This is a genomic window from Pseudomonas sp. 05N432, from assembly GCF_056396945.1.
Genome location: NZ_JBFTMM010000015.1, coordinates 1 through 115343, shown reverse-complemented (window position 1 = coordinate 115343; position 115343 = coordinate 1). Strand labels below are relative to the sequence as shown.

The window sequence follows — 115343 nt, the reverse complement described above, 5'->3', positions numbered from 1 at the left end:
CCGCAACCGCTCGCAAGGCCTCCTCGAGGGGCAGACCGGCCTGGATCAGCGTGGATAACTGCAACGTCAGCAGCGCCAGTTCGCCGGAGCTCAGCTTCACGGCATTCGCAAAAATCCCCGCCCGAGTGCCCTGGTATTTCGCCTCGCCGACGTGACTGGGTAACAAACCCCGTTCACGCAACATCTGCCGGGCATGCCGTGGGCTGTCGGCCTCCAGCACACCTCGGGACTGACGGCCACTGCGGTCCTGGGCGCGGTATTCGAATCCCGGCACCGGCTAGTCCTCCTGGCTGACGCGCAGCAATTCATCGAGACTGGTGACACCCTCAAGCACCAGCCGCTGACCGTCCTGGAACAGGCTGCGCGACAGCGTCCGCGCCTCGTCCGCCAACGCCTGTTCACTGGCGCCCTGATGAACCAGCGCGGACAGCGTCGGGCTCATGCTGATCAACTCGTACATGCCGACCCGCCCCCGGTAACCCTGTTGGCATCGGGCGCATCCGCTGGCCTTGAATAGCCGCACAGTACGGTCGCCGGCAACGCCCAAGCTCTGGCAGTCGACAGCATCGGCTTCATAGGCGTGCTTGCAGTGTGGACAGAGGGTTCGTAACAAGCGCTGGGCGAGCACACCGATCAACGACGACGCCAGCAAGTAGGCGTCGACGCCCATGTCCAGCAACCGGGTGACCGCGCCAACCGCGCTGTTGGTGTGCAAGGTCGATAACACCAGGTGTCCGGTCAACGACGCCTGCACGGCAATTTCGGCGGTTTCCCGGTCCCGGATTTCACCGACCATCACCACATCCGGGTCCTGGCGCAGAATCGCCCGCAGGCCCCGGGCGAACGTCATCTCGACCTTTGGATTGACCGGCGTCTGGCCAATCCCCGGCAGGTGATACTCGATCGGATCCTCCACCGTGAGAATATTGCGCGTCTGGTCGTTGAGACTGGCCAGCGCCGCATACAGGCTGGTGGTCTTGCCGGAGCCGGTAGGGCCGGTCACCAGGAAAATCCCGTGGGGCCTGCCAAGAATCCGCTGAAAGCGTGCCAGGGTGTCGGGCGGCATACCCAGGCGCTGCAAGTCGAGGCGTCCGGCTTGTTTGTCGAGCAGTCGCAACACCACTCGCTCGCCATGCGCAGACGGCAGAGTCGAGACCCGCACATCGACCTCATGCCCGGCCAGGCGCAGCGCAATGCGACCGTCCTGCGGCACGCGCTTTTCAGCGATATCGAGGCGAGCCATGACCTTGATCCGTGACACCAGCAAATTGGCCAACTCACGCCGGGGTCTGAGTACCTCACGCAATTGCCCATCCACCCGCATCCGCACCAACAGGTACTGCTCGAAGGTTTCCAGGTGAACATCCGAGGCTTTTTCGCGCACCGCCTCACTGAGCAACGCATTGATCAGCCGGATGATCGGCGCGTCACCGTCCTGTTCGAGCAGGTCGGCGGTCTGCGGAAGCTGATCGGCCAGGCTCAACAGATCGAGTTCTTCGTCCAGCCCTTGGGCGACCTGTTCGGCGGCGCTTTGACCTACGCCGTAAGCGCTCGCCAGCCGTGTCGCGAACATCGCAGGTTCAAGGACCTGAACAGGTAGATCGCGCCCCGTCACACGCCGAACTTCCGCCAGTGCGGTCAACGGCGTATCGCTGCGGATCGACAGGCTCAACGCCTCGCCCGAACCTTCCAGCAACACCCCCAAGCGCCGGGCGAAACCGAATGGCAGCTGCTCGATGTAACCCGTCAGGCTCGTCATGGGGCGCGGCGCTCACGGGCCTCGTCGAATAGCTGATGCGGATCATCGGGCAGTAACAACGAATGGTTCTGGCGAGCCGTCGGTTGACTCAGATCCCGCAAGGCCTTGTAGCGGTCCTCGCTGATTTCGGCGATATCCTGCCGGGTGCGCACGATGGTCGGGCGCAAAAACACCATCAGGTTACTTTTGGTCTGGGTGTCTTTCGTCCAGCGAAACAGCGCACCGAGATAAGGAATGCTGCGCAACACCGGCACCCCGCTTTCCTGGGTTCGAACGCTGTCTTTGATGAGGCCGCCGATCACGATGATTTCGCCATCGTTGGCGAGGATCGTGCTTTTGAGGGCACGCTTGTTGGTAATCAGGTCGGAAGAATCCACACCGGACACCGAAGGCGCGATGTCGGAGATCTCCTGTTCGACCTCCAGACGCAGGATCGAACCTTCGTTGATGTGCGGACGAATCTTCAGGCTGATCCCGACATCCTTGCGCTCAACCGTGGTGAAGGGGTTGTCTGCACCGCTGCTGTTGGTGGCGTAGGAGCCGGTCTTGAACGGTACGTTCTGGCCGACGATGATTTCTGCTTCCTGGTTGTCCAGGGTCAGCAGGCTCGGCGTCGACAGCAGGTTGCTGCGGCTGTTACTGGCCAGAGCTGAAATCAGTGCGCCAAAATTGCCGCCACCGAGCCGCAGCAATGAACCTTCCGGGGCCGGGTTCTTGTCGTCGACATTGAACCCGCCAAGCACCGGAACCCCGGTCCCCGGAAAGTTGATGATCCCTTTCGCGCTTCCACTGTCCAGCCCCCACTGCACACCAAGCGCTTCGACGATGTCACCGGAAATCTCCACGATGGCTGCGTGAATCAGCACCTGGGCACGCGGTTGATCCAGTTCACGAACGATGTTCTCCAACGTCCGCAATTGCGCGGGATCGGCGAAAATCACCAGTGCATTCTGGCGTTCGTCGGCCTTTACCATGACCGGCGTGGCCGATACCGGTTCTTTTGAACCGCGGCTACTCGACTGTGGCTTGAACCCCTGCCCCAGTGCATCCAGCACCTCGGCCAACTGCTTGGCATCGCTGTGGTGCAAACGGATCACCCGAGCGTTATCAAGTTTGGTCGTCGCCGGAATGTCCAGCGAGCGGGCCAACCGGACCAGGCGCTCGCGCGCTACCGGCGGCCCGACAACCACCAGGCGATTGGCCCGGGGGTCCGGAATCACCAGGCTTCCGGCCTCGGCTCCGGACTTGCCCAGTGACGCCTCCATCACTGTGGCGATATCGGCTGCCAGACCATGGCGTAGCACAACAATGGTATGAGCATTTTTCGCCCCGGAATCAAGTTGCCGTACCACTTGCCCAATCCGCCGAACATTGCTCGCGGTATCGGTGACCACCAGCGCGTTGGCCGAGACCGACGGCCCCACATAGCCATTGGTCGAGACCAGCGGTCGGACCAGACCGGCCAGGTCAGCAGCCGAGCTGGCACCGAGGGCGATGACCTCGGTCACGAACTGTCCATCGCGAGACGTGCGCGGGTCCCCCTGACTGGCACGGGTCTTGGCTTCGGCAACCGGTGTGATGAGTATTCGGTCGCCTTGATCGATCACCGTGAAGTTGTGAGCATCGAGTACCGAATAGAACAACCGTCGGACGCCCTCGCGATCCAGCGCTTGTCCGGACATGACCGTGATTCGCCCTTGAACCTTGGGGTCGAGGATCACGGTCGTGTCCAGAATCGACGACATTTCGGCAACGACGTCCCTTAGTTCAGCGTTGTTCATCGCCAGTTGCCAACGCTGTTCTTCAGCCGCTACCCAACCCGAGAGCAACAGGACTGCAATGCCCAGGGCGCGCAGCAGTGCGCCGTAGGTGCGAAAACAATTCGAGCGGTTCATTCAGTGACTCTTTGGCAAATCAGCGGTTGGCCGAAAGTGAATAAGGGCAGGTGCGGGATCGGATCGGGTGTCGGCAGGTTTGATCGTCAACAAGGTGCGCTCGGTAGCGGGTTGCAGGGCCAGCAACTCCTCGCGACCTTTGCGCCACAGCACCACCCTGGACACTTCAACCCGCCGCAGCACACTGCCGCCGGGCAAGCTGTCGCCGACCTGATACAAACGTTCACCGTCAGCACCCGCCAGCAACGCCCGCGAAAGCCCGGTGCTGGAGACAAAACTGGCGCGCAAGGTCAGCGGTTCAGCACTGCGCAGTGTTGCCGTTTGCGTGGACAGCCCCATCACCGTCGCGATAGCGTCAGGGTTGAATTCAGGCATCGGTTGCGTATCCGGTGGCAGCCGTACCGGCCGCTCGGCTTGCATAGATGACTCATCGCGTAGCGTCTGTTCGTTGGCAAACAGGTAAACGCCGTACCCCAGCGGCAATATCCACAGGATGGCCCCGAGCAGCGTTGGCCAGCCTGTGGACATTGCCGTGAATAAAGAGTCCAGCGTCAATGGCTTGCCCATTCAGCGGTGAAACCACATGTTTACAAGCACACGGCGTCCCGATACTTCATGTTTGATGACCGCAGTAATGTGCAAGGCAATCAACACTGCCAGTACGAGACACGCCCAAATATGAATCGTCAGAAACAGTAGAATCCAGTAAGGGTCTTCCAGAGGTTGAGGAATAGAAAAGAGATCAAAAACATTAATGGCACGGTCCATCATGAGCACACCCGTCACCAACACCACACTAACGGCCAGATAAATAAGCCGATGCACGCATAACGCCAACACTTCGCTCACCGTCCGATATCGCCCAGTATCAGAACGACGCCCACTCGAAGAAAGATAAAGTCTTAAAGCGAAAAAAGGCAAAAACGCGGTTGTCAACGACACATTAACAAAGGCTACCCATTCCTTGACCGATACATCCACTTCAAACAGCGACACATAAAAACCACTGGCCAGTGCCCAGATAATAATGACAGCAGAAAGCCAGTGCAGAAATTTTTGCAACTTCGTATACGATGAAGTTTTCATTTAAATGCACTCACCCAATAACATTGAGAGCACACCACTCCGGGCAATCAAGAATCAGGATTACCCGGGGCGGTGTCAGATCAACTTATTTTTGATCCCAGGCCATCGTCCAGTCACTGCCGTAACCCGGCTCGAAACCTTGTGCCGTTTCACTGTATTGCATGCAGTAACCCGAATAAGGGAATGGTTTGCACTCATAAACCAAACCGTTTTTAGGCTGCAGTACCTTGGTCCCCGCGGTGTATTGGCGAACATTATTCGGGAACTCGAAGTCGTACTCTTGCGCACCGCCCTCGCCGGTGAATTGGGTTTCTTCGAAGGCTTGACGAGTGGTACGACCGTCTTCCGTGGTGCCCACCAGCTTCACGCCATGCTTGCCCGGTGCAGAACGTACATCGACATTCAGTACAGTGTTGCTCTGTGCCGCCACCTGTTGCCGGGTGAAACCCACTTGCTTGTTGCTGTCATCGAAAATGGTCGCTTCGATGATCATCGTGCGGTTGTTGACGATCGGGACCGCGACCTTGCCAACGCCTTTCACCAGTTCATGCTCTGGCGCCAGGCCACCAAACTCCATGCGAGCGTCGATATCCTCCTGCATGTCCAGCGCCACTTCATAACGAGTGATGCCGCTTTCTTTCTGGGCGTATAGCTTGTTCATGCCTTTGACCGGCTCGATGTTGCCTTGCTCATCGCGAATGCCGGCTTTTATCAACGTCTGGGTCTTGTTGATCTGCTCGGCCAACTTGAACGACCAGTTCTCCGGTTTGCCTTCATCAGCGTTATCGACGGTGATCTCGACACTGTACTGCGCGCTTTCACCGCTATGGGTAAAGGCGCGAGCCTTGACCTTGTCCCCGGCAATCAGGGTGGTTGCAGGGGTGATGGCGCCAACAGAGTTCCAGCCGCCAGGCAATGCGGCCTCGGCAAGAATGTTGACGTCAACGACGTTGTGGAACGCCGCAGCGGTATCACCAACAGTCCAGATACCCAGAATCACATGGTGGCCGGTCTTGTCATCCGGAATCACGCAAGCGTGTTTGTCCCCGGAAACCGGCAGAACATTACCGCCGTCGACAAAACAAAACGGCGTGGTTTCGAAAGAAGCGCGTTTGAGCGGCTCATTCGGGTTCCAGCCGTTTTTGGTAATGAAGTACTCATGCTTGGTGGCAGGATGTGCGGCGGTGTATTTCCAATCGAAATCGAGCGAACGGTCCTTGATTTCAGTCAAATGCCAACGAGTAGCGGACTGAGCATCGACCGCGGAAAACAGTGCAATACCGCCACTGGCGATCTTGCCGTCAATCGGGCCTTGACCCGGAGCACCACCCACACCGTTCGGGAAACCTTTGAAAGTTTCACCCACACTTTGCGGTTCGTACTGTGCGCCGCCACAGTCTTTGTTCAGACCTTTCTGGCAAAGAAAAGCACGGGAGGGAGGTTCATTCAAATAGCCATGGGCGGCAACATGTTGTGAAGACAACAATGCCGCCAACAGCGTCAGTGAGGAAGCACATCCTGTTAATGCACCTCCTTTGGAAATAGTGTTTTTCATATTATTAGTTCCGACTTAATCATTAAGAATCACTTGCAAGCCCTCATCAACTCGACGAAGACTTACAAATCCTTATCGCACCCCCATGCTTCCAACATTCCCCCGAGTTTATGCAAGCATCCTGTAAAAACAATATGACTGAACGCCAGCAACTAACGCTTGCGCAGCAGTAATGCTACGGCAGTTTTTATGACATGCTTGCCATACAGGTCGCGTTGGAAACGTTGAGAATGGCACTTTACCGCCAGAAACTTTTATTCTATGTAGGATAAATCTAATAATCAGGCAGGGAATATCGGCAATCGAACTAATCGGACAAGAAAGGTAATATCGCCTTACATAGAGATGAGATATTTCTTAAAGATTCAGCGCGTAAAGGCTGCTCAAAAGTAAACAACTAACACATCCGCCGCCAAAGAAAAACGTCAATATGACAGGCAAGCAAACGCCAGCAGCCAGGACGGTCTGAGGAAGTGAGTATGGATTATCGAGGGCGCAAAACCTGCCTGGCGCTGAGGCCGGGCAGGTTGCTATGAATTACTGATGGTATTGCGCTGAAAGCTCATGCACCGCACGCAGGAAGGCGCCGGCGTGTTCCGGGTCGACTTCCGGGGTGATGCCATGGCCGAGGTTGAACACGTGGCCACTGCCTTTGCCGTAGCTGGCAAGGATGCGGCCAACTTCAGCGCGAATGGCTTCTGGTTTTGCGTAGAGTACGGTCGGGTCCATGTTGCCTTGCAGCGCAACTTTGCTGCCGACACGCTGGCGGGCTTCGCCGATGTCGCAGGTCCAGTCCAGCCCCAGGGCATCTGCACCGGCATCGGCGATGCTTTCCAGCCACAGGCCGCCGTTTTTGGTGAACAGGATGACCGGCACTTTGCGGCCTTCATGCTCGCGGATCAGACCGCTGACAATTTTGCGCATGTAGGCCAGGGAGAACTCCTGGTACGCCGCTGCCGAGAGGTTACCGCCCCAAGTGTCGAAGATCTGTACCGCTTGCGCGCCGGCCATAATCTGGCCGTTGAGGTAGGAGGTGACCGACTGTGCGAGTTTATCCAGCAGCAGGTGCATGGCTTGCGGGTTGTCGTAGAGCATGGCCTTGGTCTTGCGGAAGTCTTTCGACGAGCCGCCTTCGACCATGTAGGTGGCCAGGGTCCATGGGCTGCCGGAGAAGCCGATCAGCGGCACGCGGCCGTTCAGCTCACGGCGAATGGTGCTGACCGCATCCATGACGTAGCCGAGGTCTTTCTGTGGATCAGGAATTGGCAGGGCTTCGACGTCGGCCAGGGTGCTGACGACTTTCTTGAAGCGCGGACCTTCGCCGGTTTCGAAGTACAGGCCTTGGCCCATGGCATCGGGAATGGTCAGGATGTCGGAGAAGAGGATCGCCGCATCCAGCTGTGGATAACGGTCGAGCGGCTGCATCGTGACTTCACAAGCGAACTCCGGGTTCATGCACAGGCTCATGAAATCACCGGCCTTGGCACGGCTGGCGCGGTATTCCGGCAGGTAGCGACCGGCCTGACGCATCATCCACACAGGGGTGACGTCTACGGGTTGCTTGAGCAGGGCGCGAAGGAAACGGTCGTTCTTCAGGGCAGTCATGTCGGCATCCGGAAAAAAAGTGCGGGCATTTTCTCAGAGCGCGACGCAAAAGGCACGGCAAGCGCCGCACCTTTTGTCTATCGGGTCAATTTGTCGCGCTGGAACACACTCTGCGCAACACCCTGAAACCAATGTGGGAGCGAGCCTGCTCGCGATGAGGGCTTCACATTCAACATCTCTGTTGGCTGATCCACCGCTATCGCGAGCAGGCTCGCTCCCACAGGGTTTTGTGTCGTCTGATCAGACGCCCAGGTAATCCAGGATCCCTTCAGCCGCATTACGGCCTTCGAAGATCGCCGTCACCACCAGGTCGGAACCACGCACCATGTCGCCACCGGCGAAGATCTTCGGGTTGCTGGTCTGGTGCTTGTACTGGCCAAGTTCGGGGGCCACAACGCGACCCTGGCTGTCGGTCTGGATACTGAACTGCTCGAACCACGGCGCCGGGCTTGGACGGAAACCGAACGCGATGACCACGGCGTCGGCCGGGATGATCTCTTCGGAACCCGGGATCGGCTCGGGGCTGCGACGGCCACGGGCGTCCGGTTCGCCGAGACGGGTCTCGACCACCTTCACGCCTTCGACCCTGTCCTCACCGACGATGGCGATTGGCTGACGGTTGTAGAGGAATTTCACGCCTTCTTCCTTGGCGTTCTTCACCTCTTTGCGCGAGCCCGGCATGTTCGCTTCGTCACGACGATAGGCACAGGTCACCGACTTGGCGCCCTGGCGGATCGAGGTGCGGTTGCAGTCCATCGCCGTGTCACCACCGCCCAGTACCACGACCTTCTTGCCCTTCATGTCGACGAAATCTTCCGGCGACTTTTCAAAGCCCAGGTTGCGGTTGACGTTGGCAATCAGGAAGTCCAGCGCGTCATAGACGCCCGGCAGGTCCTCACCGGCAAAGCCGCCCTTCATGTAGGTGTAGGTGCCCATGCCCATGAACACGGCATCGTATTCTTCGAGCAGTTGCTCGATGCTCACGTCCTTGCCGATTTCGGTATTCAGGCGGAACTCGATGCCCATGCCGGTGAAGACTTCGCGACGATTGCTCAGCACGGTCTTTTCCAGCTTGAACTCGGGGATGCCGAAAGTCAGCAGACCGCCGATTTCCGGGTTCTTGTCGAACACCACCGGGGTCACGCCACCGCGTACCAACACGTCGGCACAACCCAGGCCAGCAGGGCCTGCACCAATCACCGCGACACGCTTGCCGGTCGGCTTGACCTTGGACATGTCCGGGCGCCAGCCCATGGCGAATGCGGTGTCGGTGATGTACTTCTCGACCGAACCGATGGTCACCGCGCCGAAGCCGTCGTTAAGGGTGCACGCACCCTCGCACAGACGGTCCTGCGGGCACACGCGGCCGCAGACTTCAGGCAGGGTGTTGGTCTGGTGCGACAGTTCGGCGGCGGCGAGGATGTTGCCCTCGGCCACCAGCTTCAGCCAGTTGGGAATGAAGTTGTGCACCGGGCACTTCCATTCGCAATACGGGTTACCGCAGCCCAGGCAGCGGTGGGCCTGGTCGGCCGACTGCTGGGGTTTGAAGGGTTCGTAGATCTCCACGAACTCTTTCTTGCGTTGACGCAACAGTTTCTTCTTCGGATCTTTGCGCCCGACCTCGATGAACTGGAAGTCATTATTCAGACGTTCAGCCATTGTTAAAACCTCATCAAACTCTTCAGGCGCATATCACTGCGGGTTGGCACGGGTGCTGGAAAGCAACGATTTCAAGCTGGCAGCCTTAGGCTTGACCAACCAGAACCGACGCAAGTAGTCATCGAGGTTCTCAGCGAGGTTACGACCCCACTCGCTGTCGGTTTCCTCGACGTATTCGTTCAGCACGCGTTGCAGGTGGCTGCGATAGGCTTCCATCGCCTCACCGCTGATCCGCTGGATTTCAACCAGTTCGTGGTTGACCCGGTCAACGAAGGTGTTGTCCTGGTCGAGCACGTAGGCGAAACCACCGGTCATGCCTGAGCCGAAGTTGTAGCCGGTCTTGCCCAGTACGCAGACGAAACCACCGGTCATGTACTCGCAGCAGTGATCGCCAGTGCCTTCCACCACGGTATGAGCACCGGAGTTGCGCACCGCGAAACGCTCGCCCGCGGTACCGGCGGCAAACAGCTTGCCGCCGGTGGCGCCGTACAGGCAGGTGTTGCCGATAATGGCGCTGTCCTGAGTCTTGTAGACGCTGCCTTTTGGCGGAACGATGACCAGTTTGCCGCCCGTCATGCCTTTGCCGACATAGTCGTTGGCATCGCCTTCGAGGTACATGTTCAGGCCGCCGGCGTTCCACACACCAAAGCTCTGACCGGCCGTCCCTTTGAAGCGGAAGGTGATCGGCGCATTGGCCATGCCCTGGTTGCCGTGTTTGCGAGCGATTTCACCGGAGATCCGCGCGCCGATCGAACGGTCGCAGTTGCAGATATCCAGAGCGAAGTCGGCGCCGCTCAGGTCGTTGATCGCCGAAGTGGCCATCTCGACCATCTTCTCGGCCAGCAGGCCTTTGTCGAACGGCGGGTTGCGGTCGACCTGACAGAACTGTGGCTTGTCTGCCGGGATGTGATCGCTGCCGAGCAACGGCGTCAGGTCCAGGTGTTGCTGCTTGGCGGTCTGGCCTTCGAGGATGTCCAGCAGATCGGTGCGACCGATCAGCTCTTCGAGGGAACGTACGCCCAGCTTCGCCAGCCACTCACGGGTTTCTTCAGCGACGTAGGTGAAGAAATTCACCACCATGTCGACCGTACCGATGTAGTGGTCCTTGCGCAGTTTTTCGTTCTGAGTCGCCACGCCGGTGGCGCAGTTGTTCAGGTGGCAGATGCGCAGGTATTTGCAGCCCAGGGCGATCATTGGCGCGGTGCCGAAGCCAAAGCTTTCAGCGCCGAGAATCGCCGCTTTGATCACGTCGAGGCCGGTTTTCAGACCGCCGTCAGTCTGCACCCGAACCTTGCCGCGCAAGTCGTTGCCGCGCAGGGTCTGGTGGGTTTCAGCCAGGCCGAGTTCCCACGGAGCGCCCGCGTACTTGATCGAGGTCAGCGGCGATGCGCCGGTGCCGCCGTCGTAACCGGAAATGGTGATCAGGTCGGCATAGGCCTTGGCCACACCAGCGGCGATAGTGCCAACGCCCGCTTCCGCTACCAGCTTCACCGAGACCAGGGCCTTCGGGTTGACTTGTTTCAGGTCGAAAATCAGCTGCGACAAGTCTTCGATCGAATAGATGTCGTGGTGCGGCGGTGGCGAAATCAGCGTCACGCCCGGCACTGCATAGCGCAGCTTGGCGATCAGACCGTTGACCTTGCCGCCTGGCAGCTGACCGCCTTCGCCGGGCTTGGCGCCCTGCGCGACCTTGATCTGCAGCACTTCGGCGTTGACCAGGTATTCCGGGGTCACACCGAAACGGCCGGTGGCCACCTGCTTGATTTTCGAGCTCTTGATGGTGCCGTAACGCGCCGGATCTTCGCCGCCTTCGCCGGAGTTGGAACGCGCACCCAGGCGGTTCATGGCTTCGGCCAGGGCTTCGTGAGCTTCCGGCGACAGCGCGCCGAGGGAGATGCCGGCAGAGTCGAAGCGCTTGAGCACCGATTCCAGTGGTTCGATTTCGCTGATATCCAGCGGCTTCTCAAGGGTCTTGACCTTGAACAGGTCGCGGATCATCGACACCGGACGGTTGTCCACCAGCGCCGTGTATTCCTTGAACTTGCTGTAGTCGCCCTGCTGCACAGCGGCTTGCAGGGTGTTGACCACGTCCGGGTTGTACGCGTGATATTCGCCACCGTGGACGAACTTCAGCAAACCGCCCTGCTGGATTGGCTTGCGCGGGCTCCAGGCTTCGGCAGCCAAGGCCTTCTGCTCGGCTTCGATGTCGACGAAACGCGCACCCTTGATACGGCTCGGCACACCACGGAAGCTCAGGTCGCAAACTTCCTGAGACAGGCCGATGGCTTCGAACAGTTGTGCTCCGCGATAGGAGGTGATGGTCGAGATGCCCATCTTCGAGAGGATCTTGAGCAGGCCTTTGGTGATGCCTTTGCGGTAGTTCTTGAACACCTCATAGAGGTCGCCCAGCACTTCACCGGTGCGGATCAGGTCGCCCAGCACTTCGTAAGCCAGGAACGGATACACCGCAGAGGCGCCGAAACCGATCAGCACCGCGAAGTGATGCGGATCGCGTGCGGTCGCGGTCTCGACCAGGATGTTGCTGTCGCAACGCAGGCCTTTTTCGGTCAGGCGATGGTGCACCGCGCCAGTGGCCAGGGAAGCGTGAACCGGCAGTTTGCCTGGGGCAATGTGACGGTCGCTCAGCACGATCTGGGTACGCCCGGAACGCACGGCTTCTTCGGCCTGGTCGGCGATGTTGCGCACTGCGGCTTCAAGGCCCAGCGCCTCGTCGTAGTTGAGGTCGATGACCTGGCGTTCGAAGCCCGGACGATCGAGGTTCATCAGCGAGCGCCACTTGGCCGGGGAAACGACCGGCGAGCTGAGGATCACGCGCGAGGCGTGCTCCGGCGACTCCTGGAAGATGTTGCGCTCGGCACCGAGGCAGACTTCCAGCGACATGACGATGGCTTCACGCAGCGGGTCGATCGGCGGGTTGGTGACCTGCGCGAACTGCTGGCGGAAGTAGTCGTACGGCGTGCGTACACGCTGGGACAAAACGGCCATCGGCGTATCGTCGCCCATGGAGCCAACGGCTTCGTAGCCTTGTTCGCCAAGCGGACGCAGCACCTGATCACGTTCTTCGAACGTGACCTGATACATCTTCATGTATTGCTTGAGCTGATCGACATCGTAGAACGCCGAACCGTGGTCGTTGTCTTCCATGGTCGCCTGGATGCGCAGGGCATTCTTGCGCAGCCATTGCTTGTACGGATGACGGGACTTCAAGCGGTTGTCGATGGCATCGGTGTCGAGGATCTGACCGGTTTCGGTGTCCACGGCGAAAATCTGGCCAGGCCCGACACGGCCCTTGGCGATTACGTCTTCAGGCTGGTAGTTCCAGACACCGATTTCCGAGGCCAGGGTGATGAAGCCGTTTTTGGTGGTGACCCAACGCGCCGGACGCAGACCGTTACGGTCGAGCAGGCACACCGCGTAACGACCGTCGGTCATCACCACGCCGGCCGGGCCGTCCCACGGCTCCATGTGCATCGAGTTGTATTCGTAGAACGCGCGCAGGTCGGCGTCCATGGTCTCGACGTTCTGCCACGCTGGCGGAATGATCATCCGCACGCCACGGAACAGGTCGATGCCGCCGGTGACCATCAGCTCCAGCATGTTGTCCATGCTCGAGGAGTCGGAACCCACGCGGTTGACCAGCGGGCCGAGTTCGTCCAGATCCATCAGATCGTTGGTGAACTTGGTGCGGCGGGCCTGGGCCCAGTTACGGTTACCGGTGATGGTGTTGATTTCACCGTTGTGCGCGAGGAAGCGGAACGGTTGAGCCAACGGCCATTTCGGCAGGGTGTTGGTGGAGAAGCGCTGGTGGAACACGCAGATCGCGGTTTGCAGGCGCTGGTCGCTGAGGTCTGGATAGAAGGCGGTCAGATCCGCCGGCATCATCAGGCCTTTGTAAATGATGGTCTTGTGCGAAAAGCTGCAAACGTAGTGGTCGAGGTCGGCGGCGTTAGCCACGGACGAGCGACGACGGGAGGTGAACAGCTTGACGGCCATGTCCTGATCGCTCAGGCCAGCACCGCCGATGAACACTTGTTCGATCTGTGGCAGGCGCTCGAGTGCCAGACGGCCGAGAACGCTGGTGTCGATCGGCACTTTGCGCCAACCCACCAGTTGCAGGCCGGCCGCCAGGATCTCGCGGTTCATGTTCTCGCGAGCCGCTTCGGCTTTTACCGGGTCCTGGTTGAAGAACACCATGCCCACGGCGTATTGCTTGGGCAATTCAATACCAAACGTTTCCTGGGCGATCGCTCGCAGGAACACGTCAGGCTTTTGCATCAGCAGACCGCAACCGTCGCCGGTTTTGCCGTCAGCGTTGATCCCACCGCGGTGGGTCATGCAGGTCAGGGCCTCAATGGCCGTTTGCAACAGGGTATGACTGGGTTCGCCCTGCATATGGGCTATCAGGCCGAAACCGCAGTTATCCTTGAATTCATCTGGTTGGTACAGACCTGCTTTCATAGACACTTTCTCACCAGGCTGCCTCTTATCGAGACAAATTTCTTTTCAATTCAGCCAGTTACCTTCCACGCCGAACGTACGCCAGCTTTGCGGGGGCAAAAGGGAGGTCATTGTACACACCGACACAGAGGCTCACAAATTTGACGACGAAATGTCGCAAATCTATGTCGCATTTGTGAAAGGTTTAAAGCGATATGCTGTGCTAGTCAAAACATTTTTAATGTTGACCGCAACGACTCAAAGACTACTGTGACGCAGACGCCACAAGGCACGCGGCTTTGACAGCCACATGCGCTTGCAGAAATTTTGAGGTGCCGGGAGAGGCGGCCTGGGTAAGGCCGCCGAATCTTCAGCGAGCTGTTGCCAGTTCCTGTTGGACGCTGGCGACAGAGCGAGGCCAAGGTTTACCAGCCTGAACCTTCGCTGGCAAGGCCTTGATGGCGGTAACGGCTGCATCGCGGTTGGCGAAGCTACCGTAAGTGATGACGTAAAGCGGTTTGCCGTTGAGGACTTTCTTGAAATAGCGGTACTCGCCGCCCTGCTCCTTGACGAAGTTCTGCGCCGTGGCTTCAGAGCTGGTGCCGAGGATTTGCACCACATAGTTGCCTGGCGCCTGACCTGCGTACCAGGTACCGCCGGTTGCTGCTTTGGCGACGGTCGCCGGTTTCTCGACCGGCTTCTCGACAGCCTTGGCGACCGGGGCAGGCTTGGCCACTGGAGCCGGTTTGACCGCAGGAGCAGGTGCAGGAGCAGGCTTGGCGGTAGCGACCTGAGTCGGCGCAGGCGCCGGCTTGGCAGCAGGTGTTGGCTTGGCCGCAGGCGCTGGCGCAGGTGCTGGCGTCGGACCGGCCGGAATACCGGCTGGCGGCGCAGTGGTGGTCACGGTAGGCGGTTTGGCGCTGGAGCCTTCGACCGGCACGCCGTCGTCGCCTTCAGTGATACCGCCCGCAGCTTCCGCCAATGGGCCGCGCATAACCGGCTGCGATTGTCCGACCAGCGGCAATGGCATCGGCTGGGTATTACCGGCGAACTCGACCGCCGGAGCACCGCCGTTCGGCTTTGGTGTGCCCAGTGGCAATTGCGCCTGCTCATTGGCGGGCGCGCCGGTGGCTGGTGCCTTGCTGCGACCTGGCATCAACCAGGCTGCGGCCACCGCGACCACGACTACGGCAGATATCGCCAATACGTGTTTCTTCGGCATATTGAACCCCATACTTGGACGCTTGACCGCTGAGCGGCTAGCAATCATGGCTTCGATCATCGCATCGCGGGCGACCTGATTGATGTTTCCAGGCCATCCATCGGAGCTTTCGTGTATCTCAGAGATCTGATTCGCAGAGAAAAGTTCGATTCCCTGACCGGCGCCTTCGAGTCGCTGGGCCAGGTATTCGCGGGTTTCTTCTTCGGCGTAAGGTTGCAGTTCGATGACGTGGAAGCGCTCTTCCTCGGTGCTCAGTTGCTCAAGTTCARCGATCAGCGACGACTCACCGAACAGGAACACGTGCGGACGACCTTCCGGCGCACCCGCCGCCAACGCCAGTAGCGCTTCAAGGGCGGACTCGTCGAGTTGCTCGGCGTCATCGACCAGCAAGTAGACTTCCTGACCGGTCAGTGCGAGCTGCACCACTTGCTTGAGAATCGCGCCGACTTCAGCCTGGGCAACGTTCAGCGCCTGCGCCACCTGACGCAACACACCCGCCGCATCACCGGCACCACGAGCGGAAACCACCACGCTCTGCACCGACTGCTTGTTGGTGCTGGCTACCAGCGCCTGACGCAACAGGGTTTTGCCACTGCCTTGCGGGCCGGTAACCACCAGCAACAACTGGCTGTAACGGGCCAGGTGATGCAGTTGCCCCAGCACGGGCTTGCGCTGGGCAGGGAAAAACTTGAAGCCAGGCACCCGTGGAGCGAAAGGGTCGTGACTCAACTGGTAATGGCCGAGGAACGCCTCGTCGGCATGCAAACTAGTCATCGGGATCTTATTAACCTTTAAGCTGAGCCAGGGCGCGGTAATCCGCTCCCAGCGTGGCCTGTAAAACCTCTTTCGGATAATCGTCGGTCACTACGGCTTCGCCCATGCGGCGCAACAATACCAGTCGCAAACGACCGTCGATTACTTTCTTGTCAATTGCCATGTGTTCGAGAAAATCGGCTTCTGTCATCTCTTCTGGCGGGATGACCGGCAACCCGGCCCGCTGGAACAGGCGAATGCCGCGATCACGCTCCTGGTCGCTGATCCAGCCCAGGCGCGAAGACATTTCCAGGGCCATTACAGTGCCAGCAGCCACCGCCTCACCATGTAGCCAGACACCATAGCCCATGTGGGTTTCGATGGCGTGGCCGAAGGTATGGCCCAAATTGAGCGTCGCGCGCACGCCAGACTCGCGTTCGTCGGCACCGACCACAGCAGCCTTGGCCGCGCAGGAGCGTTCGATAGCGTAGGTCAGGGCCGTTTGATCCAGTGCCCGCAAGCGATCGACGTTGTCTTCGAGCCAGGTCAGGAACGGCTCATCGCAGATCAACCCGTACTTGATGACTTCCGCCAGACCCGCCGACAGCTCGCGAGCCGGCAAGGTATTGAGCGTGGCGGTATCGATCAACACGACGTTCGGCTGATAGAAGGCGCCAATCATGTTTTTGCCCAACGGGTGGTTGATGCCGGTCTTGCCGCCCACCGAAGAGTCGACTTGCGACAGCAAGGTGGTCGGAACCTGGATGAAATCGACACCACGCTGGTAACAGGCGGCGGCAAAACCGGCCATGTCGCCAATCACACCGCCGCCCAGGGCGATCACGGTAGTGCGGCGGTCATGGCGAGCGGTGAGCAGGCCGTCAAAGATGGTTTGCAGGGTTTCCCAGTTCTTGAAGGCTTCACCGTCGGGCAGAACCACGGAAATAACCGAAAACTGTGCAAGGCTGCGGGTCAGACGCTCTAGATACAGCGGCGCAACGGTCTCGTTGGAGATGATCGCGACTTGCCGCCCGGCGATATGCGGCGCCAGCAGTTCGGGCTGATCCAGCAACCCTTCGCCAATATGGATCGGGTAGCTTCGCTCGCCTAAATCGACCTTAAGTGTCTGCATGTGTCCCCACAGTGAAGTTGGAATCAGGCGTCGTGCCTTACATTATCGACTGACAACATCTGCGTGTGTGACGCTGCCCGTTCGTCATGCGCCACACCTTCGAGCGGTCATGACCGGAGCCGAGGATAGCGCATTTCGCCCTGTGCATTAACGGGGAGGCAGCTGCTGCAAGCGTTCCAGGATGTCCAGGACTACCATCCGCGGCGGCCGCTCATCGGTTTCCACCACCAGGTCGGCGATTTCCCGATACAGCGGATCGCGCAATGCCAGCAGATCCCGGAGGGTTTTTGCCGGATCGGCAGTACGCAACAGCGGACGATTGCGATCGCGCGCGGTGCGCCCGACCTGCTGCTCGACGGATGCGTGCAGATACACCACGCGCCCGCCAGCATGCAGGGCCAGACGATTGGCTTCGCGCATCACCGCGCCACCGCCCGTCGCCAGCACCACGCCATCGAGCGCGCACAGCTCGGCGATCATCGCCTGCTCGCGGTCGCGAAAGCCGGGTTCGCCTTCTTTGTCGAAGATCCACGGGATATTGGCGCCCGTGCGCAATTCAATTTCCTTATCGGAATCCTTGAACGGCAGGCGCAGCTCTTTGGCCAACAAGCGACCGATGGTGCTTTTTCCAGCACCCATCGGCCCAACAAGAATCAAATTTCGCACAGAATCAATGACTCACAGCAATCGCCTGGTTATTCATGATACGCGGAGTGAGAAATACCAGCAGCTCGGATTTTTTCTCCGACACCACGTCACGCCGGAAAAGGCGGCCAAGATACGGCACATCACCGAGAAATGGCACCTTATCTACAACCTTGCTCTGAGTATTTGAGAAAACCCCGCCAATGACGATGGTTTCGCCATCGTTGACCAGTACCTTGGCATTGACCTCGTTCTTCTTGATCGGCGGAACATCCTGCACTTTGTTCAGGTAGTCCGGCTCATCCTTGGTGACCTTGACCTCCATGATGATGCGGTTGTCCGGGGTGATCTGCGGCGTTACCTCCAGAGACAGCGAAGCCTCCTTGAACGCCACTGATGTCGCGCCGCTGGAGCTGGCTTCCTGATAGGGGATTTCCGTGCCTTTGAGGATCTTCGCGGTTTCCTTGTCGGAGGTGACCACTTTGGGTTGAGAGACGATTTCGCCGTTACCGGTCTTCTCCATGGCCGTCAGCTCAAGGTCCAGCAACACGTTATCGGTGATGAAGGCGATGCCTATCCCCGACGTATTTCCCGCCGCGCCCATGTCGACGAACGGTGAGTTGGTGCTGGTGCTGCCCGGCGTACCAATGGTCGATGAGGCGTTGGCCCCGTTGCTGACCCCGGAGGCATTCCAGTTACCCTTGTTGCGGACCGAGCCGCCCCAACGCACGCCGAGGCTTTTGTCGTAGTCGACGTTGGCTTCGACGATCCGCGCCTCGATCATCACCTGGCGTACCGGAATATCCAACTGAGCGACGATTCGCCGTAGCTCATCCAGGCGATCCTGGGTCTGGTAGGCGATGATATTGTTGGTTCGCTCGTCGACAGTGATCGAGCCACGCTCGTCGACTTTCGCCTCGGCGCTGGTCACCGACTGGAACAGCTTGGCGATATCCGCCGCCTTGGCGTAGTTGACCTGCAACAGCTCACGGCGCAGCGGCGCCAGCTCGGCGATCTGCTTGCGCGACTCCAGCTCCTGGCGCTCGCGGGCGGCAATCTCGTCTGCCGGCGCGACCAGCAAGACGTTGCCGATCTTGCGCTTGTCCAACCCTTTGGTCTTGAGCACCAGATCCAGCGCCTGATCCCACGGCACGTTTTGCAGGCGCAAGGTAATGCTGCCCTGCACCGTGTCGCTGGCCACCAGATTGAGATTGGTGAAATCGGCAATCAGTTGCAGCACCGAGCGCACGTCGATGTCCTGAAAATTCAACGACAGCTTCTCGCCGCTGTAGGCGAAGCGCTCTGCGTTGCGCTTCTGCAGATCGTCGACGGTCATCGGGCGGACGCTGACGGTCAGCTTGTTATCGGTCTGGTAAGTCGAATAGTCATATGTACCACCGGGCTCAATGCTGATGCTCGCTTTATCGGCGGACGCACTGGCGTTGACGAACTGCACCGGCGTGGCGAAATCCTTGACGTCCAGACGAACCCGCAACCGTTCAGGCAGCTGGGTTTTGGCGAAGGTGAGGATGATCTTGCCGTCACGTTCCTGGATGTCCGGGCTTATACCGGCGTCTGACAAATCAATGACGACATTGCCTTCACCCTGCGCACCGCGCTGAAAATCCACGCCGCGAATGGCCTTGATCACGGGAGCATAAGTCTTGGCTGCCACTGGCATAGCGCTCGCCACTCGCGGTGCCGCGGGCCGGGGTTTCTGAGCGGCAGCCTGCCCAATCACCACGAACAGCGTGTTGCCCTCGACTCGCGTGCTGTAAGGCGTCAACTGTGTCAGGTTGATGATCAAACGGGTGCGGTCCTTGGCCTCGACCACTGTCGCACTGCGAGCGTTGCCGCCTCCCAGATCCCGCGTCTTGCTCGCCAGTTGGCTGCTCACACCCGGCAGATCGAGGGCGATGCGTGCCGGCTGATCAGTGGTATAGCCATGAGGCGTCGGCGGTGGCCCGTCGAAAGCCAGTTTCAACTCGATGCGATCACCCGGCAGCGCGGCGACATCCAGCGCTTTGAGATTGGCTGCCTGCACCATCGGAGAAAGCAGCGCCATCCATAGCGAAAGACCGAGGGTTGAGAAGATCCTGTTCATGATACGAGTTCCACTATGAGTGCTCTTTCAAAGGAATAGTCCGCGCTCGCTCCAGCCAGACACCTTGGCCATCGGGAACGATTTCGACCACATCGACTTGCGAGTCGCTGATGGCCACGATCCGGCCATCGTTGCGCCCCAGGTAGTCACCGACCTTCAGCCGATGCACCCCACCGGCACCGCGCAGCAGCGCAAAGGCGCCGGACGCATTGGAAATAGTGCCGACCATTTCAAACTGCTCGATGTTGAAACCTTCAAGGTATTGCTTGACCCGGCTCGGATCGGGCTTGACGTTGCGTGCCCCCGGTTTTCGACCTGCCAGGTCGACCCTGATCTGCGGTGAAAACGGACTGCGCAACGACGCAGCACTGTAAGTGAATGTCTCGTAGGACCTGAACGTCGGCACCGGCTCGATCTTGCCGGGCGGGTGCAGGCGTACCTCGTTCATGTAGGCGTCCAGATCGCTGAAGTCGTTACCGTTGCCGCAACCGGCAAGCCCTCCCAGCAGCACAGCCAGCGAAAACCATCGGGCCGCGTTCATTTCTGCAACCCCTTGTCGTTGTAGCGGTAAGTCTTGGCCAGGATGTTCATGCGCAGTTTCGCGCCGCTGCCCGGAACGACCGGCTCGACGTTGAAATCGTGCAGGGTGACGATCCGCGGGAGGTTGGCGACGCCACTGACGAAGGTCGCCAGGTCATGGTAGGCGCCAGTGACAGTGATCTGGATCGGCAGCTCGATGTAGAACTGCTGGGTGACTTCCGGCAGCAGCTTGATCTCTTCAAACTCCAGCCCGCTGCCCAATCCGGTGCGAGTGATGTCTTCCAGCAGACCGGGCACCTCGGTATCGCCGGGTAACTGCCGCAACAGCACGCCGAAGGAGGTTTCCATTGCTTTCATCTGCTCGATGTAGCGCTCCAGATTGGCCGCCATGTGCGCCTTGCTCGCGAACTGCTCCTTGAGGGTGGCTTCCCCGGCGCGGGCCTGCTCAAGCTGATCTTCAAGATCCTTGAGGTAAAAGCTGTAGCCCAGCGCCAACACCAGCACGATCAGCAGCCCGCTGGCCAGGCCTTTGATCGCCGTGGGCCAGGAGCCTATGTTGTTCAGGTCCAGGTCGTTGATATCGACCTTGCGCAACCCCTCGAACCATTGGGACGGACTCATTTCGCGTCCTCCGCTGCGGCCGGTTGAGACTGACGAACAGTCAACTGAAACACGTTGGCCTGATCCAGCGCGCCGGCCGTGGTCGCTTTGACCTCGGCCAGGTTCGGCGACTCGAACCGGTCGGAGGCATCGAGGTTGCGCAACAACTCCGAGACGCGATTGTTCGATTCTGCCGCCCCGCTGATGGACAGCGTTTTATCGACCAGTTTCACGTCGGTGAAATACACCCCGTCCGGCAGCCTGCGCGCCAGTTGATCGAAAATACGTGCGCTGACCGATCGATTGCCTTGCAAGTCCTGGATGATCCGCATCCGCTCCACGAGTTGCCGACGACGGGTTTTCAGATCGCTGATCTGCTTGATCCGGTCATCCAGCACGGCGATCTGTTTGCCGACGTAATCGTTGCGGGCGACCTGTCGATCAATCGCACTGCTGATGGCCTGGTCACCCAGAAAAATCACCCCTACCGCCGCCGCCAGCGCGCCGGCCAACCCCAACAGGAAGCGCTTGCGACGCTCCTCACGCAGCTCTTCGCGCCAAGGAAGAAGATTGATCCGCGCCATCAGTCGAAACTCCTCAACGCCAGGCCGCAGGCGATCATCAGCGCCGGCGCATCACTGGCCAGGGCGCCGGCGTTGACCTTGCTGCTCAATGTCATGTCCGCAAACGGATTGGCCACCTGCGTCGGCGTGCCCAAGCGTTGCTCGATCAGTCGATCCAGCCCGGTGACCGAGGCTGTGCCACCGGCCAGCAGGATGTAGTCGATCGCGTTGTACTGACCCGAGGCGAAAAAGAACTGCAACGATCGCGAAACCTGCTGCACCAGCGCCTCGCGGAACGGTTGCAGGACTTCGCTGGCGTAGTCTTCAGGCAAGCCACCCTGTTTTTTTCCAAGACCGGCCTGTTCGACGGTCATGCCATAGCGGCGCTGGATTTCCTCCGTCAACTGACGACCGCCGAACAACTGCTCGCGGGTGTAGATGATTCGGCCGTTGGACAGCACGCTCAAGGTGGTCATGGTGGCACCGATGTCGACCACGGCTACCGTCGAGCGCTCGGTCACGCCGGCCAACTGTGCCGTCAGCAAGCCGAATGAACGCTCCAGCGCGTACGCCTCGACATCGACGACCCGTGCGGTCAGGCCGGCAAGGGCCAACGCGGCTTCGCGAACTTCGACGTTTTCCTTGCGACAGGCCGCCAGCAATACATCGACCCGCTCGGGATTACGCCGGGAAACGCCCTGCACTTCAAAATCGATGGCGACTTCTTCGAGGGGATAGGGAATGTATTGGTCAGCTTCAATCTTCAGCTGATTTTCCATCTCATCAGGGGAAAGCCCGGCGTCCATTTCGATGATCTTGGTGATGACCGCCGATCCGGCAACCGCCACCGCGACACTCTTGACGCTGGTTTTGGCCTTGAGCAACACCCGGGACAATGCCTGCCCGACACCTTCGAGTTCGGCGATATTTTTTTCGACCACGGCATTGGTCGGCAACGGCTCTACCGCGTAGGCTTCGACCCGGTATCGATTGCCTGCACGGCTTAGCTCGAGAAGCTTCACCGAAGTGGAGCTGATATCGATCCCCAAAAGCGTGCGGCTTTTTTTATTGAAGAGTCCCAGCACTTGCAATTCCCTATGACTATCCGTGAGTTACGGACTCTTTATGATTCATTGCGTTCAATAGCTGCGTCTTGACAGAGGCGCCAAATGCGCTTTTGGCGGAAAAATGCTTATAATGGCCAGCGTTTTTTCCGCTTTCTCAAGCGCGGGTCGACCCTTGCTTACCTTGAATGCCCTGACGCCTAATTCATTCTTTACCCTGGATGTCCAAAAGCCTTGATTCGTCTGCTGAAATTTTTCGGGTGGTCCATCGTCGCCGTTTTCTGCGGACTGCTCCTCGGTCTGAGCGGCGCTTTTCTTTACCTTAGTCCGGGATTGCCATCCGTGGAGGCGCTGAGAAGCATTCAGTTGCAGATTCCTTTGCGGGTCTACAGCAGCGACGGCAAATTGATCGCCGAGTTTGGCGAAATGCGCCGCACGCCGATCCGCTTCGCCGACATCCCACCGAATTTCATCAATGCGTTACTCAGTGCCGAAGACGACAACTTCGCCAATCACTATGGCGTCGACCCCAGCAGCCTGATGCGTGCCGCGAGCCAACTGGTCAAAAGCGGACACATTCAATCCGGCGGCAGCACCATCACCATGCAGGTGGCGAAGAACTTCTTCCTSASCAGCGAACGCAGCTTCTCGCGCAAGACCACSGAAATCCTCCTGGCCCTGCARATCGAGCGTCAGTTGACCAAGGACGAGATCCTTGAGCTCTACGTGAACAAGATCTATCTGGGCAACCGCGCCTACGGCATCGAGGCGGCGGCGCAGGTGTATTACGGCAAGTCGATCCGCGACGTCAGCCTGGCGCAGATGGCGATGATCGCCGGCCTGCCGAAAGCCCCTTCGCGCTTCAACCCGCTGGCCAACCCGGCGCGCAGCAAAGAACGTCGCGACTGGATCCTGGGGCGCATGTACAAGCTCGGGAAAATTGACGAAGCAGCGTATCAGGCCGCGATCAACGAGCCGCTGAACGCCAGCTATCACGTGCCGACGCCGGAAGTGAACGCGCCGTACATCGCTGAAATGGCCCGTGCCGAAATGGTCGGCCGTTATGGCAGCGATGCCTACACCGAAGGTTTCCGCGTCACCACGACCGTACCGAGCAACCTTCAGGAAATGGCCAACACCGCCGTTCATGAAGGCCTGATCACCTACGATCAGCGTCACGGCTACCGCGGCCCTGAATCCCGCCTGCCGGGCAAGACGCCCGATGCCTGGGCCACGGAACTGACCAAGCAGCGCACCATCAGCGGCCTGGAACCGGCCATCGTCACCCTGATCGAGAAAAACGGCGTGCAGGTCCTGACCCGCAACGGCGAAGAACATGTCAGCTGGGACAGCATGAAATGGGCGCGCCCGTTCCTGAACACCAACAGCATGGGCCCGGCACCGAAGCAGCCATCAGACGTCGCCCAGGTCGGCGACCTGATTCGCGTACAGCGCCAAGCGGACAACGCCCTGAAGTTCAGCCAGATTCCGGTCGCCCAAAGCGCACTGGTTTCGCTGGACCCTCAAAACGGCGCCATCCGCGCGCTGGTCGGCGGCTTCGCTTTCGAGCAGAGCAACTACAACCGCGCCATGCAGGCCAAGCGCCAACCGGGCTCAAGCTTCAAGCCATTCGTCTACAGCGCTGCGCTGGATAACGGCTACACCCCGGCAACGCTGGTGAACGACGCACCGATCGTGTTCGTCGACGAGTACCTGGACAAGGTCTGGCGTCCGAAGAACGACACCAACACCTTCCTCGGCCCGATCCGCATGCGTGAAGCGCTCTACAAGTCGCGCAACCTGGTATCGATCCGCCTGCTCCAGGCGCTGGGCGTCGATCGCACCATCGACTACATCAGCAAGTTCGGCTTCAACAAGCAGGACTTGCCGCGCAACCTGTCGCTGGCCCTGGGCACCGCAACRCTGACGCCGATGGAAATCGCCACCGGCTGGAGCACCTTTGCCAACGGCGGCTACAAGATCACCCCGTACATCATCGACAAGATCGAAAGCCGCAACGGTGACACACTATTCGTCGCCAACCCGCCAAGCGTGCCAAAAGGCGATATCGCCAGCAACGGGATCGCAGCGCCAGTGAGCAACACCTTTACGGTCAACCCGACACCAGGCGAAGCCCCGGTGGCGCAAACCACCACACAAGCACCGGCCGTCGCAGAACGGATCATCGACGGGCGCACCACCTTCATCCTCAACAGCATGCTTGAAGACGTGATCAAGCTCGGTACCGGACGTCGCGCCCTGGCCATGGGCCGCAGCGACATCGCGGGCAAGACCGGGACCACCAACGAATCCAAGGACGCCTGGTTCTCGGGCTACAACGCTGATTACGTGACCACGGTCTGGACCGGTTTCGACCAACCGGAAAGCCTTGGCAAGCGCGAGTTCGGTGGCACCGTGGCGCTGCCGATCTGGATGAACTACATGAGCGCCGCGCTCAAAGGCAAACCACCGCATACCCAGGCCGAGCCGGAAGGCATCCTCAGCCTGCGGGTTGACCCGGTCAGCGGCCGTGCAGCCACCCCAAGCACGCCAGGCGCCTACTTCGAGCTGTTCAAGTCCGAAGACTCCCCGCCATCGATCAACGAACTGGGCAACGGCAATGCACCGGGCAGCCCACTGCCCGCGGACGAAGCGGCGCCGATCGACCTGTTCTGATCGCGCAGCCCCAACAAAAAGCCCCGCTCTTCGTTTGAAGGCGGGGCTTTTTTGCGTCTGGAGTTCGCAGTTCTACTCTTTGACGTAAAACTGGTCCGACTCCGACGGGTTGTAGTCATCCAGCGCCTTGTCCACCAACAACAAAGCACCATCGACCATCCGGCAAATCGCCAACGCCACACTGCGGCGCGAACCCTCGATTTCGAATGCCAGGTCGGCGGCCATGACCTTGACTGAGGCCAGATCCTCTGAGGCATTGGCCAACAGGCTTTCGAGGCCTACGTCGGGTGAAACGCTGAACAAGCGGTCTGAGCGCAAGTCGCTGAAGCGCAGTTTGGCGAGGGTGGGTTTCAGGTAGTGATCGAGGGCGCGGTGCGCAGCGTCGTGGAGCTTTTTTGAATCGAGGGATTCGTAGGGGGAGACGTCGTCGTGTTCTGGGGGATTAGGGGTTTCTTTGATCATGATGGAGCTCCTTGATTGTTGGAGCTACCACCGTCCGCGGTCAAACGAAAAGGTGGCAGCTGTACGCGGGTTGACCGACCAGGAATCAAGGAACCCGGCACACCCGAAGGTGTCCCACGCACAGCCGCCATGACACGATACCTCAGACGCAAAAAAAGCGCCTGGAATAGGTCTTGGGCGCTGGTGCGCCTTGATTTATACGGACGGTCAAATCCGGTCGCTGAATGGGCAGCGACGATCAAAGGCTAGAGGCCACGCTTCCGAGGGGCAACCTTAAAGACTTGTCGGAGATTTCTACGGTGCCCGTGATGCTGTCATCAAGTTCCGGCCTCATCCTACGGGCATTACACAAATGATCGTTCCTACGCTCTGCGTCAGCTCGTGAAGCGGAACGCGGAGCGTCCCTGGCGGCATTCCTTTGCTGCGTGCGGGAACGATCTAAAGCCGTTCACGCCCCAACCACTCAGGCCGACCGGTAGGTCGCCGTGCTTTGCTGTTGATCTTGATCCACCCGCCCCTTCGGGAGGCCGAGTGGAGGTGTTCATCAGGGGGGGTGGGCGCGCAGCGCCGTACGGCGCAGCCGGACACATCGAGAGGAGGTCGTCGCGAAGCAGACCGTAGGCGATGCCCCCTGATGGACACCGGAGTGAGGGTACGCCGAGCCTAGGCGAGGTGCCGTACGCTTGGGGCGAGACCTTTTGGGTACTTTTGGGGCGTTTGCCAAAAGTGCCTCGCCGTAAGGGCGAAATCCTAAGCGGCCGTTACCGCAGGAATGGATATGTACACCTGCGAGAGGTTGGTCGGCTATTAGGCCGCCTTCGCGAGCAGGCTCGCTCCCACAGTTTTGATTGGGGTACACCTGCGAGAGGTTGGTCGACTGTCAGGCCGCCTTCGCAGGCAAGCCAGCTTGCATGGTAAATGACAGGCATAAAAAAACCCCGACTCGCGAGAGCCGGGGCTTTTTAGGGGACGCTACAACGGCTTAGCCGTTGAACACGTCATCCACGCTTTTCAGCGGGTAGTTCTTCGGATACGGCAGAGTCGCCACACCCGTCTCGATTGCAGCCTTGGCCACAGCATCCGAGATCACAGTGATCAAACGCGCATCCATTGGCTTCGGAATGATGTACTCACGACCGAATTCCAGCTTGATGCCACCGTAAGCGTCACACACTTCCTGAGGCACTGGCAGCTTGGCCAATTCACGCAGAGCGTTGGCCGCAGCCACTTTCATCTCTTCGTTGATGCGCTTGGCGCGAACGTCCAGAGCACCACGGAAAATGAACGGGAAGCCCAGTACGTTGTTCACCTGGTTCGGGTAGTCCGAACGACCAGTCGCCATGATCACGTCGTTACGGGTGGCGTGAGCCAGTTCCGGGGCGATTTCCGGATCAGGGTTCGAGCACGCGAACACGATCGGGTTGGCCGCCATCAGCATCAGGTTTTCAGCGCTCAGCAGGTTCGGGCCGGACAGGCCAACGAACACGTCTGCACCTTTCAGGGCGTCAGTCAGCGTACGCTTGTCGGTCGCGTGAGCGAAGACAGCTTTGTACTGGTTCAGGTCGTCACGCTCGGAGTGGATCACGCCGGTACGGTCAACCATGAAGATGTTTTCGATCTTGGCGCCCATGCTCACCAGCAACTTCATGCAGGAGATAGCGGCAGCGCCAGCGCCCAGGCAGACGATCTTGGCTTCCGGCAGGGTTTTGCCAGCGATTTCCAGGGCGTTGATCATGCCGGCAGCGGTCACGATCGCGGTGCCGTGCTGGTCATCGTGGAACACCGGAATGTCGCACTGCTCGATCAGAGCACGTTCGATCTCAAAGCACTCGGGTGCCTTGATGTCTTCCAGGTTGATGCCACCGAAGGTGATGGAGATACGCTTGACGGTGTCGATGAAGGCTTGCGGGCTTTCAGAGTCGACTTCGATGTCGAACACGTCGATACCGGCGAAGCGCTTGAACAGCACGCCTTTACCTTCCATCACCGGCTTGGAAGCCAATGGGCCAAGGTTACCCAGGCCGAGAATCGCGGTGCCATCGGAAATGACTGCAACCAGGTTGCCCTTGCCGGTGTATTTGTAGGCCAGTTCAGGATCGCGGGCGATTTCGCGTACTGGTTCGGCTACGCCGGGGCTGTAGGCCAGCGACAGATCGCGGGCGGTAGCGGTGGCCTTGGTGAGCTCGACACTCAGCTTACCTGGACGAGGATGGGCGTGATATTCGAGAGCGGCAGTTTTCAAATCAGACATGTGGGCATTCCGCTTTTACTGTTGAACGACGGACCGCCGAGGATACTCGCGTCGCAAAGTCCCCACAAGACTGACCGGTCACCCCTGTCAAGCGCCCTACCCTACGACTTTGGGCCAAGAGCCACGGAACATAAGGGCTCAACTGTTCACAATCAACTTAAAAAATGTCGACAATTTCTTTTCACGGTACAGCTTGCAGCATGGCCGGATGGGTCAATGGCAATAACCAGCGCGCTTGACCGGAATCCAGACCACCGCGCCGTGAGCGATCGATCACCCAGCCACGCGCCTCGATCCGCTTGCCGTTGAGCCGCTCCAGAGCCGCCATATCGAATTGACCGAACAGATTGGGTGCAACGTGCAATACAACCGAATCCTGCAACTCGATCCAAATTCCGCCACGATTGCGCTGAACCTTGCTCACACGTCCGCTGAGCAGCGCAAAACCCGATTGGTTGATCTGCTCCGTTTTCAGCACAGGTGACTGCCGCCACAACCCCAGCCTGGCCTGCCGCGCAGTGTGTTCGGCGGCCTGTTGGCAACTGACAAAATCGACGTTCGGTGCCACTGCCACCAGGTAACCAAGCCCCTCGGCGAGCATCTGCGCTTCAAGATTGTCACCGTTGGCACTATAGAGATGAGCCAGGGTGCGCCCGTAACGATCCTTACCCTCTTGTCCCGCCAGCAAACCCAACCGTCCGTCGCTTGCCGCCACCAACGCTTGCAGACGTTTGCGTGCAGCCGCCGCGAATGGCTCGTCGGAGCGACCTTTCTTGCCCAGTTCCGGGGTATTCAAACCGATCATGCGCACATTGCGGCCGTCGCTCAGGCGCACCGTGTCGCCATCGACCACGCGTTGCACGCTGACAGCTTCCAGCTGACTGGCTGGCGCAGGACAGAGGGCGTGGGCGCTGGAGAGCCAAATCGCGGACATAAAAAAGGCGCCCGCTAGGGGCGCCTTTTTCATCAGTCTGGAGAAGTCGAAACGACTTTCCAACATGATCAGTCTTAGGCTTTTTTGCCAAAAGCACCGAAACGATCGGCGAACTTCTGTACACGGCCGCCGGTATCCAGAGTCTTCTGCTTACCGGTGTAGAACGGGTGGCACTCGTTGCAAACGTCGATCGGCAGAGCTTTGCCGAAGGTCGAACGGGTTTCGAACTTGTTGCCACAGCTGCAGGTAACAGCAATGACTGGGTAATCTGGATGGATATCGGCTTTCATGGTGTCTTCCTCAGGCTAGCGTGCCGCCACCCAACACTATTGTTGAATACCGCACGTAATTAGGCCGCGGATTCTACCAGACCTTTGCGATCACGCAAGCTGTCCAAAGTGTCCTCCATCAGAAAAGACTGTTCGATTCTGGCGGCGGCTTTTAATGCCATGCGACGTTGCCGCTCCTCCCCATAGCGCGCTATGGCTCGTCGCGGCGCCTTGCACGGCATTAAAATCCACTCGCCAGCTCTCGAACGCTTTCCTAATGGAGGACACTGCACCGACCGTCTGCTAGGCTCCGACCCTTCTTTACCGCCTGTTCAATGAGATCCCCCCGCGTGCCCGACGCCATTTTGCGCCTCGCCCTGCCTTCGCCCCTGCGCCGCCTGTTCGACTACCGTGCCCCGGCGGGAGTCCTGCGCGCGCATTTGCATCCGGGCATGCGGTTGCGGGTGCCGTTCGGCCGCCGCGAGATGATCGGGATCCTGGTGGAAGTCACCAGCCACAGCGAAGTCCCGGCCGACAAACTGAAACCGGCACTGGCCCTGCTCGACGCCACGCCACCGCTACCGGCAGCGCTGTTCAAGTTGTGCCTGTGGACTTCCCAGTATTACCAGCACAGCCTCGGCGACACCTTGAGCTGGGCGCTGCCGGTATTGTTGCGCCAGGGTGAAATGGCCGAAGCGCGCCAGGAGCGGTTCTGGTCGATCACTCCGGGCGCCAAGTTGGATGATCCGCGTATCGCCCGTGCTCCGCGTCAGCGCGAGGCGTTGGCGACGCTGGCCCAGCACCCGCATGGCGTTGCTCACCAACTGCTGAGCAAACTGATGCTGAGCAAGGACAGCCTTGACCTGTTGCTGGCCAAAGAACTGGTGCAAGTGGATATCCGCAAACACGCCCCCGGCGAGCGTCACGAACACTGGCTGGCGCAACCGGAGCTGCCGCTGAACCCGGAACAGCGCGCCGCGTATGAAGCGATCCGCGCAGGCTTCGACAGTTTCCATGCGTTCCTGCTGGCCGGGGTCACCGGCAGCGGCAAGACCGAAGTCTATTTGCAGCTGATCCGAGAAACCCTTGAGGCCGGCAAGCAGGCGCTGGTGCTGATCCCTGAAATCAACCTCGGGCCGCAGACCCTGGCGCGCTTCGAACAGCGCTTCAATGCGCGCATCGCCCTGGTGCATTCGGCGGTCAATGACCGCGAACGGCTGGAATCCTGGCTCGCGGCACGAGATGGCGAGGCCGACATTATTATCGGCACCCGCTCGGCGCTGTTCACACCGATGAAAAACCCGGGGCTGATCATCATCGATGAAGAGCACGACGGCTCTTATAAACAGCAGGAAGGTTTGCGCTATCACGCCCGCGACCTGGCATTGGTCCGAGCGCGGCAGGAAAACATTCCGATTGTCCTCGGCTCGGCGACGCCGTCACTGGAAAGCCTGCACAACGCCTACACCGGTCGTTACGGACTCCTGCGCCTGAACGAGCGCGCCGGCGGGGCGAAACAGCCACGTTTCCTGCGGCTGGACGTCAAAAGCCGTCCGCTGGACAGCGGCATTTCCGGGCCTATGCAGCAGGCGATCGGCCAGACCCTCGCTGCCGGCCAGCAAGTCCTGGTGTTCCTCAACCGTCGCGGTTTTGCGCCCACCCTGCTCTGCCACGATTGCGGCTGGATGTCCGAGTGCCAACGCTGCGATGCGCGGATGACCGTGCACCAGCGCTCCGGCGAGCTGCGTTGCCACCATTGCGGCTACGTTGAACGTGTCCCTCGGCACTGCCCGAAATGCGGCAAAGTCGATTTGCGCCCCGTAGGTGCCGGCACCGAACGCGCTGAAGAGCGCCTGGGGATTCTGTTCCCGGACTACCCGGTGTTGCGGGTCGACCGCGACAGCACCTCGCGCAAGGACGCGATGAATCAGTTGTTTGCGACCATTCAGAAAGGCCAGCCGTGCATTTTGGTCGGCACGCAGATGCTCGCCAAAGGGCACCACTTTCCGCGGGTGACGCTGGTGTCGATTCTCGATGCCGACGGTGGACTGTTCTCCGGCGACTTCCGCGCCAGTGAACGCATGGCTCAGTTGATTGTGCAGGTGGCGGGACGCGCCGGCCGCGCCGAAGAGCCGGGCAAAGTGATCATCCAGACTCACCTGGCTGACCACCCGTTGTTGGTGCAACTGACCGAGCAAGGCTATTTCGCCTTTGCCGAGCAGGCCTTGAGCGAACGTCGTTCCGCCGGGCTGCCGCCGTTCGCGCACCTGGCGCTGTTACGGGCCGAGGCGCATAAGCCGGGGCAGGCCGAAAGTTTCCTCGATGAAGCCTGCAGCGCGGCGGAGCGATTGTTGGATGAGCACACCCTGACCGGCATCGAATTGCTGGGGCCGGTGCCGGCGCCGATGGAGCGTCGGGCCGGACGTTATCGGGCGCAATTGCTGTTGCAGGCCACGGCACGGGCGCCGCTGCACCGATTGTTGAGCGCCTGGTTGCTGGCGCTGGAACAGATGCCGAGCGGGCGGGCGGTGCGCTGGTCTTTGGATGTCGATCCGGTCGATTTGTATTGATTCGGCGATTGCCATCGCGAGCAGGCTCGCTCCCACAGGGATTTTGTACCAGGCACATAATAGGTGAGCACTGCTGATCCACTGTGGGAGCGAGCCTGCTCGCGATGGCGCCCGATTTGTCACCACATATCCATAACCTGCCTGCTATGGTTGGCAAGCCCGACTTCGCAACGGATAATGCCCAGTTTTTCCACCTGCGCATTGATGCGCCGCCGCTCTGCGGTTGAAAGAGAAGACCATGAAAGACACCATTCGCCAGTTGATCCAGCAAGCCCTCACCCAACTCGTTACCGACGGTGTGTTGCCTGAAGGCCTGACGCCGGCGATTCAGGTGGAGAACTCCCGTGACAAGACTCACGGCGATTTCGCCAGCAACATCGCCATGATGCTGGCGAAACCGGCCGGCATGAAACCGCGCGATCTGGCGGAAAAAATCATCGCCGCACTGCCGGTTGACGAAAACGTCAGCAAAACCGAAATCGCCGGCCCGGGCTTCCTCAACTTCTTCCAGAACACCCAGGCCCTGGCCTCGCGCCTGGACGCAGCCCTGGCCGACGCCAGGATCGGCGTGCGCAAGGCGGGTCCCGTGCAGCGCACCGTGGTCGACCTGTCGGCGCCGAACCTGGCCAAAGAGATGCACGTCGGTCACTTGCGCTCGACCATCATCGGCGACGGCGTGGCGCGCGTGCTGGAGTTCCTCGGCGATACAGTGATCCGTCAGAACCACGTCGGCGACTGGGGCACCCAGTTCGGCATGCTGATGGCGTACCTGCAAGAAAACCCGATTACCAGCGACGAGCTGTCGGACCTGGAAAATTTCTACCGCGCCGCCAAGCAGCGCTTCGACGAATCCGCAGAATTCGCCGACCGCGCCCGTGGCCTGGTGGTCAAGCTGCAAGCCGGTGACCCGGACTGCCTGGCGCTGTGGACCAAGTTCAAAGACATTTCCCTGTCCCACTGCCAGAAAATCTACGAACAGCTGAACGTCAAACTGACCATGGCCGACGTGATGGGCGAAAGTGCCTACAACGACGACCTGATCAACGTGGTCAACGACCTCAAGGCCAAAGGCATGCTGGTCGAGAGCAACGGCGCCCAGTGCGTGTTCCTCGACGAGTTCAAGAATGCCGACGGCGACCCGCTGCCGGTGATCATCGTCAAGGCTGACGGCGGCTACCTCTACGCCACCACTGACCTGGCGGCCGTGCGCTACCGTAACGGCGTGCTGAAAGCCGATCGAGTGCTGTACTTCGTCGACCAGCGCCAGGCCCTGCACTTCCAGCAGGTATTCGAAGTGGCTCGCCTGGCCGGTTTCGTGACCCATCCAATGGAAATGGAGCACATGGGCTTCGGCACCATGAACGGCGCCGATGGCCGTCCGTTCAAGACCCGTGATGGCGGCACCGTGAAGCTGATCGACCTGCTGAACGAAGCCAAGGAACGCGCCTACACGCTGGTGAAGGAAAAGAACCCTGAGCTCGCCGAAGCCGACCTGCGCAACATCGCCAGAGTCGTGGGCATTGGCGCGGTGAAATACGCCGACCTATCCAAGCACCGCACCAGCGACTACAGCTTCAACTTCGACCTGATGCTGAACTTCGAAGGCAACACTGCGCCGTACCTGCTGTACGCCTACACTCGCGTAGCCGGCGTGTTCCGCAAACTCGGCAAGGACTTCAGCGAAGTCGAAGGGCAGATCGTCCTTGAGGCCACTCACGAACACGAACTGGCCGCCAAGCTGGCGCAGTTCGGTGAAGTGCTGAACAACGTCGCCGAAAAAGGCACGCCGCACATCCTCTGCACCTACCTGTACGATGTTGCCGGCCTGTTCTCCAGCTTCTACGAGAACTGCCCGATCCTCAGCGCCGAAACCCCGGCACAAATGCAAAGCCGCTTGCGCCTCGCCGCATTGACCGGTCGCACCCTCAAGCAAGGCCTGGAACTCTTGGGTCTGGAAACTCTGGAGCGTATGTAAGTTGGCTGCCAAGAAAAAACCAGCACCAAAGCGTGGCGCCAGCCGTTACCAAGCTCCTGCAAAAAAGCCGATTCCGGGATGGCTGTGGATGGCCATCGGCCTGACCGTAGGCGCATTCATCGTGTTCCTGATGAAGCTGGAGCCGGGTAAAGGTAGCGAAAGCGTCAAGCGCGAGAAGGTCGAGCAACAGAAAGCCAGCAAGATCGCCGAGGCCAACAAGACCCCGCCGAGCCCGACGCAGCCGGTGAAGCCGAAATATGACTTCTACACCTTGCTGCCGGAATCGGAGGTCATCGTGCCGCCGGATGCCGTGCCGGAGAAAACCCTGCCGACGCCGCAGACTGCACCTGTTGCACCGGTAACCCCGGCAGAAGCAGCGAAGATCGACACCGCGCGTGCGCAGGCGGCCCTGAGCGGCGTTACCCCGCCGCCAGCGCCACCGGTGGCGAAAGCGGCGCCGGTGACCAAGTTCTTCCTGCAGGCTGGCTCTTTCCGCAAGGAAGCCGACGCCGACAAGGTTCGTGCGCAGATCATTCTGCTCGGCCAGGCGGTTTCGGTGGAGTCCGGCACGGTGAAGGATGAGACCTGGTACCGCGTACTGGTCGGCCCGTTCAGCAACCGCGAACAGCTGACCACCGCCCAGAAACAACTGGCTGGCAGCGGCTTCAGCAACCTGTTGTTACAACAACGCCAAAGCCGCTGATCCTTTCAGTCACACCGCGTCATCGTTCATCGCGAGCAGGCTCGCTCCCACAGAATATGCACCACCCCCTGTGGGAGCGAGCCTGCTCGCGATGGCATCCTTATAAACACCACATCTCTGATTCGCTCGCACCGCTCGTCCCCTCTCCCGCCCCGCAGTTGAAAAACGCCTCACCACCCCCATATGAGTTGGGATAAGGCATTTTCGCCCCGCTGCGTGGAGACTCTTCTCTTGACCACCATCGTTTCAGTTCGCCGCCACGGCAAAGTCGTCATGGGCGGCGACGGCCAGGTTTCTCTCGGTAATACCGTGATGAAAGGCAACGCGAAAAAAGTTCGCCGCCTGTACCACGGGCAGGTCATCGCCGGTTTTGCTGGCGCCACCGCTGACGCCTTTACCCTCTTCGAACGTTTCGAAGGCCAGCTTGAAAAGCACCAGGGCCATCTGGTTCGTGCCGCCGTCGAACTCGCCAAAGAGTGGCGCACCGACCGCTCCCTCAGCCGCCTCGAAGCGATGCTTGCAGTCGCCAACAAAGACGCCTCTCTGATCATCACCGGTAACGGCGATGTGGTCGAACCCGAAGAAGGCCTGATCGCCATGGGTTCCGGCGGCGGTTACGCTCAGGCCGCAGCCAGCGCCCTGCTGAAGAAAACCGATCTGTCAGCCCGCGAAATCGTTGAAACCGCGCTCGGCATCGCCGGCGACATCTGTGTCTTCACCAACCACACCTTCACCATTGAGGAGCAGGATCTCGCCGAGTAAGCCTGTTTTGGCCTTGCGCCACGGCTCATTCTTGCTTGAGGACCGCCAATTACTATGCCAATGACTCCCCGCGAAATCGTCCATGAACTCAGTCGCCATATCATCGGCCAGGACGATGCCAAGCGCGCCGTCGCCATCGCCCTGCGTAACCGCTGGCGCCGGATGCAACTGCCTGAAGAGCTGCGCGTTGAAGTAACACCCAAGAACATTCTGATGATCGGCCCGACCGGTGTCGGTAAAACCGAAATCGCCCGTCGCCTGGCCAAACTCGCCAACGCGCCGTTCATCAAGGTCGAAGCGACCAAGTTCACCGAAGTCGGCTATGTCGGCCGTGACGTCGAGTCGATCATTCGCGACCTCGCCGATGCAGCAATCAAGCTGCTGCGCGAACAGGAAATGGTCAAGGTTCGCCATCGCGCCGAAGATGCCGCCGAAGAGCGCATCCTCGATGCACTGCTGCCACCGGCACGCATGGGCTTCAGCAACGAAGACTCCGCGCCGGCCCAGGATTCCAACACCCGCCAACTGTTCCGCAAGCGCCTGCGCGAAGGTCAGCTGGATGACAAGGAGATTGAAATCGAAGTAGCCGAAGTGTCCGGCGTCGATATCTCCGCGCCACCGGGCATGGAAGAAATGACCAACCAGTTGCAGAGCCTGTTTGCCAACATGGGCAAGGGCACGCGCAAGAGCCGCAAGCTCAAGGTCAAGGAAGCGCTGAGACTGGTGCGCGACGAAGAAGCCAGCCGCCTGGTCAATGACGAAGAGCTCAAAGCCAAAGCGCTGGAAGCGGTCGAGCAGCACGGCATCGTGTTCATCGACGAAATCGACAAGGTCGCCAAGCGCGGCAATACCGGTGGCGTCGACGTGTCCCGCGAAGGCGTACAGCGCGACTTGCTGCCGCTGATCGAAGGCTGCACGGTCAACACCAAACTGGGCATGGTCAAGACCGACCACATCCTGTTCATCGCTTCCGGTGCGTTCCACCTGAGCAAGCCAAGCGATCTGGTGCCCGAGCTGCAAGGCCGCCTGCCGATCCGCGTCGAACTCAAGGCCCTTACGCCGGAAGACTTCGAGCGCATCCTCTGCGAGCCGCATGCATCGCTCACCGAGCAGTATTGCGCCCTGCTGAAAACCGAAGGCGTGACCATCGAGTTCCAGCCCGACGGCATCAAACGCGTGGCGGAGATCGCCTGGCAGGTCAACGAGAAGACCGAGAACATCGGTGCCCGTCGCCTGCACACCCTGCTTGAGCGCCTGCTCGAAGAGGTGTCGTTCAGTGCCAGCGACCTGGCCAGCACCCACAGCGAAGAGCCGATCCGCATCGACGCTGACTACGTCAACAGCCACCTCGGCGAATTGGCGCAGAACGAAGACCTGTCCCGTTATATCCTGTAGGTCACTTCTACTGTGGTACAGGACCTGTGGGAGCGAGCCTGCTCGYGATGAGGCCATAACGTTCAACATTGATGTTGAACGTCACGCCGCAATCGCGAGCAGGCTCGCTCCCACAAGGGCCCTCACAATGACGGACGACCGGCCCCATGACGACTCCACTCCCCACCGCCATCAAACTGCACAAAGCCTCGAAAACCCTGGAGCTGCAATACGCGCCCGACGAGGTCTATCACCTGAGCGCAGAATTCTTGCGCGTGCACTCTCCTTCCGCCGAGGTCCAGGGCCACGGCAAACCCATCCTTCAATTTGGCAAGATCGGCGTAGGCCTGAACAAGGTAGAACCGGCCGGTCAGTACGCACTGAAATTGACCTTCGATGACGGCCACGACAGCGGCCTGTTCACCTGGGAATATCTCTATCAGTTGGCGCGACGATATGACGCACTCTGGGACGACTATCTTGCCGAGCTCAAAGCCGCCGGAAAGACCCGCGATCCAAACGAGTCTGTTGTCAAGCTGATGCTCTAACTCAAGGCCCGCGCTCTTTAGAGGGCATTTTCTAATTTCATCTGTTTGAATGCTGGGCTGCGGTGTCGAGGATCGGCCTGCTTGCGAAAAAAATTAAACTCGGGTAACCAATGGATCTGGCAAGTTCTGTGCAGCGCGCCTCCTGAATGAAAAAGTCAGCGATGTACAACTAACGGTCACCCGAGCGTGTACCCGGCATTTGCTGTGTGACTACACAGCAGGACTCAGGTACTCGCCTCAGGACAATGGAGCGTCGTAGATGAGTAACAAGAATAACGATGACCTGAAACTTCAAGCCTCGGAAAACACTCTTGGGCTAAACCCGGTCATCGGCTTGCGTCGAAAGGATCTGCTTACCTCTGCCCGCATGGTGCTGACCCAGGCCATCAAACAACCCATCCACAGCGTCAAGCATGTCGCGCATTTTGGCATTGAGCTCAAGAACGTGATGCTCGGTAGATCCGAGCTGCAACCGGAAAGCGATGACCGTCGTTTCAACGATCCGGCGTGGAGTCAGAACCCGCTCTACAGACGTTATCTGCAAACCTACCTGGCGTGGCGCAAGGAACTCCACGACTGGATTGGCGAAAGCAATCTGTCCACCCAGGACATCAGCCGCGCACACTTCGTGATCAACCTGATGACCGAGGCCATGGCCCCGACCAACAGCGCGGCCAACCCTGCTGCCGTCAAACGCTTCTTCGAAACCGGCGGCAAAAGCCTGCTCGATGGCCTCTCGCACCTGGCCAAGGATCTGGTGCACAACGGCGGCATGCCGAGCCAGGTCAACATGGGGGCCTTCGAAGTCGGCAAGAGCCTGGGCACCACCGAAGGCGCGGTGGTTTTCCGCAACGATGTACTGGAGCTGATCCAGTACCGGCCCATCACTGAACAAGTGTACGAACGACCACTGCTGGTGGTGCCACCACAGATCAACAAGTTCTACGTTTTCGACCTGAGCCCGGACAAAAGCCTGGCGCGCTTCTGCCTGCGCAACAACGTGCAAACCTTCATCGTCAGTTGGCGCAACCCGACCAAGGCCCAACGCGAATGGGGTTTGTCGACCTACATTGAAGCGCTCAAGGAAGCGGTCGATGTGGTCACCGCGATCACCGGCAGCAAAGACGTGAACATACTCGGCGCCTGCTCCGGCGGTATTACCTGCACCGCCCTGCTGGGCCATTACGCGGCGATCGGCGAGAAGAAGGTCAACGCCGTAACCTTGCTGGTCAGTGTGCTCGACACCACCCTTGATTCCCAGGTTGCACTGTTCGTCGACGAGCAAACCCTGGAAGCCGCCAAGCGCCACTCCTATCAGGCCGGCGTGCTCGAAGGCCGCGACATGGCCAAGGTCTTCGCCTGGATGCGCCCCAACGACCTGATCTGGAACTACTGGGTCAACAACTACCTGCTGGGCAACGAGCCGCCGGTCTTCGACATTCTGTTCTGGAACAATGACACCACCCGGCTGCCTGCGGCGTTCCACGGCGACCTGATCGAACTGTTCAAAAACAACCCACTGGTCCGCGCCGATGCACTGGAAGTGTGCGGCACGCCGATCGACCTCAAGCAGGTCACGGCAGACGTCTATTCCCTGGCAGGCACCAACGACCACATCACACCGTGGAAGTCGTGCTACAAATCGGCGCAGCTGTTCGGTGGCAAGGTCGAATTCGTGTTGTCCAGCAGCGGCCATATCCAGAGCATTCTGAACCCGCCGGGCAACCCGAAATCCCGTTACATGACCAGCACCGACATGCCGGCCCATGCCAATGACTGGCTGGAAAACTCAACCAAGCACACTGACTCCTGGTGGCTGCACTGGCAGGCCTGGCACGCCGAGCGTTCGGGCAAGCTGAAGAAAGCCCCGACCGTACTCGGCAACAAGACCTATGCGGCAGGTGAGGCATCACCGGGGACTTATGTGCATGAACGTTAACTGACACATGTGGGAGCGAGCCTGCTCGCGATAGCGGTGTCACAACCAACAAAAGGGTTGAATGTGCCGCCGTCATCGCGAGCAGGCTCGCTCCCACAATGAAAATGAGACATCGACCCACAGGGCTTGAAGCATGCCGCAACCGTTCATATTTCGTACTGTCGACCTGGATGGTCAAACCATCCGCACCGCGGTACGCCCCGGCAAGCCTCACTTGACGCCCTTGCTGATTTTCAACGGCATCGGCGCCAACCTGGAGCTGGTGTTTCCGTTTGTCCAGGCACTTGACCCGGACCTGGAAGTGATCGCCTTCGATGTCCCCGGTGTCGGCGGTTCATCGACGCCTACCCACCCTTACCGCTTTCCCGGCCTGGCCAAGCTGACCGCACGGATGCTCGACTACCTCGATTACGGGCAAGTCAACGTGGTCGGTGTTTCCTGGGGCGGGGCACTCGCCCAACAGTTTGCCTTCGACTTCCCCGAGCGCTGCAAGAAGTTGGTGTTGGCAGCGACGGCGGCGGGCATGGTGATGGTGCCGGGCAAACCGAAAGTGCTGTGGATGATGGCCAGCCCCAGACGCTACATCCAGCCATCCCACGTGATTCGCATTGCGCCGCTGATTTACGGTGGTTCGTTCCGTCGTGATCCGAACCTCGCAGCGGAGCACGCGAGCAAAGTGCGTTCGGCGGGCAAGCTTGGCTACTACTGGCAGCTATTCGCGGGCCTGGGCTGGACCAGTATTCACTGGCTGCACAAAATCAATCAGCCGACCCTGGTGCTGGCCGGTGACGATGACCCGCTCATTCCGCTGATCAATATGCGGATACTCGCCTGGCGTATTCCCAATGCCCAGCTACACATAATCGACGACGGCCATTTATTCCTGATCACTCGGGCTGAAGCCGTCGCACCGATCATCATGAAATTTCTCCAGGAAGAACGCCAACGGGCGGTGATGCATCCGCACCCGGGGTCGTTCGGCGGCACATAACGTACTGCGTATGTCGACAGGCGTGTCGAAAGCCGCAAGGGAGGTCCGAAGCGACTATGGTGTCTATTCGGAATTGATGTACTTGTTGATGGCTTGACGAAGGAGTGTTGACTCATGCGAGACAAAAAAGCGCCGGGCGCCTTCCCTCCACCCGCCGCATTCATCAATGCCCAGAGTGCGATTACCGGTCTGCGCGGCCGGGATCTGTTCTCGACTCTGCGCAGCGTCGCCGCCCATGGCTTGCGCCACCCGGTACAGAGTGCCAAACACGCACTGGCATTGGGTGGCCAGCTGGGCCGGGTACTACTGGGCGAGACCCTGCATCAGCCCAACCCTTCGGACAGCCGCTTCGCCGACCCGAGTTGGACCCTCAATCCGTTTTACCGACGTGGCCTTCAGGCTTACCTGAGTTGGCAGAAGCAGATCAAAAAATGGATCGATGAAAGCGGCATGCCCGCCGATGACCGTGCACGCGCGCACTTTGCCTTTACCCTGCTCAATGACGCGGTCTCACCGTCCAACACGTTGCTCAACCCGCTGGCGGTCAAGGAGCTGTTCAACTCTGGTGGCCAAAGTCTGGTGCGCGGTCTCAGCCATCTGCTCGACGACTTGATGCACAACAACTGCCTGCCCAGCCAGGTGACCAAGCACGCCTTCGAAGTCGGCAAAACGGTAGCCACCACCACCGGTGCCGTGGTGTTTCGCAACGAACTGCTGGAGCTGATGCAGTACAAGCCGATGAGCGAAAAGCAGTACGCAAGGCCGCTGCTCGTGGTGCCGCCGCAGATCAACAAGTACTACATTTTCGACTTGAGCCCGCACAACAGCTTCGTCCAGTTCGCGCTGAAAAACGGCCTGCAGGTGTTCATGATCAGCTGGCGCAACCCGGATGTCCGTCATCGTGAATGGGGCCTGTCGAGTTACGTTGAAGCCGTGGAAGAAGCGCTGAATGTCTGCCGGGCGATCAGCGGCAGCCGCGAGGTCAACCTGATGGGCGCCTGCGCCGGCGGCCTGACCATCGCCGCTCTGCAAGGACATCTGCAAGCCAAGCGGCAGCTGCGTCGGGTCTCGAGCGCGACCTATCTGGTGAGCCTGCTCGACAGTGAACTGGAAAGCCCGGCGACCCTGTTTGCCGACGAACAAACCCTCGAGGCGGCCAAGCGACGCTCCTACCAGAAAGGCGTACTCGAAGGTCGCGACATGGCCAGGGTCTTTGCCTGGATGCGCCCCAACGACCTGATCTGGAACTACTGGGTCAACAACTACCTGCTGGGCAAAGAGCCGCCAGCCTTCGACATTCTCTACTGGAACAACGACAACACTCGCCTGCCGGCTGCCTTTCATGGCGACCTGCTGGACTTCTTCAAGCACAACCCGTTGACCCATCCTGGCGGACTGGAGGTCTGCGGTAMGCCAATCGACTTGCAGAAAGTCAACGTCGACAGCTTCAGCGTCGCCGGGATCAACGACCACATCACGCCTTGGGATGCGGTGTACCGCTCGACACTGCTGCTGGGCGGCGAGCGGCGCTTCGTGCTGTCCAACAGCGGCCACGTGCAGAGCATTCTCAACCCACCGAGCAACCCCAAGGCCAACTATGTCGAAAGCCCGAAACTGAGCAGCGATCCACGGGCCTGGTACTACGACGCCAAACACGTCGATGGCAGTTGGTGGAACCAGTGGCTGGTCTGGATTCAGGAACGTTCCGGTGCTCAGCGCGAAACCTTGATGGCCCTTGGTAACCAGAACTATCCACCGATGGAAGCGGCGCCAGGCACCTACGTACGCGTACGCTGAACTCTCCCCCGTGCCACGGCCTGAAGTGTCGGCCGTGGCCTGACGAATCACTAAGAAGACTGGATGAAAACCCGCGACCGGATTCTTGAATGTGCCCTGCAGTTGTTCAACCAAAAGGGCGAGCCGAATGTCTCTACCATGGAAGTTGCCAATGAGCTGGGGATCAGCCCCGGCAACCTCTACTACCACTTTCACGGCAAGGAGCCGCTGATTCTCGGGTTGTTCGAGCGCTTTCAGGGTGAGTTGACGCCATTGCTCGATCCACCGTCGGACGTGCAACTGGCACCGGAGGATTACTGGCTGTTCCTGCACCTGATCGTTGAACGCCTGGCGCACTACCGCTTCCTGTTCCAGGACCTGTCGAACCTGGCCGGACGTTTGCCGAAACTGGCCAAGGGCATCCGTAATCTGCTCAATGCCCTCAAACGCACATTGGCCTCGTTACTGGCGCAGTTGAAGGCTCAGGGGCAACTGGTCAGCGATACCCAGGCACTCGGGCAACTGGTGGAACAGATCACCATGACCTTGCTGTTTTCCCTGGACTATCAGCGGATTCTCGATCGCGAAGGCGAAGTACGCGTGGTGGTCTACCAGATCATGATGCTGGTGGCGCCGCACCTGCCGCCGTCGGCGAAACTCGCAACCGAGCAGTTGGCGTTGCAGTATCTGGAAGAGCATGACTGAAGCAACACCGCCCCTGTAGCAGCTGGCGAAGCCTGCGTTCGAGTGCGCAGCAGTCGCAATCCGGATAGCACAACCTACCTGATAAAACCGGGTGACCGATTTACGACGACTTCGTCGCCGAACGCAGCCTTCGGCAGCTGCTACACAGGTTGGCGAGCCACTCAGCTTTTGCGGCACAAACAAAAACGCCCGACCTTCGCAGGCCGGGCGTTTTTGCGTGCCCTGGGTTAATCAGGACTGACTGGTTGGCGCCGATGGGGTTGGCGCTACAGTCGGGGTCACAGCAGGGGTTGGCGCCGCGGCGGAGTTCGCCGGGCTGACCGGTGCTGCCGGTTTGGCGGCAGCCACTGCTGGTTTCGGTGCAGCCGCTTTCGGGGCTGCTGGCTTCTTGGCGGCCGGTTTCTTCGCAGCAGCCGGTTTGGCTGCTGGCTTGGCCGCTGCAGGTTTGGCTGCCGCGGTTTTAGCTGCCGGCTTCGCTGGCGCTTTCGCCGCTGGTTTGGCAGCCGGTTTCGCGGCAGCTTTTACCAGGGGTTTGGCGGCAGTTTTCGCGGCGGGTTTGGCTGCTGCCGTTTTAGCGGCAACAGGCGCAACCTTGGCACCGGTGAGTTTTTCGATTTGCTTGGTCAGGGTATCGACCTTGCTGTGCAGCGCTTTGACTTCATTGCGGCTTGGCACGCCAAGACGCGAAATCGCGCTGTTCAGACGCTTGTCGAAAGCCCCTTCCAGTTCATCCCACTTGCCCAGCGCGCGATCTTTGACACCACTGATACGCGACTTGGCCGATTGAGCGGAGTCTTTGGCAGCGTCGACAGTTTTGCCGACAGCGCTCTTGGTGAGCTTCTCGGCTTTCTCGCCATCTTTAACCAATGACTCGAAGAGTTTGCTGCCGTCAGTGTCGATCTTCGAGTACACGCCTAAACCAGCAAGCCAGATTTTGCGGGAGTAGTCTTCGACTTTCCCAATCCACGAGCTGCCTTYTTTCTCGGTGTTCTTTTTGCCAGCCATCCCGTTCTCCTTAATGTTTACGCGCGACGCGTTCGAGCAATGCCGTCAGCTCATCGAGCTTAGCAGAGAGTGTCTCAACGTCATGTTTAGACGGAATGCCGATACGATTCAAGGCACTTGCAACACGCGTGTCGAAAGCCTTCTCGACTTTGTCGAGCTGAACTTCGACTTTGCCTTTGAAGGTACTGACTTCACTCTTGGCTTCATCAATCTCGGCATTGGCCGCTTCAAGCTTCTCGGCAACGACTTTTTTGCCTTTCTTTTCAACAGTTTGACCAGCCTTGATCAACTCCTGAAAGTACTCGCTGCCTTCCTGGCCGACCTTGGTGTAGGCACCCAGGCCTGCCAGCCAGATCTTGCGGGCATAGGATTTCACCTCGTTCAACGCAGTCGGCTGAACGTCAGTTTTTTTCTTCAAAGTAACTTTGGCCATGGTGCACCTCACGCGCAGAAGGTTTGAGGAACTGCCCGTCAAGCGTCGGGCTCAGGCACAACGTAGTGAGAAAAATTAGAAACGGCACCCTAACAACTGACACAAACAATGCGAATGACAGCGTTCTATTGTGGGAGCGAGCCTGCTCGCTCCCACAGGGTTCTCATTCCACAGAAAGAATGAGAGTCAGACCAGCGCTTTATCGAGGGCTCTTTCGATTTCCGACTTGATGGTGCCGCTCATGGCTGACATCAATAGACCGAGTTCGACATCGACCCTGATCGAGGTGTCGCCCACATAGACCGCACCTTTGACCCCGGAACGCTTGAGGTTCAGGGTGTCGCCCGACCACTGAGGTTCCAGGCCATATTGCGCGGCCAGTTTCTCCGCCAGTTTGTCCGCCTTCTCGCGGGCTGCTTCCTTACCCAGGCCGTGGGTACGCTCAACACTAATATGGGCCACTGAATGACTCCTGCTTTATCGGGACTTGCCTCAAGCATTCTGACCCCTGCTGCGTCAAAACGTCCGGGCGGTTGCCTATCTTACCTTCAGCCTTGCCAAGACAAAGCATGCCTTGGGGATTAGAATGTCGCGCATTCTCTTTTGGTGACAGCGATATGACTGATCAGCGCAAAGGCAGCGATGCCGAACCCACCACTCACTTCGGCTTCAAAAACGTTCCGGAAAGCCAGAAAGCGGAAAAAGTCGCTGAGGTTTTCCACTCGGTAGCCGCCAAATACGACCTGATGAACGACCTCCTGTCGGGCGGCATGCACCGTTTGTGGAAGCGTTTCGCGATCGAACTGTCGGGCGTTCGCACCGGCAACCGCGTGCTGGACATCGCCGGCGGCACCGGCGACCTGACCCGAAAGTTCTCGCACCTTGTCGGTCCGACCGGCCAGGTCGTGCTCGCCGACATCAACGAATCCATGCTCAAGGTTGGTCGTGACCGCCTGCTGGATCTGGGTGTGGCCGGCAACGTCGAATTCGTTCAGGCCGACGCTGAAAAGCTGCCGTTCCCGGACAACCACTTCGACTGCGTGACCATCGCGTTCGGCCTGCGCAACGTCACTCACAAGGAAGACGCCCTGCGCTCCATGCTGCGGGTGCTCAAACCGGGCGGTCGCTTGCTGGTGCTGGAGTTCTCCAAACCGACCAACGCACTGATGTCCAAGGCCTACGATGCCTACTCGTTCGCCTTCATGCCGTTGATGGGCAAGCTGATCACCAATGACTCGGAAAGCTATCGCTACCTGGCCGAATCGATCCGCATGCACCCGAACCAGGAAACCCTGAAGTCGATGATGGTTGAAGCCGGTTTCGACCGCGTGACCTATCACAACATGACCGCAGGCATCGTCGCCCTGCACCGCGGCATCAAACCCTGATGTTGCTCGCCGGCCTGCTCGCCAGCGTCGAACTCGGCCTCAACCGGGTGCTGCGGCTCGACAGCACGGCGCTGCCGCGTCTGGCGCCGTTGAACGGCAAGGTGATTGCCGTCGATTGCCGCAGCCCGGCGTTGCAGATGTTCATTGTGCCCAGCGACGAAGGCCTGCTGCTGGCAGCACACTGGGCCGCGGACGCCGACTGCACCTTGCGCGCACCGGCGGCAAGCCTGCTCAAGCTGGCTTTGAGCAAGGACAAGACGGCGGTCCTGCATGGCCCTGACGTTGAACTCGACGGCGACAGCGGCGTGCTGCTGGCGCTGGCATCGGTCCTTCAGGACCTGGAGCTGGACTGGGAATACGAACTCTCGCGCTGGCTCGGCCCGGTCGCCACGCAACTGCTGGGCGGTCACTTGCGCAGCCGCGCACGCTGGTATCAGCAGGGTTTCGCCAGCCTGAACCAGAATCTTGCCGACTACCTCGCCGAAGAATCGCGGGCCCTCGTCGGCCAGCGCGAAGCCGAAGCGCGGTTTAGTGAACTGGACCAGATCAAACTTGATCTGGAACGTCTTGAGGCGCGTTTCGAGCGTCTTTCCCGATCCCTTGATTCAAGCGATAACGCATGAAGCTGCTTGCCGTCCGCCGTTTGTTGCGCATCCAGCGCGTCGTGATCCGCTACCGCCTCGATGACCTGCTGTTCGCCCTGCCATTGCCGTGGTTCCTGCTGGGGCTGCGTTATGCGCTGCCGTGGCGCTGGTTTCCGCGTAAAACCCTGGACCTGAGCCGGGGCGCGCGCTTGCGGCTGGCCTTGCAGGACCTGGGGCCGATTTTCATCAAGTTCGGACAGATTCTTTCGACCCGCCGCGACCTGCTGCCCGAAGACATCGCCGATGAGCTGATGCTGCTGCAGGACCGTGTGCCGCCGTTTGACTCGCAGGTAGCGGTCAAGCTGATCGAAGAACAGCTGGGCAAGAAAATCAACGATGTGTTCAGCCGATTCGACATCGAGCCACTGGCTTCGGCTTCGGTGGCGCAAGTCCATGCGGCGCAGTTGAAAAGCGGCGAAGAAGTGGTGGTCAAGGTCATACGCCCGGGCCTCAAACCGGTGATCGCGCAAGACCTGGCCTGGCTGTTCATCCTCGCCCGCGCAGCGGAAAAACTCTCCGCCGACGCCCGCCTGCTGCACCCGGTGGAGGTGGTCGGCGATTACGAAAAGACCATCTTCGACGAACTCGACCTGCTGCGCGAAGCGGCGAATGCCAGCCAGCTGAGGCGTAACTTCGACGGCTCGCCGCTGCTATACGTGCCGCAAGTCTACTGGGACTGGTGCCGGCCAAAAGTGTTGGTGATGGAGCGTATCTACGGGATTCAGGTCACTGACCTCGCGACCCTCGCCGACCAGCGCACCGACATGAAAATGCTCGCCGAACGTGGCGTGGAGATCTTCTTCACTCAGGTGTTCCGCGACAGCTTCTTCCACGCCGACATGCACCCCGGCAACATCTTCGTCAGCACCGTGCAGCCGTGGAGCCCGCAGTACATTGCGATCGACTGCGGGATCGTCGGCAGCCTGACGCCTGAAGACCAGGACTATCTGGCACGCAACCTGTTCGCTTTCTTCAAGCGTGACTATCGCCGTGTCGCCCAACTGCACATCGATTCGGGTTGGGTGCCGGCAGAAACCAAACTCAACGAATTCGAAGCGGCAATCCGTACAGTCTGCGAACCGATCTTCGAAAAACCGCTCAAGGATATTTCCTTCGGCCAGGTGTTGATGCGCCTGTTCCAGACGGCACGTCGCTTCAACATGGAAGTGCAGCCACAACTGGTTCTTTTGCAGAAAACCCTGCTCAACATCGAAGGCCTGGGCCGTCAGCTGTACCCGGAACTGGACCTGTGGAACACCGCCCAGCCGTTCCTCGAACGCTGGATGCGCGAGCGTGTCAGCCCGAAAACCTTGCTCGGCAACCTGCACAATCAGGTCGAGCAACTGCCGCACCTGGCCAACATGACCCGCGACCTGCTTGATCGCCTGTCGCAGCCGCACGCCGTAAACCCGCAACCGGCCTGGCATCGCCGCTCGGACGACTGGTTCCTGCGTCTGCTCGGCACCGCGCATCTTGCGGGCGGCGCGATCCTGCTGGCCGGCGGTCCCCTGGACGGACTCGGCCATTGGCCCGGCGCGATCATGGTGGCCGTGGGCTTGTATCTGATCGTTCGACGATAGCCAGCCGCGCTGCACGCTGGCACACTGTTCCAACGCCAGGGTTCCACTACTGAAGTGTCGAGCCCGCTGTCGGAGTCGAAGATGAAAGATTGGCTGGACGAGATCAAATGGGACAGCGACGGCCTGGTGCCGGCGATCGCCCAGGACCATAAAACCGGGCGCGTGCTGATGATGGCCTGGATGAACCGCGAAGCGCTGGAACTGACCGTCGCCGAGAACCGCGCCATCTACTGGTCACGCTCGCGTGGCAAGCTATGGCGCAAGGGCGAAGAGTCCGGGCATGTGCAAACCCTGCATGAGATGCGCCTGGACTGTGACGCCGACGTGATCATTCTGATGGTCGAGCAGATCGGCGACATCGCCTGTCATACCGGCCGTCAAAGCTGCTTCTACCGCGTCTATGAAAACGGCGACTGGAAAACCGTCGACCCGGTGCTCAAGGACCCGCACGCCATCTATTCGGACCACAAACATGACTGACACCCTGACCCGTCTGGCCCAAGTGCTGGAAGAACGTAAAGGCGCTGCCGCCGACAGCTCTTATGTCGCCAGCCTTTACCACAAGGGCTTGAACAAGATTCTGGAAAAAGTCGGCGAAGAATCGGTCGAGACGATCATTGCTGCCAAAGACGCCGCCATCAGCGGAGATTGCAGTGATGTAATCTACGAAACCGCTGACCTGTGGTTCCATAGTATGGTCATGCTCGCCCAACTGGGGCAGCATCCGCAGGCCGTGCTCGATGAACTGGACCGCCGCTTCGGCCTGTCCGGTCACGTCGAGAAAGCCTCGCGCCCGTCCGCCTGAATAACGATTAGAGAGGAGCAGCAACATGGGCATTTTTGACTGGAAACACTGGATCGTCATCCTGATTGTCGTGGTACTGGTATTCGGCACCAAAAAACTGAAAAACCTCGGCACCGACGTCGGCGAAACGATCAAGGGCTTTCGCAAAGCCATGAACGACGAAGAGAAGCCTGCCGAACCCGTCGTGCCGCCGACCACTGCACAGCCAACAGCGCCGGTGCAGCCACAGGCCTCGACACTGAAAGAGCCGCACACCATCGACGTGCAGGCCCATAAAGTCGAAGAGCCGACCCGCAAAGACTCGTGAGCGCAGACTAATGTTCGGTATCAGCTTCTCTGAACTGCTGCTTGTCGGCCTCGTTGCCCTGCTGGTGCTGGGCCCCGAGCGCCTGCCGGGCGCTGCGCGCACCGCCGGCCTGTGGATCGGACGCCTGAAGCGCAGCTTTAACGCGATCAAACAGGAAGTTGAACGTGAAATCGGTGCCGACGAGATTCGCCGGCAACTGCACAACGAGCACATTCTGTCGCTGGAACAAGAGGCCCGCAAAATCCTCAATCCAGCCCAGCAGCCGACACCAGTCGAGACGGTAGCCGAGCAGACGGTCCAGGCGCCTGCGCCTGCTGCCGAAACTGCAGCTGTCGCAACACCGGTCGAGCCGCCTCCAGCGGTCGTTGCCGCACCACCGACAGCCCCTGTTACTCCTGCGGCGGCAACCACTGCGCCGGCTCCCCACGACCCAACACTGCCGCCGCGAGCCCCATGAGCGATATTCCAGAGAACGACCAGCACATGCCGCTGGTTTCGCACCTCACCGAGTTGCGTACTCGCCTGCTGCGCTGCGTCGCGGCGATTTTCCTGATCTTCGCCGGGTTGTTTGCCTTCACCCAGCAGATCTACACCTTCGTCTCGATACCGCTACGCCAGTATTTGCCAGCCGGCGCGACGATGATTGCCACCGACGTGTCCTCGCCATTCCTGACGCCGTTGAAGCTGACCATGATGGTCTCGCTGTTCCTGGCGATCCCGGTGATCCTGCATCAGATCTGGGGCTTCATCGCGCCGGGCCTGTACAAGCATGAAAAGCGCATCGCAGTGCCGCTGCTGGTATCCAGCATCCTGTTGTTCTACACCGGCATGGCGTTCGCCTACTTTCTGGTGTTCCCGCTGATCTTCAAGTTCTTCGCCTCGGCCACTCCGGCGGGCGTGGAAATGATGACCGACATCACCAGTTACCTGGATTTCGTCATGACGCTGTTCTTCGCCTTCGGCGTGGCGTTCGAGATCCCGGTGGCCGTAGTGCTGCTGGTGTGGATCGGCGTGGTCGACGTCAAATACCTGAAGAAGATCCGCCCGTACGTGGTCATCGGCTGCTTCGTGGTCGGCATGATCCTGACCCCGCCGGACATCTTCTCGCAGACCCTGCTGGCCGTGCCGATGTGGCTGTTGTTCGAGATCGGTATCCTGTTTGGCAGCCTGGTCAGCAAACGCGAAAAACCGGCGGATGACCAGCCGGCTGACGATCACAACGACCAGCCGCCAGCGACTCAACCGTGAACCTGCTGCTCCTCGAAGAGGCCGATTTCATTGCGGCTGACCGGGTGATCCTGCGCGATCGCCGACTGACCCACATGCAGGAAGTCCACCGCTGTGAAGTCGGCGACAGCCTGCGGGTCGGGCGGATTGGCGGATTGATGGGCTCAGCCGAAGTGCTGCGCCTGGAAGCCACCGAAGCCGAACTGCGCGTCACCCTCGACCAGCCGCCACCGGCCAAGCTGCCACTGACCCTGCTGCTGGCCCTGCCACGGCCGAAGATGCTGCGCCGAGTGTTCCAGACGGTGGCCGCCATGGGTGTGCCGCGAATCGTGCTGGTGAACAGCTATCGGGTCGAGAAGAGCTTCTGGCAGACACCGTTCCTCGAACCCGAGGCGATCCGCGAGCAACTGATCCTCGGTCTTGAACAGGCTCGCGACAGCGTGCTGCCCGAGATCGTCATCGAGAAACGCTTCAAGCCCTTCGTCGAAGACCGCCTGCCGGCCATCGCCGACGGCACCCTCGGGCTGATCGGCCATCCCGGCCAGTACCCGCCCTGCCCCCGCGGGCTGGATGAACCGGTGACCCTGGCCATCGGCCCGGAAGGCGGCTGGATCCCCTACGAAGTCGACCTGCTGACCAAGGCCGGCCTGCAACCGGTACAGCTCGGCGACCGCATCCTGCGGGTCGAAACCGCCGTCACGGCCCTGCTTTCGCGGTTGTTCTAAGACAACCCTGTGGCGAGGGAGCTTGCTCCCGCTTGGGCGCGAAGCGGCCATCGCTTTTTTCGAGCAAGAACGCATCCACCGACTTTACGACTGCTTTGCAGCCGAACGGGAGCAAGCTCCCTCGCCACAAGTGACTGCCAGCCCAGACATTAGCGGCCTACAGATCTCCATCGGTCGGCCGATAGTCTCTCTATAAATCCAATTAACGTGGTCATAGGGAGTCCTAAGCATGTACCGATGGTTAGCCGAACACCTGGGAAATGTGAGCGTCAATCGCAAGCTTGGCATCGGCTTTGGCCTGGTGTTGCTCCTGACCCTGCTGATCACTGTGAATGGCTGGACGGGCATGAACAGCATCATCAGCCGCGGTGACAAGCTCGGGTACATTTCCAGCCTCAATGAGCTGACCAAAGACCTGCGCATTGCTCGTCTGGACTATGAAATGCGTCGCGGCGAACAAGGTCCGGCAGCGGTCAGCGACTTGTTGGGCAAGCTTGAAGAGGGCCTGCAAGGCGCCCTCAAGGTGATCGTGCAACCGGCTAATGTGGCGATGCTCAATCAGCAGGTTGAAGCCGTCAGCGAGTACAGACACGCCTTTGCCGACATGACCCAGGCCACCACCAACCGCGAAGCGGCCCGCGCCAAACTCGGAGCCAGCGCCGACAACGCTGTAGCTCGCATGGCAGAAGTCGAAAAGGTCCTGCTGCAAGGCGACAGCGTCACCCAGTTCAACAGCGTCATCGAGCTGGGCAAGTTGATCCAGCAAGCACGCTTCCAGGTGCGCGGCTACACCTACAGCGGCAAAGTCGAGGCTGAGCAACCGGCGCTGGACGCCATCGACAACGCCTTGAAGTACCTCAAGGCCCTGCCGGAAAAACTCCCGGAACAGCACACCGCCAACCTGCAACAAGCCACCGACTCGTTGATCGCCTACCGCGCGGCCGTCAGCCAATACCGCGATTCCCAGGTGGCCAGTGCCACCGCCCTCAAGGACATGGCCAAGCAAGGCGACTTGCTGTTCGAGCTGAGCAAGAAACTTACCGCCGCACAAACTAACGTACGTGACACCGAAGCCACCCATGCCAAAAACACCCTGCTGCTGGTGACCGCGCTGGCACTGGCATTCGGCCTGCTCGCTGCCTGGGCCATCACCCGGCAGATCATCATCCCGCTGAACCAGACTCTTGAAGTTGCTGAACGGGTGGCTGCCGGCGACTTGACTCACAATCTCATTTCCCAGCGTCGCGACGAACTCGGCCAACTGCAACGCGCTATGCAGAGCATGACCGTCGGCCTGCGTGAACTGATCGGCGGTATCAGCGAAGGCGTGACACAGATCGCCAGCGCTGCCGAAGAACTCTCTGCCGTGACCGAGCAAACCAGCGCCGGGGTCAACAACCAGAAGATTGAAACCGACCAGGTGGCCACCGCCATGAACGAAATGGCCGCCACCGTGCAGGAAGTCGCACGCAACGCCGAGGAAGCGTCGGAAGCCGCCGTCGCCGCCGACCAACAGGCCCGCGAAGGCGACAAGGTGGTCGGCGAAGCCATCGCCCAGATCGAACGCCTGGCCACTGAAGTCGGCAACTCCACTGAAGCCATGGGGCATCTCAAGCGTGAGAGCGACAAGATCGGCAGCGTGCTGGACGTGATCAAGTCCGTGGCCCAACAAACCAACCTGTTGGCCCTCAACGCCGCTATCGAGGCAGCACGGGCCGGAGAGGCCGGACGTGGTTTTGCCGTGGTCGCCGACGAAGTGCGCAGCCTGGCGCAACGCACCCAGAAATCCACCGAAGAGATCGAAGAGCTGATTGCCGGCCTGCAAAGCGGTACTCAGCAGGTCGCCACCATCATGGACAACAGCCGTAGCCTCACCGACAGCAGCGTGGAGCTGACTCGTCGCGCTGGCGGTTCGCTGTCCACTATCACTCGCACGGTCTCGGCGATTCAGGCGATGAACCAGCAGATCGCCGCAGCCGCCGAACAACAGAGCGCCGTGGCCGAGGAAATCAACCGCAGCGTGCTGAACGTGCGGGACGTTTCCGACCAGACCTCGGCCGCCAGCGAAGAGACCGCGGCCTCCAGCGTCGAACTGGCACGGCTGGGCACCCATCTGCAGATGCTGGTGGGCAAGTTCAGGGTTTGAAGTGATGCAGATGCCTCGGTTGGCTTGGGACCGAGGTGATGCCATCGCGAGCAGGCTCGCTCCCACAGTGGCTTTTCGGTGTGTGCACTATTTGTGCTTCACACAGGACCAATGTGGGAGCGAGCCTGCTCGCGATAGCGGTCTGACAGGCGACGAGGTTATAGAACCTGCCGCAAAAACGCCTGCGCCCGCGGGTCCTTCGGCGCATCGAAGAACTCGGCCGGCGAGGCGTCTTCCAGCAGTTTGCCGTGATCGAAGAACAGCACCCGATCCGCAACTTCCCGCGCAAAGCCCATTTCGTGGGTCACGCAGACCATGGTCATGCCTTCCACAGCCAGGGTCTTCATCACGTCCAGTACTTCGCCGACCATTTCCGGGTCCAGCGCCGACGTCGGCTCATCGAACAACATCACTTTAGGTTCCATGGCCAGCGCCCGGGCAATCGCTACCCGCTGTTGCTGACCGCCAGAGAGCCGCGACGGAAACTCGTGGGCCTTCTGCGCGATGCCGACCTTTTCCAGCAAGGCCAGGGCCTTGGCCTCGCGCTCCTGCTTGCCGCGCTTGCGCACGACTTTCTGCGCCAGGCAGAGGTTTTCCAGCACGGTCATGTGCGGGAACAGATTGAAGTGCTGGAACACCATCCCGACTTCGCGGCGGTAAGCGTTGACGTCGGTTTTCGGGTCCGCCAGTTGCAGACCGTCGATGCTCACCGAGCCCGAGTCGAATGCTTCCAGGCCATTCAGGCAGCGCAGAAAGGTCGACTTGCCGGAACCGGACGGGCCGATCACCACCAGCACTTCGCCCTTGGCCACTTGGGTGGTGACGTTGTCGACCGCACGGACCACTAGGCCGCGGGTGTCGAAGACTTTTACCAGATCGCGGACTTCAATCAMTTTGCGCGAGCCTCCGCTCAAGCCGGCTGGCGATTTTCGACAGCGGCAGGTTGATCAACAGGTACAGGCCCGCCACGCAAAACAGGATTTCGAACGGCGAGAACGAGGTGGTGATGACTTCACGGCCACTCTTGAGCAGCTCGGTAATAGCGATGACCGACACCAGCGAGGTGTCCTTGACCAGACTGATGAATTGCCCGGCCAACGGTGGCAGCACGCGCTTGAACGCTTGCGGCAACACCACGTGGCGCATCGACTGGCCAGCGCTCAATCCCAGCGAACGGGCAGCTTCGTTCTGCCCACGGGCAATCGACTGCACGCCGGAACGAATGATCTCGGCCACATAGGCACCGGTGAACAGCGACAGTGCGGCGATCCCGGCAAATTCGCGGGACAGGTTGAGCACCGTACCGATGAAGAAGTAGAAGATAAAGATCTGCACCAGCAGCGGCGTGCCGCGCACCAGTTCGATGTAGACGGTCGACAGGTCGCGCAGGGTCGGGTTGTTCGACAGCCGGCAGAGGCCAGTCGCCAGGCCGATCAGCAGCCCGAGCACGCCCGACACCAGCGACAGCCACAACGTTGTCCACAGGCCCCACAACAGCGGTCCTGCCGCCCAATGCCGGGTCACGCCAACCACATCGCCTTCCGCCACGTCGTCGCCACGGGCCACTTGCAGGCTGTTGTCATCAACGCTCAGCAGTTGTTCGACCCCGGCGTCATTGCGCAGGGTCACTTCGGCCTTGCCGCCAGTGCGCACCAGCTCGCTGACGGTGGAAATGTCAGCGGCACGCTGGGTCTCTTCGGCCTGATAGGCGAAATACTGCGGCACGCGGTTCCAGCGCCATTCGTAAGACATCAGCGAGGTGGCGTAGTACAAGGCGCCAGCCATGCCGATCAGCACCAGCACGGTCAGTACGTGCCAGGGCCATTGGGCTTTTTTCTGTTTCATTAGCTTTGAGAGTTCCGAATTCTGTGTTGCCAGGAAAACTGCCATCGCGAGCAGGCTCGCTCCCACATTGGACCGAGTCGTCAATAAATACGCAGTCAATTGTGGGAGCGAGCCTGCTCGCGATTGGAGCGGCGCGGTGTCATTGACACCCCGCCGCAATCAGCCTTATTCCATGTCCTTGAGCCAGCCGGAGTCTTTGAACCACTTGTCATGGATGCGATCGTAGGTGCCGTCTTCGTGGATCTGGTGCAGGAAGTTGTTGATGAAGTTGATACTGTCGTAGTCACCCTTCTTCAGACCGAACGCCAGTGGCTCGTAGGTGAACGGCTTGTCGAGGAACACCAGTTTGCCGTTGCCGACCTTGTTCACTGCCACGACGTTGTAGGGCGCGTCATAGATGAAGGCGTCAGCCTTGCCGTTGACCACGTCGAGCACGGCTTCCTGCTCGTTGTCGTAGCCGTGGTACTTGGCTTTCGAGATCAGCTTCTTCGCGACCATTTCGCCGGTGGTGCCGAGCTTGGAGGTGATGCGGTAGTCCGCGGTGTTCAGGTCTTTGTAGGAGGTGATGGTGCCTTCCAGTTCCTTGCGGATCAGCAATGTCTGACCGACCACGATGAATGGTTCGCTGAAATTCAGGCGCAAGTTGCGTTCCTGGGTCAGGGTCATGCCGCTGCCGATCATGTCGAACTTGTCGGTCATCAGGGCCGGGATGATCCCGTCGTAGCCGGTGGAGACCATCTCCAGCTTGACGCCCATGGCCTTGGCCATGGCTTTGAGGATGTCGACTTCGAAGCCGATGATCTCGCCACGCTTGTTGGTCATTTCAAACGGCATGTAGGTCGGGTCCATGCCGACTTTCAGCGTGCCACGCTTGACTGCGTCGTCGATGGCGCCGGCGTGCGCCGCGTTGACGGCAACCAGTGCCGTGACGCCGAGCAGCAGCATCGAGAGATACTTCTTCATCATCAACTCCCCTAACCCATAGTGTTGTCAGGCGCACAAAAAGCCGATTTTCTTTTTAAAACCGGCAGTTACGGACAGAAAGTTGTCCGGGCGCACAAAGAGGGTGGCGATGCTAACGCACTCGTCCGTTTGCACAAGGGGGCAGAAGGGGATTTGTTGTTTGCTGATCACTCACGCAAAAAAAAGCCCCGCTCGGTAGCGGGGCTTTTTCATCAGGCCGGTTGTGCCTGTGCGCTCAGCGGTCTGAGCGGTAACAGCGGTGCATGAGGATCGGCTTTCACCGACGCTCGCCAGGCACCCAGCCACTCGGCGTGACCTTCGCTCCAGACCTGCTCATGCAGGCGACCCAGTGCCACCGGATCGCTCAGCAATTGCAGGCGTTCATGGTTGTTCAATCCGGCAGGGCCGGCTTTCAGCGCATGGCGAACCCGTTCGATACGCAGCCACTCGATCGGTTCGGCCTGACCGTGACGCGACGTCGCCAGCGCGCATGCCAGGGCATTCTGCTGCGGATCGACCACGGCGCGGATGAAGCCGTCGTTCAGTGCGTGCCAACGGTTTTCGTGGGTGTACTGATCGGTTGCCAGCAAGGCTTGCGGCGGTGCGTATTCCTCAGGGATCAGGAACAGGCTTTCGTCGCGGGACTTGAGGCCCAGCTTCACGCGGCTGGAGATCACCGACACCGGGATCGACAGCATCAACGAACCGACGATCGGTACCAGCCACCAGAGGAAACTCGGGTTCAGCCAGACCACCAGCAAAGCCCAGAAAAAGCCCAGCAAGGTTTGCGGACCATGGCGGCGCACCGCTTCGCTCCACGGTGTGGAGTCGTCGTCACGTTGTGGCGAGTTCCAGGTCGCTGCCCAGCCGAGGAACGCGGCGAGTACGAAACGGGTGTGGAAGATCATCCGCACTGGCGCCAGCAGCATGGAGAACAACATCTCCAGCAGCATCGACAGGGTCACCTTGAACTTGCCGCCGAACTCTTTCGCGCCCTTGGCCCAGATCAGGATGATGCTCAGCAACTTCGGCAGGAACAGCAGCACGATGGTTGTCGAGAACAGCGCAACAGCCTTGTCCGGGTGCCATTGTGGCCACAGCGGATACAGCTGTCGTGGCTCCATGAAGTACTGCGGCTCCATCAGCGTGTTGACCGCCAGCAGCGCCGTCGACAGCACCAGGAAGAAGAACCACAGCGGCGCCGACAGGTACGACATCACGCCGGTCAGGAACACCGCGCGGTGCACCGGGTGCATGCCCTTGACCAGGAACAGCCGGAAGTTCATCAGGTTGCCGTGGCACCAGCGACGGTCACGCTTGAGTTCGTCGAGCAGGTTCGGCGGCAGTTCTTCGTAGCTGCCGGGCAGGTCGTAAGCGATCCACACGCCCCAGCCGGCACGGCGCATCAGCGCCGCTTCAACGAAGTCGTGGGAAAGGATCGCCCCCGCGAATGCGCCTTTACCGGGCAACGGCGCCAGGGCGCAGTGCTCGATGAACGGCTTCATGCGGATGATCGCGTTGTGGCCCCAGTAGTGGGATTCGCCCAACTGCCAGAAGTGCAGGCCGGCGGTAAACAGCGGACCGTATACCCGCGTGGCGAACTGCTGCATGCGCGCATACAGCGTGTCCATGCCCGAGGCACGTGGCGCGGTCTGAATGATCCCGGCGTCCGGCGTGGCTTCCATCAAGCGCACCAGACTGGTCAGGCATTCACCGCTCATCACGCTGTCGGCATCGAGTACGACCATGTATTTGTAATCACCGCCCCAACGACGGCAGAAGTCGTCGAGGTTGCCGCTCTTGCGTTTCACACGACGGCGACGGCGGCGATAGAAAATCCTGCCAAAGCCCTTGGCTTCGCGGCAGACATCCAGCCAGGCTTGCTGCTCGGCAACGCAGATATCGGTGTCGTTACTGTCACTGAGGACAAAGAAGTCGAAGCGATCCAGGTCACCGGTGGCGGCGACCGACTCGAAGGTCGCACGCAAACCGGCGAACACCCGCGGTACGTCTTCGTTGCAGATCGGCATCACCAATGCAGTGCGAGCGTCCTTGGGAATCGGCTCGTTGCCAGCGCTGGCGCCGGAAATACGGTACTTGTCGTGCCCGGTGAGCAACTCGAGGAAGCCCATCAGTGCCGTCCAGAAACCGGCCGATACCCAGCAGAACAGAATCCCGAACAGAATCAGGATGCTGGTTTGCAAGGCATAGGGCAGCACTTGCGTGGCAGTCTGGAGCAGCGGTTGGTGCAGGACTTCGTTGAGGTCGACGAACGACCAGCCCTGGTACGGCATGATGCCTTTCATGTACCAGCCCGCGACGATGGTCTGGCCCAGCATCAACACCAGCAGGATGTAGCGGCGGATCGAACCGACAGTGCGCCAGCGAGCCGCCGGCAGCACGCGCTCATCCTTCGGTGGTGCCGGAGGATTGGTGCGACCGGTCAGGCGACGCCAGCCACGCACCAGGATATTGGTACGCCATGGCTCGGGCACGACCTTGGTCCGACGAATCGGCGGGGTTGCCTTCAGGCACACACGACCGGCGGCGTCGAGCGCCAACATCTCGGCTTCTTCCAGCTCCTCGGCGGAGTTGAGGGTCAGCCGGCGACCGACCGAAGCCTGGTTCGCTTCGCCCGGTGCGTCGAAGGTCGGCGACGACAGGCGCTCATGCAGTTCGCTGAAAGATGTGCAGCCCGCAAGTTCTGCGCGCTGCTCATCGGTCATTGGCAAATGTGCCAGATACTCGTTGAGAGTTTCTGGCTGTGCTTGGGAATTACTCATCGGCTGGCAACTGGTAGCTCCAGGTCTCGGTCAGCACTTGTTCAGTCTTGGCTGCATCCGGGGCAGGAGGTGTGGCAGGGGCTGCTTCGGCAGCGGCAGGCTGCTTGGCGTCTTTGTCTTTCGCGTCCTTGGATTCCTTTTCTTTCTTCTCGAGTTGCTTGGCGGCGATCTTGTCGGCCTTGGCAATGGAAGAATTGGCGTATGGCACCGAGGCCTTGGCCGGCTCAGGGGAGGCGATTTCCTTGACCAGCGCAGCACGCATCTCGGTGGATTTGCTTGGGTCCTTGATCTTCATGCGCAGGGTCAAACGCCAGCCCTGGGTTTCAGGGTTGTAGCGCACGCTGTTCTCGACCACTTCGGCGTTGTCGCCAACACTGACCTGGCTGTGAACCGGTGCATCTTCCGGCAGTGCCTTGAGGGACGGGCCTGTGAAGTCCACCAGGTAGGCAACGCTGCCATCTGGCTGACGAATCAGGTTGGACTGTTTCACGTCACCGGTGGAACGCAGGGTCTGTTGAACCCAGGCGCTGTCCGCCGAATGCAAGGCAGCTTCGTCGATGGTCCAGTGCAGACGATAGGCGAAGTCCAGCGGCTGACCAGGCTCAGGCAGTTTTTCCGGGCTCCAGAAGGCAACGATGTTGTCGTTGGTTTCGTCGGCAGTCGGGATCTCTACGAGGTCGACAGTACCTTTGCCCCAGTCGCCCTGTGGCTCGATCCAGGCGCTTGGGCGCTTGTCGTAGCGGTCATCGAGGTCTTCGTAGTGGCTGAAGTCACGGCCACGTTGCAGCAGGCCGAAACCACGCGGGTTCTCAACCGAAAAGTTGCTGACGGCCAGGTGTTTCGGGTTGTTCAACGGGCGCCAGATCCACTCGCCGTTACCGGCATGGATCGACAGGCCGCTGGAGTCGTGCAGTTCGCGACGGTAGTTGAGCACTTTCGACGGCTGGTTGGCGCCGAACAGGAACATGCTGGTCAGTGGCGCGATGCCCAGTTTGCTGACCTTGTCACGCAGGAACATCTGCGCCTTGACGTCGACAATGGTGTCGCTGCCCGGACGCAGGGTCAGGCGGTAGGCGCCGGTGGCACGCGGCGAGTCCAGCAGGGCGTAGATCACCAGGTGCTTGTCGGTCGGCTTGGGTTGCTCGATCCAGAACTCGGTAAAGCGCGGAAACTCTTCACCGGACGGCAACGCAGTGTCGATCGCCAGGCCACGGGCGGACAGGCCATAGGTGTGGCCTTTGCCGACGACGCGGAAGTAACTCGCGCCGAGCATGGTCATGATTTCGTCTTGCTTGTCGGCCTTGTTGATCGGGTACAGCACACGGAAGCCGGCATAACCCAGCTTTTCGGTGGATTTAGGATCGAACTTCACGTCGCCGAAATCGAAACGACTTGGGTCGTACTTGATCTCTTCAACGTTGTTGGCGGTGATTTCGTTGATCTTCACCGGCGTGTCGAAGTGCATGCCCTGGTGATAGAACGACAGCTTGAACGGGGTTTTCTGGTCGGCCCATTCGGCTTTTTCGGTCAGGAAACGAATTTTCTGATAATCCGCGAATTTCATCTCACGGAATTCGTTCGGCAGATTGCTGCGCGGGGCTTCGTATTTTTGCCCGGCCAGCTCTTTTGCCTTGGCCGACACATCATCCAGATTGAATGCCCAAAGCTGGCCAGCGCTGAGCAGGCAAAGCAAAGCAGAGCCCGTCACCAGTGCGTTTCGTAACCGTTTGGCAGACAATTTTGGTGCATTACAGGGACTAACAATCACGAGCAACCCTCGCCGAAAACAGATCAAAAAACCAACGGCCAGCTATCTATATGCCAGGTTGGCGAGCATTGTTCCGACTCCGATGGGGCTAAATGATTCCCCAAACGGTCGCGGACAAGTCTCTACCTAAGTCAAAAATGGGCCAACGAACGCTGATCCCCGTAGCGCGGGATTATCTAGTAGGCCGCGTTACAACGCATCAGGGGTAACAAAGTATTTATCGCGAAAAACCCCTGTTTTCGACCGAAACACGCCTGAAAAGATGTTTCAAGCGTCTTCAGGTCTGTAACAGGAAGGTTACCGGGCCATCATTGACCAGATGCACCTGCATGTCTGCGCCAAATCTACCTGATGCCACTTTGCCATGTAACTGCTGCGCTTTGGTCAATATATAGCCAAAAAGCTCTTCTCCGAGTGCCGGTGGGGCCGCGGTAGAAAAGCTCGGACGCAAACCATTTTTGGTATCGGCGGCCAGGGTGAACTGCGAGACCAACAGCAAACCACCGCCGACATCGGCCAAGGACAGATTCATCTTGCCCTCGACATCACTGAATACCCGATAGTTAAGCAGCTTATGCAGGAGTTTGTCGGCGCTGGCCCGTGTGTCTTGCGGCTCGACCGCCACCAGCACCAGCAAACCCTGGTCTACAGCGCCAACAACCTCCCCCGCCACTTCGACGCGTGCATTTCGCACGCGTTGCAACAGGCCCTTCATGCTTCTTCAGGCGGTAAATCAAGCAAACGCCGGGCCATCTGGCTGGCCGCACGCACCAATGCATCGGTAATACCCGGTTCGGACGCTGCGTGCCCGGCATCGCGGATCACCTGCAGTTCGCTGTTCGGCCACGCCTGATGCAGTTCCCAGGCATTATCCAACGGGCAGATCACATCGTAACGGCCATGGACGATGACGCCTGGCAAATGGGCGATCTTGCTCATGTCGCGAATCAGCTGGTTCGGCTCGAGGAACGCGTTATTGGTGAAGTAGTGACATTCGATCCGGGCAATCGACAGTGCGCGCTGCGGCTCGGAGAAGCGGTCCACCACCATCGGGTTCGGCCGCAAGGTAGCCGTGCGGCCTTCCCAGGTCGACCAGGCCTTGGCCGCGTGCATCTGGGCAATCTGGTCGTTGCCGATCAGGCGCTTGTGGAATGCGCTGAGCAGGTCGTCGCGCTCGTCCAGCGGGATCGGCGCGATGTAGTCCTGCCAGTAATCCGGGAACAGACGGCTGGCGCCGGCCTGGTAGAACCATTCGATTTCCTGCGGGCGGCAGAGAAAGATCCCGCGCAGGATCAGACCGTGCACACGCTCCGGGTGGGTTTGTGCGTAGGCCAGGGCCAGGGTCGAACCCCAGGAGCCGCCGAACAGCACCCATTTCTCTATCCCCAGGTGCTGGCGAATCCGCTCAAGGTCGGCGACCAGATCCCAGGTGGTGTTGTTTTCGAGGTTGGCGTGGGGGGTGGAACGACCGCAGCCGCGCTGATCGAAGGTAACGATTCGGTACAGGTTCGGATCGAAGTAGCGCCGACTCTGCGCATCACAACCGGCCCCCGGGCCACCGTGAATGAACACCACCGGCAAACCTTCCGGTGAACCGCTTTCGTCGACGTACAGCGTATGTATTTCATCGACGGCCAGATCGTGCCGGGCGTGGGGTTTGATCTGCGGGTACAAAGTCTGCATTGCGCGCTCCGTAAGGGGTCGAGGTCATCCCTGGGGGGACTTCAATTATTCTGCCGTCCGGCATCATAAACCCGAATTACCTGAATGAGCATGCCCGCAAAAAATCAGACCTCGCTTACAAGAAACCGATGCAAATACGCCAACAGGTTTTCATAGAGCAGATCCACTTCCGCGACCTCGCCCCGGCCCCGCAAACACCCGTGAATCAGCCCTTTGCCTGAATACAGGTTGACCTCGCCCCCTGCGGCTTCAAGTCGCCGGGCATAACGGACGCCGTCGTCGCGTAGCGGGTCGAACTGAGCGACGGCAATCATCGTCGGCGGCAGACCGCTGAAATCATCGGCGAGCAATGGCATGGCGTAGGCCGGCGGCTGCCGCGTACCGCGCAAGTACAACGCGTGATAGCAGTCCAGGTCGCTGCTGCTGAGTAGCGGCGCATCAGCACATTCGCTGCGTGATGGAAGACTGGCGTCACCGCCCAGCCCTGGGTAAATCAGTACCTGAGCGCACGGCAAGCGCTCGCCCCGGTCGCGCAATGCCAGGCACAACGCGGCGGCAAGATTGCCACCGGCGCTGTCACCGGCCACCAGCATCCGCGTCGCGTCCAGCGCAAACCGGCTCGCCCCCGCACAGAGCGCTCGCCAGACGCTCAGGCAGTCATCGAACGCCGCCGGAAAGGGATGCTCCGGTGCCAGTCGGTAATCGACGGCTATCACCAGCACACCCAAAACCGCCGACAACTCGGTGCAGATGAAGTCGTGCGAATCCAGATCCCCCACGACCCAGCCACCGCCGTGCAGATAAAGGATGCACGGCCAACCCGAATCCGGCGGTGCCACCGCTGGCTGGTAAGACCGAACACCAACGCCTTCCAGCGTAAAGTCGGCGACCTCCAGCCCGTCCGGGCGGGCCGGAGTAAATGCCCGGCACATTTGACTGTAAGCCTGACGCAGCCCGTCCAGGCTGCTGTCAGGGCTGTTGAACCTGAGGGTTTTCTCGACAAATGCCGAGAGCTGCGGTGAAAGCGGGTAATCGGACATGCTGGAAAGACCTGGGTAGCAACGGGTGTAGACGATTCAGAGTCTGCATGTAACCTGTGGCAAGCGGGCTTGCCACAGGTTCCTGCGTTGGCTTTCGGGCCTATTTCAGGCTGGCTTGTACCGCCGCCACGCCATCCTTCTTGCCATCGAAACTGCTGACACCCGCCAACCAGCGCTGAAGATCCTCGGGATGGTCACGCAGCCATTGCCGGGCGACTTCCTGTGCGGTCTTGCGCTCCATGATCGGCACCATCAACTGGCTTTCCTGGGCGGCAGTGAACGTCAGGTTTTCCAACAGACGGTTCACGTTCGGGCAACGCTGGGCATAATCCGGCGCGGTCACGGTCGAGACCGTCGCCGCTCCTTCGTTAGGGCCGTACACATCCTCGCTGCCAGTCAGGTAGTTGATCTTCATGTTGATGTTCATCGGATGCGGGGTCCAGCCGACGAACACCACGAACTCCTTGCGATTGATTGCCCGCTGCACGGCGGCCAGCATGCCGGCCTCGCCGGATTCGATCAGCTTGAAGTCCTTGAGGCCAAAGTGATTGGTCTCGATCATGGTCTTGATGGTGGTGTTGGCGCCGCTGCCCGGCTCGATGCCGTAGATCTTGCCACCCAGCTGGTCTTTGAATCTGGCGATATCGCCGAAGGTTTTCAGGCCCGCTGCCGCGACATAGTCAGGCACCGCGAGGGTTGCCTGCGCATCAGACAGGCTGGGTTTGTCCATGACTTTGAGTTGATTGGCGGCGATGAACGGCGCGATGTTCTTGTCCATCGCGGGCTTCCAGTAGCCGAGGAAGATATCCAGGCGTTTGTCGCGGATGCCGGCGAAGATGATTTGCTGCACGGCGCTGGTTTGCTTGCTTTCGTAGCCAAGCCCGTTGAGCAAGACATCGGCCATGCCACTGGTGGCGATCACGTCGGTCCAGTTGACCACGCCCATGCGCACGGATTGGCAGGACGCCGGTTCGCTGGCAAAGGTGTTGGCGCTCAGAAGTGCGGTGCCGGTAAGGATTAACAGACAGCGGTTGAACAGTCGTTTCATCGGAAAGGCTCGCTCGGCAGCTGGTTATTGTGGGCCCGGTGTCTTCGTGCACCGTGCCCACAACGTTACTCAGCCAAGCGTGCACCAAAGCGCCCTGAGGCGACTGTGTTTTGCACAGTGGCGACTGTCCCACCACCCTGTGGCGAGGGAAGTTACCTTGTGGGAGCGAGCCTGCTCGCGATGGCGGACTGACAAGCAACAACTATGTTGAATGCAATGGCCTCATCGCGAGCAGGCTCGCTCCCACAGGGTTATGCGCCGTAGTGTTTCTGCCCCCAGGCCAGCAAGCCTTGCAGCAACTCCTTGAGCACCACCTGCGTCGGTGCCGCCAGGTCAGGCCGATAGCGGAACGGTTCGACCTCTTCCATGTAAGTGCACTGCCCCAACTCCAGCTGCACTGCGTGGATGTTTTCGGCCGGATTGCCGTAATGACGGGTGATGTGACCGCCCTTGAAACGCCCGTTGAGCACATGGCTGTAATCCGTGTGCCGGGCGCAGATCGCTTCGAGCTGGCTGGCCAGCTGTGGATCGCAACTGGCGCCGTTGAACGTGCCGAGGTTGAAGTCCGGCAACTTGCCGTCGAACAGGTGCGGGATCACCGAACGGATCGAATGCGCATCGAACAACAGCGCATAACCGAACTCGGCTTTCAACCGCGCGAGTTCTTGCTGCAGGGTGCTGTGGTACGGCGTCCAGACTTTCTCCAGGTAAGTCGCACGCTCCTGTGCAGACGGCTCCAGCCCTTCGCGGAACAACGGCACGCCGTCGAACAATGTCGCCGGGTACAGGCCAGTCGTCGCACCGATGTACAACGGCTTGTCGTCAGACGGCCGGTTAAGGTCGATGACGAACCGCGAATACTCGGCGGCCAGGGTGCTGGCGCCCAGCTCGGCGGCAAATTCGTAGAGCGTGGGAATATGCCAGTCAGTGTCCGGCAGGCTTTGTGCCTCGGGAATCAAACCGGCTTCAACCGCAGGCGTCAGACGCACGCCAGCGTGAGGCATGCTGATCAGCAGCGGCACCCGGCCTTGTTTGAAGTTCAGAACCTTATCCACAACTGTTCTCCTATAACTCGACTTCGACGCCGTGACGCACGACGCGTTTTTCCAGGTCACCGCCCAACCAGTACGACAGGTCGGCTGGGCGATCGATCTGCCAGGCCACGAAGTCAGCGACTTTGCCGACTTCGAGCGAGCCATGGGTTTGTTCCATGCCCAGTGCCTTGGCGGCGTGAATAGTCGCGCCGGCCAGCGCCTCTTCCGGAGTCATGCGGAAACAGGTGCAGGCCATGTTCAGCATCAACCGAACCGACAGCGCCGGCGAGGTGCCGGGATTGAGGTCGCTGGCAATGGCGATTTTCACGCCGTGCTTGCGCAAAGCATCCATCGGCGGCAATTGGGTTTCACGCAGGAAGTAGAAGGCTCCCGGCAGCAACACGGCAACAGTGCCGGAGGCCGCCATGGCGATGGCGTCCTCTTCGGTCATGAACTCCAGATGGTCGGCCGACAACGCGTGATAACGTGCCGCCAGGCTGGAACCGTGCAAGGACGACAATTGCTCGGCATGCAGCTTCACCGGCAAACCGAGTTGCTGCGCCGCGACGAACACCCGCTCGACCTGCGCAGGCGAAAACGCCAGGTATTCGCAGAACGCATCCACCGCATCGACCAGGCCTTCGGCGGCCAGCGCCGGCAGCATTTCGCTGCAGATATGGTCGATGTAGTCGTCGGCACGGTCGGCGTACTCTGGCGGCAAGGCGTGAGCGGCCAGGCAGGTGCTGCGCACACTGACCGGCAGTTCGGCGCCGAGGCGACGGATCACCCGCAGGATTTTCCGCTCACTGGCGAGGTCGAGGCCATAACCGGACTTCATCTCGATGCTGGTCACGCCGTCACGCAGCAAGCTTTTCAGGCGCTTCTTCGCACTGGCGAACAGCTCGTCCTCGGTCGCCGCACGCGTGGCGCGCACGGTGCTGGCGATGCCGCCACCGGCTGCTGCGATCTGCGCATAGCTCACGCCTTGCAGACGCTGCTCGAACTCGCCGCTGCGGTTGCCACCGAACACCGTGTGGGTGTGGCAGTCGATCAGGCCCGGGGTGACCCAGGCCCCCGCGAGGTCATGGACCTCGGGATATTCGCCGGACGGCAGCTCGCTACGTGGGCCGATCCACTCAATGTGCGCACCTGACGTCACGATGGCGGCATCCTCGATGATCGAGTAGGTGCCCTGCGCCATGCTTGCAACGTGGCAGTGTTGCCAGAGAGTTTTCATCCGAGGCCTCCGTTAGTTATCGATGAGAAAAAGAAGGATCACGCGCGACCAGGGCCGCCTGCCCTGCCGCCGGTTTGACCCACATCAGATAGGCCAGTACCAGCAACACGATCCAGACCACGCCGACGATCAGTGCCGCTTGGGTATCCGGGAAATAACCCAGCACGCCGAAGACAAACAGCATGAAGGCAATTGCCGCCATCGGTGCATAGGGCCAGAACGGTACCGGGAATTTCAGCTGCGCGACTTGCTCGGCGGTCATGGAGCGACGCATCGCCACCTGAGTGAACAGAATCATCAGCCAGACCCAGACGGTAGCAAAGGTCGCAATGGAAGCGATCAGCAGAAAGACGTTTTCCGGGATCAGGTAGTTCAGCAACACGCCCAGCAGCAGCGCGACACTCATCACCACCACGGTCATCCATGGCACGCCATTTCGCGACAGGCGGGCGAAGCCTTTCGGTGCGTGCCCTTGCTGGGCCAGACCGAACATCATGCGGCCAGCGCCGAAAATGTCACTGTTGATCGCCGAAATCGCCGCCGTAATCACCACAATATTAAGGATGGTGGCCGCCGAGCTGATCCCCAGCTTATCGAAGATCTGTACAAACGGGCTGCCCTGGCTACCGATCTGCTGCCAAGGAAAGATCGACATCAGCACCAGCATCGTCAGCACGTAGAACAGCAGAATCCGCAACGGTACGGCGTTGATCGCACGAGGCAACACGTGCTGCGGGTCTTTGGCCTCACCGGCGGTGACGCCAATGATTTCAATACCGCCAAACGCAAACATCACCACCGCGAACGAAGCGATCAGACCGCCCATGCCATTGGGCATGAAGCCGCCTTGGGTCCAGAGATTGCTGATGTCGGTCACCTGGCCAGGGGCCGTGCTGATACCGAACAGCATGATGCCGAAGCCCCCGAGGATCATCGCAACGATGGCGGCGACCTTGAGCAGCGACAGCCAGAACTCCATTTCACCGAAGACTTTGACGTTGCACAGGTTCAAGCCGCCGACGATGGAAACGACGCCCAGTACCCAAATCCAGCGAGAGACTTCCGGGAACCAGAAGCCCATGTAAATACCGAACGCAGTGACGTCGGCCATGCCGACGATGACCATTTCGAAGGCGTAGGTCCATCCCAGGATGAAGCCTGCCATCGGTCCCAGGTAAGTGCTGGCGTATTGACCGAAAGAACCTGCGACCGGGTTGTGCACAGCCATTTCGCCAAGGGCGCGCATGACCATGAACACCGCTGCGCCACCAATCAGGTACGCAAGCAGCACCGCAGGACCGGCCATCTGGATGGCCGAGGCAGAACCGTAAAACAGCCCGGTGCCGATCGCCGACCCCAGTGCCATGAAGCGAATATGTCGGGCAGATAGCCCGCGTTTCAAGCCGTTCTCTGGCTTTTGCATTTCTCGTCCTTAGTTGTTCTTGTCGGAGAAGATTGATGAGGGATGTAGGGCCTTGAACAGATTCGGCATTTGTACTTGCCTCAAGATCCTCCCTCACCCTAACCCTCTCCCCCAGAGGGGCGAGGGGACTGACTGCGAGTTGCTTTCGAGGTACTGCGACCTGAGATTATGAGTCGAACTCAGGCTCCGAACACAACGAGGATCGGCTCCCTTCCCCCTCTCCCCCTTGGGGAGAGGGCTGGGGTGAGGGGTGGATTTAGAGGGCGAAGACATCTTGGCCCTCCCCCCTCAGACCATTACAGACTAGGCAGCAACTTCGCCATTACCAGCTCATTCAAGCAACGCGAAGCCAGCAGTTCGCTCGCGGCGTTGATGTCCGGTGCAAAGAAACGGTCCTTCTCGTAGAACGGTACTTTGGCGCGCAGGGTGCTGCGAGCTTTTTCCAGTTTCGACGAAGTCTTCAGACCGTCGCGCAGGTCCAGGCCCTGGCAGGCTGCCAACCACTCGACAGCCAGAACACCGCGAGTGTTTTCAGCCATTTCCCACAGACGCTTGCCAGCGGCAGGTGCCATGGAAACGTGGTCTTCCTGGTTGGCGGACGTCGGCAGGCTGTCTACCGAATGCGGATGCGCCAGTGCCTTGTTTTCGCTGGCCAGAGCCGCCGCGGTCACCTGGGCGATCATGAAGCCGGAGTTCACGCCACCGTTGGCCACCAGGAACGGTGGCAGTTGCGACATGTGCTTGTCCATCATCAGCGAGATGCGACGCTCGCTCAGGGAACCGATTTCAGCGATGGCCAGGGCCATGTTGTCGGCCGCCATGGCAACCGGTTCGGCGTGGAAGTTACCGCCGGAGATCACGTCACCTTCAGCTGCGAAGACCAACGGGTTATCCGACACGGCGTTGGCTTCGATCGCCAACACTTCAGCGGCCTGACGGAACTGAGTCAGGCAGGCGCCCATGACTTGCGGCTGACAGCGCAGCGAGTACGGGTCCTGAACCTTTTCGCAGTTCTCGTGCGAATCGGAAACCTGGCTGCGCTCGCCCAGCAGGTCGCGGTAAGCGGCAGCAGCATCGATCTGGCCTTTTTGACCACGGGCAGCATGAATGCGAGCGTCGAATGGCGAGCGCGAGCCCAGCACGGCTTCAACGGTCAGACCGCCAAGGGCCAGGGCACCAGCGAACAGGTCTTCGCCTTCGAACAGGCCACGCAGTGCATAAGCGGTGGACACCTGAGTGCCGTTAAGCAGTGCCAGACCTTCTTTGGCCGCCAGGGTCAGCGGTTGCAGGCCTGCGACTTTCAGCGCTTCAGTTGCTGGCAGCCATTCACCTTTGTAACGGGCCTTGCCTTCGCCCAGCAGTACCAGCGACATGTGGGCCAGAGGCGCCAGGTCACCGGAAGCACCGACCGAACCTTTCAACGGAATGTGTGGGTAAACCTCAGCGTTGATCAAGGCGATCAGCGCGTCGATCACCACCCGGCGAATACCGGAGAAACCACGGCTCAGGCTGTTGACCTTGAGCACCATGATCAGACGCACCAGAGCGTCGCTGATTGGCTCGCCAACACCGGCAGCGTGGGACAACACCAGCGAGCGCTGGAGGTTTTCCAGGTCTTCGCTGGCAATGCGGGTCGAAGCCAGCAGGCCGAAACCGGTGTTGATGCCGTACGCGGTACGGTTTTCCACGAGGATCTGTTCCACGCAGGCAACACTGGCTTCGATCTGGGCGGAGGCACTGTCGTCGAGACGGACGTTGACCGGTTGCTGATAAACAGCGCGCAGTTGGGCAAGACTCAGTTGGCCAGGGATAAGATTCAGAGCAGTCACATTTATTCTCCTTTTGAGAGTTTTTATGCTCTTTATATAAGAGCAGTTAACTAACCAGACGCTCCGGATGATTCCGTTGTCCGTCGCTGCCCGCTTCTTGAGGGGGTGGCGCCTTGGCACGCTGGCTTTTGTAGAAATCAGTACAGCTTGGGTCACGCGGTTTACAGCAGTATCGGGTCTTTCAAAATCAATTCAGTCTGGAACATGGCAACTCTCCTAAACCACCGCCGCACGCCGCTGGACAAACCGGTCGACGTATTCATCGGCCGGCGAGTGAAGGATCTCTTTCGGCGTGCCGACCTGGATCAACTGCCCATCCTTGAGAATCGCAATCCGGTTGCCAATACGCACGGCCTCATCGAGGTCGTGGGTGATGAACACGATGGTCTTGTGCAGCGTCTGTTGCAGTTCGAGCAACTGGTCCTGCATCTCGGCGCGGATCAGCGGGTCAAGGGCACTGAAGGCTTCATCCATCAGGATGATGTCAGTGTCCGCCGCCAAGGCGCGGGCCAGGCCCACACGCTGACGCATACCGCCAGACAGTTGATGCGGGTATTTGTTTTCGTAGCCTTGAAGGCCCACGGTGTTGATCCAGTGTTGCGCGCGCTCGGCGCACACTTGCTTGCTTTCACCACGCACTTTCAAACCGTAGGCGACGTTGTCCAGTACGTTCTTGTGGGGCAACAGGCCGAAGCTCTGGAACACCATGCTGATCTTGTGCCGACGAAATTCGCGCAGGGCTTCCATGTCGTATTGCAGGATGTCCACGCCGTCCACCAGGATCACGCCGCTGGTCGGGTCGATCAGGCGGTTGATGTGCCGCACCAGTGTCGACTTGCCGGAACCCGACAGGCCCATGATCACGAATATCTCGCCGGTAGCGATGCTCAGTGACAGATCATTCACGCCAATCACGCAGCCGGTCTCGGCCAGTACCTGATCCTTGCTCTTGTTCTGTCGGATCATGTTCAGCGCATCGGCCGAACGGTTACCGAAAATCTTGAAAACGTTTTTGACTTCGATCTTGGCGGCGCTGTTCATTGGCTCACCTCATGCCGCGGACGACCGTAGGCTTGGGTAATCCGGTCAATGACCACCGCCAGAATCACGATCGCCAGACCGGCTTCAAGACCGCGTCCGACATTAAGGGTCTGGATCCCCACCAGCACGTCTTCACCCAGGCCACGCGCACCGATCATCGAGGCGATCACCACCATCGACAGGGCCATCATGGTGGTCTGATTGATCCCGGCCATAATGCTCGGCAGCGCCAGCGGCAGTTGCACGCCAAACAGTTGCTGCCAACGGTTGGCGCCGAAGGCATTGATCGCCTCCATGACTTCGCGATCGACCTGGCGAATGCCCAGATCGGTCAGGCGAATCAGCGGCGGTACAGCGTAGATCACCGTGGCGAAAATCGCCGGGACCTTGCCCAGACCGAACAGCATCAGCACCGGGATCAGGTACACGAAGCTGGGCATGGTCTGCATGATGTCGAGCAGCGGCATCAACACTGAACGCAGGCGATTGCTGCGCGCCGACAAAATGCCCAACGGAATGCCGATCAGCACCGAAATAACCGTCGCCACCAGCATCAGTGCCAACGTTTGCATGAGCTTGTCCCAGAGGCCGACAGCGCCCACCAGGAACAGCAAACCAACGATCACCGCCGTCGTCACCAGCTTGCGGGTCGCGTGCCAGGCAATGCCGGCAACAATCACCAGCATCAACCACCACGGCGCCGCACGCAGCAGGCCTTCGAGGTTGACGATGGCCCAGAGCAAGGTGTCGGAGATGTGGCGGAACACATCCCCGTAATTGACGACCAGCGAATCAACCCAGACGTTGACCCGGTCGGCGATGGAAAAGGTGAAGCTTTCGGGAAACATAAGAGACTCTCAATCAAGTGGATGTAGCGAACGTCCCGGCCAGCCTCTCGGTTAGCCGGGAGGTATCTGCCTACAGTTCCGCGTTGATTTTCCTGGCAGTGTCGGTAGTGACCCGCAACTGCCAGATCTCAGGATGTGCCTTCACGAAGATCTTCGCCAGTTTCGTCCAGTCAGATTGCTGCAACGCTATCCGCCCCACTTGTTTTCACTTTTACCGCGTCGCCCTGCTCAACCGGCAGTATCAGGCGATCGGGTACTGCGCTATGCCACTTCTTGGCAGCGAAGTAGTACATCGCTGCCGGGACCACCAGGCCAATGATCCACGAGATGTCGGTATCACCGAGGCTTGCGACCAGAGGGCCAGTGTAGAAGTGGGTGGAAATGAACGGCATTTGAATCAACACGCCGAACACGTAAATGCTGATGCCCATGATGTTCCAGCGACCGTAGCGACCCTCGGGGTTGGACAGTGCCGGAATGTCATAGCGTTCTTTGGTGATGCAGTAGAAGTCCACCAGGTTGATCGCGCTCCATGGCGTGAAGAACGCCAGCAGGAACAGGATGAACGCAGAGAATTCCTTGAGGAACGAGTCCTTGCCAAGCAATGCCAGAGCCGCGGCAAGCGACACCATGATGAAGATGTACAGCAGACGCACACCGCTTCCAATGTGGCGGCTGCCACGGAAGCCACTGATGATCGTCGCGATCGACATGAAGCTGCCGTAGGCGTTCAAGGTGGTCACAGTGACTTTGCCGAAAGCCACGGCGAAGTACAGCAGTGCCGCGACAACCCCGGTACCGCCCAGGCTGACGATGAACGACACCTCGTGGTGAGCGAACTGCGAACCGGCCAGGGCTGCGGCGAAGACGCCGAAGACCATCGACGCCTGTGCACCGATCACCGAACCCAGGCCAACGGCCCAGAAGGTTTTCGACGCCGAGGTGCTGCGCGGCAGGTAACGCGAGTAGTCCGCCACATAAGGGCCGAACGCGATCTGCCAGGACGCCGACAGCGACACCGCCAACAGGAAACTCGCCACCGAGAAGTGCTTGTTGCCCAGCAATGCGCCGATGTCGTTACCGGCCAAAAGTTTGTAGAACAGGTAGATGAACGCCACCACGCCCAGCACACTGGCGACCCGGCCGATGCCGTGGATCACCCGATAGCCGAAGATGGTGAAGACCATGATCGAGCCGGCGAACAGCGTGATACCGACCCAGTCTTCGACGTGCAGCAACTGCGCGACCGCCTGCCCTGCCAGCAAGGATCCGCTGGCCGAGAAGCCGATGTACATCAGGCACACCAGCACCAGCGGAATCACCGCCCCATACACGCCAAACTGCACACGGCTGGAGATCATTTGCGGCAAACCGAGTTGCGGACCTTGCGCGGCGTGCAGCGCCATGACGCCACCGCCGAGCAATTGGCCGATCAGCAAACCGATCAACGACCAGAACACATCCCCGCCCAGTACCACCGCCAAAGCACCCGTCACAATCGCGGTGATTTGCAGGTTGGCACCCAACCACAGGGTGAACTGACTCAATAGACGACCGTGTCTTTCCGCTTCCGGGATGTAGTCGATCGACCGCTTCTCGATCAACGGTTTACTGCGTGCACGATCATCATTAGCCATGGGTCAACCTCTGTGGATTGTTATGGGTATACCAGGTGTTGGTGTGTTGGCTTTTGTGGGAGCGAGCCTGCTCGCGATAGCGGTTTGTCAGTCAACAAAGATGTTGAATGTGCTGGCCTCATCGCGAGCAGGCTCGCTCCCACCAAAAGCTCCTGCGCCTACAGGTATTGCGTTATTTACCGGTGATCATCGGCAGGTTCAGGCCCTGCTCCTTGGCACAGTCGATAGCGATCTGGTAACCGGCATCGGCGTGACGCATAACACCGGTGGCCGGGTCGTTGTGCAGAACGCGAGCGATACGCTCGGCCGCTTCGTCAGTACCGTCGCAAACAATCACCATGCCCGAGTGTTGGGAGAAGCCCATGCCGACGCCGCCGCCGTGGTGCAGGGAAACCCAGGTCGCGCCGCTCGCGGTGTTCAGCAGAGCGTTGAGCAGTGGCCAGTCGGACACGGCGTCGGAGCCATCCTGCATGGATTCGGTTTCGCGGTTAGGGCTCGCCACCGAACCGGAGTCCAGGTGGTCGCGGCCGATCACGATCGGTGCCGACAGCTCGCCACTGCGGACCATTTCGTTGAACGCCAGGCCCAGCTTGGCGCGCAGACCCAGACCCACCCAGCAGATACGCGCCGGCAGACCCTGGAAGCTGATGCGCTCGCGCGCCATGTCCAGCCAGTTGTGCAGGTGGGCGTCGTCCGGGATCAGCTCCTTGACCTTGGCGTCGGTTTTGTAGATGTCTTCAGCGTTACCCGAGAGTGCAGCCCAACGGAACGGACCGATACCACGACAGAACAGCGGACGGATGTAGGCCGGCACGAAGCCCGGGAAGTCGAATGCGTTCTCGACGCCTTCTTCTTGCGCCATCTGACGGATGTTGTTGCCGTAGTCGAACGTCGGGATGCCTTGCTTCTGGAAGTCGAGCATCGCTTTGACGTGCACGGCCATCGATTGCTTGGCGGCTTTGATCACAGCAGCCGGCTCGGTCTTGGCGCGAGCGCGGTACTCTTCCCAGGTCCAACCGGCTGGCAGGTAACCGTTGAGCGGATCGTGGGCGCTGGTCTGGTCGGTGACCATGTCCGGACGCACGCCGCGACGGACCAATTCCGGCAGGATTTCTGCCGCGTTACCCAGCAGGGCGATGGAAATCGCTTTGCCTTCTTTGGTGTATTTGGCGATGCGCGCCAGCGCGTCGTCGAGGTCTTTGGCCTGCTCGTCGACATAACGGCTTTTCAGACGGAAATCGATGCTCACTTGTTGGCATTCGATGTTCAGCGAGCACGCGCCGGCCAGGGTAGCGGCCAGTGGTTGAGCACCACCCATGCCGCCCAGACCTGCAGTCAGGACCCAGCGACCGGTGAGGTTGTCGTTGTAGTGCTGGCGACCGGCTTCAACGAAAGTTTCGTAGGTGCCCTGAACGATGCCCTGGCTGCCGATATAGATCCAGCTGCCGGCAGTCATCTGGCCGTACATGGCCAGGCCTTTGGCGTCGAGTTCGTTGAAGTGCTCCCAGCTCGCCCAGTGTGGTACCAGGTTGGAGTTGGCGATCAGTACGCGTGGGGCGTTGCTGTGAGTCTTGAAGACGCCGACCGGCTTGCCGGATTGCACCAGCAGGGTCTCGTCGTCATTCAGGTTGGTCAGGCTCTCGACGATCTTGTCGTAGCATTCCCAGTTACGCGCCGCGCGACCGATACCGCCGTAAACCACCAGTTCTTTAGGGTTCTCGGCAACTTCCGGGTCGAGGTTGTTCATCAACATGCGCAGCGGCGCTTCGGTCAGCCAGCTTTTGGCGGTCAGCTTGTTGCCACGCGGGGCACGGATTTCAACGTCCCGGTGCTTAGTAAAAGTGACGGGGGTCGGTTTCTGGGTATTGTCAGTCACGAAAAAAACTCCTCAGCAATCAATCCAAACCAGCCCAGGCAGTGGGCGAGCAAGCCAATGTGCAGATGGTGCACACCGGCGAATCAGTGGACGATGGTCGAGTCTTCGTGACTCATACACATACGTCTTTACTTGTACATACAAGCATATGCAATCAAGCGGCCAACTTTCTGGATGGCGCTTCAACAAAGTGCTGAATCTGGCTGAAAAGCCCTTGGGACAAGGGTTTGGCGGGGATCGATATTTTTTTGGAAGGATTTTTTCGAGAAGTGACAATTGTTACCTGAGCGCGGTTTTGCGCCACGCTGGGGCGTTCGGTAACAGATTGGTGCGCACAGGGAAACGGATTTCGGGGGACGGAAAGCAAAAGATCGCAGCCTGCGGCAGCTCCTACGGAACAGGTTATCCCTGAGTAGGAGCTGCCGCAGGCTGCGATCTTTTCAAGACAGTTGAATCAGAGCGCTGTCAGCTCAATCACGCAGCACTGACCGCTGACGGAAACATCCAGCAGCCCGGTGTTACCGTTCAGTTGCAGACAATCATGACGACCCAGTGCCTGGGCCGCACCACCATTGATTCGCACTTCAAGCGCATCAGTCACGCTGAATACCAGCAACGTTCCGGCAGAACTGAAAAACCGTTGCTCGCCCGCCAGCCACTGCAACCGCGCCTGGTAACGATTCGGCGCATAAATCAGGTTGAAGTCGCGAATCGCACCGCCAAGCAGGGTGCAGGAAACATGGCTTTCGCCACTGAACGCAAACGGGTCCAGCGGTAACAGGGACCGCGTGTTCTGGCCGTCGACCGTCAAGGTCATGCCTTCGCCCTGCAGCACGGTGATGACCCGCTCGTAGCCTGCAAAGGTCGAGAACCCGCCCGACTCACCGATATCGGCAATCGACAGGCGCCAGCCAAAGCCATCCAGGCCGGTGCCTGCATCGCGGGTGATTTCTTCGGTGCTGCCGCCGCCGTTTTTCCAGGGCATGCGCGGATAATTCGCCGCGCGCAAAACGTTCAACTGGCTCATTCATGCCTCTTATTATTTGTGGCTCTATTTGTGAAACCGCCCTTCCAGACGATGGCGGGAACCGGGGTGGATCAGACGAGCGGCCGTCACGGGCTGGCGCCCGGACCAGGTCCGACGGCGGATCAGCAGGCACGGCTCGCCTTTTTCGATCTGCAGCAATTTGCATTCGGAGGGCTCGGCAAGAATCGCTTCGACCACGTGCTCGCCTTCGGTCAAAGGTGCGACCTGATTCAGATAGGCGTAAGGCGTTTGCAGGGTGAAGTCTTGCTTGAGGTATTCCGGCGCGACCAGGGCGTTGACGAAACGGTCCTCGATTTGCACGGGAATATCGTTCTCGAAATGCACAATCAGCGAGTGGAAGACCTTTTGGCCTTCACGCATGTCCAGTGCCAGGGCGCGCTCGGAACCGGCGGCCTCTTCTTCCAGAGTAATCACCTTGCACGTGTGGCGATGGCCACGGGAGGCGATTTCGTCGGCAATGTTATGCACTTCGAACAACGCGGACTGGCTCTTGGGTTCGGCGACAAAGGTGCCGACGCCTTGCATGCGCACCAACAGACCGTCAGCCGTCATCTCGCGCAAGGCGCGATTGATGGTCATGCGGCTGAAACCCAACTGACTGACCAGCTCGCTTTCCGACGGCACGCGGTAATGCGGCGGCCAGTTTCCACTGTCGATTTGCTGGGTGATCATCTGTTTGACGCGAGCGTACAAGGGCGCCGGACTGTCGCCCAGATTGGCACTCAGCGGTGAAACTACAGGCGGAGTCGGCACAGGAAATCCTTGTTCGTTGATGAAAGTCACTAGCTTGCCGGAGTTTACCGAGCAGGCAAACGTCTGTATATGTATATACAAATAACACACGATGGGGTACTGAACCATGTCCGCCTTCTTTGCCGAACGCGCGCTTTTGCCTAGTGGATGGGCCAACAATGTACGTCTTGAGGTCAGTGCCGATGGCCTGCTGACCCACATCCAGGCCGATGCCAGCGCTGAAGGCGCCGAACGGCTGAGCGGTCCGCTGCTGCCGGGCATGCCGAATCTGCACTCCCACGCCTTCCAGCGGGCGATGGCCGGACTGGCCGAAGTGGCGGGTAATCCGAACGACAGTTTCTGGACCTGGCGCGATTTGATGTATCGCCTCGTCGGAAAAATCAGTCCGGAACAACTCGGGATCATCGCCCGTCAGCTCTACATCGAAATGCTCAAGGCCGGTTACACCTCGGTCGCCGAATTCCATTACGTGCACCACGACCAAAACGGCCATCCCTACGCGGACCCGGCCGAACTGTCGTTGCAAATCAGCCAGGCGGCCAGCGCCTCCGGCATCGGCCTGACCTTGCTGCCCGTACTCTACAGCCACTCTGGTTTCGGTGGCCTGGCACCCAATGAAGGTCAGCGACGCTTCATCAACAGCACTGAAAACTACCTGAAGCTACAAGCCCGCTTGCAGCCACTGCTGGCACGGCAACCGGCGCAACAACTGGGCCTGTGCTTCCACTCGCTGCGTGCGGTCACCCCGCAGCAAATCAGCGAAGTGCTGGCAGCCAGCGACAAACACTGCCCGGTGCATATCCACATCGCCGAGCAGCAAAAGGAAGTCGACGACTGCCTGACCTGGAGCGGTCGCCGTCCGCTGCAATGGCTGTATGAAAATACCGACGTCGATCAGCGCTGGTGCCTGGTCCACGCGACCCACGCCAACCCGGAAGAAGTCAGCCTGATGGCCAAGAGTCGCGCCATCGCCGGTTTGTGCCTGACCACCGAGGCCAACCTGGGTGATGGAATATTCCCGGCCGTGGACTTCCTCGCCCAAGGCGGGCGCATGGGCATTGGCTCGGACAGCCATGTGTCGCTGAGCGTGGTGGAAGAACTGCGCTGGCTGGAATATGGCCAGCGCCTGCGCGATCAGCGACGTAACCGCTTGTATGGCGCCGATCAGCCAATGGTCGGGCGTACCCTGTACGACGCCGCACTCGACGGTGGCGCACAGGCGCTGGGCCAGCCGATTGGCGCATTGGAAGTCGGCAAACGCGCCGACTGGCTGGTGCTCGACGGCAACGACCCTTACCTGGCAACCGCCAGTGGCGACGGGATTCTGAACCGTTGGTTGTTTGCCGGTGGCGACCGCCAGGTGCGTGACGTGCTGGTGAACGGCAAGTGGGTAGTACGCGACGGGCATCATGCTGGCGAAGAAGACAGTAACCGCGCGTTCACCCAAGTGCTGCGCGACCTGTTGGGCTGACACATAAAACTGTGGGAGCGAGCCTGCTCGCGATGACGGCAACACATTCAGCAATTGTGTTTACTGATCGATCGCTATCGCGAGCAGGCTCGCTCCCACATGGGTTGTGCGGTGGCTGTTACTTCGAGGTCTGGGCCATCTTGGTATCCGACACCCGCCAGATCAGGCGTGTGGTGTCGTACCCCTGCTGACGCGCTCTGCTCAGCAGTTCCTCGCGGGTATCGGCGTTGACTTCCGGCTTGCGTGACAGCAACCACAGGTTGCGTCGATTGGGGCTACCGACAATCGCGGTCTGGTAATCGTCGCTGACATACAGCACCCAGTAATTGCCCTTGCTCATGCCTGGCAACAACCGGGTAAACCAGTTATCGAAGTTCACCCACAGCTTGTCGTTCTTGCCGGGAATCTGCGGCGTTGCCGTGCCCTTGGCCTCTTCCCATTTCCACTCGGGGGTCAGGCAACGGTTCAACACTTCCATGTCGCCGTCGTTCTTGAGGGTGTAATGGGCTTCGGATTGCGCGCAGTTACGCTGGAAGTACATCGGCATGCGAGCCAACTCGTACCATTTACCCTGGTAACGCTTGAGGTTGACGCTATTGACCGTTTTCGGCGCCAGCGAATCATCGCCAGAAGTGGCGCAGCCGGCCAACAACAGACCGGCCAAAAGAACTATTACTAACCGCATCATTATTTTTCTCCCGTGGGCGTTTGCCCCGGTTTACTTCAGGCCTTGCCCGGAAAACATCAGCACTTTGTCACCGGCGTACTGCACGCTGATAAAGCTGTTCTTGTCGCCCCAGGTACAGCTGGACATGCCCAACGCGCCTGAACAATCGGCAGGTTTACCCAACAACGCTTCGACCTCGGCCTTGGGCATGCCCGTCGACAGTTTCGAATAGTTTTCCTGGTTGATCTTGCTGCACGCAGCCAACAGCACGCAAAAAGACAACAAGGCGATAGATCGCAGCGACATGGTGTAACTCCTGGTAAAAAGGGAAGGCATGGCTGCCAACCAGAAGCTTAGAAGAGAAAACCCCCTTCTGGTTCCCACCCGTACCGGGTATTTCTTGAAGGGTAAAATCGACATTTCGCACCAAAATCAGGCATTTTTTTGCGCTGATCGGTATTTCGTCGGTTTTCGTCAAACCCGCCTAATCTTTGGCGCTCCCCTGTCGACATAGAAGCAGCGCCAAGCCTGCCCTGAGGCAATTTGACGCTCCTCGTTGATCAGTCCTCCCGCGGTAGCGCCTTTAATGACCAGAAACATGAAGTTCAGCCACAAGATCCTGCTCGCTGCTGCCCTTGTGGTGGCGGTAGCGTTCGCCTGTTTCATTCTGTTCAACGACTACCGTCAGCGCCAAACCCTGCGCAACAGCACCGAGTCCTCGATGCAGGAACTCGGCAGCCTGACCACCAGCAACATCCAGACCTGGCTGGAAAGCCGCATCCAGTTGCTGCAATCGCTGGCCCAGCAAGTGGCCGTCGACGGCCCGGCGCTGGACAGCCTGAAACGCGCGGTCGGCCTGCCGGCCTACAGCAGCAACTTTCAGTTGAGCTATTTCGGCGGTGCCGATGGCGTGATGTTCTCGGTGCCGGCCGGCAATCGCGCGGCAGACTACGACCCACGCGCCCGCGGCTGGTACAAAGCCGCCAACAGTGCACAGCAAACCATCGTTACCGAACCGTACATCGCCGCCTCTTCGGGCAAGCTGGTGATCACCGTCGCTACCCCGGTGCAACATCAAAACCAGATGATCGGCGTCGCCGGTGCAGACATCGACCTGAGCAGCGTCAGCGCGATCATCAACTCGCTGAACTTCGGCGGCCACGGCCACGCATTCATCGTCAGCAGCGACGGCAAGATCCTGATTCACCCGGACAGCAAACTGGTGCTCAAAAGCCTCACCGAGGCCTACCCGGCCGGCGCGCCGAAGGTCAGCCCCGGCATGAAGGAAGTCGAGGTAGACGGCAAGACCCAGTTCATCTCGTTCACCCACGTCAACGGCGTACCGTCGGCCGATTGGTACGTGGCACTGGTGCTCGATCAAGACACTGCATACTCGATGCTCAGCGAATTCCGCACCTCGGCGATCATCGCCATGGTGATTGCCGTGGTCATCATCATCGCGCTGCTCGGCATGCTGATCCGCGTCCTGATGCAGCCGTTGCTGACCATGGGTCGCGCCATGCATGACATCGCCGAAGGCGAAGGCGACCTGACCAAACGCCTGACCATTCATGGCCAGGACGAATTCGGGGCGCTAGGCACTTCGTTCAACCGCTTCGTCGAGCGTATTCACACCTCGATCCGCGAAGTGTCGTCGGCCACCGGCCAAGTCAACGAAGTCGCCCTGCGAGTGGTCAGCGCCTCCAACTCGTCGATGTTCAATTCCGACCAGCAAGCCTCGCGCACCAGCAGCGTGGCCGCGGCGATCAACCAGCTTGGCGCCGCCGCCCAGGAAATCGCCCAGAACGCCGCCCTCGCCTCGCAACATTCCAGCGACGCCCGCAGCCTGGCTGAAGAAGGCCAGCAAGTGGTGGATAAAACCATCGCGGCGATGCAGCAGCTGTCGGCCAAAATCAGCGACTCGTGCGGCAACATTGAAACGCTGAACAGCAACACGGTGAACATCGGGCAGATTCTCGAAGTCATCACCAGCATCTCGCAGCAGACCAACCTGCTGGCCCTCAACGCCGCGATCGAAGCCGCTCGCGCGGGTGAGGCCGGACGTGGATTCGCAGTCGTTGCCGACGAAGTACGCAACCTCGCGCACCGCACCCAGGACTCGGCGCAGCAAGTGCAGAAGATGATTGAAGAGCTGCAAGTCGGCGCCCGTGAGGCGGTCGCCATCATGACCGACAGTCAGCGCCAGAGCGAAAGCAGCGTCGGCATCGCCAACCAGGCCGGTGAACGCCTGGGCAGCGTGACCCAGCGCATCGGCGAAATCGACGGCATGAACCAGTCGGTGGCCACCGCCACCGAGGAACAAACCGCCGTGGTCGAATCGATCAACGTCGACATTACCGAGATCAACACGCTGAACCAGGAAGGTGTGGAAAACCTGCAATCGACCTTGCGCGCCTGTGCTGATCTTGAGCAGCAAGCGGCGCGATTGAAGCAGTTGGTGGGGAGCTTCAGGATCTGATGCGCCCTTGAAGGCCCCATCGCGAGCAGGCTCGCTCCCACAAGGACGGCGAAATCCCTGTGGGAGCGAGCCTGCTCGCGATGGCGGTATCAGCAACAACGAATAGCTAGAACCGAGACCCAGGCCCTGCAAGAAACTCCAACTCTTCAGCCGTAGACTCCCTTCCCAACACCGCATTGCGATGAGGAAAGCGTCCAAACCTTGCGATGATCTTCTGATGCCGTTCGGCGTAATCGAGGTTATCGGCAAACACCGCGCGATCCGCCTCGGGTTGCTCAGCCAGCAAGTCGGCAAAACGTGAGACGGCTTCGTTTTGCACCGCCAGGTGTTCGCAATGCTCGAACACCAGGTAGATGAACACCCGCTGGATAGGCAGCAGTTGCCGATCGAAATCCGCGGCAATGCCTTGCGCCACCAGAGCCTGGGCTCTCAGGTCGCCTGCAAAGGATTTGGGGGTTTCGCGAAAGATCATTCGCGGTAACTGATCGAGTAACAACACCAGGGCCAGCCAACCTTCGGGACATTGCGTCCACTCGGTCAATCCGCCGACCAGTGCCTGTTCCACCAGATCCCCGAAACGCGTGCGCGCTTCGAGGTCCTGGCTGTCACGCTTACCGAACCATAACGTGCGCTTCTGTGCCGCCACTTCGTTCGGATCGTCGGCTGAACCGAACCACCATTCGAGCAACGGCTGCCAGGGCGCAGTCATGGTTTATTCCTTGTGGTAAGCCGTGGCGCGTTCGACTTCTTCTTTCGAGCCCAGGAACACCGCTACACGCTGGTGCAGGCCTTCAGGCTTGATGTCGAGAATGCGCTGGTGACCGTCAGTGGACGCGCCGCCGGCCTGTTCAACCAGGAACGACATCGGGTTGGCTTCGTACATCAAACGCAGTTTGCCCGGCTTGGAGGGCTCGCGGCTGTCACGTGGGTACATGAACAGGCCACCACGGTTCAGGATGCGGTGCACGTCGGCCACCATCGCGGCGACCCAGCGCATGTTGTAGTTCTTTTTCAGCGGGCCTTCTTCGCCAGCCAGCAATTCGCCGACGTAGCGCTGTACCGGCGCTTCCCAGTGACGCTGGTTGGACATGTTGATCGCGAATTCCTGAGTGGAGGTCGGGATCTTGATGTCTTCGTGAGTCAGCACGAAGCTGCCCATTTCACGGTCCAGGGTAAAGCCTTTCACGCCATCACMCAGGGTCAGCACCAGCATGGTTTGCGGACCGTAGATGGCATAACCGGCGGCGACCTGTTGGGTGCCTGGCTGCAGGAACGCCTTTTCATTCAAGGGTTCGTTCTGGCTCAGGTATTCGTTCGGGCAACGCAGCACCGAGAAGATCGTACCGACCGGCGCGTTGATATCGATGTTCGACGAACCGTCCAGTGGGTCGAATACCAGCAGGTACGCGCCTTTCGGGTATTTGCCCGGGATCTGGTAGGCATTGTCCATTTCTTCGGACGCCATGCCGGCCAGGTGACCGCCCCATTCGTTGGCTTCGAGCAGGATCTCGTTGGAGATCACGTCGAGTTTCTTCTGGACTTCGCCTTGCACGTTCTCAGTGCCCATGCTGCCCAGAACGCCGCCCAGGGCGCCTTTGGAAACGGCGTGGCTGATTTCCTTGCAAGCACGCGCCACTACTTCGATCAGAAAGCGCAGATCGGCAGGAGTGTTGTTGCTACGGGTCTGCTCAATCAAATAGCGACTCAAGGTAACGCGGGACATGGAAGGCTCCGGAGGAATAGGGGCTAAAAACCCGCGCAGTTTAACGCGAGTCGGTGCGCAATTCCTCTTATCAGACGAGATTCACTGAATAGAGTTCATGCGCGGGGTTGAGCGTAGTCGGAATCGGGAGGGTTGTGGCGTGAGGAGTAGCGGCAAATTGCGGTTTTTTGCCGGCACACAGGCCGCTATCGCGAGCAGGCTCGCTCCCACAAGGACGGCGAAAACCCTGTGGGAGCGAGCCTGCTCGCGATGGGGTGCGAAGCACCCACTTTCAGGATTTGACGGGTGGCTTGCGCAGCAAACTGAACGCCATCCCCGCCAACCCCGCTACCCCTAGCAAGAGCACCGCCCACAGGCCGATCTTCTTCCAGTTTGCGCCCGGGACAATCGGCGCCACTGGCGTAGCCGGCGAAGTCATCACCGCCGCACCATCGACCTTGGCCTGGCCCAACGTCGCCAGACGCTTGGGACTGTAATCGGGAATCAGCGTCGACAGCGGCAAGCTCGCCGTTTTAACCGTCGCACTCCCCAGCGCCAGTGTGTACGGCCCCGCCCCGCGAGCGAGGAACACCACCCGGGTCGAGCGCACGGCATAGCGCACTGTCGGAGCCTGTGCGCCCAGGCCGCCGCCGCGCTCATCGACGGTCAGTTTCAACTGCTGCACCACATGGCCAGGCAGCTGCAACTGGTTCTGCACCACGTCCTGACCATTTTGCGTCAGCCGATAGAGCAAACCGCTGCTCAAGGGCTGCCACGGCAAGCTGCTTTCGCGACGCCCCGACAGGGTCACCGGCGCCAGGCTGTTGGCCTGGCTCAACTCAATCTGCAAGCGCTCCACGCTCAAGCCCATCGGCAATTGCCAGGTGTATTCGCCGGCCCTGGTGCTGCTGCCGGCCAACGGCTCGGACCAGACCAACGGCTGCGGCAGGTAGCTGGAACTGGCACTTTGCAGTTGCGCCGAGGTCAGCGCGGGCGCCGCCTGCGGGGTTTTCCACAGCAAGCGCAGATAACGCGCGCTCTGCCCCGGCAAATCGACTTCATGCTGTTCGACCCGTTCGTCGGCAAACGACAGCCGCGCCACCTGGCCTTCGCCCCACGGTTGCCAATGCTGCAGATCGTCACTGGCCTCAATGCTGAAACGCTGGAAGCCGTCACGTTCGCTGCTCCAGTCGAGGATCAACTGCTGCAACGGCGCCTTGATCGCACTGGCGTCCAGCAACCAGCCGCGCAGTACTTCTTCACCAGCCTTGAGCTGACTCGATGGCTGGACTTCCACCAGCGTGCCGCTGGCATTCGACTGCACGCGCACGCTCGGCACCGCCTCGCCGGCAGAGGCCGAGTCGTAAATCGGGAACCACTTGACGTCATTCACCACCAGACTTTCGCGGCTCTGCGCCTGTTCCCGCGCCAGCGAATAGGCCTGCACTTCACCGGCTGCGTTGAACACGCGCACGTCGCTGAGATCGGTCTGGCGCGCATTCAATTGCACCGCCAGCGGCAATTCGAGGCGATACCACGGCCCTTCGCCGCTCACGCTCAACGGCACCTGCGTGGTGAAGTCTGCCGGTGCTTCCTGAGCCGTGGCCGACAACGCCACACAGAGTCCAACAGTGCCCAGCGACCACTTCCGATTCAAGACGACACTCCTTCAGATTCATTGGCCGGATTTTCAGGCCCTGGCGTTGGTTCGGCACGTTTGGGCGGCAGCGGCGCGAAATAGCCCACTACCAGCAGCAACACGCCCACGCCGATAAACGACACGATCCGCGCCAACCCGCCGCGGTTACTCAATTCGACAAAGACCAGTTTGGCGACCACCAGCGCAATCAACGCCGCGCCGACCAGCCAGACTTCCCGACGATGGCGCAAATGCCCGCCGATCATCAGGCTCAGGGCAATCAGGGTCCAGACGATAGACAAGCCCGCCTGCACCAGCATCGACTCCAGCAACGCATCCAGCTCATACGGCACGCCACCCCAATGGTGAGCGCTACGCATCACCAGCGCGGTGAAGAAGGCGAACAGTGAAACCCCGGCCACCACTTGCGTGGCGTGCTCGGCGTAATCGACACGAATCGCCAATGAACTGACCGCACTGCGCGACCAGGCATAAACGCCGAACAAGGCAAACAGCAGGCCGATTTCCAACGGGTTGAGCAACGGCAGATAAGGCAACGGTTCGGCGGTGCCGTCGCTGGCAATGTTCGCCAGCCAGAACCAGCCGAGCATCAACAGCGCCAGGGGCAGTGCGGCGTACACGCGGTACTCACGGGCATACGCCGACACCGGCCACGGCCAGGCGCGCGGTGCGGCCATCAGCACCAGATACAGGCTCGGCAAGATCGCCCAACCCAGCCAGCGCCAGGCGTTGTATTGCTCGGACAACACCAGCAGGCCGTAACGCAACTCCAACGCCAACACGCCGATCAACAGCCAGCAACCCACCACGTGAGCCGCGCTCGATACTCGCGCGGGAAGCATCGGCGCCAAGCGCCGCAACGAGATGAAATGCACTCCGAACACCGCCGCCCACGCCAGCCAGCCAATATTCGCCGCCGGGTGATAACGCGAATGCCAGGCTGCGACCAATACCAGCGCCGCCGCTGGAGTCAGCAACGTGCAGAGCACGCCCAGTGCCGGCCATTGCAGTCGCCGGGACAACAACGTCCACACTGCGACGCTCAGCGCTGCGAGGCCCAGCAACAGCGTGGCTTGCAGGTTCAGCGGTGCAAAACGCAGCACTTCGCTGATCAGCGCCAGCGCCCACCAGGCGGCGCCCCACACCAGCAACAACTCGGACAAGCGCCGCAAACTCAAGGCATCGAACGCGCTGGCATGATTGCCAAGCTGCAAGCGCCAGGCGCCAACCATCGCCGCCAGCCCGAGCACCATCGGCGTCCAGAAACCGCTGTGGCCCAGTGGCCGCAGACCTTCGCTGGCGAGCGGCCCGAGCAGTTCGGGACCGGCGATGAGGAATGCCGCGCCGCCAATCACCTGCAACAACAAGCCAAAGACAAAACTTATCCGCTGCTGCAAGTACAGGCTCAGCCAGATGATCAACAGACCGCTGGCGGCCCACACCGCGCTCGCCGTTTGCCACGGCAACACAAACAGCACCGCCAGATTGATCAGCACCAACCCGGCCAGTAACACCACCGACAGCCCACGCAGCAACCGTGCGTCACTGCGCACCATGTCGTCGCGGGCGGCGAACAGCATTCCGCCGATCAACGCCAGGCCAATCAACGATGCAGTGAGCAAACCGCTCAAGCCGGCGCTGAACACCGCCGTTGCTTCACCGCTGGCGCCTTGCAGCCGCAGCAGGAACAACACACCGCCCAGCAGTTGCACCCCAAACGCCGTAAACAGGAAGGTCCGCGATTGCAGGCGCAAGCCCACGAACAACGTCACCAAACCGGCCAGCGCCCAACTGATCGCAGTACCGTGGGTGAAGAAGAACAACGGCGCCAACAGATAAAGGAACGTCAGTCCTGCACAGGCCAACACCGGCAAGCCCTTGCGTTCCCAGGCCGAGGTTTGCTCAGGGGAAGCGTTGCGCAAGTGATAGAAACTGAACAGCAACGCCACGCCGAGCATCAGCGCACCAAGCGGTGAGCCATCGAGCAGGCTGCTGTCGCCCACGCTAAGTTTGCTGAGGAACGCCAGCGCCGAACCCAGTTGCAGCAGCAAGGCAAAGGCCCGCGCCAACGGCCGATGCTGACGCAGGCCCAGCCAGAAAATCCCCGCACCCTCCACTGCCCAGGCGGCCGCCGTCCAACGCGCATCCAGACCCAGCGGAATCGCCAGGCTGGCGAAAATCACCCCCAGCGCCAGGCAGGTTTCTGCCAGCAGCAGGGCTCGACCGCCGCTGAGAAAACGCGCCAGGCCCATGTACACGATGCCCAGCGCCAGCGCGCTGAACGCGGCAGCGAACTCATAATGATGAATCAGCGCGAACTGCATGCCAAAGCCCACCAGTGGCGGACCGAAGAGCATCGTGCCGTCGACGTAGTCACCCTTGCGGGCCGACCAGCGCAGCAGCGCTTCACGGCTGTCATCCTCCGGCGCGTCTGTCATCTCGAGCAGTTTGCGGCGAGCGAACAACAAGCCAATCGCCAGGTACATCAGGAAGAACAGAATCAGGAACGGCTCGGTGCTCCACAGCAGTTCCGGCGTATAGGAACGCACGCCCCAGGCGAAACCGATGCCGAAGGTGCCGGCAAAGCCGATCAGGTTCAGCGGCCGCCAGGCCTTGAACCAGGCGATTGCGAGGATGCCGGTGTTGAGCAAGGCGAAGTAGCTGAACAGCGCGACATGGTTGCCGGCGCCGGTGGAGGTCAGGATCGGCGCGGCAAACCCGCCCAACGCCGCCGCGCAGGCCAGCGCGAGCGAGTCCTGGGTGATCGCCAGAATCGCCGAGAAGATCGTCACCGCCACCAGCAAGCCCAACGCCGCCGACGGGTCGAGCAACGGGTGCAAGCGCATGGCGGCGAACACCGTCAGGTACAGCACGGCAATGCCGGTGCCCTGCAGGATCAACGCGTAGTTGGTGTTGCGCGGTCGCAGCCACCAACCGAGCCCGAGCAACGCCAACGCGGCCGCAGCGACCCCGGCGTAACGCAACTCAATCGGCACCACCATGCCTTCGGTGGCATAGCGCAGCAAAAACGCCAAACCGAAGAACAGCAGCACCACGCCGACCCGCAGTACGGTGTTGCCACCGAACAGCCAATTGCGTGCGGCGGTAATACCGCGCTCGATCAGATTCGGACCACGGGGTTCGGCCGGTTGTGGTGGTTCGCTGGGTTGCGGGGCCCAGAGATCGGCAGGCTCAGGGGTGATGCTCGCGTGTACCGGTTCGAATTCGGGCGGCAATTCCCAGACCAGTTCCTGCGCGGCAGACAACGGCGCCGGGCCAGGCTCGGGCGCTTGGTCGAAGACGATATCAGGAGAAATTGTCGGCTCGCTGGCCGTTGTCGACTCAGGGACCGCAACTGACTGGACGCCACGGGTTTCGAGTAACGCCAGCCGTTGCTCGACCGCGCCGAGGGCGACCTGCGCCTGCTCCAGTTGGTGACGCTGTTCGTCCGCTTGTGAATTCAGGCGCCTGAGCACAATCGCCTGCCCCGCACCCAGGCCGATCAACGCGCCAATCAGCGCATCGCTGAATGACTCATCGAGCACCCAGCCCAGCACCATCCCTATCAGCATGAACATCCATTGCATGGTCGATATCCCTAAGCGGCCCATTGCCGGGCGAGTCCGGGCCCAACAGCGTCTGGTTCAGTCTAGTGTGAAACAGCACAAACCTTGTGGGAGCGAGCCTGCTCGCGATAGCGACCTTCCATTCACCATCAATGTGAATGTAATGGCCCCATCGCGAGCAGGCTCGCTCCCACCTTGGATTGCCTGTGCGTCCAAATCTGACTGAGCCCTTTGACACTGCGGCCCTGCAAAACTGCTGCCTAGTATATCGATCCGCCCCCACAACCGCTGGGCCTTGCTCGCAAATATTGCTAAAAGTTACTCCAGCGCCTTCCAGATATCCGTGGCGTACTCGCGAATGGTTCGGTCGGACGAGAACCAGCCCATGCGCGCACTGTTAAGCACCGCCGAGCGCCACCATTCCTTCGAGTCGTGCCAGCGCTCTTCAACCCGCACCTGGGCATTCCAGTAGGAATCGAAGTCGGCGCAGACCAGGAAGCGGTCATATTCGATCAACGAATCGATCAACCCGGTGTAACGCGACGGCTCATCCGGTGAGAACACACCGCCGCGAATCGCTTGCAGCACATCTCCCAGTCGATGGGAGGCGGCGATGTCCGGTGCGGCATAGAACTCGTGATTCTGCTTGCGCGCCTCAACCTGCTGGGCCGTCAGACCGAAGATGAACATGTGCTCGACGCCAATGCGCTCGCTCATTTCCACGTTGGCACCGTCCAGGGTGCCGATGGTCAGCGCGCCATTGAGGCCGAACTTCATGTTGCTGGTACCGGAAGCCTCAAAGCCAGCCGTGGATATCTGCTCCGACAGGTCGGCCGCCGGAATGATGCTCTCCGCCAGGCTGACGTTGTAGTTGGGCAAGAACACCACTTTCAGCAAACCGCGCACTGTCGGGTCGTTGTTGACCACCCGGGCGATGTCGTTGGTCAGTTTGATGATCAGCTTGGCCTGGTGATAACTCGCGGCAGCTTTGCCGGCAAAGATCTTCACCCGCGGCACCCAATCGACTTCCGGCTCGGCGCGGATCGCCTGATACAGCGCCACGGTGTGCATCAGGTTGAGCAACTGGCGCTTGTACTCGTGAATCCGTTTGACCTGCACGTCGAACATTGCCGCCGGATTGACCGCAATCCCCAGCCGTTCATGAATCAGATAGGCCAAGGCCTTTTTACTGTGCAGGCGCTGCTCGGCGAACTTGTTGCGGAACGCTGCTTTCTCGGCAAACGGCTCCAGGCCGATCAGTTTCCGCTCCGGGTTATCCAGCAGATCCGGGCCCAGTGCATCGACCATCATCGAGGTCAGCTCCGGGTTGGCCTGATAGAGCCAGCGGCGGAACGTAATGCCGTTGGTCTTGTTGTTGATTCGCTCCGGATACAGCTTGTGCAGCTCGGAAAACACCGTGCTACGCATCAGTTGAGTGTGCAGGGCGGACACGCCGTTGACACTGTGGGAACCCAGAAACGCCAGGTTACCCATGCGCACCCGGCGACCGTTGTCTTCCTCGATCAGCGACACCGCGCGCAATACGTCAAAGTCATGAATGCCATTGGCCCGCAGCGAGTCGATGTGCTGGGCGTTGATCAAATAGATGATCTGCATGTGCCGTGGCAGCATCCGCTCCATCAAACCGACTGGCCAGGTTTCCAGCGCTTCCGGCAACAGCGTGTGGTTGGTGTAGGAAAGCGTATCGACCGTGATCTGCCAGGCCGCGTCCCACGCCACGTCATACACATCGACCAGTTGCCGCATCAATTCGGCCACGGCGATCGAGGGGTGCGTGTCATTGAGCTGGATCGCCGCGTGATCGCCCAGGGTCAGTACCGAGGTGTGCATATTGCGGTGACGGCGCAGCAGGTCCTGCAAGGACGCGGCGACGAAGAAGTACTCCTGACGCAGCCGCAACTCCTGACCGGCCTCGGTGCTGTCAGCGGGATAGAGCACGCGGGAGATGCTTTCCGCACGGGCCACTTCGGCCACCGCCCCCAAGTGGTCGCCGGCGTTGAAGCGCTCCAGGTGCAAGTCCTCCATGGCTCGTGCACGCCAGAGACGCAAGGTGTTGACGCTAGCGCCGCGCCAACCGACGACTGGCGTGTCGTAAGCAATTGCGCGAACGGTTTCCGCCGGCGACCAGACCTGTTTGGAGTTGCCGCTCTCATCGGTCACGGTTTCAACGCCGCCACCAAAGCCGATCGGGTAAGCCACTTCTGGCCGTTCAAATTCCCAGGGGTTGCCGAAATCCAGCCAGTTTTCGGTTTGCTCCTGCTGCCAGCCATCGACAACCGCCTGGCGGAACAAGCCGTGTTCATAACGAATACCGTAGCCATGGCCGGCTATGCCGAGCGTCGACATGCTTTCCATGAAGCACGCCGCCAGTCGACCGAGGCCACCGTTGCCGAGCGCAGCATCCGGCTCCAGCAGGCGTATGCGTTCAAGGTCAACGCCCAACTCGGTCAGTGCTTCGCGGGCCACATCGAGCAGGCCAAGGTTGCTCAGGCTGTCGTAGAGCAGGCGGCCTATGAGGAATTCCAGCGAGAGGTAGTAAACGCGCTTCTGGCCTTTGCGGTAGATCTGCCGCGTGTGGTCCATCCAGTGCTCGACCATGTGATCGCGCGCCGCCAGGGCAATGGCTTCGAACCAGTCATGGTCAAAGGCGTGATCCGGATCCTTGCCCACTGCATAGGTAAGTTTGGTCAATACGGCGTCGCGAAATGCGGCCACTTCAGCTTCGCGAACTAGTGGTTCTTGAGTCATCGATAGGACCTCGGACGAGCATGAAATAGACGAGCCTAGTCGGTCTGACATGAGATAAGTGCACTCGTTCGGCGCTTTTTGCAATCGCCTGAATCGAGCCTATCCCCTTGCCGATACACGTTGAAAAGATGCAGATGCCATGCCGATCCCTCGAAAAATTCAGTGTAGCCATAAAAAAACCGGCAAATGGTCGTTCAAAAAATCACCAGTCCCGGTATGATCGCGCGCCCTGATGCACGCTGGTAATTCCACATGATGAAGCCGAACCTGATCGCCGCCGCGGAGATCGACCGTCTCGATACCTGGGCCAAGTACTCTGCCCCGATGTGCGGCTCATGCGTGTCCAGCTGCTGCACGCTGCCGGTCGAGGTCAAGATCAAAGACCTGATCCGCATCGGTATCGTCGACGAATTCGAACTGGGCGATCCACCCAAGAACATCGCCAAGCGTTTGCAGAAAGAAGGCATCGTCGAGCGCTACAACCAGAAGTCCGAGATCTTCACGCTCCAGCGCATGAGCAACAACGATTGCCTGTATCTGGATCGTAAGAGCCGTTTGTGCACTATTTATGAAAAGCGCCCGGATACTTGCCGCAACCACCCGAAAATCGGCCCACGGCCCGGGTATTGCGCGTACAAGCCGAAAGAAGTCGTGCGCGAGAGCAATCCGCGAACCCTCGATAAGTTCTGATCCGTATCTTCGCTGCCTGACAGGGCCCCATCGCGAGCAGGCTCGCTCCCACAAGGTTCGGTGCTGAACACATATTATGTGAACACCACAGCCCACTGTGGGAGCGAGCCTGCTCGCGATGAGGCCGGGACAAACACCGCACAAACCCCAGACAAAAAAAACGCCCCCGGCCTTTCGACCGGGGGCGTTTTCATTCAGCCTGAGTTAACTCAGTTCTTGGCTTTCTTGGCAGCGCGGGTACGCTCGCCTTCGTCCAGGATTTTCTTACGCAGGCGGATCGACTTCGGAGTCACTTCGCACAATTCATCGTCCTGGATGAATTCCAGAGCCTGTTCCAGGGTGAAGCGAACAGGTGGAACCAGGGCGATGGTTTCGTCTTTACCCGAAGCACGCATGTTGTCGAGCTTCTTGCCTTTGGTTGGGTTGACGCCCATGTCGTTGTCACGGCTGTTCAGACCAACGATCTGACCGTTGTAGATCTCTTGACCGTGTTCAACGAACAGCTTGCCACGCGCCTGCAGGGTTTCCAGGGAGTAGGTCAGCGCCTTGCCGGTTTCTACCGATACCAGAACACCGTTCTGACGGCCGGACATGTCGCCGGACTTCATGGTGTCGTAGCGATCGAAGATCGAGGTCAGGATGCCAGCACCGTTGGTCAGGGTCAGGAACTGGTTACGGAAACCGATCAGACCGCGAGCAGGGATGTTGTATTCCAGACGAACACGGCCTTTGCCATCCGGCACCATGTTGGTCAGGTCGCCTTTACGCAGGCCCATCTCTTCCATGACCTTGCCCTGGGATTCTTCAGGGGTGTCGATGGTGACGTTTTCGAACGGTTCCTGCTTCACGCCGTCAACCTGACGGATGATCACTTCAGGACGACCAACGCCCATTTCGAAGCCTTCGCGACGCATGGTTTCGATCAGTACCGAGAGGTGCAGCTCACCACGGCCGGAAACCTTGAACTTGTCAGCCGAGTCGCCTTCTTCAACGCGCAGTGCAACGTTGTACAGCAGCTCTTTGTCCAGACGTTCCTTGATGTTACGGGAAGTCACGAACTTGCCTTCTTTACCGCAGAAAGGCGAGTCGTTGACCTGAAAGGTCATGGATACGGTTGGCTCGTCGACGGTCAGCGGCTTCATCGCTTCGACCGCGTCCGGGTGGCACAGGGTGTCGGAGATGAACAGCGAGTCCATGCCGCTGATGCACACGATGTCGCCTGCTGCAGCTTCTTCAACGTCGATACGGTGCAGACCGTGGTGACCCATCAGCTTCAGGATACGACCGTTACGCTTCTTGCCGTCGGCACTGATAGCCACGACCGGAGTGTTCGGCTTGACGCGACCACGAGCGATACGGCCAACACCGATAACACCCAGGAAGCTGTTGTAGTCCAGTGCGGAGATCTGCATCTGGAACGGACCGTCACGGTCGACTTTCGGCGCAGGTACGTTGTCGACGATCGACTGGTACAGCGGGGTCATGTCTTCAGCCATGTCAGTGTGGTCCAGACCGGCAATACCGTTCAGGGCCGAGGCGTAGACGACTTTGAAGTCCAGCTGTTCTTCGGTGGCACCCAGGTTGTCGAACAGGTCGAAGATCTGGTCCAGAACCCAGTCCGGACGCGCGCCTGGACGGTCAACCTTGTTGATGCACACGATCGGACGCAGGCCGGCTTCGAAGGCCTTCTTGGTCACGAAACGGGTTTGCGGCATAGGGCCGTCTTGAGCGTCAACCAGCAGCAGAACGGAGTCAACCATCGACATTACGCGTTCAACTTCGCCGCCGAAGTCGGCGTGGCCCGGGGTGTCCACGATGTTGATGTGGTAGCCGTTCCAGTTGATGGCGGTGTTTTTCGCCAGAATGGTAATACCGCGCTCTTTCTCCTGGTCGTTGGAGTCCATCACGCGCTCGTCGTTGAGCTCGTTGCGCTCCAGGGTGCCGGATTGACGCAAGAGCTTGTCTACCAGGGTGGTCTTACCATGGTCAACGTGAGCAATGATGGCGATGTTGCGTAGATTTTCGATCACTTGTGTATCTCGATCAGAGGATTCGGTGTGCTGACAAGTCTTGGCAGCGATTTACAGTAGAGTCAGGCCTTGCCGTTACAGCTTGACGGCGGCGTCGGGGGGCCGGTGACGCAGGCCACAGGCAAACAGCCCCGGGCTCTTAGCTCGGTCGATAAACGCGCACATTGGCATGTCCCTCACTGAGCAAATGGTGGGCATGCAGGCGACTCATCACGCCTTTGTCGCAATACAGCAGGTACTGGCGAGTAGGGTCCAGTTCCTTGAAACGAGCGTTCAGAGCATAAAACGGCATCGCTTGTACCTCGATGCCAGCAAGCTCCAGCGGGTCGTCTTCGGCGGCATCGGGGTGACGGATGTCGATGACGATCTGACCGGCTAGCGCTTCGCTGACTTCTTCAATCTGCAAGTCCTGGCCCAATTCATCGATTACGCGATCGATCGGCACCAGCTTGGCGTTCTCGAGCGCACGCTCGAGCACTGCCATATCGAATTCTTTCTCTTCATGCTCCACGCGCGGACGCTTGGCGTGGGTCTTGGGGTTCACCGAAATGACCCCGCAATACTCCGGCATGTGCTTGGCGAAATCGGCGGTGCCGATTTCGTTGGCCAGGTCGATGATGTCCTGCTTGTGACTGGCGATCAGCGGACGCAACACCAGCTTGTCGGTCACGCAGTCGATCACGGACAGGTTCGGCAGCGTCTGGCTGGAAACCTGGGAAATCGCTTCACCGGTGACCAGCGCCTCGATGTCCAGTCGATCAGCGATCCGGGACGCAGCGCGCAACATCATACGCTTCAATACTACGCCCATATGACTGTTATCGACTTTGCCGAGAATTTCTCCCAGCACTTCCTCGAACGGCACACTGACAAATAACACGCGCTGGGAGCTGCCGTACTTCTTCCAGATGAAATGCGCGACTTCCATTACGCCCAATTCGTGGGCACGTCCGCCGAGATTGAAGAAGCAGAAGTGGGCCATCAGCCCGCGACGCATAATCTGGTAAGCCGCGACGGTGGAATCGAAACCGCCGGACATCAGCACCAGGGTTTGTTCCAACGCGCCGAGCGGGTAGCCGCCGATGCTGTTGTGCTGGCTGTGAATCACAAACAACCGTTTGTCGCGAATTTCGATGCGAACTTCGATTTCAGGCTGTTTAAGCGAAATCCCGGCGGCGCCGCACTGACGACGCAGTTGGCTGCCGACGTATTTCTCGACGTCCATCGAGCTGAATTCGTGCTTGCCGGCACGCTTGCAGCGCACCGAAAAGATCTTCCCGGCCAGCGAATCACCATAGTGCTGCTTGCACTTGGCGACGATGTCGTCGAAGTCGCCCAGCGGGTACTCGTCGACCTGCAGGAAATGCGCGATGCCCGGCATGCAGCTCAGGCGCTCGGTCATGTCCTTCAAGGCCTTGGGGTCACTGACGTGCGTTTCCAGCTCGAGGTTGTCCCACACGCCGTTCACCACCACAGCCGGGTCCAGGTCGCGGAGCACAGCACGGATGTTCTTGGCCAATTGACGGATGAAACGCGTCCGTACCGGGCGGCTCTTGATGGTGATCTCGGGGAAGACTTTTACGATTAGTTTCATGAAAACAGCGCGCGCAGGGCCAGCCGAAAAAGGGGGGCGCGGATTATAGCGGAAATTGCTCAAGGTTTAACCAGTTAATGTGCATAAGGTTTTTGATGCACCAAAACAGGTCATTTGCGAAATTGAACGCTACATTAAGGGGCGAAATTTCCTGTTTTAAAGCGCGTTACACCTTTATAAGCGTGATATTGGGGCAATAAACCCAAGTCGGGGCACTGGCATGCAATTTGCTCCCTTGTGAGGCAGGTTGCCAAGGCAGAGTATTCGCGCCGGCATCACCCACATTCTAAGGGCACTCCACTACCCGCCCGAAGCCACCCGGAGGACACTATGTCGAAGTCGGTTCAACTCATCAAAGATCATGACGTTAAATGGATTGATCTGCGCTTCACGGACACAAAAGGCACTCAGCACCACGTGACCATGCCGGCTCGCGATGCGCTGGATGAAGCTTTCTTCGAAGAAGGCAAAATGTTCGACGGTTCCTCCATCGCTGGCTGGAAAGGCATCGAAGCTTCCGACATGATCCTGATGCCGGACKACACCACTGCCGTTCTGGACCCGTTCACCGAAGAGCCGACCCTGATCCTGGTTTGCGACGTGATCGAGCCTTCGACCATGCAAGGCTATGACCGTGACCCACGTGCCATCGCCAAGCGCGCCGAGGAATACCTGAAGTCCACCGGTATCGGCGACACCGTTTTCGTCGGTCCAGAGCCTGAGTTCTTCATCTTCGACGAAGTGAAGTTCAAGTCCGACATCTCCGGCTCGATGTTCAAGATCTACTCCGAACAAGGTTCGTGGATGTCCGACCAGGACGTGGAAGGCGGCAACAAAGGCCACCGTCCAGGCGTCAAAGGCGGCTACTTCCCGGTTCCGCCGTTCGACCACGACCACGAAATCCGTACCTCCATGTGCAACGCCATGGAAGAAATGGGCCTGGTCATCGAAGTTCACCACCACGAAGTGGCAACTGCCGGCCAGAACGAAATCGGTGTGAAGTTCAACACCCTGGTCGCCAAGGCTGACGAAGTTCAGACCCTGAAGTACTGCGTACACAACGTTGCCGATGCATACGGCCGCACCGCGACCTTCATGCCTAAGCCGCTGTACGGCGACAACGGTTCGGGTATGCACGTTCACCTGTCCATCGCCAAAGATGGCAAGAACACCTTCGCTGGCGAAGGTTATGCCGGCCTGTCTGACACCGCCCTGTACTTCATCGGCGGCATCATCAAGCACGGTAAGGCCCTGAACGGCTTCACCAACCCGTCGACCAACTCCTACAAGCGTCTGGTCCCAGGTTTCGAAGCTCCGGTAATGCTGGCCTACTCGGCTCGCAACCGTTCCGCTTCGATCCGTATTCCTTACGTGTCGAGCCCTCGCGCTCGCCGTATCGAAGCACGCTTCCCGGATCCGGCAGCCAACCCGTACCTGGGCTTCGCTGCACTGTTGATGGCTGGCCTGGACGGCATCCAGAACAAGATCCACCCAGGCGATGCAGCTGACAAAAACCTGTACGACCTGCCGCCTGAAGAGGCGAAAGAGATCCCACAAGTTTGCGGCAGCCTGAAAGAAGCCCTGGAAGAGCTGGACAAAGGTCGTGCGTTCCTGACCAAAGGCGGCGTTTTCAGCGACGACTTCATCGACGCTTACATCGCCCTGAAAAGCGAAGAAGAAATCAAAGTACGCACCTTCGTACACCCACTGGAATACGAGCTGTACTACAGCTGCTGATCCAGTAACGCTCGCGCAAGCGGCGTAATGTGAAAAGGCCTCCTTCGGGAGGCCTTTTTTGTGGGCGAACGCTTATTATCGGGCCTACTGTTATAGACATCATGCCCTTCCACGGAATGAAGAAGAGACGTCCCATGTACCTACGCTTGAGCCTTACACTGTTCACCGCCCTGCTCGCCAACACCGCCTGCGCTGCCACCACTGCCACTCATGCTCCAGCTCCAACCCCGGCACCCGCAGCCCTCGCCCCGCTGCTCAGCACCATTCAAGAGCGACTGGTGATTGCTGACAAGGTCGCGCTAAGCAAGTGGGACAGCGGCAAGCCTGTCGAGGATCGTCAGCGTGAACGCGAAGTCATTGCCGACGCTCTCGCCGAGGCGCCCTACTATAAATTGAGCAATGAAGCCGTTGAGCAGTTCTTCTCGGCGCAGATCGAAGCCAACAAGTTAGTGCAGTACGCACATTTGTCCGACTGGCACGCACAAGGCAAAGCACCTAACGACCCTCGCCCCGACCTCGTTGGCCTGATCCGCCCGCAACTCGATCTGTTACAAACACGCCTGCTGCAACAACTGGCCGATTTCACCCCGTATCGCAATGATCCACACTGCCCGTCATGGCTGGCCAAAGCCAATAAAGCTGCGACCCAAGTGCCGCTGCGTGAGCTAGCGCTGGTACGCGCCACTGCCGAATTGTGCAGCGCCCATCCATAAGAGCCGCAATTGAGCGAGATCTATTGATCTTTCGTGTCAGGGTGTTAGTGATGTGGGCCAACACTTAACCCTGACCTATGCTGCAAACCAACGTTTTCGTTTATTGGGCGTTTTTTATGGGTCGTGGTTTTCTGTTCATCCTGATGCTGATCGCCCTGCCCGCCACCGCGCAGATCTACCGCTACACCGACGCCAGCGGCAATACCGCCTACAGCAATCAGCCGCCCGATGGCGTGAAGAGTCAGGCCGTCGAGTTGCCGCCACTCAACAGCATCGAACACCAACCACCGATAGTGCCCGGACAACCACCCCCACGCGCAGACAAAAACGCCGTGTATTCAGTGCTGGAGCTGACCGGACTGCCCGGCGATGAAGCCCTGCGCGCCAATAACGGCACCTTCACCGTCGGCGTGCAGATTCAGCCACGCCTGCAAGGATCACATGTGTTTCGATTGCTGCTGGACGGTCAACCCTACGGCCAGCCAAGCAACGTGCCGCGCTTGCAACTGGTGAACATCGATCGCGGCGAACACAGTCTCGCGGTGCAGGTGCTCGCTGGAGAAAGCCTGGTGCAACAAAGCCCGACCCTCACCTTCACCGTGCAGCGGGTACACCTCCCGTGAGGTGCTCAACAATCGCCATGTGCCTGTGGCTGACCGCCCTGCCGGCGCAGGCCGAGGTCTACACCTACATCGACGCCCAGGGCAATCGGGTCTTCACCGATCAACCCCACCCTGGAAACGCCAAGCGAGTCACACTGGCACCAGGTAATCGCATGTCCGCCAATCCCGGCGGTGCAGCACCGCAAGCAGCCCCAAAAAAGCCTGAGGAAAAACCACTGTTTCACTACGACATGCTTCGCGTACTTGTACCGGAACCGGACGCTTCGGTGCGCAACAGCGCGGGGGAAGTGATCGTCAGTGTCACCAACGAACCCACCTTGCAGCGCGGCCATCGCTATCGGTTGTTACTGGACGGCCAACCGACTGCCGATCCCGGCCCCAGCCCGGTGTTCGCCTTGAGCAATATTGATCGCGGCACCCATCAACTGGCAGTGGAAATCCTCGACGAACACGGGCGGATTGTCGAACGCACAGCCAATCAGCCATTCCATATGCTGCGTATCTCCCTGGCGCAAAAGCGCCAGATCAAGCCTTGCACACTGACCGATTACGGCCAACGCCCGGAATGCCCGCTCGCGGATAAGCCCGAAGAAGAAAAAGTCGGGATTTTTTCTTTCTTCTGAACCTTGTTCAGGTTTGCGCACTATATTGGTGCAATACGCTGCACCCTACCCATATTCCAACCCATTTTGGTTCGAAAATACCCGCGAACACCGGCAGAACGCCACGCAATCGCGCTTAAAACGCCTGTTTCAGGGCCTGAACGCTTCTTTTCGGAGCCTTGGTTTGGTTTTTGCATTTTCCTCGTATCAGCGCCCGGTTCACGCGCGTGATTCAGACCAGTCTCTGAGCCGCCACGCTCCAAAAGAGGTCCTAATGACCATCAGCGACGCACTGCACCGCTTACTACTCGACAACCTGACGACCGCCACCATTCTGCTCAACGCCGACCTGCGCCTTGAGTACATGAACCCCGCGGCGGAAATGCTCCTGGCCATCAGCGGCCAGCGCAGCCACGGGCAATTCATCAGCGAGCTGTTCACCGAGTCGACCGAAGCCCTTAACTCCCTGCGCCAGGCGGTCGAACAAGCGCACCCGTTTACCAAGCGCGAAGCGATGCTCACCGCGCTGACCGGCCAGACCCTGACCGTCGACTATGCGGTGACGCCGATCCTGAGCAACGGCGACACGCTGCTGCTGCTCGAAGTCCACCCGCGTGATCGCTTGCTGCGCATCACCAAAGAAGAAGCGCAGCTCTCCAAGCAGGAAACCAGCAAGATGCTGGTGCGCGGCCTCGCTCACGAGATCAAGAACCCGCTCGGCGGGATTCGCGGCGCCGCTCAGTTGCTGGCCCGCGAGCTGCCGGAAGAAAGCCTCAAGGACTACACCAACGTCATCATCGAGGAAGCGGACCGCCTGCGTAATCTGGTCGATCGCATGCTCGGCTCGAACAAACTGCCGTCGCTTGCCCTGTGCAACGTCCACGAAGTGCTGGAGCGCGTCTGTCATCTGGTGGAAGCCGAAAGCCAAGGTTGCATCACTTTGGTGCGCGACTACGACCCGAGCATTCCGGACGTGTTGATCGACCGCGAGCAAATGATTCAGGCCGTGCTGAACATCGTGCGCAATGCGATGCAGGCCATCAGCACCCAGAACGAGTTGCGCCTGGGCCGCATCACCCTGCGTTCGCGCGCCATGCGCCAGTTCACCATTGGCCACGTGCGCCATCGCCTGGTGACCAAGCTCGAGATCATCGACAACGGCCCAGGGATTCCGGCAGACCTGCAGGAAACCATCTTCTTCCCCATGGTCAGCGGCCGCCCGGACGGTACCGGGCTCGGCCTGGCCATTACCCAGAACATCATCAGCCAGCACCAGGGCCTGATCGAATGTGACAGCCATCCAGGCCACACCACGTTCTCGATCTTTCTGCCACTGGAACAAGGAGCCACATCGACATGAGCCGTAGTGAAACCGTGTGGATCGTCGATGACGACCGTTCTATCCGTTGGGTCCTGGAAAAAGCCTTGCAACAGGAAGGCATGACCACGCAAAGCTTCGACAGCGCCGATGGAGTGATGAGCCGCCTGGCGCGCCAACAACCGGACGTGATCATCTCCGACATCCGCATGCCCGGTACCAGCGGCCTGGACCTGCTGGCACGGATTCGCGAGCAACACCCGAGGCTGCCCGTGATCATCATGACTGCGCACTCCGACCTGGACAGCGCTGTCGCGTCCTATCAGGGCGGTGCGTTCGAGTACCTGCCCAAGCCGTTCGACGTCGATGAAGCGGTGTCGCTGGTCAAGCGCGCCAACCAGCACGCTCAGGAACAGCAAGGCCTGGAAGTGGCGCCAATCCTGGCCCGCACTCCGGAAATCATCGGTGAAGCGCCGGCGATGCAGGAAGTGTTTCGCGCCATTGGGCGCTTGAGCCACTCCAACATTACCGTGCTGATCAACGGCGAATCCGGTACCGGTAAAGAACTGGTGGCCCATGCCCTTCACCGCCACAGCCCGCGCGCGGCCTCGCCGTTTATCGCGCTGAACATGGCGGCCATCCCCAAGGACCTGATGGAGTCCGAGCTGTTCGGCCACGAAAAAGGCGCGTTCACCGGCGCGGCCAACCTGCGGCGCGGACGGTTTGAACAGGCCGACGGCGGCACACTGTTCCTCGATGAAATCGGCGACATGCCGGCCGACACCCAGACGCGCTTGCTGCGGGTACTGGCCGATGGCGAGTTCTATCGCGTCGGCGGTCATGTGCCGGTCAAGGTCGATGTGCGCATCATTGCCGCGACCCACCAGAACCTGGAAACCCTGGTACACGCCGGGAAATTCCGTGAAGACCTGTTCCACCGTCTGAACGTGATCCGTATCCACATTCCGCGCCTGTCAGACCGTCGCGAAGACATTCCGACCCTGGCCAAGCACTTCCTCGCCCGCGCCGCACAAGAACTGGCGGTGGAGCCGAAGCTGCTGAAAAGCGAAACCGAGGAATACCTGAAGAACCTGCCGTGGCCAGGCAACGTACGGCAGCTGGAAAACACCTGCCGCTGGATCACGGTGATGGCGTCGGGTCGCGAAGTGCACATCAGTGACCTGCCACCAGAGCTGCTTAGCTTGCCGCAGGATTCGGCACCGGTGACCAACTGGGAGCAAGCGCTGCGTCAGTGGGCCGACCAGGCGTTGGCGCGTGGTCAGTCGAGTCTGCTCGACAGCGCCGTACCGAGCTTCGAGCGGATCATGATCGAAACCGCCCTCAAACACACCGCCGGCCGTCGCCGCGACGCTGCCGTATTACTCGGCTGGGGCCGCAACACCTTGACCCGCAAGATCAAGGAACTGGGGATGAAGGTCGATAGCGGTGATGACGATGAAGGGGATGAGGGTTAAGCAGCCTTTAGCTCTTCGCTGATCTCCAGATCCAATCGCGAGCAAGCTCGCTCCCACAGTGGATTTCAGTGTTCCATCAATGTGCGAACACCATTGAACCCTGTGGGAGCGAGCTTGCTCGTGATGCTTTTAGGGGTTGCGTGCACCGCCTCAATGCACCGTGAACCGCAATCGCGCACTTCACGGCAAGCAAAATCCCGCCTCCAGCAACACGAAGAACCATTGCACAAAAAATACAAAGCCCCGAAATACGGGGCTTTCAGCGCTTCATGCAGGTTTTTTGTTGCTACATATAAAAACCTGGCACGCCCCCTGCAATAGTCCAATCAGTGATTCGATTCACTACCCAGTTTTGGGGGCCTTGGTACAGGCAGGCCGGGGATTCCCCTCTTTACATCCGGGGTTCATCACGCAGACCGCGACGAACCCCCTCCCGTTTTGGGGAACCTTGGTACAGGCAGGCCGGGGATTCCCTCTTTTATTGCTCCTGGAGATGGATCTCCAACCGCCAGCGGTCATTGACCTCGCTGCCGGCCCACTCACCCTTCAGGGGGCGGGCCGCCACCAGCGTCAGCAACAAGCCCTTGTCACTCAATCGCACCCGCCAGTTCACGTCCTTGTCGTTGAGCTTCAACTGGCCGTTTTGCGCCTTGCCCTCAGCCTCGAACAGCAACGCGACGCTACCGTCGATGAACTCGCCGTGGGTCTTGGGTTCATTGTTGAACCACACCACCAAACCATCGGGTTCGACCTCAACCTGCTGTAATACAGTAGGGTCCGGCTCGGTCAGACGACCAATCATCATCCCGACCATGACACCGACAATCGCCAATGAGGCCATCACCCGAGGGAATAGCTTCGGTCTCGGGTCCTCTTCAGGCGTAGAATGCCGCCCATCTTTACCTTCGGAGCCGTGCATGTTTCACGTCATCCTTTTCCAACCAGAAATTCCGCCGAATACCGGCAACGTTATCAGGCTGTGCGCCAACAGTGGCTGCCACCTGCATTTGATCGAACCGCTGGGCTTCGAGATGGACGACAAGCGCCTGCGCCGGGCGGGCCTCGATTACCATGAGTATGCCACTTTGCAGCGCCATTCTGATCTCCCAAGCTGTCTGGAAAGCCTCGGCCATCCGCGCGTGTTCGCCTTCACCACCAAGGGCTCGCGGCTGTTCCACGACGCCAGCTTCGCCGAGGGTGATGCCTTCCTGTTCGGACCGGAAAGCCGTGGCCTGCCAGCCGAGGTGCTGGACGCCCTGCCTGCCGAACAGCGCTTGCGCCTGCCGATGCGCGAAGGCTGCCGCAGCCTGAACCTGTCCAACACCGTGGCGGTGGCGGTTTACGAAGGCTGGCGCCAGCTCGGTTTTAAGTAACACCACAAAACAAATGTGGGAGCGAGCCTGCTCGCGAAAGAGGCGTGTCAGGCGACATTGATGTCTCTGACACTCCCTCTTCGCGAGCAGGCTCGCTCCCACATTGAAATTGCTCTGGTGCTCAGGACCGCTTACTGAACGGTCTGTACGCCGTCTTGCTGCATGCGTTGCACTTCTTGCGCGTACAGCGCGTCGAAGTTCACCGGAGCCAGCATCAGGGCCGGGAACGAACCGCGGGTCACCAGGCTGTCCAGGGCTTCGCGAGCGTACGGGAACAGGATGTTCGGGCAGAAAGCACCGAGGGTGTGGCTCATCGAGGCTTCGTCGAGGTTCTTGATCAGGAAGATACCGGCTTGCTGAACTTCAGCGATGAACGCCACTTCGTCACCGTTTTTCACGGTAACCGACAGGGTCAGCACCACTTCGTGGAAGTCAGCTTCCAGCGCTTTCTGACGGGTGTTCAGGTCCAGACCAACGCTCGGCTCCCACTGCTGGCGGAAGATCGCCGGGCTTTTCGGAGCTTCGAAGGACAGGTCACGCACGTAAATGCGCTGCAAGGAGAATTGCGGTGCAGTTTCTTCTTCGTTCGCAGCAGTGTTCTGTTGGTCAGTCATCTCAGATCCTTTCTGATCTTGGGGTCTTGTAGGGTTTGCTGATCTTAAGGGTTCAGTCAGGCCGTGAGCAGCGCGTCGAGCTTGCCGGCGCGGTCCAGGGCAAACAAATCATCACAACCACCAACGTGGGTGCTGCCGATCCAGATCTGCGGCACGGACGTACGTCCGGCTTTCTGGGCCATCTCGGCACGCACCTGCGGCTTGCCATCGACCTTGATCTCTTCGAAGGCTACGCCCTTGTTCTCGAGCAGGTACTTGGCTCGCGAGCAGTAGGGGCAGTAATCGCTGGAATAGACGACGACATTTTTCATATCACTTCACCAGCGGCAGATTGTCGGCTTTCCAGCTGGAGATCCCGCCGGACAGCTTGGCTGCGATAAAACCGGACTTCAACAACTCGCGAGCGTGAGTACCGGAGTGCTGGCCCAGGGCATCGACCAGAATGATGGTCTTGGCCTTGTGCTTTTCCAGTTCGCCAACGCGAGCGGTCAGTTTGTCCTGCGGAATGTTCAGCGCGCCAACAATGTGACCGGCGGCGAAATCCTTGCTTGGACGGATGTCGACAACGACGCCCTGGTCCTTGTTGACCAGCGCAGTCAGCTCGGCGGTGCTGAGGCTGCGGCCGCCACGGCTCATCTCGCGGGCGATCAACAACGCCAGCAGTACGACGAAGATACCGACGAGCAGATAGTGGTTAGTGGCAAATTCAATCAGGTGAGCAACCATCAAGGAGGTTCCAGGGCGTTAAAATGTCGGCCAGTATACACAGCCACTATGGTGGGCCAAACCCCGTCCGGCGGTGACGCGGTCTGAACTTCGCTTTAAACTGCCACTCCCTTTTTCCATCGCACCTTTAACTTAAGCCAGAGTGGAATCCATGACTACCACGCCTAAACCTTTGGTCCTGATTATTCTCGACGGCTTCGGTCACAGTGAAAGCCAGGAATCCAACGCCGTGTTCGCGGCCAAAAAGCCGGTCCTCGACCGTTTGTACGCCACCGTACCGAACGGCCTGATCTCGGGCTCGGGCATGGACGTCGGCCTGCCGGACGGGCAAATGGGCAACTCCGAAGTCGGCCACATGAACCTCGGCGCAGGCCGTGTGGTGTATCAGGACTTCACCCGCGTGACCAAAGCGATCCGCGATGGCGAGTTCTTCGAAAACCCGACCATCTGCGCCGCGGTGGATAAAGCCGTTGCTGCCGGCAAAGCCGTGCACTTCATGGGCCTGTTGTCCGAAGGCGGCGTGCATAGCCACCAGGATCACCTGATCGCCATGGCCGAACTGGCCTTCAAGCGCGGCGCCGAGAAGATCTACCTGCACGCCTTCCTCGACGGCCGCGACACGCCGCCAAAAAGCGCACAGTCGTCGATCGAGCTGCTGGATGAAGCGTTCAAGACGCTGGGCAAAGGCCGGATCGCCAGCATCATTGGCCGTTACTTCGCCATGGACCGCGACAACCGCTGGGATCGCGTGTCCCAAGCCTACAACCTGATCGTTGACGGTAACGGCGAATTCAACGCCCCCACCGCCCAGCAAGGCCTGCAGGCGGCCTACGAACGTGGCGAGAGCGACGAATTCGTCAAAGCCACCACCATCGGTGAACCGGTCAAGGTCGAAGACGGCGACGCCGTGGTGTTCATGAACTTCCGCGCCGACCGCGCCCGTGAGCTGACCCGGGTATTCGTCGAAGACGATTTCAAGGATTTCGAGCGCGCGCGCCAGCCGAAACTGGCCGGTTTCGTCATGCTGACCCAATACGCCGCCAGCATTCCTGCACCGGCAGCCTTTGCGCCAGGCAGCCTGGAAAACGTGCTGGGCGACTATTTGGCGAAAAACGGCAAAACCCAGCTGCGCATCGCCGAAACCGAAAAATACGCTCACGTGACCTTCTTTTTCTCCGGTGGTCGCGAAGAACCGTTCCCGGGCGAAGAGCGCATCCTGATCCCGTCGCCGAAAGTCGCCACCTATGACTTGCAGCCAGAAATGAGCGCACCGGAAGTCACCGACAAGATCGTCGACGCGATCGAAAACCAGCGCTACGACGTGATCGTGGTCAACTACGCCAACGGCGACATGGTCGGCCACAGCGGCGTGTTCGATGCTGCGGTGAAAGCCGTCGAGTGCCTGGACCTGTGCGTTGGCCGCATCGTCGATGCCCTGGAAAAAGTCGGCGGCGAAGCACTGATCACCGCCGACCACGGCAACGTCGAGCAAATGTCCGACGAATCCACCGGCCAGGCGCACACCGCTCACACCACTGAACCAGTACCGTTCATCTACGTCGGCAAACGCAACCTCAAGGTTCGCGAAGGCGGCGTACTGGCAGACGTGGCACCGACCATGCTCAAACTACTGGGCCTTGCGAAACCTGAGGAGATGACGGGTACGTCGATCCTGGTGTAATCAAACAAGGGGGGATTGCTTAAATCCCCCCTGACACACCACAAATCAACTGTGGGAGCGGGCTTGCTCGCTCCCACACTGGTTTTTCATTGTTTTCACCCCCCAACCTGCTCCAGTTATCACACAGCCCGAATTGGACGTTTTTTTTACAGTCTTGGCCGGGCATACTAGGCTGTCTTTTTTCCCCTGGTGTCGCCCGCCTCTATGCTCCGCGCCCTGATTGCCCTTGCCCTGACCTGCTTGCTCCATCCGGCGTTTGCCGATGAGCGCGCGCAAACCCAGCAACAGTTGGACGCCACGCGTCAGGATATTGCCGAGCTGAAAAAGCTGCTGGGCAAGTTGCAGGAAGAAAAGTCCGGCGTGCAAAAGGAGCTCAAAGGCACCGAGACCGAGATGGGCAAGCTCGAGAAGCAGGTCGATGCCCTGCAAAAAGAGCTGAAGAAAAGCGAATCCGAGATACAGCGACTCGATGGTGAGAAAAAAAAACTCCAGAGCGCGCGCATTGAACAGCAACGACTGATCGCCATTCAGGCCCGCGCGGCCTATCAGAACGGCCGCCAGGAGTACCTGAAGCTGCTGCTCAACCAGCAGAACCCGGAAAAATTCGCCCGCACCCTCACCTATTACGACTACCTGAGCCAGGCGCGCCTGGAGCAGTTAAAGAACTTCAACGAAACCCTGCGCCAGCTGGCCAACGTCGAGCAGGACATCTCCCTGCAACAAGCCCAGTTGCTGGTGCAGAAAAGCAGCCTCGACAGCCAGCGCGACGAACTCGACAAAGTCCGCAAGGAGCGTCAGCAAGTCCTGGCCAAGCTTAACGATGACGTGAAAGCCCGCGACCAGAAGCTGCAAGCCCGCGAGCAGGATCAGGCCGATCTGTCTAAAGTACTCAAAACCATCGAGGAAACCCTGGCCCGCCAGGCCCGTGAGGCAGAAGAAGCGCGACAAAAAGCGCTGATCGCCCAGCAGGAAGCCGAAAAAAAGCGTTTACGTGAGGCTCAGGCCCGGGCTGAAGCCCCTACTGATGCCCCACGCAAACCCGCCAAGCCGACACCCGGCGCACTGGTTTCAAGTGCAGGCGAGTCCTTCGGCGGACCCTTTGCTTCAGCCCGCGGAAAACTTCCGTGGCCTGTCGATGGTCGATTGCTTGCGCGTTTCGGTGAAACCCGTGGTGACGATGCCCGAACCAAGTGGGACGGCGTGATGATCAGCGCCTCTGCAGGCAGCCAGGTGCATGCCGTACACGGCGGCCGCGTGGTGTTTGCCGACTGGTTGCGCGGCGCCGGTTTGCTGGTGATCCTCGACCACGGCAATGGTTTTTTGAGTTTGTACGGCCACAACCAGACGCTGCTTAAAGCGGCCGGTGACGTGGTCAAGGCCGGTGAATCCATCTCCACTGTCGGTAACAGTGGTGGCCAGGACACACCTGCTCTGTATTTCGCTATTCGTCAGCAGGGTCACCCGAGTGATCCAGCACAATGGTGCCGCGCGCAAGGATAGGCGTTGAGTCACCTACATTAGGAGTTCGTTCGACATGCTGCATTTGTCCCGCCTCAATTCGCTGGCCCTGACGATCGCTCTGGTGATCGGTGCGCCGTTGGCGTTTGCCGCTCAACCGGCCCCGGCGGTTGCGCCTGCGGGCACTGCCGCGACCACCAAGGCGCCATTGCCGTTGGAAGAGCTGCGCACCTTTGCCGAGGTCATGGATCGGATCAAGGCTGCCTATGTCGAACCGGTTGACGACAAGACCCTGCTGGAAAATGCCATCAAGGGCATGCTCAGCAACCTCGACCCGCACTCCGCCTACCTCGGCCCGGAAGACTTTGCCGAGCTGCAGGAAAGCACCAGCGGCGAATTCGGCGGCCTGGGTATCGAAGTCGGCGCCGAAGACGGCTTCATCAAAGTCGTTTCGCCGATCGATGACACGCCAGCCTCCAAGGCCGGCATCCAGGCCGGTGACTTCATCGTCAAGATCAACGGCCAGCCAACCCGCGGCCAGAGCATGACCGAAGCCGTGGACAAGATGCGCGGCAAGATCGGCGAGAAGATCACTCTGACTCTGGTGCGCGACGGTGGTGCACCGTTCGACGTGACGCTGACCCGCGCGACCATTCAGGTCAAGAGCGTGAAGAGCCAGTTGCTGGATTCGGGCTACGCCTACATCCGCATCACCCAGTTCCAGGTCAAGACCGGCGAAGAGGTCTCCAAGGCCCTGGCCAAGTTGCGCAAGGACAATGGCAAGAAGCTCAGCGGCATCGTGCTTGATCTGCGCAACAACCCCGGCGGCGTGCTGCAAGCAGCGGTGGAAGTGGTCGACCACTTCATCACCAAAGGCCTGATCGTTTACACCAAGGGTCGCATCGCCAACTCCGAACTGCGCTTCTCTGCCACCGGCAAGGACGAAAGCGAAGCGGTGCCCATGGTCGTGCTGATCAACGGCGGTAGCGCCTCGGCTTCGGAAATTGTCGCCGGCGCCTTGCAGGATCAAAAACGCGCAGTGGTCATGGGCACCACCAGTTTCGGTAAAGGTTCGGTGCAGACCGTGCTGCCACTGAACAACGACCGTGCGTTGAAGATCACCACCGCGTTGTACTTCACACCGAACGGGCGTTCGATCCAGGCCCAAGGCATCGTTCCGGACATCGAAGTGCGCAAGGCCAAGATCACCAACGAGCAGGACGGCGAGTACTTCAAGGAAGCCGATCTGCAAGGTCACCTGGGCAATGGCAACGGCGGCGCCGACAAACCGACCAAGTCCAGCGGCAAAGCCAAACCGATGCCACAGGACGACGATTACCAATTGGCCCAGGCCCTGAGCCTGCTCAAAGGCCTGAGCATCACTCGCGGCCACTGAGATGCGCTTGCGGGTCATCCTCAGTCTGCTGTGTTGTCTGGCGGGTGCTGCTCATGCGGCGCCTGTCGAGACGGCGGCGCCACACAAGGCCTACCTGAGCCTGATCATCGATGACCTGGGGCAAAACCTGCCGCGCGACCGCCGCGTGCTGGCGCTGCCCGGACCGGTGACCACGGCAATCATGCCCGACACTCCCCACGCTGCCGAATTTGCCCGCGAGGCCCACCGCGCCGGCAAGATAGTCATTTTGCATATGCCCATGGACCCGGCCACCGGCCCGTTCGCCTGGCATCCCGAACTCCCCATCGAAGAGCTGGAAAAACGCCTGAACGCGGCATTCAACGCCGTGCCCTATACCAGCGGCATCAACAACCACATGGGCAGCCGCATGACCGCCCAGCAACCGGCCATGATCTGGCTGATGGCCGAGCTGCAACGTCGGCACAAGTTCTTTGTCGACAGCCGTACCAGCGCCCAGACAGTCGCCGCCGCCGAGGCGCAGAAGATCGGTTTGGCGAGTGTTTCGCGCGATGTGTTTCTCGATGACGAGCGCACCGAGGGCGCAATCTTCACTCAGCTACAGACCGCCATCAGCCTGGCTCATAAGCAAGGCTCTGCGGTGATGATCGGCCACCCTTATCCACAAACCCTGGCGGTGCTTGAGCGCGAACTGCCCAAGCTCAAGGCCCAGGGCATCGACTGGATCGATATCAAGTTGATGATCAGCGTGCGCAGCAATCGCGCGACGGCGGCCCATGGCACCGATGGGAACTACCGCAACCGCTGAAACGCACCACCGAGCCTCGGACTCAGGCCTTCTGCGATGCAATAACTATCTATGCCTTCAGGTACTCAGGCACGTGCCAGGATAAAGCTCGCCCCGAATTTCATCCCCAAGGAATGGCCATGAAATACATCAATCATCTAGTCCTTTACTGCCTGCTGATCACCAGCACCTGCCTGCAAGCGCGGGACCTGGGAGAGGGTGCCGCCAACGAGTCAGCCTCAAAGGCACTGCAAAACAGCGATAAGCGCTACGCACTCTGGAGCGGTATCGGACGCCTGACCTTCAGTTCCGGCGCTTCATGCACCGCCTCCCTGCTCGACACCCGAAACAGCGAAGGCAAAGCCGTAGGGCCTGCGTATCTGATCACCAGCGGTCATTGCGTGCTCTACGAATACGGTACCGCACGCACCAACGTGCCCATCGTCGCGAACATCACCTTCAACTACTTTTATGACGAACCTGAGCGGCAGACCACCTACCCGGTACGCACCGCTCTTTGGAGCAGCACTGTCGGCACCGATCTCGCAGTAATCAAGGTTGAGCGCTCACTGGCGAGCCTCATCAATTCAGGTGTCAAACCACTCAAACTTGCCGCCCACCAGAGCGACGAGAGTCGCGACGTGCTGAATATTGGAGCTCCACCAGGGTTCACCGAACAAGGCCTGCGCATGAGCGCTTGCTCGGAACAATCGGCCGGTAGCTTTATCGGGCATCCGGGTGTATTTCCCCAGGCATTCAGAAATCGATGCGACGCAATCCGCGGCGGCAGCTCCGGAAGTCCGATGCTGGATCGTAGCAACAGTGATATCACCAGCATCGTCAGCAAGTACGCATTGGCTGCCGACGGAACAGACCGATCAGAGTGCAGTTACAGCGACTCCTGCGAGGCGAGCACCTACAACTACAGCTACGCCGCCAACTTTCTGCACTACTGTTTTATCAATGGTGTGTTCGACGGCAACTCGACAAACTGCCAGTTGCAACCCGTGGACATCGCAATCGAGGAGCCCTGGAACATCCGAAGCCACGTCTACATGGAACGGCGCACTGGCCAGGGCAATATTTTGCCAACCTGGAACTACAGGTTCTCTATCAGCTCACCCTTCTATCGATACAAAACTGCACGCAATGCAAAAGACTGTCGTATACCCAGTCATTACAGTGCAGCCTTTGACTCCGCCACGCCCTATATCAATCGGACCATAGGGCCTCAAACCGGTGTCCATGTGCTATGTATCATTGGAGTCGATAGCGCAGAACAACCCATCACCACTGCATTGTTACGCAATGCATTCACGTGGGCGGTCTACCTTGTTGAGCGCACATCAGTTGCTGGAAATGCACTGAACGCTATCAGAGATACCGCGCCATGATGTCGTCCACCACGCCTTCTTTGCGCAACTGATCCAGCGCGGCCTGAAGCCTGGCGACGATTTCGTCGGACACGTCTTTGTTCAGCGCCAGATAAAGTTGGGCGCTGTTGAAACGCAGCACGGTCTTGAGGCCTGTCACACCGTCCTGCCGAGCCAGGTAACGGCCAGCAGGATCTCCCGTCGCCCAAAGGTCGATCTGGCCATTGACCAGCTTCTTCGCGTTGTCCTGATCGCGCAGCACCACGATCGGTTTCAGACCCTGCTTGGCCAACGTTTCGGCGATCGCATCACCCTTGTAGGCACCGATCTTGTACTTGCGCGCCTGCGCCAGCGACTCGAGGGTGATCTTGCTGTCAGCCTTGGCCAGCATGATCCAGTCGTCCGGACCAATCGGGCCGACCCATTTGAAGAGTTTCTCGCGGTCCGGCAGTCGCGCCATGACGAACACGCCATACCCGGGGTTCTCCAGGGCGAGTTTGTAGATTCGCTCCCAAGGAAAACGCAGGGTCAGGCTGTAAGTGATTTCAGCGCGGTTGAACATCTCGCGGACGACGTCCACGGCGATGCCATTGATGTTGTCTTCCTGAGCGAAGTTCTTGCCGTTCTTCGCCATGTTGTAAGGCGGGAAGTTTTCCGTCAGCAGCACCAGATCGGTACCGGTTTTTTCTGCAGCACGTGCAGCGCCAGCCAGTAATAACGAGGCGCTGGCGAGTACCAGGAGAAGACGTTTGAGCATGACGGTTTACCGGAATCCATGGCGTGCCCAAGCTTGCCCTGAGCCCGCCATGCTGTCCACTGGCCTTTATCGGACGCAGATACCGCGTTGCGCCATATAAGCCTTGGCTTCCKGCACGGTGTATTCGCCGAAGTGGAAAATACTCGCTGCCAACACTGCGCTGGCATGACCTTCGAGAATACCGTCAGCCAGATGCTGCAAATTGCCGACGCCGCCGGAGGCGATCACCGGAATCCCCAGTGCATCGCTGATGGCACGCGTGACGCCCAGGTCGAAGCCGTTTTTCATGCCGTCCTGGTCCATGCTGGTCAGCAGGATTTCGCCAGCACCCAGACCTTCCATCTTCTTCGCCCACTCCACCGCATCCAGCCCGGTAGGTTTGCGACCGCCGTGGGTGAAGATCTCCCAGCGCGGGGTTTCGCCCGGCAGTGAAACTTTCTTGGCGTCGATGGCGACAACGATGCATTGCGAGCCGAAATGCTGCGCCGCTTCGCCAACGAAATCTGGATTGAACACCGCTGCAGTGTTGATCGAGACCTTGTCGGCGCCGGCATTGAGCAGGTTGCGGATGTCTTGCACGGTGCGCACGCCACCGCCGACGGTCAGCGGGATGAACACCTGGCTGGCCATGCGCTCGACGGTATGCAACGTGGTATCGCGGCCATCGACGCTGGCGGTGATGTCGAGAAAGGTAATCTCGTCGGCACCCTGCTCGTCGTAGCGACGGGCGATTTCCACCGGATCGCCGGCGTCACGGATGTTCTCGAACTTCACACCTTTGACGACCCGGCCGTTATCCACGTCCAGGCAAGGAATGATGCGTTTGGCCAGCGCCATGGTAAGTCCTCAGCCTTTGTACGAATCGCAGAAAGCTTGCGCTTCAGCGACGTCGAGGGTGCCTTCGTAAATCGCCCGGCCGGTGATGGCGCCGATGATCCCCGGCGCCTTGGCGTCGAGCAGCGACTTGATGTCACCCAGGTTGTGAATACCGCCGGACGCAATCACCGGAATCCGCGTGGCGGCGGCCAGTGCTGCGGTGTACGACACGTTGCAGCCCTGCATCATGCCGTCTTTGGCGATATCGGTATAAACGATCGCAGACACGCCGTCGGCTTCAAACTGCTTCGCCAGGTCGATGACCTGCACAGTGCTGATTTCAGCCCAACCGTCGGTGGCGACAAAACCGTCCTTCGCATCCAGACCAACGATAACTTTGCCCGGGAAGGCGCGGCAGGCTTCGGCGACGAAGGCCGGATCTTTCACGGCTTTGGTGCCGATGATCACGTAGCTCACGCCCGCTTTCACGTAGTGTTCAATGGTTTCCAGCGAGCGGATACCACCGCCGATCTGAATCGGCAGGTTCGGGTAGCGCTTGGCGATCGCGGTGACCACTTCGCCGTTGACTGGCTGGCCTTCAAAGGCGCCGTTCAGGTCGACCAGATGCAGACGACGGCAACCGCCCTCTACCCACTTGGCAGCCATGCTCACCGGGTCATCGGAGAACACTGTGGAATCTTCCATGCGGCCCTGGCGCAGACGTACGCAGGCACCGTCTTTAAGATCGATAGCGGGAATAATCAGCATGCTTTTTCCTTCGTCAAAAGAGCTGCAAGCTGCAAGCCATAAGCTGCAAGCGCGCACGCGTGTGTACTTCTTGCAGCTTGCAGCTTGAAGCTTGCCGCTGCCCTAATTCTTCTCGAGCGCCCACAAGTCGCTTTCGATGCTTTCGAACCTCTCTTTGAGGTGCGCCAGCACATCGAAAATCGCCCTGTTGTAATAGTGCGGAGCAATTTCGCGGGTAAACAGCTCAAGAATTTCAGCCGCCTCGAACGAGCCAAGGTCAAGTTCGAAGCGGTCTTCCATGAAACGCTTGATCTTGCTGTTGGCCTCGTTCTCTTGCTCGGGTGTGAGCGTGAGGATCGGCGGCTTTTTCTTGATAGCCATTACCAACGACCGTCCCACGCAGCGAAGTTCTGCAGCAATTGCAGGCCATGGGTATGGCTCTTCTCCGGGTGGAACTGCACAGCGAAACGCGAACCTTCGGCCAGCGCCGCGGCGAAATCGACACCGTAGTGACCACTACCCACAACCTGCCGCGGATTGCCGGCGGCGATGTAGTAGCTGTGCACGAAGTAGAAACGCGCCAGGTCCGGGATGTTGTGCCACAGCGGATGACTCACCGTCTGCTTCACTTCGTTCCAGCCCATGTGCGGGACTTTCAGGTGTTCGCCGTCTTCATGCAGACCTTTGCCGAAGAACTTCACCTGGCCGGGAAACAGGCCGATGCAGTCGACGCCGTCGTTTTCTTCACTGTGCTCGAGCAAGGCTTGCATGCCCACGCAAATGCCGAGGAACGGACGGTCCTGGCTGACTTCACGCACCAGCGAGTCGAAGCCCAGGCGACGGATCTCCGCCATGCAATCGCGAATCGCGCCCACACCGGGGAACACCACCCGGTCGGCTTCGCGAATCACGCTAGCGTCGCTGGTGATCAGCACCTTGCCGGCACCGACGTGCTCGAGGGCCTTGGCCACCGAGTGCAGGTTGCCCATGCCGTAATCGATAACCGCGACCGTCTGCATTACAGCACGCCCTTGGTCGAAGGCATTTGCCCGGCCATGCGCTCATCCAGCTCGACGGCCATGCGCAATGCGYGACCGAAAGCCTTGAACACGGTTTCGATCTGGTGGTGGGTGTTGTGCCCACGCAGATTGTCGATGTGCAAGCTGACGTTGGCGTGGTTGACGAAGCCCTGGAAAAATTCCTGGAACAGGTCGACATCGAAGCCGCCGACAGTCGCGCGGGTATATGGCACGTGCATCTGCAGGCCAGGACGGCCGGAGAAATCGATCACCACGCGCGACAGCGCTTCATCGAGCGGCACATAGGCGTGGCCGTAACGACGGATGCCTTTTTTGTCGCCGATGGCTTTGGTGAAAGCCTGACCCAGCGTGATACCGACGTCTTCCACCGTGTGGTGGTCRTCGATATGCAGGTCACCCTTGCACTCGATATCCAGGTCGATCAGCCCGTGACGGGCGATCTGGTCCAGCATGTGCTCAAGGAAGGGAACACCGATATCAAATCGGGCCTTTCCGGTGCCATCCAGGTTGATCGAGGCTTTGATCTGGGTTTCCAGAGTGTCGCGCTCGACTGACGCCTTACGTTCGGCCATCACCAGCTCCGCAAAATCATTGGGCGAAAAAGGCAACCATTATAGGGGCGCGGACGCCAAACAGAAACACGCGAGGTGATATCCCTGACGGGCTGAACCCAATGCCGCCGGGGCTATACATGTCAGTACAAGCCAGCAAACCCAGAATCTGTGTATACGCAGATCCAATGTGGGAGCGAGCCTGCTCGCGATAGCGGCCTGACAATCAACAGAGATGTTGAAAACAGAGATGTTGAA

98 protein-coding genes and 2 pseudogenes (1 of these 100 running past the window's edge) are annotated in these 115343 nt (G+C 59.7%); 38 read left to right on the top strand and 62 right to left on the bottom strand.

Going from position 1 to position 115343, the window contains the following annotated elements:
* The 17 genes from gspF to AC1DHT_RS17640 form a co-directional block, all read right to left on the bottom strand.
* Nucleotides 1-274, bottom strand: the 5' end (the start) of a protein-coding gene (gspF, locus tag AC1DHT_RS17720; RefSeq protein ID WP_427537772.1) for a type II secretion system inner membrane protein GspF. 938 nt of this gene lie to the left of the window's left edge; only the first 274 of its 1212 coding nucleotides appear in the window; its start codon is at nucleotides 272-274; its stop codon lies off the left edge, out of view.
* Nucleotides 275-277: 3 nt separating this feature from the next.
* Nucleotides 278-1759: a type II secretion system ATPase GspE gene (gene gspE, locus AC1DHT_RS17715; protein ID WP_427537769.1), complete on the bottom strand. Its 1482-nt coding sequence runs from the start codon at nucleotides 1757-1759 to the stop codon at nucleotides 278-280.
* Complete coding sequence (gene gspD / locus AC1DHT_RS17710; protein ID WP_427537766.1) at nucleotides 1756-3654, bottom strand: type II secretion system secretin GspD; 1899 nt, start codon at nucleotides 3652-3654, stop codon at nucleotides 1756-1758. The genes gspE and gspD overlap by 4 nt, the downstream gene beginning before the upstream one ends.
* Nucleotides 3655-4221: a type II secretion system protein N gene (locus tag AC1DHT_RS17705; RefSeq protein WP_427537763.1), complete on the bottom strand. Its 567-nt coding sequence runs from the start codon at nucleotides 4219-4221 to the stop codon at nucleotides 3655-3657.
* The gene (locus AC1DHT_RS17700; protein WP_427537760.1) at nucleotides 4222-4740 is read right to left on the bottom strand and encodes a cytochrome b; all 519 of its coding nucleotides are present in this window, start codon (nucleotides 4738-4740) and stop codon (nucleotides 4222-4224) included.
* Between the two features lie 85 nt (nucleotides 4741-4825).
* Complete coding sequence (gbpA, locus tag AC1DHT_RS17695; protein WP_429539109.1) at nucleotides 4826-6295, bottom strand: N-acetylglucosamine-binding protein GbpA; 1470 nt, start codon at nucleotides 6293-6295, stop codon at nucleotides 4826-4828.
* Between the two features lie 537 nt (nucleotides 6296-6832).
* Complete coding sequence (gene hemE / locus AC1DHT_RS17690; protein WP_427537754.1) at nucleotides 6833-7900, bottom strand: uroporphyrinogen decarboxylase; 1068 nt, start codon at nucleotides 7898-7900, stop codon at nucleotides 6833-6835.
* Between the two features lie 240 nt (nucleotides 7901-8140).
* Nucleotides 8141-9559, bottom strand: a complete 1419-nt coding sequence (locus AC1DHT_RS17685) for an FAD-dependent oxidoreductase (protein WP_427537751.1) — start codon at nucleotides 9557-9559, stop codon at nucleotides 8141-8143.
* Between the two features lie 33 nt (nucleotides 9560-9592).
* The gene (gene gltB / locus AC1DHT_RS17680; RefSeq protein ID WP_427537748.1) at nucleotides 9593-14038 is read right to left on the bottom strand and encodes a glutamate synthase large subunit; all 4446 of its coding nucleotides are present in this window, start codon (nucleotides 14036-14038) and stop codon (nucleotides 9593-9595) included.
* Nucleotides 14039-14387: 349 nt separating this feature from the next.
* The gene (locus AC1DHT_RS17675; protein ID WP_477761418.1) at nucleotides 14388-16013 is read right to left on the bottom strand and encodes an AAA family ATPase; all 1626 of its coding nucleotides are present in this window, start codon (nucleotides 16011-16013) and stop codon (nucleotides 14388-14390) included.
* A gap of 10 nt (nucleotides 16014-16023) precedes the next feature.
* Nucleotides 16024-17124, bottom strand: coding sequence for a 3-dehydroquinate synthase (aroB, locus tag AC1DHT_RS17670; protein ID WP_427537742.1), 1101 nt, complete (start codon nucleotides 17122-17124; stop codon nucleotides 16024-16026).
* 147 nt (nucleotides 17125-17271) lie between these two features.
* Nucleotides 17272-17790: a shikimate kinase AroK gene (gene aroK, locus AC1DHT_RS17665; protein ID WP_427537739.1), complete on the bottom strand. Its 519-nt coding sequence runs from the start codon at nucleotides 17788-17790 to the stop codon at nucleotides 17272-17274.
* A gap of 4 nt (nucleotides 17791-17794) precedes the next feature.
* Nucleotides 17795-19873: a type IV pilus secretin PilQ gene (locus tag AC1DHT_RS17660; protein WP_427537736.1), complete on the bottom strand. Its 2079-nt coding sequence runs from the start codon at nucleotides 19871-19873 to the stop codon at nucleotides 17795-17797.
* Between the two features lie 13 nt (nucleotides 19874-19886).
* Nucleotides 19887-20414, bottom strand: coding sequence for a pilus assembly protein PilP (locus tag AC1DHT_RS17655; protein ID WP_442114529.1), 528 nt, complete (start codon nucleotides 20412-20414; stop codon nucleotides 19887-19889).
* Nucleotides 20411-21034: a type 4a pilus biogenesis protein PilO gene (gene pilO, locus AC1DHT_RS17650; protein ID WP_054595229.1), complete on the bottom strand. Its 624-nt coding sequence runs from the start codon at nucleotides 21032-21034 to the stop codon at nucleotides 20411-20413. The genes AC1DHT_RS17655 and pilO overlap by 4 nt, the downstream gene beginning before the upstream one ends.
* Nucleotides 21031-21597: a PilN domain-containing protein gene (locus AC1DHT_RS17645; protein ID WP_427537729.1), complete on the bottom strand. Its 567-nt coding sequence runs from the start codon at nucleotides 21595-21597 to the stop codon at nucleotides 21031-21033. Before AC1DHT_RS17645 ends, pilO begins: the two co-directional genes overlap by 4 nt.
* Nucleotides 21597-22661, bottom strand: coding sequence for a pilus assembly protein PilM (locus AC1DHT_RS17640; RefSeq protein ID WP_427537726.1), 1065 nt, complete (start codon nucleotides 22659-22661; stop codon nucleotides 21597-21599). Before AC1DHT_RS17640 ends, AC1DHT_RS17645 begins: the two co-directional genes overlap by 1 nt.
* Before the next feature lie 216 nt (nucleotides 22662-22877).
* Here AC1DHT_RS17640 and AC1DHT_RS17635 point away from each other — a divergent pair, with 216 nt between their 5' ends.
* On the top strand, nucleotides 22878-25316 hold the full coding sequence (locus AC1DHT_RS17635; RefSeq protein ID WP_477761423.1) for a penicillin-binding protein 1A: 2439 nt from the start codon (nucleotides 22878-22880) through the stop codon (nucleotides 25314-25316).
* 72 nt (nucleotides 25317-25388) lie between these two features.
* Here AC1DHT_RS17635 and AC1DHT_RS17630 read toward each other — a convergent pair whose 3' ends face one another.
* The 4 genes from AC1DHT_RS17630 to rpmE form a co-directional block, all read right to left on the bottom strand.
* Complete coding sequence (locus tag AC1DHT_RS17630) at nucleotides 25389-25778, bottom strand: DUF6124 family protein (RefSeq protein ID WP_054593867.1); 390 nt, start codon at nucleotides 25776-25778, stop codon at nucleotides 25389-25391.
* 982 nt (nucleotides 25779-26760) lie between these two features.
* The gene (locus AC1DHT_RS17625; RefSeq protein ID WP_054595225.1) at nucleotides 26761-28029 is read right to left on the bottom strand and encodes a malic enzyme-like NAD(P)-binding protein; all 1269 of its coding nucleotides are present in this window, start codon (nucleotides 28027-28029) and stop codon (nucleotides 26761-26763) included.
* A 181-nt stretch (nucleotides 28030-28210) separates the two neighbouring features.
* A complete protein-coding gene (locus tag AC1DHT_RS17620; RefSeq protein ID WP_427537722.1) occupies nucleotides 28211-29029 on the bottom strand; it encodes a thermonuclease family protein in 819 nt (272 codons plus the stop codon).
* An 8-nt stretch (nucleotides 29030-29037) separates the two neighbouring features.
* Complete coding sequence (rpmE, locus tag AC1DHT_RS17615) at nucleotides 29038-29253, bottom strand: 50S ribosomal protein L31 (RefSeq protein ID WP_145016632.1); 216 nt, start codon at nucleotides 29251-29253, stop codon at nucleotides 29038-29040.
* Nucleotides 29254-29582: 329 nt separating this feature from the next.
* Here rpmE and AC1DHT_RS17610 point away from each other — a divergent pair, with 329 nt between their 5' ends.
* The 10 genes from AC1DHT_RS17610 (at nucleotide 29583) to AC1DHT_RS17565 (ending at nucleotide 42575) form a co-directional block, all read left to right on the top strand.
* Nucleotides 29583-31802: a primosomal protein N' gene (locus tag AC1DHT_RS17610; protein ID WP_427537719.1), complete on the top strand. Its 2220-nt coding sequence runs from the start codon at nucleotides 29583-29585 to the stop codon at nucleotides 31800-31802.
* 238 nt (nucleotides 31803-32040) lie between these two features.
* On the top strand, nucleotides 32041-33777 hold the full coding sequence (argS, locus tag AC1DHT_RS17605; RefSeq protein ID WP_427537716.1) for an arginine--tRNA ligase: 1737 nt from the start codon (nucleotides 32041-32043) through the stop codon (nucleotides 33775-33777).
* A gap of 1 nt (nucleotide 33778) precedes the next feature.
* Nucleotides 33779-34480, top strand: a complete 702-nt coding sequence (locus AC1DHT_RS17600; protein WP_054595220.1) for an SPOR domain-containing protein — start codon at nucleotides 33779-33781, stop codon at nucleotides 34478-34480.
* A gap of 231 nt (nucleotides 34481-34711) precedes the next feature.
* Nucleotides 34712-35242: an ATP-dependent protease subunit HslV gene (hslV, locus tag AC1DHT_RS17595; protein ID WP_007899242.1), complete on the top strand. Its 531-nt coding sequence runs from the start codon at nucleotides 34712-34714 to the stop codon at nucleotides 35240-35242.
* A 54-nt stretch (nucleotides 35243-35296) separates the two neighbouring features.
* Nucleotides 35297-36637: an ATP-dependent protease ATPase subunit HslU gene (gene hslU / locus AC1DHT_RS17590; protein ID WP_427537713.1), complete on the top strand. Its 1341-nt coding sequence runs from the start codon at nucleotides 35297-35299 to the stop codon at nucleotides 36635-36637.
* A gap of 146 nt (nucleotides 36638-36783) precedes the next feature.
* A complete protein-coding gene (locus AC1DHT_RS17585; protein WP_216742891.1) occupies nucleotides 36784-37164 on the top strand; it encodes a gamma-butyrobetaine hydroxylase family protein in 381 nt (126 codons plus the stop codon).
* A 259-nt stretch (nucleotides 37165-37423) separates the two neighbouring features.
* Nucleotides 37424-39103 carry a class II poly(R)-hydroxyalkanoic acid synthase gene (gene phaC / locus AC1DHT_RS17580; RefSeq protein ID WP_427537709.1) on the top strand — a complete coding sequence of 560 codons (1680 nt, stop codon included), beginning with the start codon at nucleotides 37424-37426 and terminating at the stop codon, nucleotides 39101-39103.
* A gap of 133 nt (nucleotides 39104-39236) precedes the next feature.
* Nucleotides 39237-40094: a poly(3-hydroxyalkanoate) depolymerase gene (phaZ, locus tag AC1DHT_RS17575; protein WP_427537707.1), complete on the top strand. Its 858-nt coding sequence runs from the start codon at nucleotides 39237-39239 to the stop codon at nucleotides 40092-40094.
* A 114-nt stretch (nucleotides 40095-40208) separates the two neighbouring features.
* Nucleotides 40209-41891: a class II poly(R)-hydroxyalkanoic acid synthase gene (gene phaC, locus AC1DHT_RS17570; RefSeq protein WP_477761417.1), complete on the top strand. Its 1683-nt coding sequence runs from the start codon at nucleotides 40209-40211 to the stop codon at nucleotides 41889-41891.
* A 63-nt stretch (nucleotides 41892-41954) separates the two neighbouring features.
* Nucleotides 41955-42575 (top strand): TetR/AcrR family transcriptional regulator, encoded by a 621-nt coding sequence (locus tag AC1DHT_RS17565; protein ID WP_427537701.1) that lies wholly within the window; start codon nucleotides 41955-41957, stop codon nucleotides 42573-42575.
* A gap of 231 nt (nucleotides 42576-42806) precedes the next feature.
* On the opposite strand, the gene AC1DHT_RS17560 is transcribed toward AC1DHT_RS17565, so the two are convergent.
* From AC1DHT_RS17560 to AC1DHT_RS17550, 3 genes are all read right to left on the bottom strand, one after another.
* Nucleotides 42807-43580: a phasin family protein gene (locus AC1DHT_RS17560; protein ID WP_477761416.1), complete on the bottom strand. Its 774-nt coding sequence runs from the start codon at nucleotides 43578-43580 to the stop codon at nucleotides 42807-42809.
* Nucleotides 43581-43590: 10 nt separating this feature from the next.
* A complete protein-coding gene (locus AC1DHT_RS17555; protein WP_054595211.1) occupies nucleotides 43591-44013 on the bottom strand; it encodes a phasin family protein in 423 nt (140 codons plus the stop codon).
* A gap of 186 nt (nucleotides 44014-44199) precedes the next feature.
* Nucleotides 44200-44475: a polyhydroxyalkanoic acid system family protein gene (locus AC1DHT_RS17550; protein WP_427529255.1), complete on the bottom strand. Its 276-nt coding sequence runs from the start codon at nucleotides 44473-44475 to the stop codon at nucleotides 44200-44202.
* Nucleotides 44476-44630: 155 nt separating this feature from the next.
* On the opposite strand from AC1DHT_RS17550, the gene ubiE reads away from it, so the two are divergent.
* From ubiE to AC1DHT_RS17495, 11 genes and pseudogenes are all read left to right on the top strand, one after another.
* Nucleotides 44631-45401, top strand: a complete 771-nt coding sequence (gene ubiE / locus AC1DHT_RS17545; protein WP_007989286.1) for a bifunctional demethylmenaquinone methyltransferase/2-methoxy-6-polyprenyl-1,4-benzoquinol methylase UbiE — start codon at nucleotides 44631-44633, stop codon at nucleotides 45399-45401.
* Nucleotides 45401-46024, top strand: coding sequence for a ubiquinone biosynthesis accessory factor UbiJ (locus tag AC1DHT_RS17540; protein WP_427537695.1), 624 nt, complete (start codon nucleotides 45401-45403; stop codon nucleotides 46022-46024). Before ubiE ends, AC1DHT_RS17540 begins: the two co-directional genes overlap by 1 nt.
* On the top strand, nucleotides 46021-47625 hold the full coding sequence (gene ubiB, locus AC1DHT_RS17535; protein WP_427537692.1) for a ubiquinone biosynthesis regulatory protein kinase UbiB: 1605 nt from the start codon (nucleotides 46021-46023) through the stop codon (nucleotides 47623-47625). Before AC1DHT_RS17540 ends, ubiB begins: the two co-directional genes overlap by 4 nt.
* A gap of 81 nt (nucleotides 47626-47706) precedes the next feature.
* Nucleotides 47707-48105 (top strand): phosphoribosyl-AMP cyclohydrolase, encoded by a 399-nt coding sequence (gene hisI, locus AC1DHT_RS17530; RefSeq protein ID WP_427537690.1) that lies wholly within the window; start codon nucleotides 47707-47709, stop codon nucleotides 48103-48105.
* Complete coding sequence (locus AC1DHT_RS17525; RefSeq protein WP_018929162.1) at nucleotides 48098-48430, top strand: phosphoribosyl-ATP diphosphatase; 333 nt, start codon at nucleotides 48098-48100, stop codon at nucleotides 48428-48430. The genes hisI and AC1DHT_RS17525 overlap by 8 nt, the downstream gene beginning before the upstream one ends.
* Nucleotides 48431-48455: 25 nt before the next feature.
* Nucleotides 48456-48737 carry a twin-arginine translocase TatA/TatE family subunit gene (locus AC1DHT_RS17520; RefSeq protein WP_103317087.1) on the top strand — a complete coding sequence of 94 codons (282 nt, stop codon included), beginning with the start codon at nucleotides 48456-48458 and terminating at the stop codon, nucleotides 48735-48737.
* Between the two features lie 10 nt (nucleotides 48738-48747).
* Nucleotides 48748-49194, top strand: a complete 447-nt coding sequence (gene tatB, locus AC1DHT_RS17515; protein WP_103317086.1) for a Sec-independent protein translocase protein TatB — start codon at nucleotides 48748-48750, stop codon at nucleotides 49192-49194.
* A complete protein-coding gene (tatC, locus tag AC1DHT_RS17510) occupies nucleotides 49191-49985 on the top strand; it encodes a twin-arginine translocase subunit TatC (RefSeq protein WP_071552327.1) in 795 nt (264 codons plus the stop codon). Before tatB ends, tatC begins: the two co-directional genes overlap by 4 nt.
* Nucleotides 49982-50689, top strand: coding sequence for a 16S rRNA (uracil(1498)-N(3))-methyltransferase (locus AC1DHT_RS17505; RefSeq protein WP_427537685.1), 708 nt, complete (start codon nucleotides 49982-49984; stop codon nucleotides 50687-50689). The genes tatC and AC1DHT_RS17505 overlap by 4 nt, the downstream gene beginning before the upstream one ends.
* Before the next feature lie 229 nt (nucleotides 50690-50918).
* A pseudogene (locus tag AC1DHT_RS17500) lies at nucleotides 50919-51977 on the top strand (methyl-accepting chemotaxis protein); the annotation flags it as partial.
* Nucleotides 51963-52835: a methyl-accepting chemotaxis protein gene (locus tag AC1DHT_RS17495; protein WP_427537951.1), complete on the top strand. Its 873-nt coding sequence runs from the start codon at nucleotides 51963-51965 to the stop codon at nucleotides 52833-52835. The pseudogene AC1DHT_RS17500 and the gene AC1DHT_RS17495, both read left to right, overlap by 15 nt.
* Before the next feature lie 158 nt (nucleotides 52836-52993).
* Here the strand turns inward: AC1DHT_RS17495 and AC1DHT_RS17490 are convergent, their stop codons facing one another.
* From AC1DHT_RS17490 to hutC, 19 genes are all read right to left on the bottom strand, one after another.
* On the bottom strand, nucleotides 52994-53728 hold the full coding sequence (locus AC1DHT_RS17490; protein WP_427537682.1) for an amino acid ABC transporter ATP-binding protein: 735 nt from the start codon (nucleotides 53726-53728) through the stop codon (nucleotides 52994-52996).
* Nucleotides 53721-54680, bottom strand: a complete 960-nt coding sequence (locus AC1DHT_RS17485) for an amino acid ABC transporter permease (protein WP_477761415.1) — start codon at nucleotides 54678-54680, stop codon at nucleotides 53721-53723. Before AC1DHT_RS17485 ends, AC1DHT_RS17490 begins: the two co-directional genes overlap by 8 nt.
* Nucleotides 54681-54845: 165 nt before the next feature.
* Nucleotides 54846-55643 (bottom strand): transporter substrate-binding domain-containing protein, encoded by a 798-nt coding sequence (locus tag AC1DHT_RS17480; RefSeq protein WP_427537679.1) that lies wholly within the window; start codon nucleotides 55641-55643, stop codon nucleotides 54846-54848.
* Between the two features lie 212 nt (nucleotides 55644-55855).
* On the bottom strand, nucleotides 55856-58426 hold the full coding sequence (gene mdoH / locus AC1DHT_RS17475; RefSeq protein ID WP_427537676.1) for a glucans biosynthesis glucosyltransferase MdoH: 2571 nt from the start codon (nucleotides 58424-58426) through the stop codon (nucleotides 55856-55858).
* Entirely contained in the window at nucleotides 58419-60194 is a 1776-nt protein-coding gene (locus AC1DHT_RS17470; protein WP_427537673.1) for a glucan biosynthesis protein G, read from the bottom strand. Before AC1DHT_RS17470 ends, mdoH begins: the two co-directional genes overlap by 8 nt.
* 277 nt (nucleotides 60195-60471) lie before the next feature.
* On the bottom strand, nucleotides 60472-60909 hold the full coding sequence (gene dtd / locus AC1DHT_RS17465; RefSeq protein ID WP_427537670.1) for a D-aminoacyl-tRNA deacylase: 438 nt from the start codon (nucleotides 60907-60909) through the stop codon (nucleotides 60472-60474).
* Nucleotides 60906-61877, bottom strand: coding sequence for a prolyl aminopeptidase (gene pip / locus AC1DHT_RS17460; RefSeq protein ID WP_427537667.1), 972 nt, complete (start codon nucleotides 61875-61877; stop codon nucleotides 60906-60908). Before pip ends, dtd begins: the two co-directional genes overlap by 4 nt.
* Nucleotides 61878-61981: 104 nt before the next feature.
* Nucleotides 61982-62917, bottom strand: coding sequence for an alpha/beta hydrolase (locus AC1DHT_RS17455; RefSeq protein ID WP_427537664.1), 936 nt, complete (start codon nucleotides 62915-62917; stop codon nucleotides 61982-61984).
* Between the two features lie 100 nt (nucleotides 62918-63017).
* Entirely contained in the window at nucleotides 63018-63965 is a 948-nt protein-coding gene (locus tag AC1DHT_RS17450) for a choline ABC transporter substrate-binding protein (RefSeq protein ID WP_427537661.1), read from the bottom strand.
* 251 nt (nucleotides 63966-64216) lie between these two features.
* A complete protein-coding gene (gene hutG / locus AC1DHT_RS17445) occupies nucleotides 64217-65020 on the bottom strand; it encodes an N-formylglutamate deformylase (RefSeq protein ID WP_427537658.1) in 804 nt (267 codons plus the stop codon).
* Between the two features lie 10 nt (nucleotides 65021-65030).
* Nucleotides 65031-66236, bottom strand: coding sequence for an imidazolonepropionase (gene hutI / locus AC1DHT_RS17440; protein ID WP_427537655.1), 1206 nt, complete (start codon nucleotides 66234-66236; stop codon nucleotides 65031-65033).
* 16 nt (nucleotides 66237-66252) lie between these two features.
* Nucleotides 66253-67659, bottom strand: a complete 1407-nt coding sequence (locus AC1DHT_RS17435) for an amino acid permease (protein WP_427537652.1) — start codon at nucleotides 67657-67659, stop codon at nucleotides 66253-66255.
* 296 nt (nucleotides 67660-67955) lie between these two features.
* Nucleotides 67956-69488: a histidine ammonia-lyase gene (gene hutH, locus AC1DHT_RS17430; RefSeq protein ID WP_427537649.1), complete on the bottom strand. Its 1533-nt coding sequence runs from the start codon at nucleotides 69486-69488 to the stop codon at nucleotides 67956-67958.
* 216 nt (nucleotides 69489-69704) lie between these two features.
* Nucleotides 69705-70529: a quaternary amine ABC transporter ATP-binding protein gene (locus AC1DHT_RS17425; protein ID WP_427537646.1), complete on the bottom strand. Its 825-nt coding sequence runs from the start codon at nucleotides 70527-70529 to the stop codon at nucleotides 69705-69707.
* Nucleotides 70526-71377 (bottom strand): ABC transporter permease, encoded by an 852-nt coding sequence (locus AC1DHT_RS17420; RefSeq protein ID WP_145016663.1) that lies wholly within the window; start codon nucleotides 71375-71377, stop codon nucleotides 70526-70528. Before AC1DHT_RS17420 ends, AC1DHT_RS17425 begins: the two co-directional genes overlap by 4 nt.
* A 170-nt stretch (nucleotides 71378-71547) precedes the next feature.
* On the bottom strand, nucleotides 71548-73014 hold the full coding sequence (locus AC1DHT_RS17415; protein ID WP_427537643.1) for a purine-cytosine permease family protein: 1467 nt from the start codon (nucleotides 73012-73014) through the stop codon (nucleotides 71548-71550).
* A gap of 172 nt (nucleotides 73015-73186) precedes the next feature.
* Entirely contained in the window at nucleotides 73187-74890 is a 1704-nt protein-coding gene (hutU, locus tag AC1DHT_RS17410; RefSeq protein WP_054595185.1) for a urocanate hydratase, read from the bottom strand.
* A 454-nt stretch (nucleotides 74891-75344) separates the two neighbouring features.
* Nucleotides 75345-75917: a HutD/Ves family protein gene (locus AC1DHT_RS17405; protein ID WP_427537640.1), complete on the bottom strand. Its 573-nt coding sequence runs from the start codon at nucleotides 75915-75917 to the stop codon at nucleotides 75345-75347.
* Between the two features lie 24 nt (nucleotides 75918-75941).
* On the bottom strand, nucleotides 75942-76610 hold the full coding sequence (hutC, locus tag AC1DHT_RS17400) for a histidine utilization repressor (protein WP_232252242.1): 669 nt from the start codon (nucleotides 76608-76610) through the stop codon (nucleotides 75942-75944).
* A gap of 187 nt (nucleotides 76611-76797) precedes the next feature.
* Between hutC and AC1DHT_RS17395 the strand changes: the two genes are divergently transcribed.
* Nucleotides 76798-78162, top strand: a complete 1365-nt coding sequence (locus AC1DHT_RS17395) for a formimidoylglutamate deiminase (protein WP_427537637.1) — start codon at nucleotides 76798-76800, stop codon at nucleotides 78160-78162.
* A gap of 118 nt (nucleotides 78163-78280) precedes the next feature.
* On the opposite strand, the gene AC1DHT_RS17390 is transcribed toward AC1DHT_RS17395, so the two are convergent.
* Together AC1DHT_RS17390 and AC1DHT_RS17385 are read right to left on the bottom strand one after the other, a co-directional pair.
* On the bottom strand, nucleotides 78281-78850 hold the full coding sequence (locus AC1DHT_RS17390; protein WP_427537634.1) for a lipocalin family protein: 570 nt from the start codon (nucleotides 78848-78850) through the stop codon (nucleotides 78281-78283).
* A gap of 30 nt (nucleotides 78851-78880) precedes the next feature.
* Nucleotides 78881-79135, bottom strand: coding sequence for a hypothetical protein (locus tag AC1DHT_RS17385; protein WP_054595181.1), 255 nt, complete (start codon nucleotides 79133-79135; stop codon nucleotides 78881-78883).
* A gap of 280 nt (nucleotides 79136-79415) precedes the next feature.
* Between AC1DHT_RS17385 and AC1DHT_RS17380 the strand changes: the two are divergent.
* Both AC1DHT_RS17380 and AC1DHT_RS17375 read left to right on the top strand, forming a co-directional pair.
* Nucleotides 79416-80450 (top strand): annotated as a pseudogene (locus tag AC1DHT_RS17380) (HAMP domain-containing protein); the annotation flags it as partial.
* Between the two features lie 93 nt (nucleotides 80451-80543).
* Entirely contained in the window at nucleotides 80544-81308 is a 765-nt protein-coding gene (locus AC1DHT_RS17375; RefSeq protein ID WP_427529398.1) for a methyl-accepting chemotaxis protein, read from the top strand.
* A gap of 106 nt (nucleotides 81309-81414) precedes the next feature.
* Here AC1DHT_RS17375 and AC1DHT_RS17370 read toward each other — a convergent pair whose 3' ends face one another.
* The 5 genes from AC1DHT_RS17370 to AC1DHT_RS17350 all read right to left on the bottom strand — a co-directional run bounded on the left by AC1DHT_RS17370 (nucleotide 81415) and on the right by AC1DHT_RS17350 (nucleotide 91005).
* A complete protein-coding gene (locus AC1DHT_RS17370) occupies nucleotides 81415-82017 on the bottom strand; it encodes a DUF924 family protein (protein WP_427537631.1) in 603 nt (200 codons plus the stop codon).
* A 3-nt stretch (nucleotides 82018-82020) separates the two neighbouring features.
* Entirely contained in the window at nucleotides 82021-83031 is a 1011-nt protein-coding gene (locus AC1DHT_RS17365) for a class 1 fructose-bisphosphatase (RefSeq protein ID WP_477761414.1), read from the bottom strand.
* A gap of 271 nt (nucleotides 83032-83302) precedes the next feature.
* Nucleotides 83303-84667 carry a DUF3999 domain-containing protein gene (locus AC1DHT_RS17360; protein ID WP_427537625.1) on the bottom strand — a complete coding sequence of 455 codons (1365 nt, stop codon included), beginning with the start codon at nucleotides 84665-84667 and terminating at the stop codon, nucleotides 83303-83305.
* On the bottom strand, nucleotides 84664-88257 hold the full coding sequence (locus AC1DHT_RS17355) for a DUF2339 domain-containing protein (RefSeq protein ID WP_427537622.1): 3594 nt from the start codon (nucleotides 88255-88257) through the stop codon (nucleotides 84664-84666). Before AC1DHT_RS17355 ends, AC1DHT_RS17360 begins: the two co-directional genes overlap by 4 nt.
* 297 nt (nucleotides 88258-88554) lie before the next feature.
* Entirely contained in the window at nucleotides 88555-91005 is a 2451-nt protein-coding gene (locus tag AC1DHT_RS17350) for a glycogen/starch/alpha-glucan phosphorylase (RefSeq protein WP_427537619.1), read from the bottom strand.
* A gap of 252 nt (nucleotides 91006-91257) precedes the next feature.
* On the opposite strand from AC1DHT_RS17350, the gene AC1DHT_RS17345 reads away from it, so the two are divergent.
* Nucleotides 91258-91695 (top strand): YkgJ family cysteine cluster protein, encoded by a 438-nt coding sequence (locus AC1DHT_RS17345; protein ID WP_019691319.1) that lies wholly within the window; start codon nucleotides 91258-91260, stop codon nucleotides 91693-91695.
* A 209-nt stretch (nucleotides 91696-91904) separates the two neighbouring features.
* On the opposite strand, the gene typA is transcribed toward AC1DHT_RS17345, so the two are convergent.
* Both typA and thiI read right to left on the bottom strand, forming a co-directional pair.
* The gene (gene typA / locus AC1DHT_RS17340; protein ID WP_429539518.1) at nucleotides 91905-93725 is read right to left on the bottom strand and encodes a translational GTPase TypA; all 1821 of its coding nucleotides are present in this window, start codon (nucleotides 93723-93725) and stop codon (nucleotides 91905-91907) included.
* A gap of 139 nt (nucleotides 93726-93864) precedes the next feature.
* Nucleotides 93865-95319 carry a tRNA uracil 4-sulfurtransferase ThiI gene (gene thiI, locus AC1DHT_RS17335; protein ID WP_427544724.1) on the bottom strand — a complete coding sequence of 485 codons (1455 nt, stop codon included), beginning with the start codon at nucleotides 95317-95319 and terminating at the stop codon, nucleotides 93865-93867.
* 330 nt (nucleotides 95320-95649) lie between these two features.
* Between thiI and glnA the strand changes: the two genes are divergently transcribed.
* The 6 genes from glnA to ntrC all read left to right on the top strand — a co-directional run bounded on the left by glnA (nucleotide 95650) and on the right by ntrC (nucleotide 101787).
* Nucleotides 95650-97056 (top strand): glutamate--ammonia ligase, encoded by a 1407-nt coding sequence (gene glnA, locus AC1DHT_RS17330; RefSeq protein ID WP_477761413.1) that lies wholly within the window; start codon nucleotides 95650-95652, stop codon nucleotides 97054-97056.
* 134 nt (nucleotides 97057-97190) lie between these two features.
* Complete coding sequence (locus tag AC1DHT_RS17325; protein WP_427544722.1) at nucleotides 97191-97769, top strand: chorismate mutase; 579 nt, start codon at nucleotides 97191-97193, stop codon at nucleotides 97767-97769.
* 116 nt (nucleotides 97770-97885) lie between these two features.
* Nucleotides 97886-98392, top strand: coding sequence for a DUF4124 domain-containing protein (locus AC1DHT_RS17320; RefSeq protein ID WP_427544720.1), 507 nt, complete (start codon nucleotides 97886-97888; stop codon nucleotides 98390-98392).
* Between the two features lie 17 nt (nucleotides 98393-98409).
* Nucleotides 98410-99015, top strand: a complete 606-nt coding sequence (locus tag AC1DHT_RS17315) for a DUF4124 domain-containing protein (RefSeq protein ID WP_427544726.1) — start codon at nucleotides 98410-98412, stop codon at nucleotides 99013-99015.
* Between the two features lie 253 nt (nucleotides 99016-99268).
* Nucleotides 99269-100354 (top strand): nitrogen regulation protein NR(II), encoded by a 1086-nt coding sequence (gene glnL, locus AC1DHT_RS17310; RefSeq protein ID WP_054595169.1) that lies wholly within the window; start codon nucleotides 99269-99271, stop codon nucleotides 100352-100354.
* The gene (gene ntrC, locus AC1DHT_RS17305; protein WP_054595168.1) at nucleotides 100351-101787 is read left to right on the top strand and encodes a nitrogen regulation protein NR(I); all 1437 of its coding nucleotides are present in this window, start codon (nucleotides 100351-100353) and stop codon (nucleotides 101785-101787) included. Before glnL ends, ntrC begins: the two co-directional genes overlap by 4 nt.
* Before the next feature lie 478 nt (nucleotides 101788-102265).
* Here ntrC and AC1DHT_RS17300 read toward each other — a convergent pair whose 3' ends face one another.
* Nucleotides 102266-102706 (bottom strand): hypothetical protein, encoded by a 441-nt coding sequence (locus AC1DHT_RS17300; RefSeq protein ID WP_427530623.1) that lies wholly within the window; start codon nucleotides 102704-102706, stop codon nucleotides 102266-102268.
* Between AC1DHT_RS17300 and AC1DHT_RS17295 the strand changes: the two genes are divergently transcribed.
* Entirely contained in the window at nucleotides 102705-103160 is a 456-nt protein-coding gene (locus tag AC1DHT_RS17295) for a tRNA (cytidine(34)-2'-O)-methyltransferase (protein WP_427530625.1), read from the top strand. The two genes, AC1DHT_RS17300 and AC1DHT_RS17295, sit on opposite strands and share 2 nt — an antisense overlap.
* A gap of 131 nt (nucleotides 103161-103291) precedes the next feature.
* Here AC1DHT_RS17295 and secB read toward each other — a convergent pair whose 3' ends face one another.
* The 3 genes from secB to AC1DHT_RS17280 are packed head-to-tail and all read right to left on the bottom strand — an operon-like array spanning nucleotide 103292 to nucleotide 104500.
* Entirely contained in the window at nucleotides 103292-103774 is a 483-nt protein-coding gene (gene secB / locus AC1DHT_RS17290) for a protein-export chaperone SecB (RefSeq protein WP_427544718.1), read from the bottom strand.
* 56 nt (nucleotides 103775-103830) lie between these two features.
* Entirely contained in the window at nucleotides 103831-104085 is a 255-nt protein-coding gene (gene grxC / locus AC1DHT_RS17285) for a glutaredoxin 3 (RefSeq protein ID WP_019691307.1), read from the bottom strand.
* Nucleotide 104086: 1 nt separating this feature from the next.
* Nucleotides 104087-104500 (bottom strand): rhodanese-like domain-containing protein, encoded by a 414-nt coding sequence (locus tag AC1DHT_RS17280; protein WP_427544716.1) that lies wholly within the window; start codon nucleotides 104498-104500, stop codon nucleotides 104087-104089.
* A gap of 151 nt (nucleotides 104501-104651) precedes the next feature.
* Between AC1DHT_RS17280 and gpmI the strand changes: the two genes are divergently transcribed.
* From gpmI to AC1DHT_RS17255, 5 genes are all read left to right on the top strand, one after another.
* On the top strand, nucleotides 104652-106181 hold the full coding sequence (gene gpmI, locus AC1DHT_RS17275; RefSeq protein ID WP_427544714.1) for a 2,3-bisphosphoglycerate-independent phosphoglycerate mutase: 1530 nt from the start codon (nucleotides 104652-104654) through the stop codon (nucleotides 106179-106181).
* Nucleotides 106182-106385: 204 nt separating this feature from the next.
* Nucleotides 106386-107681 carry a murein hydrolase activator EnvC family protein gene (locus AC1DHT_RS17270; protein ID WP_427544712.1) on the top strand — a complete coding sequence of 432 codons (1296 nt, stop codon included), beginning with the start codon at nucleotides 106386-106388 and terminating at the stop codon, nucleotides 107679-107681.
* 34 nt (nucleotides 107682-107715) lie between these two features.
* Nucleotides 107716-109035, top strand: coding sequence for a S41 family peptidase (locus AC1DHT_RS17265; RefSeq protein WP_123582053.1), 1320 nt, complete (start codon nucleotides 107716-107718; stop codon nucleotides 109033-109035).
* A gap of 1 nt (nucleotide 109036) precedes the next feature.
* The gene (locus tag AC1DHT_RS17260; protein ID WP_427544710.1) at nucleotides 109037-109822 is read left to right on the top strand and encodes a divergent polysaccharide deacetylase family protein; all 786 of its coding nucleotides are present in this window, start codon (nucleotides 109037-109039) and stop codon (nucleotides 109820-109822) included.
* Between the two features lie 119 nt (nucleotides 109823-109941).
* The gene (locus AC1DHT_RS17255; RefSeq protein WP_427544708.1) at nucleotides 109942-111195 is read left to right on the top strand and encodes a trypsin-like serine peptidase; all 1254 of its coding nucleotides are present in this window, start codon (nucleotides 109942-109944) and stop codon (nucleotides 111193-111195) included.
* Here AC1DHT_RS17255 and AC1DHT_RS17250 read toward each other — a convergent pair.
* From AC1DHT_RS17250 to hisB, 6 genes are all read right to left on the bottom strand, one after another.
* Complete coding sequence (locus AC1DHT_RS17250) at nucleotides 111176-111931, bottom strand: substrate-binding periplasmic protein (RefSeq protein ID WP_427544706.1); 756 nt, start codon at nucleotides 111929-111931, stop codon at nucleotides 111176-111178. The two genes, AC1DHT_RS17255 and AC1DHT_RS17250, sit on opposite strands and share 20 nt — an antisense overlap.
* A 66-nt stretch (nucleotides 111932-111997) precedes the next feature.
* Nucleotides 111998-112768 carry an imidazole glycerol phosphate synthase subunit HisF gene (hisF, locus tag AC1DHT_RS17245; RefSeq protein ID WP_477761412.1) on the bottom strand — a complete coding sequence of 257 codons (771 nt, stop codon included), beginning with the start codon at nucleotides 112766-112768 and terminating at the stop codon, nucleotides 111998-112000.
* Nucleotides 112769-112777: 9 nt separating this feature from the next.
* Nucleotides 112778-113515 (bottom strand): 1-(5-phosphoribosyl)-5-[(5-phosphoribosylamino)methylideneamino]imidazole-4-carboxamide isomerase, encoded by a 738-nt coding sequence (hisA, locus tag AC1DHT_RS17240; RefSeq protein WP_054595157.1) that lies wholly within the window; start codon nucleotides 113513-113515, stop codon nucleotides 112778-112780.
* Nucleotides 113516-113617: 102 nt separating this feature from the next.
* Nucleotides 113618-113875, bottom strand: a complete 258-nt coding sequence (locus tag AC1DHT_RS17235; protein WP_427544702.1) for a DUF2164 domain-containing protein — start codon at nucleotides 113873-113875, stop codon at nucleotides 113618-113620.
* A complete protein-coding gene (gene hisH / locus AC1DHT_RS17230) occupies nucleotides 113875-114513 on the bottom strand; it encodes an imidazole glycerol phosphate synthase subunit HisH (RefSeq protein ID WP_427544700.1) in 639 nt (212 codons plus the stop codon). Before hisH ends, AC1DHT_RS17235 begins: the two co-directional genes overlap by 1 nt.
* On the bottom strand, nucleotides 114513-115106 hold the full coding sequence (hisB, locus tag AC1DHT_RS17225; protein WP_477761411.1) for an imidazoleglycerol-phosphate dehydratase HisB: 594 nt from the start codon (nucleotides 115104-115106) through the stop codon (nucleotides 114513-114515). Before hisB ends, hisH begins: the two co-directional genes overlap by 1 nt.
* Nucleotides 115107-115343 lie beyond the last annotated feature (237 nt).

What these genes read in the sequence shown, in the direction of transcription:
- gpmI (WP_427544714.1), top strand. Translation starts at nt 104,652, where the DNA reads ATGACTACCACGCCTAAACCTTTGGTCCTGATTATTCTCGACGGCTTC.
- ntrC (WP_054595168.1), top strand. Translation starts at nt 100,351, where the DNA reads ATGAGCCGTAGTGAAACCGTGTGGATCGTCGATGACGACCGTTCTATC.
- gbpA (WP_429539109.1), bottom strand. Translation starts at nt 6,295, where the DNA reads ATGAAAAACACTATTTCCAAAGGAGGTGCATTAACAGGATGTGCTTCC.
- hisH (WP_427544700.1), bottom strand. Translation starts at nt 114,513, where the DNA reads ATGCAGACGGTCGCGGTTATCGATTACGGCATGGGCAACCTGCACTCG.
- AC1DHT_RS17370 (WP_427537631.1), bottom strand. Translation starts at nt 82,017, where the DNA reads ATGACTGCGCCCTGGCAGCCGTTGCTCGAATGGTGGTTCGGTTCAGCC.
- tatC (WP_071552327.1), top strand. Translation starts at nt 49,191, where the DNA reads ATGAGCGATATTCCAGAGAACGACCAGCACATGCCGCTGGTTTCGCAC.
- AC1DHT_RS17540 (WP_427537695.1), top strand. Translation starts at nt 45,401, where the DNA reads ATGTTGCTCGCCGGCCTGCTCGCCAGCGTCGAACTCGGCCTCAACCGG.
- AC1DHT_RS17415 (WP_427537643.1), bottom strand. Translation starts at nt 73,014, where the DNA reads ATGGCTAATGATGATCGTGCACGCAGTAAACCGTTGATCGAGAAGCGG.
- AC1DHT_RS17390 (WP_427537634.1), bottom strand. Translation starts at nt 78,850, where the DNA reads ATGATGCGGTTAGTAATAGTTCTTTTGGCCGGTCTGTTGTTGGCCGGC.
- grxC (WP_019691307.1), bottom strand. Translation starts at nt 104,085, where the DNA reads ATGAAAAATGTCGTCGTCTATTCCAGCGATTACTGCCCCTACTGCTCG.
- AC1DHT_RS17325 (WP_427544722.1), top strand. Translation starts at nt 97,191, where the DNA reads ATGTACCTACGCTTGAGCCTTACACTGTTCACCGCCCTGCTCGCCAAC.
- AC1DHT_RS17280 (WP_427544716.1), bottom strand. Translation starts at nt 104,500, where the DNA reads ATGGTTGCTCACCTGATTGAATTTGCCACTAACCACTATCTGCTCGTC.
- AC1DHT_RS17625 (WP_054595225.1), bottom strand. Translation starts at nt 28,029, where the DNA reads ATGTCTGATTTGAAAACTGCCGCTCTCGAATATCACGCCCATCCTCGT.
- AC1DHT_RS17345 (WP_019691319.1), top strand. Translation starts at nt 91,258, where the DNA reads ATGATGAAGCCGAACCTGATCGCCGCCGCGGAGATCGACCGTCTCGAT.
- dtd (WP_427537670.1), bottom strand. Translation starts at nt 60,909, where the DNA reads ATGAAGGGCCTGTTGCAACGCGTGCGAAATGCACGCGTCGAAGTGGCG.
- mdoH (WP_427537676.1), bottom strand. Translation starts at nt 58,426, where the DNA reads ATGAGTAATTCCCAAGCACAGCCAGAAACTCTCAACGAGTATCTGGCA.
- AC1DHT_RS17320 (WP_427544720.1), top strand. Translation starts at nt 97,886, where the DNA reads ATGGGTCGTGGTTTTCTGTTCATCCTGATGCTGATCGCCCTGCCCGCC.
- hslU (WP_427537713.1), top strand. Translation starts at nt 35,297, where the DNA reads ATGCCAATGACTCCCCGCGAAATCGTCCATGAACTCAGTCGCCATATC.
- AC1DHT_RS17455 (WP_427537664.1), bottom strand. Translation starts at nt 62,917, where the DNA reads ATGTCCGATTACCCGCTTTCACCGCAGCTCTCGGCATTTGTCGAGAAA.
- ubiB (WP_427537692.1), top strand. Translation starts at nt 46,021, where the DNA reads ATGAAGCTGCTTGCCGTCCGCCGTTTGTTGCGCATCCAGCGCGTCGTG.
- AC1DHT_RS17525 (WP_018929162.1), top strand. Translation starts at nt 48,098, where the DNA reads ATGACTGACACCCTGACCCGTCTGGCCCAAGTGCTGGAAGAACGTAAA.
- ubiE (WP_007989286.1), top strand. Translation starts at nt 44,631, where the DNA reads ATGACTGATCAGCGCAAAGGCAGCGATGCCGAACCCACCACTCACTTC.
- hemE (WP_427537754.1), bottom strand. Translation starts at nt 7,900, where the DNA reads ATGACTGCCCTGAAGAACGACCGTTTCCTTCGCGCCCTGCTCAAGCAA.
- gltB (WP_427537748.1), bottom strand. Translation starts at nt 14,038, where the DNA reads ATGAAAGCAGGTCTGTACCAACCAGATGAATTCAAGGATAACTGCGGT.
- tatB (WP_103317086.1), top strand. Translation starts at nt 48,748, where the DNA reads ATGTTCGGTATCAGCTTCTCTGAACTGCTGCTTGTCGGCCTCGTTGCC.
- AC1DHT_RS17655 (WP_442114529.1), bottom strand. Translation starts at nt 20,414, where the DNA reads ATGAACGCGGCCCGATGGTTTTCGCTGGCTGTGCTGCTGGGAGGGCTT.
- pilO (WP_054595229.1), bottom strand. Translation starts at nt 21,034, where the DNA reads ATGAGTCCGTCCCAATGGTTCGAGGGGTTGCGCAAGGTCGATATCAAC.
- AC1DHT_RS17425 (WP_427537646.1), bottom strand. Translation starts at nt 70,529, where the DNA reads ATGAACAGCGCCGCCAAGATCGAAGTCAAAAACGTTTTCAAGATTTTC.
- AC1DHT_RS17295 (WP_427530625.1), top strand. Translation starts at nt 102,705, where the DNA reads ATGTTTCACGTCATCCTTTTCCAACCAGAAATTCCGCCGAATACCGGC.
- AC1DHT_RS17355 (WP_427537622.1), bottom strand. Translation starts at nt 88,257, where the DNA reads ATGCAATGGATGTTCATGCTGATAGGGATGGTGCTGGGCTGGGTGCTC.
- AC1DHT_RS17700 (WP_427537760.1), bottom strand. Translation starts at nt 4,740, where the DNA reads ATGAAAACTTCATCGTATACGAAGTTGCAAAAATTTCTGCACTGGCTT.
- AC1DHT_RS17450 (WP_427537661.1), bottom strand. Translation starts at nt 63,965, where the DNA reads ATGAAACGACTGTTCAACCGCTGTCTGTTAATCCTTACCGGCACCGCA.
- AC1DHT_RS17420 (WP_145016663.1), bottom strand. Translation starts at nt 71,377, where the DNA reads ATGTTTCCCGAAAGCTTCACCTTTTCCATCGCCGACCGGGTCAACGTC.
- AC1DHT_RS17255 (WP_427544708.1), top strand. Translation starts at nt 109,942, where the DNA reads ATGAAATACATCAATCATCTAGTCCTTTACTGCCTGCTGATCACCAGC.
- gspE (WP_427537769.1), bottom strand. Translation starts at nt 1,759, where the DNA reads ATGACGAGCCTGACGGGTTACATCGAGCAGCTGCCATTCGGTTTCGCC.
- aroB (WP_427537742.1), bottom strand. Translation starts at nt 17,124, where the DNA reads ATGCAGACACTTAAGGTCGATTTAGGCGAGCGAAGCTACCCGATCCAT.
- hutI (WP_427537655.1), bottom strand. Translation starts at nt 66,236, where the DNA reads ATGAAAACTCTCTGGCAACACTGCCACGTTGCAAGCATGGCGCAGGGC.
- AC1DHT_RS17235 (WP_427544702.1), bottom strand. Translation starts at nt 113,875, where the DNA reads ATGGCTATCAAGAAAAAGCCGCCGATCCTCACGCTCACACCCGAGCAA.
- AC1DHT_RS17250 (WP_427544706.1), bottom strand. Translation starts at nt 111,931, where the DNA reads ATGCTCAAACGTCTTCTCCTGGTACTCGCCAGCGCCTCGTTATTACTG.
- AC1DHT_RS17435 (WP_427537652.1), bottom strand. Translation starts at nt 67,659, where the DNA reads ATGCAAAAGCCAGAGAACGGCTTGAAACGCGGGCTATCTGCCCGACAT.
- AC1DHT_RS17260 (WP_427544710.1), top strand. Translation starts at nt 109,037, where the DNA reads ATGCGCTTGCGGGTCATCCTCAGTCTGCTGTGTTGTCTGGCGGGTGCT.
- secB (WP_427544718.1), bottom strand. Translation starts at nt 103,774, where the DNA reads ATGACTGACCAACAGAACACTGCTGCGAACGAAGAAGAAACTGCACCG.
- AC1DHT_RS17620 (WP_427537722.1), bottom strand. Translation starts at nt 29,029, where the DNA reads ATGTTGGAAAGTCGTTTCGACTTCTCCAGACTGATGAAAAAGGCGCCC.
- AC1DHT_RS17555 (WP_054595211.1), bottom strand. Translation starts at nt 44,013, where the DNA reads ATGGCCAAAGTTACTTTGAAGAAAAAAACTGACGTTCAGCCGACTGCG.
- hisA (WP_054595157.1), bottom strand. Translation starts at nt 113,515, where the DNA reads ATGCTGATTATTCCCGCTATCGATCTTAAAGACGGTGCCTGCGTACGT.
- hisI (WP_427537690.1), top strand. Translation starts at nt 47,707, where the DNA reads ATGAAAGATTGGCTGGACGAGATCAAATGGGACAGCGACGGCCTGGTG.
- AC1DHT_RS17705 (WP_427537763.1), bottom strand. Translation starts at nt 4,221, where the DNA reads ATGGGCAAGCCATTGACGCTGGACTCTTTATTCACGGCAATGTCCACA.
- AC1DHT_RS17375 (WP_427529398.1), top strand. Translation starts at nt 80,544, where the DNA reads ATGTTCAATTCCGACCAGCAAGCCTCGCGCACCAGCAGCGTGGCCGCG.
- AC1DHT_RS17315 (WP_427544726.1), top strand. Translation starts at nt 98,410, where the DNA reads ATGTGCCTGTGGCTGACCGCCCTGCCGGCGCAGGCCGAGGTCTACACC.
- glnL (WP_054595169.1), top strand. Translation starts at nt 99,269, where the DNA reads ATGACCATCAGCGACGCACTGCACCGCTTACTACTCGACAACCTGACG.
- phaZ (WP_427537707.1), top strand. Translation starts at nt 39,237, where the DNA reads ATGCCGCAACCGTTCATATTTCGTACTGTCGACCTGGATGGTCAAACC.
- argS (WP_427537716.1), top strand. Translation starts at nt 32,041, where the DNA reads ATGAAAGACACCATTCGCCAGTTGATCCAGCAAGCCCTCACCCAACTC.
- AC1DHT_RS17565 (WP_427537701.1), top strand. Translation starts at nt 41,955, where the DNA reads ATGAAAACCCGCGACCGGATTCTTGAATGTGCCCTGCAGTTGTTCAAC.
- AC1DHT_RS17395 (WP_427537637.1), top strand. Translation starts at nt 76,798, where the DNA reads ATGTCCGCCTTCTTTGCCGAACGCGCGCTTTTGCCTAGTGGATGGGCC.
- AC1DHT_RS17685 (WP_427537751.1), bottom strand. Translation starts at nt 9,559, where the DNA reads ATGGCTGAACGTCTGAATAATGACTTCCAGTTCATCGAGGTCGGGCGC.
- pip (WP_427537667.1), bottom strand. Translation starts at nt 61,877, where the DNA reads ATGCAGACTTTGTACCCGCAGATCAAACCCCACGCCCGGCACGATCTG.
- AC1DHT_RS17495 (WP_427537951.1), top strand. Translation starts at nt 51,963, where the DNA reads ATGCAGAGCATGACCGTCGGCCTGCGTGAACTGATCGGCGGTATCAGC.
- AC1DHT_RS17385 (WP_054595181.1), bottom strand. Translation starts at nt 79,135, where the DNA reads ATGTCGCTGCGATCTATCGCCTTGTTGTCTTTTTGCGTGCTGTTGGCT.
- hutC (WP_232252242.1), bottom strand. Translation starts at nt 76,610, where the DNA reads ATGATCACCCAGCAAATCGACAGTGGAAACTGGCCGCCGCATTACCGC.
- phaC (WP_427537709.1), top strand. Translation starts at nt 37,424, where the DNA reads ATGAGTAACAAGAATAACGATGACCTGAAACTTCAAGCCTCGGAAAAC.
- thiI (WP_427544724.1), bottom strand. Translation starts at nt 95,319, where the DNA reads ATGAAACTAATCGTAAAAGTCTTCCCCGAGATCACCATCAAGAGCCGC.
- AC1DHT_RS17405 (WP_427537640.1), bottom strand. Translation starts at nt 75,917, where the DNA reads ATGAGCCAGTTGAACGTTTTGCGCGCGGCGAATTATCCGCGCATGCCC.
- rpmE (WP_145016632.1), bottom strand. Translation starts at nt 29,253, where the DNA reads ATGAAAGCCGATATCCATCCAGATTACCCAGTCATTGCTGTTACCTGC.
- AC1DHT_RS17630 (WP_054593867.1), bottom strand. Translation starts at nt 25,778, where the DNA reads ATGATCAAAGAAACCCCTAATCCCCCAGAACACGACGACGTCTCCCCC.
- AC1DHT_RS17660 (WP_427537736.1), bottom strand. Translation starts at nt 19,873, where the DNA reads ATGAACAGGATCTTCTCAACCCTCGGTCTTTCGCTATGGATGGCGCTG.
- AC1DHT_RS17520 (WP_103317087.1), top strand. Translation starts at nt 48,456, where the DNA reads ATGGGCATTTTTGACTGGAAACACTGGATCGTCATCCTGATTGTCGTG.
- AC1DHT_RS17480 (WP_427537679.1), bottom strand. Translation starts at nt 55,643, where the DNA reads ATGAAGAAGTATCTCTCGATGCTGCTGCTCGGCGTCACGGCACTGGTT.
- AC1DHT_RS17585 (WP_216742891.1), top strand. Translation starts at nt 36,784, where the DNA reads ATGACGACTCCACTCCCCACCGCCATCAAACTGCACAAAGCCTCGAAA.
- gspD (WP_427537766.1), bottom strand. Translation starts at nt 3,654, where the DNA reads ATGAACCGCTCGAATTGTTTTCGCACCTACGGCGCACTGCTGCGCGCC.
- AC1DHT_RS17265 (WP_123582053.1), top strand. Translation starts at nt 107,716, where the DNA reads ATGCTGCATTTGTCCCGCCTCAATTCGCTGGCCCTGACGATCGCTCTG.
- AC1DHT_RS17350 (WP_427537619.1), bottom strand. Translation starts at nt 91,005, where the DNA reads ATGACTCAAGAACCACTAGTTCGCGAAGCTGAAGTGGCCGCATTTCGC.
- AC1DHT_RS17645 (WP_427537729.1), bottom strand. Translation starts at nt 21,597, where the DNA reads ATGGCGCGGATCAATCTTCTTCCTTGGCGCGAAGAGCTGCGTGAGGAG.
- AC1DHT_RS17300 (WP_427530623.1), bottom strand. Translation starts at nt 102,706, where the DNA reads ATGCACGGCTCCGAAGGTAAAGATGGGCGGCATTCTACGCCTGAAGAG.
- AC1DHT_RS17270 (WP_427544712.1), top strand. Translation starts at nt 106,386, where the DNA reads ATGCTCCGCGCCCTGATTGCCCTTGCCCTGACCTGCTTGCTCCATCCG.